The 112,335-nt window shown below is 66.6% G+C and carries 104 protein-coding genes and 1 tRNA gene (2 of these 105 only partly in view); 48 read left to right on the plus strand and 57 right to left on the minus strand.

Annotation, left to right across the window (positions count from 1 at the left end):
- Positions 1–298, plus strand: partial view of a type II toxin-antitoxin system VapC family toxin gene (locus tag NDI56_RS12425; protein WP_310919858.1) — the 3' portion only. 134 nt of this gene lie to the left of the window's left edge; the window shows 298 of its 432 coding nt (coding positions 135–432); its start codon lies beyond the left edge, outside the window; its stop codon occupies positions 296–298.
- A gap of 211 nt (positions 299–509) precedes the next feature.
- Here the strand turns inward: NDI56_RS12425 and argF are convergent, their stop codons facing one another.
- From argF to NDI56_RS12485, 12 genes are all read right to left on the minus strand, one after another.
- Positions 510–1,403: an ornithine carbamoyltransferase gene (gene argF, locus NDI56_RS12430; protein ID WP_310919859.1), complete on the minus strand. Its 894-nt coding sequence runs from the start codon at positions 1,401–1,403 to the stop codon at positions 510–512.
- 2 nt (positions 1,404–1,405) lie between these two features.
- Positions 1,406–2,461 (minus strand): [LysW]-lysine hydrolase, encoded by a 1,056-nt coding sequence (locus NDI56_RS12435; protein ID WP_310919860.1) that lies wholly within the window; start codon positions 2,459–2,461, stop codon positions 1,406–1,408.
- Positions 2,458–3,585, minus strand: coding sequence for an aspartate aminotransferase family protein (locus tag NDI56_RS12440; protein WP_310919861.1), 1,128 nt, complete (start codon positions 3,583–3,585; stop codon positions 2,458–2,460). The genes NDI56_RS12435 and NDI56_RS12440 overlap by 4 nt, the downstream gene beginning before the upstream one ends.
- 49 nt (positions 3,586–3,634) lie before the next feature.
- Positions 3,635–4,528, minus strand: a complete 894-nt coding sequence (locus NDI56_RS12445; RefSeq protein WP_310919862.1) for an acetylglutamate/acetylaminoadipate kinase — start codon at positions 4,526–4,528, stop codon at positions 3,635–3,637.
- A gap of 18 nt (positions 4,529–4,546) precedes the next feature.
- Positions 4,547–5,584 (minus strand): N-acetyl-gamma-glutamyl-phosphate reductase, encoded by a 1,038-nt coding sequence (gene argC, locus NDI56_RS12450; protein ID WP_310919863.1) that lies wholly within the window; start codon positions 5,582–5,584, stop codon positions 4,547–4,549.
- Positions 5,581–6,516, minus strand: a complete 936-nt coding sequence (lysX, locus tag NDI56_RS12455; RefSeq protein WP_310919864.1) for a lysine biosynthesis protein LysX — start codon at positions 6,514–6,516, stop codon at positions 5,581–5,583. Before lysX ends, argC begins: the two co-directional genes overlap by 4 nt.
- 72 nt (positions 6,517–6,588) lie before the next feature.
- Entirely contained in the window at positions 6,589–6,753 is a 165-nt protein-coding gene (gene lysW, locus NDI56_RS12460; RefSeq protein WP_262179133.1) for a lysine biosynthesis protein LysW, read from the minus strand.
- 163 nt (positions 6,754–6,916) lie between these two features.
- Positions 6,917–8,464, minus strand: coding sequence for an argininosuccinate lyase (gene argH, locus NDI56_RS12465; RefSeq protein ID WP_310919865.1), 1,548 nt, complete (start codon positions 8,462–8,464; stop codon positions 6,917–6,919).
- Positions 8,465–8,468: 4 nt separating this feature from the next.
- Positions 8,469–9,725 carry an argininosuccinate synthase gene (locus NDI56_RS12470; protein ID WP_310919866.1) on the minus strand — a complete coding sequence of 419 codons (1,257 nt, stop codon included), beginning with the start codon at positions 9,723–9,725 and terminating at the stop codon, positions 8,469–8,471.
- Between the two features lie 363 nt (positions 9,726–10,088).
- Entirely contained in the window at positions 10,089–10,820 is a 732-nt protein-coding gene (locus tag NDI56_RS12475) for a DUF7345 domain-containing protein (protein ID WP_310919867.1), read from the minus strand.
- Positions 10,820–11,566 (minus strand): hypothetical protein, encoded by a 747-nt coding sequence (locus NDI56_RS12480; protein ID WP_310919868.1) that lies wholly within the window; start codon positions 11,564–11,566, stop codon positions 10,820–10,822. The genes NDI56_RS12475 and NDI56_RS12480 overlap by 1 nt, the downstream gene beginning before the upstream one ends.
- 116 nt (positions 11,567–11,682) lie before the next feature.
- The gene (locus NDI56_RS12485; RefSeq protein ID WP_310919870.1) at positions 11,683–12,735 is read right to left on the minus strand and encodes a helix-turn-helix transcriptional regulator; all 1,053 of its coding nucleotides are present in this window, start codon (positions 12,733–12,735) and stop codon (positions 11,683–11,685) included.
- Between the two features lie 88 nt (positions 12,736–12,823).
- On the opposite strand from NDI56_RS12485, the gene NDI56_RS12490 reads away from it, so the two are divergent.
- From NDI56_RS12490 to NDI56_RS12510, 5 genes are all read left to right on the plus strand, one after another.
- Entirely contained in the window at positions 12,824–13,012 is a 189-nt protein-coding gene (locus NDI56_RS12490; protein ID WP_310919871.1) for a DUF7554 family protein, read from the plus strand.
- Positions 13,013–13,051: 39 nt separating this feature from the next.
- The gene (locus NDI56_RS12495; RefSeq protein WP_310919872.1) at positions 13,052–13,564 is read left to right on the plus strand and encodes a 2'-5' RNA ligase family protein; all 513 of its coding nucleotides are present in this window, start codon (positions 13,052–13,054) and stop codon (positions 13,562–13,564) included.
- Positions 13,565–13,726: 162 nt separating this feature from the next.
- Positions 13,727–14,149 (plus strand): PPC domain-containing DNA-binding protein, encoded by a 423-nt coding sequence (locus NDI56_RS12500; RefSeq protein WP_310919873.1) that lies wholly within the window; start codon positions 13,727–13,729, stop codon positions 14,147–14,149.
- Positions 14,150–17,818, plus strand: a complete 3,669-nt coding sequence (locus NDI56_RS12505; RefSeq protein WP_310919874.1) for a DNA polymerase II large subunit — start codon at positions 14,150–14,152, stop codon at positions 17,816–17,818. It abuts the gene before it with no gap.
- 97 nt (positions 17,819–17,915) lie between these two features.
- Positions 17,916–18,125: a hypothetical protein gene (locus NDI56_RS12510; RefSeq protein ID WP_310919875.1), complete on the plus strand. Its 210-nt coding sequence runs from the start codon at positions 17,916–17,918 to the stop codon at positions 18,123–18,125.
- Positions 18,126–18,152: 27 nt separating this feature from the next.
- On the opposite strand, the gene serA is transcribed toward NDI56_RS12510, so the two are convergent.
- Together serA and NDI56_RS12520 are read right to left on the minus strand one after the other, a co-directional pair.
- Positions 18,153–19,739 carry a phosphoglycerate dehydrogenase gene (gene serA / locus NDI56_RS12515; RefSeq protein WP_310919876.1) on the minus strand — a complete coding sequence of 529 codons (1,587 nt, stop codon included), beginning with the start codon at positions 19,737–19,739 and terminating at the stop codon, positions 18,153–18,155.
- A gap of 93 nt (positions 19,740–19,832) precedes the next feature.
- Positions 19,833–20,000, minus strand: coding sequence for a DUF7556 family protein (locus tag NDI56_RS12520; RefSeq protein WP_310919877.1), 168 nt, complete (start codon positions 19,998–20,000; stop codon positions 19,833–19,835).
- 301 nt (positions 20,001–20,301) lie between these two features.
- Here NDI56_RS12520 and NDI56_RS12525 point away from each other — a divergent pair, with 301 nt between their 5' ends.
- From NDI56_RS12525 to NDI56_RS12545, 5 genes are all read left to right on the plus strand, one after another.
- Positions 20,302–21,147, plus strand: a complete 846-nt coding sequence (locus NDI56_RS12525; RefSeq protein WP_310919878.1) for a CBS domain-containing protein — start codon at positions 20,302–20,304, stop codon at positions 21,145–21,147.
- A complete protein-coding gene (gene glyS, locus NDI56_RS12530) occupies positions 21,144–22,922 on the plus strand; it encodes a glycine--tRNA ligase (RefSeq protein WP_310919879.1) in 1,779 nt (592 codons plus the stop codon). Before NDI56_RS12525 ends, glyS begins: the two co-directional genes overlap by 4 nt.
- 1 nt (position 22,923) lies before the next feature.
- Positions 22,924–23,514, plus strand: a complete 591-nt coding sequence (locus NDI56_RS12535) for a dolichol kinase (RefSeq protein WP_310919880.1) — start codon at positions 22,924–22,926, stop codon at positions 23,512–23,514.
- A 76-nt stretch (positions 23,515–23,590) separates the two neighbouring features.
- On the plus strand, positions 23,591–26,026 hold the full coding sequence (locus NDI56_RS12540) for a DEAD/DEAH box helicase (RefSeq protein WP_310919881.1): 2,436 nt from the start codon (positions 23,591–23,593) through the stop codon (positions 26,024–26,026).
- Positions 26,027–26,114: 88 nt separating this feature from the next.
- A complete protein-coding gene (locus NDI56_RS12545) occupies positions 26,115–26,642 on the plus strand; it encodes a redoxin domain-containing protein (protein WP_310919882.1) in 528 nt (175 codons plus the stop codon).
- A gap of 1 nt (position 26,643) precedes the next feature.
- On the opposite strand, the gene NDI56_RS12550 is transcribed toward NDI56_RS12545, so the two are convergent.
- Positions 26,644–27,423, minus strand: a complete 780-nt coding sequence (locus NDI56_RS12550) for an Sjogren's syndrome/scleroderma autoantigen 1 family protein (RefSeq protein WP_310919883.1) — start codon at positions 27,421–27,423, stop codon at positions 26,644–26,646.
- A 171-nt stretch (positions 27,424–27,594) separates the two neighbouring features.
- Between NDI56_RS12550 and mdh the strand changes: the two genes are divergently transcribed.
- Positions 27,595–28,509: a malate dehydrogenase gene (gene mdh / locus NDI56_RS12555; protein WP_310919884.1), complete on the plus strand. Its 915-nt coding sequence runs from the start codon at positions 27,595–27,597 to the stop codon at positions 28,507–28,509.
- Between the two features lie 20 nt (positions 28,510–28,529).
- On the opposite strand, the gene NDI56_RS12560 is transcribed toward mdh, so the two are convergent.
- The 4 genes from NDI56_RS12560 to NDI56_RS12575 all read right to left on the minus strand — a co-directional run bounded on the left by NDI56_RS12560 (position 28,530) and on the right by NDI56_RS12575 (position 31,516).
- Positions 28,530–29,654: a COG1361 family protein gene (locus NDI56_RS12560; RefSeq protein WP_310919885.1), complete on the minus strand. Its 1,125-nt coding sequence runs from the start codon at positions 29,652–29,654 to the stop codon at positions 28,530–28,532.
- A 192-nt stretch (positions 29,655–29,846) separates the two neighbouring features.
- Positions 29,847–30,485 (minus strand): OapC/ArvC family zinc-ribbon domain-containing protein, encoded by a 639-nt coding sequence (locus NDI56_RS12565; protein ID WP_310919886.1) that lies wholly within the window; start codon positions 30,483–30,485, stop codon positions 29,847–29,849.
- Complete coding sequence (locus NDI56_RS12570) at positions 30,485–30,868, minus strand: DUF2073 domain-containing protein (RefSeq protein ID WP_220588297.1); 384 nt, start codon at positions 30,866–30,868, stop codon at positions 30,485–30,487. Before NDI56_RS12570 ends, NDI56_RS12565 begins: the two co-directional genes overlap by 1 nt.
- Before the next feature lie 6 nt (positions 30,869–30,874).
- Entirely contained in the window at positions 30,875–31,516 is a 642-nt protein-coding gene (locus tag NDI56_RS12575; RefSeq protein WP_310919887.1) for an Era-like GTP-binding protein, read from the minus strand.
- Positions 31,517–32,749: 1,233 nt separating this feature from the next.
- Between NDI56_RS12575 and NDI56_RS12580 the strand changes: the two genes are divergently transcribed.
- Positions 32,750–34,297 (plus strand): Cdc6/Cdc18 family protein, encoded by a 1,548-nt coding sequence (locus NDI56_RS12580; protein WP_310919888.1) that lies wholly within the window; start codon positions 32,750–32,752, stop codon positions 34,295–34,297.
- Positions 34,298–34,351: 54 nt separating this feature from the next.
- Here NDI56_RS12580 and NDI56_RS12585 read toward each other — a convergent pair whose 3' ends face one another.
- Together NDI56_RS12585 and NDI56_RS12590 are read right to left on the minus strand one after the other, a co-directional pair.
- The gene (locus NDI56_RS12585; RefSeq protein ID WP_417936016.1) at positions 34,352–34,981 is read right to left on the minus strand and encodes a S26 family signal peptidase; all 630 of its coding nucleotides are present in this window, start codon (positions 34,979–34,981) and stop codon (positions 34,352–34,354) included.
- Between the two features lie 46 nt (positions 34,982–35,027).
- On the minus strand, positions 35,028–35,672 hold the full coding sequence (locus NDI56_RS12590; protein ID WP_310919889.1) for a S26 family signal peptidase: 645 nt from the start codon (positions 35,670–35,672) through the stop codon (positions 35,028–35,030).
- 97 nt (positions 35,673–35,769) lie between these two features.
- Between NDI56_RS12590 and NDI56_RS12595 the strand changes: the two genes are divergently transcribed.
- The 5 genes from NDI56_RS12595 to NDI56_RS12615 all read left to right on the plus strand — a co-directional run bounded on the left by NDI56_RS12595 (position 35,770) and on the right by NDI56_RS12615 (position 40,568).
- A complete protein-coding gene (locus NDI56_RS12595; protein WP_310919890.1) occupies positions 35,770–37,338 on the plus strand; it encodes a DNA-directed DNA polymerase II small subunit in 1,569 nt (522 codons plus the stop codon).
- Positions 37,339–37,624: 286 nt separating this feature from the next.
- Positions 37,625–38,317 (plus strand): hypothetical protein, encoded by a 693-nt coding sequence (locus NDI56_RS12600; protein ID WP_310919891.1) that lies wholly within the window; start codon positions 37,625–37,627, stop codon positions 38,315–38,317.
- A 134-nt stretch (positions 38,318–38,451) separates the two neighbouring features.
- Positions 38,452–39,744, plus strand: a complete 1,293-nt coding sequence (locus NDI56_RS12605) for an O-acetylhomoserine aminocarboxypropyltransferase/cysteine synthase family protein (protein ID WP_310919892.1) — start codon at positions 38,452–38,454, stop codon at positions 39,742–39,744.
- A 110-nt stretch (positions 39,745–39,854) separates the two neighbouring features.
- A complete protein-coding gene (locus NDI56_RS12610; RefSeq protein ID WP_310919893.1) occupies positions 39,855–40,115 on the plus strand; it encodes an AbrB/MazE/SpoVT family DNA-binding domain-containing protein in 261 nt (86 codons plus the stop codon).
- Entirely contained in the window at positions 40,116–40,568 is a 453-nt protein-coding gene (locus NDI56_RS12615; protein ID WP_310919894.1) for a type II toxin-antitoxin system VapC family toxin, read from the plus strand.
- An 8-nt stretch (positions 40,569–40,576) separates the two neighbouring features.
- Here the strand turns inward: NDI56_RS12615 and serB are convergent, their stop codons facing one another.
- Positions 40,577–41,209, minus strand: a complete 633-nt coding sequence (gene serB / locus NDI56_RS12620) for a phosphoserine phosphatase SerB (RefSeq protein ID WP_310919895.1) — start codon at positions 41,207–41,209, stop codon at positions 40,577–40,579.
- A 124-nt stretch (positions 41,210–41,333) separates the two neighbouring features.
- On the opposite strand from serB, the gene NDI56_RS12625 reads away from it, so the two are divergent.
- Positions 41,334–41,813 (plus strand): cupin domain-containing protein, encoded by a 480-nt coding sequence (locus NDI56_RS12625; RefSeq protein WP_310919896.1) that lies wholly within the window; start codon positions 41,334–41,336, stop codon positions 41,811–41,813.
- 101 nt (positions 41,814–41,914) lie between these two features.
- Here NDI56_RS12625 and NDI56_RS12630 read toward each other — a convergent pair whose 3' ends face one another.
- A complete protein-coding gene (locus NDI56_RS12630) occupies positions 41,915–42,601 on the minus strand; it encodes a DUF8071 domain-containing protein (RefSeq protein WP_310919897.1) in 687 nt (228 codons plus the stop codon).
- Positions 42,602–42,711: 110 nt separating this feature from the next.
- Positions 42,712–44,910, minus strand: coding sequence for an ATP-dependent DNA helicase (locus NDI56_RS12635; RefSeq protein ID WP_310919898.1), 2,199 nt, complete (start codon positions 44,908–44,910; stop codon positions 42,712–42,714).
- Positions 44,911–45,068: 158 nt separating this feature from the next.
- Between NDI56_RS12635 and NDI56_RS12640 the strand changes: the two genes are divergently transcribed.
- Positions 45,069–45,797, plus strand: coding sequence for a hypothetical protein (locus tag NDI56_RS12640; protein ID WP_310919899.1), 729 nt, complete (start codon positions 45,069–45,071; stop codon positions 45,795–45,797).
- A 5-nt stretch (positions 45,798–45,802) separates the two neighbouring features.
- Here the strand turns inward: NDI56_RS12640 and NDI56_RS12645 are convergent, their stop codons facing one another.
- Positions 45,803–46,795 (minus strand): cation diffusion facilitator family transporter, encoded by a 993-nt coding sequence (locus tag NDI56_RS12645; RefSeq protein WP_310919900.1) that lies wholly within the window; start codon positions 46,793–46,795, stop codon positions 45,803–45,805.
- A 66-nt stretch (positions 46,796–46,861) separates the two neighbouring features.
- Between NDI56_RS12645 and NDI56_RS12650 the strand changes: the two genes are divergently transcribed.
- The 3 genes from NDI56_RS12650 to NDI56_RS12660 all read left to right on the plus strand — a co-directional run bounded on the left by NDI56_RS12650 (position 46,862) and on the right by NDI56_RS12660 (position 48,796).
- Entirely contained in the window at positions 46,862–47,371 is a 510-nt protein-coding gene (locus NDI56_RS12650) for a metallophosphoesterase (RefSeq protein ID WP_310919901.1), read from the plus strand.
- A gap of 81 nt (positions 47,372–47,452) precedes the next feature.
- Entirely contained in the window at positions 47,453–47,584 is a 132-nt protein-coding gene (locus tag NDI56_RS12655; RefSeq protein WP_310919902.1) for a DUF7859 family protein, read from the plus strand.
- A gap of 132 nt (positions 47,585–47,716) precedes the next feature.
- Positions 47,717–48,796: an aminopeptidase gene (locus NDI56_RS12660; protein ID WP_310919903.1), complete on the plus strand. Its 1,080-nt coding sequence runs from the start codon at positions 47,717–47,719 to the stop codon at positions 48,794–48,796.
- A 170-nt stretch (positions 48,797–48,966) separates the two neighbouring features.
- On the opposite strand, the gene NDI56_RS12665 is transcribed toward NDI56_RS12660, so the two are convergent.
- Both NDI56_RS12665 and NDI56_RS12670 read right to left on the minus strand, forming a co-directional pair.
- Positions 48,967–49,434 carry a hypothetical protein gene (locus NDI56_RS12665; RefSeq protein WP_310919904.1) on the minus strand — a complete coding sequence of 156 codons (468 nt, stop codon included), beginning with the start codon at positions 49,432–49,434 and terminating at the stop codon, positions 48,967–48,969.
- Positions 49,427–49,711: an AbrB/MazE/SpoVT family DNA-binding domain-containing protein gene (locus NDI56_RS12670; protein ID WP_310919905.1), complete on the minus strand. Its 285-nt coding sequence runs from the start codon at positions 49,709–49,711 to the stop codon at positions 49,427–49,429. Before NDI56_RS12670 ends, NDI56_RS12665 begins: the two co-directional genes overlap by 8 nt.
- 499 nt (positions 49,712–50,210) lie before the next feature.
- On the opposite strand from NDI56_RS12670, the gene NDI56_RS12675 reads away from it, so the two are divergent.
- Complete coding sequence (locus tag NDI56_RS12675; RefSeq protein WP_310919906.1) at positions 50,211–50,585, plus strand: YccF domain-containing protein; 375 nt, start codon at positions 50,211–50,213, stop codon at positions 50,583–50,585.
- Between the two features lie 39 nt (positions 50,586–50,624).
- Positions 50,625–50,906, plus strand: a complete 282-nt coding sequence (locus NDI56_RS12680) for a zinc ribbon domain-containing protein (protein WP_310919907.1) — start codon at positions 50,625–50,627, stop codon at positions 50,904–50,906.
- Here the strand turns inward: NDI56_RS12680 and NDI56_RS12685 are convergent.
- Together NDI56_RS12685 and NDI56_RS12690 are read right to left on the minus strand one after the other, a co-directional pair.
- Positions 50,903–51,745: a DUF1109 domain-containing protein gene (locus tag NDI56_RS12685; RefSeq protein ID WP_310919909.1), complete on the minus strand. Its 843-nt coding sequence runs from the start codon at positions 51,743–51,745 to the stop codon at positions 50,903–50,905. The two genes, NDI56_RS12680 and NDI56_RS12685, sit on opposite strands and share 4 nt — an antisense overlap.
- A gap of 164 nt (positions 51,746–51,909) precedes the next feature.
- Positions 51,910–52,938: a radical SAM protein gene (locus tag NDI56_RS12690; RefSeq protein ID WP_310919910.1), complete on the minus strand. Its 1,029-nt coding sequence runs from the start codon at positions 52,936–52,938 to the stop codon at positions 51,910–51,912.
- A gap of 153 nt (positions 52,939–53,091) precedes the next feature.
- On the opposite strand from NDI56_RS12690, the gene NDI56_RS12695 reads away from it, so the two are divergent.
- The 5 genes from NDI56_RS12695 (at position 53,092) to NDI56_RS12715 (ending at position 57,412) form a co-directional block, all read left to right on the plus strand.
- Complete coding sequence (locus NDI56_RS12695; protein ID WP_310919911.1) at positions 53,092–53,586, plus strand: phosphate-starvation-inducible PsiE family protein; 495 nt, start codon at positions 53,092–53,094, stop codon at positions 53,584–53,586.
- A gap of 43 nt (positions 53,587–53,629) precedes the next feature.
- Entirely contained in the window at positions 53,630–54,730 is a 1,101-nt protein-coding gene (locus tag NDI56_RS12700) for a DUF373 family protein (protein WP_310919912.1), read from the plus strand.
- Positions 54,730–55,026 carry a hypothetical protein gene (locus NDI56_RS12705; protein ID WP_310919913.1) on the plus strand — a complete coding sequence of 99 codons (297 nt, stop codon included), beginning with the start codon at positions 54,730–54,732 and terminating at the stop codon, positions 55,024–55,026. The genes NDI56_RS12700 and NDI56_RS12705 overlap by 1 nt, the downstream gene beginning before the upstream one ends.
- Positions 55,027–55,234: 208 nt before the next feature.
- Positions 55,235–56,998 (plus strand): sensor histidine kinase, encoded by a 1,764-nt coding sequence (locus tag NDI56_RS12710; RefSeq protein ID WP_310919914.1) that lies wholly within the window; start codon positions 55,235–55,237, stop codon positions 56,996–56,998.
- 339 nt (positions 56,999–57,337) lie between these two features.
- Positions 57,338–57,412: transfer RNA gene (locus tag NDI56_RS12715), tRNA-Arg, on the plus strand.
- Between the two features lie 417 nt (positions 57,413–57,829).
- On the opposite strand, the gene NDI56_RS12720 is transcribed toward NDI56_RS12715, so the two are convergent.
- Together NDI56_RS12720 and NDI56_RS12725 are read right to left on the minus strand one after the other, a co-directional pair.
- Positions 57,830–58,912 (minus strand): DUF8203 domain-containing protein, encoded by a 1,083-nt coding sequence (locus NDI56_RS12720; protein WP_310919915.1) that lies wholly within the window; start codon positions 58,910–58,912, stop codon positions 57,830–57,832.
- A gap of 392 nt (positions 58,913–59,304) precedes the next feature.
- Positions 59,305–60,852 (minus strand): globin-coupled sensor protein, encoded by a 1,548-nt coding sequence (locus tag NDI56_RS12725; RefSeq protein WP_310919916.1) that lies wholly within the window; start codon positions 60,850–60,852, stop codon positions 59,305–59,307.
- A gap of 201 nt (positions 60,853–61,053) precedes the next feature.
- Between NDI56_RS12725 and NDI56_RS12730 the strand changes: the two genes are divergently transcribed.
- A complete protein-coding gene (locus NDI56_RS12730) occupies positions 61,054–61,500 on the plus strand; it encodes a TRAM domain-containing protein (RefSeq protein WP_310919917.1) in 447 nt (148 codons plus the stop codon).
- A 40-nt stretch (positions 61,501–61,540) separates the two neighbouring features.
- The gene (locus NDI56_RS12735; protein WP_310919918.1) at positions 61,541–62,323 is read left to right on the plus strand and encodes an SDR family oxidoreductase; all 783 of its coding nucleotides are present in this window, start codon (positions 61,541–61,543) and stop codon (positions 62,321–62,323) included.
- A gap of 29 nt (positions 62,324–62,352) precedes the next feature.
- On the opposite strand, the gene NDI56_RS12740 is transcribed toward NDI56_RS12735, so the two are convergent.
- Complete coding sequence (locus tag NDI56_RS12740) at positions 62,353–62,583, minus strand: hypothetical protein (RefSeq protein WP_310919919.1); 231 nt, start codon at positions 62,581–62,583, stop codon at positions 62,353–62,355.
- A 49-nt stretch (positions 62,584–62,632) separates the two neighbouring features.
- Positions 62,633–62,920, minus strand: a complete 288-nt coding sequence (locus NDI56_RS12745) for a DUF7091 family protein (protein WP_310919920.1) — start codon at positions 62,918–62,920, stop codon at positions 62,633–62,635.
- Positions 62,921–63,096: 176 nt separating this feature from the next.
- On the opposite strand from NDI56_RS12745, the gene NDI56_RS12750 reads away from it, so the two are divergent.
- Both NDI56_RS12750 and NDI56_RS12755 read left to right on the plus strand, forming a co-directional pair.
- Positions 63,097–64,038: a replication factor A gene (locus tag NDI56_RS12750; protein WP_310919921.1), complete on the plus strand. Its 942-nt coding sequence runs from the start codon at positions 63,097–63,099 to the stop codon at positions 64,036–64,038.
- Positions 64,039–64,647 (plus strand): RPA family protein, encoded by a 609-nt coding sequence (locus NDI56_RS12755; protein WP_310919922.1) that lies wholly within the window; start codon positions 64,039–64,041, stop codon positions 64,645–64,647.
- An 88-nt stretch (positions 64,648–64,735) separates the two neighbouring features.
- Here NDI56_RS12755 and NDI56_RS12760 read toward each other — a convergent pair whose 3' ends face one another.
- Positions 64,736–65,152, minus strand: a complete 417-nt coding sequence (locus tag NDI56_RS12760; protein ID WP_310919923.1) for a VOC family protein — start codon at positions 65,150–65,152, stop codon at positions 64,736–64,738.
- A gap of 111 nt (positions 65,153–65,263) precedes the next feature.
- On the opposite strand from NDI56_RS12760, the gene NDI56_RS12765 reads away from it, so the two are divergent.
- Entirely contained in the window at positions 65,264–65,701 is a 438-nt protein-coding gene (locus NDI56_RS12765) for a DUF8146 domain-containing protein (protein WP_310919924.1), read from the plus strand.
- Positions 65,702–65,712: 11 nt separating this feature from the next.
- Here NDI56_RS12765 and NDI56_RS12770 read toward each other — a convergent pair whose 3' ends face one another.
- Positions 65,713–66,375: a helix-turn-helix domain-containing protein gene (locus tag NDI56_RS12770; RefSeq protein WP_310919925.1), complete on the minus strand. Its 663-nt coding sequence runs from the start codon at positions 66,373–66,375 to the stop codon at positions 65,713–65,715.
- A gap of 85 nt (positions 66,376–66,460) precedes the next feature.
- Between NDI56_RS12770 and NDI56_RS12775 the strand changes: the two genes are divergently transcribed.
- Positions 66,461–67,279, plus strand: a complete 819-nt coding sequence (locus NDI56_RS12775) for an SDR family oxidoreductase (RefSeq protein ID WP_310919926.1) — start codon at positions 66,461–66,463, stop codon at positions 67,277–67,279.
- Here NDI56_RS12775 and NDI56_RS12780 read toward each other — a convergent pair.
- The 3 genes from NDI56_RS12780 to NDI56_RS12790 all read right to left on the minus strand — a co-directional run bounded on the left by NDI56_RS12780 (position 67,272) and on the right by NDI56_RS12790 (position 76,583).
- Positions 67,272–67,727: a DUF5814 domain-containing protein gene (locus NDI56_RS12780; protein ID WP_310919927.1), complete on the minus strand. Its 456-nt coding sequence runs from the start codon at positions 67,725–67,727 to the stop codon at positions 67,272–67,274. The two genes, NDI56_RS12775 and NDI56_RS12780, sit on opposite strands and share 8 nt — an antisense overlap.
- Positions 67,728–67,773: 46 nt before the next feature.
- Positions 67,774–70,905 (minus strand): PKD domain-containing protein, encoded by a 3,132-nt coding sequence (locus tag NDI56_RS12785; protein WP_310919928.1) that lies wholly within the window; start codon positions 70,903–70,905, stop codon positions 67,774–67,776.
- A gap of 245 nt (positions 70,906–71,150) precedes the next feature.
- On the minus strand, positions 71,151–76,583 hold the full coding sequence (locus NDI56_RS12790; protein WP_310919929.1) for a PKD domain-containing protein: 5,433 nt from the start codon (positions 76,581–76,583) through the stop codon (positions 71,151–71,153).
- 249 nt (positions 76,584–76,832) lie between these two features.
- On the opposite strand from NDI56_RS12790, the gene NDI56_RS12795 reads away from it, so the two are divergent.
- Positions 76,833–77,600: a helix-turn-helix transcriptional regulator gene (locus tag NDI56_RS12795; RefSeq protein WP_310919930.1), complete on the plus strand. Its 768-nt coding sequence runs from the start codon at positions 76,833–76,835 to the stop codon at positions 77,598–77,600.
- 9 nt (positions 77,601–77,609) lie between these two features.
- On the opposite strand, the gene NDI56_RS12800 is transcribed toward NDI56_RS12795, so the two are convergent.
- The gene (locus tag NDI56_RS12800) at positions 77,610–83,729 is read right to left on the minus strand and encodes a tandem-95 repeat protein (protein WP_310919931.1); all 6,120 of its coding nucleotides are present in this window, start codon (positions 83,727–83,729) and stop codon (positions 77,610–77,612) included.
- Between the two features lie 317 nt (positions 83,730–84,046).
- Here NDI56_RS12800 and NDI56_RS12805 point away from each other — a divergent pair, with 317 nt between their 5' ends.
- Positions 84,047–84,337 (plus strand): alpha/beta fold hydrolase, encoded by a 291-nt coding sequence (locus NDI56_RS12805; protein ID WP_310919932.1) that lies wholly within the window; start codon positions 84,047–84,049, stop codon positions 84,335–84,337.
- Here NDI56_RS12805 and NDI56_RS12810 read toward each other — a convergent pair.
- Positions 84,263–84,925 carry a helix-turn-helix domain-containing protein gene (locus tag NDI56_RS12810; RefSeq protein WP_310919933.1) on the minus strand — a complete coding sequence of 221 codons (663 nt, stop codon included), beginning with the start codon at positions 84,923–84,925 and terminating at the stop codon, positions 84,263–84,265. The two genes, NDI56_RS12805 and NDI56_RS12810, sit on opposite strands and share 75 nt — an antisense overlap.
- A gap of 87 nt (positions 84,926–85,012) precedes the next feature.
- Here NDI56_RS12810 and NDI56_RS12815 point away from each other — a divergent pair, with 87 nt between their 5' ends.
- Both NDI56_RS12815 and NDI56_RS12820 read left to right on the plus strand, forming a co-directional pair.
- Positions 85,013–86,053 carry an ABC transporter ATP-binding protein gene (locus tag NDI56_RS12815; protein ID WP_310919934.1) on the plus strand — a complete coding sequence of 347 codons (1,041 nt, stop codon included), beginning with the start codon at positions 85,013–85,015 and terminating at the stop codon, positions 86,051–86,053.
- The gene (locus tag NDI56_RS12820) at positions 86,050–86,904 is read left to right on the plus strand and encodes an ABC transporter permease (RefSeq protein WP_310919935.1); all 855 of its coding nucleotides are present in this window, start codon (positions 86,050–86,052) and stop codon (positions 86,902–86,904) included. Before NDI56_RS12815 ends, NDI56_RS12820 begins: the two co-directional genes overlap by 4 nt.
- Positions 86,905–87,040: 136 nt before the next feature.
- Here the strand turns inward: NDI56_RS12820 and NDI56_RS12825 are convergent, their stop codons facing one another.
- Complete coding sequence (locus NDI56_RS12825) at positions 87,041–88,357, minus strand: cation:proton antiporter (protein ID WP_310919936.1); 1,317 nt, start codon at positions 88,355–88,357, stop codon at positions 87,041–87,043.
- 200 nt (positions 88,358–88,557) lie between these two features.
- Between NDI56_RS12825 and NDI56_RS12830 the strand changes: the two genes are divergently transcribed.
- Positions 88,558–89,184: a DedA family protein gene (locus NDI56_RS12830; RefSeq protein WP_310919937.1), complete on the plus strand. Its 627-nt coding sequence runs from the start codon at positions 88,558–88,560 to the stop codon at positions 89,182–89,184.
- A gap of 246 nt (positions 89,185–89,430) precedes the next feature.
- Here NDI56_RS12830 and NDI56_RS12835 read toward each other — a convergent pair whose 3' ends face one another.
- From NDI56_RS12835 to NDI56_RS12845, 3 genes are all read right to left on the minus strand, one after another.
- Positions 89,431–90,282, minus strand: a complete 852-nt coding sequence (locus NDI56_RS12835; protein WP_310919938.1) for a DUF6920 family protein — start codon at positions 90,280–90,282, stop codon at positions 89,431–89,433.
- 123 nt (positions 90,283–90,405) lie between these two features.
- The gene (locus NDI56_RS12840; protein ID WP_310919939.1) at positions 90,406–91,287 is read right to left on the minus strand and encodes a halocarboxylic acid dehydrogenase DehI family protein; all 882 of its coding nucleotides are present in this window, start codon (positions 91,285–91,287) and stop codon (positions 90,406–90,408) included.
- Between the two features lie 73 nt (positions 91,288–91,360).
- Positions 91,361–91,918 (minus strand): sugar O-acetyltransferase, encoded by a 558-nt coding sequence (locus tag NDI56_RS12845; RefSeq protein ID WP_310919940.1) that lies wholly within the window; start codon positions 91,916–91,918, stop codon positions 91,361–91,363.
- A gap of 121 nt (positions 91,919–92,039) precedes the next feature.
- Here NDI56_RS12845 and NDI56_RS12850 point away from each other — a divergent pair, with 121 nt between their 5' ends.
- From NDI56_RS12850 to NDI56_RS12860, 3 genes are all read left to right on the plus strand, one after another.
- Positions 92,040–93,140 (plus strand): hypothetical protein, encoded by a 1,101-nt coding sequence (locus NDI56_RS12850; protein WP_310919941.1) that lies wholly within the window; start codon positions 92,040–92,042, stop codon positions 93,138–93,140.
- Between the two features lie 67 nt (positions 93,141–93,207).
- Entirely contained in the window at positions 93,208–94,224 is a 1,017-nt protein-coding gene (locus tag NDI56_RS12855) for an amidohydrolase family protein (RefSeq protein WP_310919942.1), read from the plus strand.
- A 149-nt stretch (positions 94,225–94,373) separates the two neighbouring features.
- Complete coding sequence (locus NDI56_RS12860) at positions 94,374–95,681, plus strand: acetamidase/formamidase family protein (protein ID WP_310919943.1); 1,308 nt, start codon at positions 94,374–94,376, stop codon at positions 95,679–95,681.
- A 130-nt stretch (positions 95,682–95,811) separates the two neighbouring features.
- Here the strand turns inward: NDI56_RS12860 and NDI56_RS12865 are convergent, their stop codons facing one another.
- The 3 genes from NDI56_RS12865 to NDI56_RS12875 all read right to left on the minus strand — a co-directional run bounded on the left by NDI56_RS12865 (position 95,812) and on the right by NDI56_RS12875 (position 97,895).
- On the minus strand, positions 95,812–96,108 hold the full coding sequence (locus tag NDI56_RS12865; protein ID WP_310919944.1) for a hypothetical protein: 297 nt from the start codon (positions 96,106–96,108) through the stop codon (positions 95,812–95,814).
- Positions 96,109–96,340: 232 nt separating this feature from the next.
- Positions 96,341–97,147, minus strand: coding sequence for an aldo/keto reductase (locus tag NDI56_RS12870; RefSeq protein ID WP_310919945.1), 807 nt, complete (start codon positions 97,145–97,147; stop codon positions 96,341–96,343).
- A 49-nt stretch (positions 97,148–97,196) separates the two neighbouring features.
- A complete protein-coding gene (locus NDI56_RS12875) occupies positions 97,197–97,895 on the minus strand; it encodes a helix-turn-helix domain-containing protein (protein ID WP_310919946.1) in 699 nt (232 codons plus the stop codon).
- Between the two features lie 66 nt (positions 97,896–97,961).
- Here NDI56_RS12875 and NDI56_RS12880 point away from each other — a divergent pair, with 66 nt between their 5' ends.
- Together NDI56_RS12880 and NDI56_RS12885 are read left to right on the plus strand one after the other, a co-directional pair.
- Positions 97,962–98,714, plus strand: a complete 753-nt coding sequence (locus NDI56_RS12880) for a cupin domain-containing protein (RefSeq protein ID WP_310919947.1) — start codon at positions 97,962–97,964, stop codon at positions 98,712–98,714.
- 2 nt (positions 98,715–98,716) lie between these two features.
- On the plus strand, positions 98,717–99,556 hold the full coding sequence (locus tag NDI56_RS12885) for a CPBP family glutamic-type intramembrane protease (RefSeq protein WP_310919948.1): 840 nt from the start codon (positions 98,717–98,719) through the stop codon (positions 99,554–99,556).
- 86 nt (positions 99,557–99,642) lie between these two features.
- Here NDI56_RS12885 and NDI56_RS12890 read toward each other — a convergent pair whose 3' ends face one another.
- From NDI56_RS12890 to NDI56_RS12935, 10 genes are all read right to left on the minus strand, one after another.
- Complete coding sequence (locus NDI56_RS12890; protein ID WP_310919949.1) at positions 99,643–100,398, minus strand: DUF4397 domain-containing protein; 756 nt, start codon at positions 100,396–100,398, stop codon at positions 99,643–99,645.
- 210 nt (positions 100,399–100,608) lie between these two features.
- On the minus strand, positions 100,609–100,863 hold the full coding sequence (locus NDI56_RS12895) for a glutathione S-transferase N-terminal domain-containing protein (protein ID WP_310919950.1): 255 nt from the start codon (positions 100,861–100,863) through the stop codon (positions 100,609–100,611).
- Positions 100,864–100,939: 76 nt separating this feature from the next.
- A complete protein-coding gene (locus NDI56_RS12900; protein WP_310919951.1) occupies positions 100,940–101,968 on the minus strand; it encodes a family 43 glycosylhydrolase in 1,029 nt (342 codons plus the stop codon).
- A 357-nt stretch (positions 101,969–102,325) separates the two neighbouring features.
- Complete coding sequence (locus NDI56_RS12905) at positions 102,326–104,326, minus strand: beta-galactosidase (protein WP_310919952.1); 2,001 nt, start codon at positions 104,324–104,326, stop codon at positions 102,326–102,328.
- The gene (locus NDI56_RS12910) at positions 104,323–105,099 is read right to left on the minus strand and encodes an SDR family NAD(P)-dependent oxidoreductase (protein ID WP_310919953.1); all 777 of its coding nucleotides are present in this window, start codon (positions 105,097–105,099) and stop codon (positions 104,323–104,325) included. Before NDI56_RS12910 ends, NDI56_RS12905 begins: the two co-directional genes overlap by 4 nt.
- A gap of 1 nt (position 105,100) precedes the next feature.
- Positions 105,101–106,249, minus strand: coding sequence for a galactonate dehydratase (gene dgoD, locus NDI56_RS12915; RefSeq protein ID WP_310919954.1), 1,149 nt, complete (start codon positions 106,247–106,249; stop codon positions 105,101–105,103).
- A gap of 1 nt (position 106,250) precedes the next feature.
- Positions 106,251–107,375 carry an ABC transporter ATP-binding protein gene (locus NDI56_RS12920; protein WP_310919955.1) on the minus strand — a complete coding sequence of 375 codons (1,125 nt, stop codon included), beginning with the start codon at positions 107,373–107,375 and terminating at the stop codon, positions 106,251–106,253.
- Between the two features lie 3 nt (positions 107,376–107,378).
- Entirely contained in the window at positions 107,379–108,224 is an 846-nt protein-coding gene (locus NDI56_RS12925) for a carbohydrate ABC transporter permease (RefSeq protein ID WP_310919956.1), read from the minus strand.
- On the minus strand, positions 108,217–109,341 hold the full coding sequence (locus tag NDI56_RS12930; protein ID WP_310919957.1) for a carbohydrate ABC transporter permease: 1,125 nt from the start codon (positions 109,339–109,341) through the stop codon (positions 108,217–108,219). Before NDI56_RS12930 ends, NDI56_RS12925 begins: the two co-directional genes overlap by 8 nt.
- A gap of 18 nt (positions 109,342–109,359) precedes the next feature.
- Complete coding sequence (locus tag NDI56_RS12935; RefSeq protein WP_310919958.1) at positions 109,360–110,550, minus strand: extracellular solute-binding protein; 1,191 nt, start codon at positions 110,548–110,550, stop codon at positions 109,360–109,362.
- A 450-nt stretch (positions 110,551–111,000) separates the two neighbouring features.
- Here NDI56_RS12935 and NDI56_RS12940 point away from each other — a divergent pair, with 450 nt between their 5' ends.
- Positions 111,001–111,753 (plus strand): IclR family transcriptional regulator, encoded by a 753-nt coding sequence (locus NDI56_RS12940; protein ID WP_310919959.1) that lies wholly within the window; start codon positions 111,001–111,003, stop codon positions 111,751–111,753.
- A 277-nt stretch (positions 111,754–112,030) separates the two neighbouring features.
- On the plus strand, positions 112,031–112,335 hold the start of the coding sequence (locus NDI56_RS12945) for an alpha-galactosidase (protein ID WP_310919960.1). Its footprint extends 1,831 nt past the window's final position; only the first 305 of its 2,136 coding nucleotides appear in the window; its start codon is at positions 112,031–112,033; its stop codon lies off the right edge, out of view.

Below are 112,335 nucleotides of genomic sequence, written 5' to 3' on the forward strand. Positions count from 1 at the left end.
CGTGCTGGAAGAGGTGTGCAACTATCTTCAGGCACGAGCTGGGCACGACGTCGCGACCGAAACACTGGACGCGTTGCTCGAGAGCAGCGGGTTCGAACTCAGACAGACACCGAAAGCCGACTTCGGCGCCGGCCGCTCGGTGTTCCGACGGTACGACTCGCTCTCGTTGACCGACGCCGTCATCGTGGCCGCGATGCAGCGACAGGACGTCGAGTATCTCTACAGTTTCGACGACGGGTTCGACAGCGTCCCCGATATAACGCGTCTCACGACACCCGATAACCCGTTCGAGTCGTAGTCGCTCCGTCCGGGTGGGACAGACGGAGAAAGCCACTCCTCCGCTCGCGGCGCTAGTCCTGCTCCGACAGCCACGCCAGCAACCCCTTCTGCGCGTGTAGCCGATTCTCCGCCTGCACCGGCACCCACTTTTTCCGCGTCGGGTCGTTCGCTTCGCTCACGACCGCTCGCGCAAAAACCTGGGGAAAAAGCCGCTCGCTTCGCTCGCGGCGCTACCCCTGCTCCGACAGCCACGCCAGCAACCCCTTCTGCGCGTGTAGCCGATTCTCCGCCTGGTCCCACACCACCGAGTTCTCGGACTCGATGGCGTCGTCGGTAACTTCCTCGCCGCGGTGGGCGGGGAGACAGTGCATCAGGATGCGGTCGCCGAGCAGCTCCGGCGTGACCTGAAACCCCTCGAACTCCGCGAGCTTCTCCTCGCGCTCGTCCTCCTGACCCATGCTGACGAACACGTCGGTGTAGACCACGTCGGCGTCCGCGACAGCCGCCTCGGGGTCGTGCGTCGTCTCGGGAGCGCCGCCGAGGTCGGCGGCGCGGGCGAGCACGTCCTCGTCGACCTCGTACCCCGCGGGCGTGGCGACGGTCAGGTCGAGGCCGACCATCGCCGCGCCCAGCACGAACGACTGACAGACGTTGTTGCCGTCACCGACCCACGCCACTTCGGCGTCCTCGAAGCCGCCGAACTGTTCGCGGATAGTCAGCAGGTCCGCGAGCGTCTGGCAGGGGTGGGCGTCGTCGGTCAGCGCGTTGATGACCGGTACGTCGCTGTACTCGGCCAGTCCCTCGACGTCCTCGTGGTCGTAGACGCGGGCCATGACGAAGTCGACGTAGCGGGCCAGCGCGCGGGCGGTGTCCTTGACCGGCTCGCCGTGGCCCAGGTGGATGTCGTCCGGGCCGAGGAAGATGGCGTGGCCGCCCAGCTGTGTCATCCCGGTCTCGAAGGAGACCCGGGTCCGCGTCGAGGGTTTCTCGAATATCATCCCGAGCGTCTGCTGGTCGAGCAGGTCGCTGGCGTCCTCGCCGTCGGGACCCTTGATATCGGCTGCGCGGTCCAGCACGGCGGTCAGTTCGTCAGTCGTGAGGTCGTCGACGTCGAGTAGATGCATGGTCACAGCAGTCGTTCGGTCACGTCCGTGAGGACGCCGACCGCGCGGTCGTACTCCGCGAGGTCGATGTGTTCGTTCGGCGCGTGGTCCAGGTCGGAGTCGCCGGGCCCGTACGTTACCATCGGGCAGTCCCAGGCTCTGGCGTAGACGTTCATGTCGCTGGTGCCGGTCTTGCGAAGGAGCGTCGGGTCGCCGCCGTGGTCGCGGATGGCCGCCCGGAACGCCCGGGCGACGCTGGTCCGCGGGCTCTGCATGACCGGTTCGACCTTGTCGTCCCAGTTGACGGTCCCGTTGCCCAGGTGGCCGTCGGCCATCTCCCGTATCTCGTCGGTCGAGTACTCCGGGGGCACCCGCAACTGGACCTGCATGGTCGCCTCGACGGAGAGGCCGTCCTCGGAGATGCCGCCCTTGAAATCGACGGGCTTGCAGGTGACCCGCTCGAAGACGGGGTGCCACTCGTCCCGGGCGAACTCGTCCTCGACGGCGCTCCACCAGTCCATCGCGTCCTGAATCGCGTTGTTCTCCGGGCGCGAGGAGTGGCCGGACTCGCTCGTGGCGACGTAGGCGCCGCCGAGCAGCCCGCGGTAGCCGAGCGTGATACCCTCCCAGCCGGAGGGTTCGCCGTTGATGACGGCGTCGGGCTCGCTCTCGCGGTCTTCGACGAGGTAGCGCCCGCCCTTCGAGTCGACCTCCTCGCCGACGACGCCGACAAAGGAGGCCCCGGTGCGGACGGCGGCAACGGCCATCGAGCACAGCGGCCCCTTCGCGTCGACCGAACCGCGGCCCCACAGCACCTCGCCGTCGTCGGTCTCCTCGACCCGGACCGGGATGTCGCCCGGAACGGTATCGATGTGGGAAGTCAGCAAGACGCCGTCGTCGGCCGGCGCGCGGACGTTCCCCACGTCGTCTATCCACACCTCGCGGTCGCGGGCCTCGAAGAACTGCGCGAGACGCTGGGCGGCTTCGCGCTCGTCGCGTGACACCGAGGGGATGCGCACGACGGCTTCGAGCAGGTCGCGCGCTTCCGTGTCGGCCTCGCGAGTCTGTGCCTCGCTCATCCCACGACCTCCGTCATGGCCTCGACCACCTCGTCCGCGTGGCTCCGGTCGATGGTCAACGGCGGGAGCAGGCGGACGACAGTTCGACCCGCCGGCAGCGCCAGAATCCCGTGGTTCAGCGCCAGTTGCTTCAGCGCCTTGTTCGCGCCGCGGCCGACCTCGACGCCTATCATGAGTCCTTCGCCGCGGATGTCCCGCACCTCGTCGCCGACGGCGGCCTCCAGTTCGGTCCGGAGGTAGTCGCCCATCGCGGCGGCGTTGCCCGGCACCGACTCCTCGACGATGGTCGAGACCGTGGCCCCGGCGGCCGCGGAGATGACCGGGCCACCGGAGAACGTCGAGGCGTGGGAGCCGTAGTTCTCGGCGATCCAGTCCCGACAGAGCGTCGCGCCGATGGGCAGGCCGTTGCCCAGCCCCTTGGCCGACGTTATCATGTCGGGGGCGACGTTCGCCCGCTGGGAGTTCCACAGCGCGCCGGTGCGGCCCATCCCGGTCTGGACCTCGTCGAAGACGAGCGCCGTGCCGGCGTCCTCGGTTATCTCGCGGGCCGCTTCGAGATAGCCGTCGGAAGCGGGGTTGATACCGCCCTCGCCCTGAACGGGTTCGACGATGAACGCCGCGGTGTCCTCGTCGACGGCCTCGTCCAGCGCGTCGGCGTCGTCGTACGGGACGAACTCCACGTCGCCGATGAGCGGCTCGTAGGGCTTCTTGTACTTGTTCTTCCAGGTGGTCGCGAGCGAGCCCATCGTGCGACCGTGAAAGCCCTGCATCGTGGCGACGATTTTGGAGTTCCCCGTCGCCGAGCGGGCGAACTTCAGCGCGGCCTCGTTGGCCTCCGTTCCCGAGTTACAGAGCCACGTCTTCGCTATCGGGTCCGGGGCGGTGTCGGCGAGCAGGTCGTACAGCGCCGTCCGCTCGGCGTTGGGATAGGAGGCCTGCACGTAGGTTATCTTCTCCAGTTGCTGGGCGACGGCGGACTGGACGGCCTCGTGGCCGTGCCCCAGCGGCACGCAGGCGTAGGAGGCGCCCATGTCGAGATACTCCGTCCCGCTGGCGTCGTAGACGTAGGCCCCGTCGCCGCGCTCTATCCGAATCGGCTTCTCGTTGAAGACGAAGCCGCTCACAGCGACTCACCTCCGGTCGTCGCGCCGTCGACACGTGTCGTGTGTGCAGTCATTGTTCCTCTGTTACAGCCCCGGCCTTGATATGTGTCCCGTCACCGTCAAGCGCTGACAGAATCGGTGTGTCCGCGTTGGCGTCGGCGACGACGGCCTCGGGCGAGCCGCCCGAAAGGGCCTCCTCGGCGGCCATTATCTTCCGGCCCATGAACCCCTCGGCGGCGGCTTCGAGTGCCTGCCAGTCGTCGCTCGTCTCGACCGACTCGATGAGCGTCGACGGGTCGTCGGGGTCTTCGTAGACGCCGGCGACGTCGGTCAGCAGGACGAGCGTGGCGTCGAGTTCGCCGGCGATGGCCGCCGCCGAGCGGTCGGCGTCGGTGTTGACGGGAATAATCTCCCCGTCGTCGCTGTCTCGCGAGTCGCTCTGCTCCTCGCTCGACGTCTTCGAGGCGCTCCGCGCCTCGCTACCCGCCATGGGTGGAGCCGCCACCGGGGTGTAGCCGTCACCGAGCAGCGACCGGAGCAGGTCGCCGTTGACCCGCTTGATGGTGCCCGAGTGGTCGCCGCGGCGAATCTTCTTCTTGCCGTCTTCGACCACGCGGACCGCGGACTTTCGGGGGCCATAGAGCAGCTTCCCGTCGACACCGTTCAGTCCGACCGCGTCGACGCCCTCGCTCTGGAGGCCCGCGACGAGCTGGGTGTTCAGGTGACCGAAGGCCATCTCGAACACCTCCATCGTCGTCTCGTCGGTAAACCGGCCGACGACGCCGCTCGGCGTCTCGACGTACTCGGGCTCGATGCCCAGCCGTTCGAGCGTCTCGTCGACTTTGGTGGAGCCGCCGTGAACCACGACGACCTGTTCGCCCTGTTCGACGAGTGATGCGACATCCGCGAGGGCGCCGGCTGGGTCAACAGCACGGGCGCCGCCTACCTTGATTACTACAGTCATGAAAATTTGCCTCGGAAGTCAGGGTGCGCCGACGGGGTGGAGACCCTGGAACTCCAGTCCAGCGGTCTCCTCGATGCCGAGCGCGACGTTGGCCGCGTGGACGGCCTGTCCGGCCGACCCTTTCATCATGTTGTCGATGGCCGAGAACACGACCAATCGCTTGTTGCCGGGGTCGAGCTCGAAGCCGACCTCCGCGCGGTTCGTCCCCGCGACGGCTTTGGGCTCGGGGTAGCGGTAGACGCCGCCACCGCCGGAGACGAGCTCGACGAACGGTTCGTCCTCGTACTCGCCGCGATACGCGCCCCAGAGGTCGCCTTTCGACACCGGGCCGTCGGGGAAGACGTGACAGGTCGCACTCGCGCCGCGGACCATGTCCACCGCGTGGACGGTAAAGGAGACGTTCACGCCGAGGAACTGCTGAATCTCGGCCTCGTGGCGGTGGCCCGTCGGGGCGTAGGGGCGGACGACGCCCGAGCGCTCCGGGTGGCTCGACGCCTCGCCGCCGCCGGCCCCGCCCTCGCTGGAGCCGACCTTCACGTCGACGACGATCTGCTCGTCGCCCGAGAGGACGCCGTGCTCGAAGAGCGGGAGCAAGCCCAGAATCGTCGCCGTGGCGTTACAGCCGCCCGACGCGATGAGCTCCGCGCCCGCGAGGTTGTCGCGGTTGAGCTCCGGAAGCGCGTACTCCGAGTCGGCGAGCAGTTCGGGCCGGGTGTGGCCGTCGTACCACTCGTCGTACTGTGCCTCCGTGTCGAGGCGGAAGTCTGCCGAGAGGTCGACGACGGTGTCGGCGGCGTCCTGGAAGCGGTCTATCTGCTCCATCGAGACGCCGTGGGGCGTCGCGGCGAAGAGGACGTCGACGCTCTCCAGCTCCGCCGGGTCAGAGAAGCGCAGGTCCGAGTGGCGCAGGTTCGGATGCGTGTTGCCGATCGTCTTGTTCTCCTTCGACCGGCTGGTGGCCTGTTCGAGCTCGAACTCGGGGTGGCCGTCCAGCAGGCGGAGCAGCTCGCCGCCGGTGAAACCGCTCCCCCCGACGACGCTGGCACTGTAGGTCATACCGGTGTCTCCGGGCCGCTCCCGCTTTGTGCCTTCGATTCGAGCCAGTCGACGACCTTCGCGGGGACGTCCACGTCCGAGACCTCGTTGAGCGCCTTGAACTCGACGGTGTGGTTGACCTCGTGGACCGTGTAGTCCTCGAATTCGTAGTCGCGCGGGTCGCTCTGCTCCCCGCTCGACTCCCGGGTGTCGCTCCGCGACACCCCTACCTCCATCAGGTCGATACCGAGCAGGCCGCCACCGACGGCGTCCGAAGCCTTCTCCACCAGTTCGAGCGCGCGGTCGTCCAGCTCGAAGCTGTCCGTTTCGGCGCCCTTCGCGGCGTTGGTGAGCCAGTGGTCCGACGAGCGGACCATCGCCGCGACCGGCTCGCCGTCGACGGCGAGCACACGGATGTCACGGCCCGGTTTGTCGACGAACTCCTGGACGTAGAATATCTTGTGCTCGTAGTGGCCCAGCGTCTCCTTGTGTTCCAGAATCGCTTCGGCGGCATCACGGGAGTCGATTTTCGCCATGAGGCGACCCCACGAGCCGACGACGGGCTTCAGGACGCAGGGGTAGCCGAAGTCCTCGATGGACGCCAGTGCCGCATCCTTGGTGAAGGCCACGTCGGTGTCGGGCGTCGGGACGCCGGCCTCGACCAGCGCGAGGCTGTTCTTGACCTTGTCCGCACAGACCTCGGCCACGTCGGGACCGTTGACGACGGGCACGTCGTAGGCCTTCGCGAACTTGGTCGCGTAGACGCTCCGTGAGGTCGACAGACAGCGGTCGACGACGATGTCGAGGTCGTCGAAGGCCTCGGGGGCCTCGCTGATGTTGAACTGTTGCTTGCGGACGTCGATCTTCTCGACGTCGTGGTCGCGCTCGCGCAGTTCCGAGAGCAGGAGCTTCTCGTCCTTGCGGATGCGTGAGTAGAGGAGTCCGACGTTCATGCTATAGGCTCCGTGTCGTCGCGGGTCGCGGCGTCGTGACCGCCGAGGGGCCACGCACCCACCGCGGACACCTCACTCACCCCAGTCCTCTTCGAGCTCGGGGGCGCTGTCGAGCTCGACGGGGTCGGTGCCGATGACTTCGAGTTCGGCGCCACAGGTGGAACAGTCGACGATCTCTCCGACTTCGAGGCTGTCGTGCAGGGAGACCTCCGCCCCACACTCGATACAGTCTGCCATTGTACCTGTCTCTCCCGGAGCTATCTACTTAAAACCATCGAACTTATCAGATTAAATTACACATCCACACTCCACTCTAACGGCGTTAGAAGTCCAACATCCACCCGTGCCCGATTTCTATATCAGAGTTCTGGTATAATAGCCCCGCGAGGGGGTTCGTCGCTCACACATAGCTATCGACCTCCGTCTGCAGACGGTCCCGCGCGCGGGAGACGGCCGTCTCGGCCGCGTCGAGCTGCTCGCTGTGGCTCGCCAACACGTCGTCGGCAGCCGCGAGCTGGTCGGCCACGGCGTCGGGTGCGGGGCCGCCGCGGGAGTCACGCATCGCGACGCTCTCGGCGGGGTCGAGCGCGCGCTGGACGGCCGCCCGGTCGACGTACTCGGCGAGCGGAGCGCCCAGCGCGTCTTCGGCGACCGCCGAGAGCGCGTCGAAGTCGGGCGCGTCCTCGTCCGGGTCGAGTTCGGCGGCCGCCGCCGCGACGACCTCGTGGGCCGTCCGGAACGGGACGCCCGCCATCGCCAGCAGGTCGGCGACGCCGGTCGCGGTCGCAAAGCCCTCGGTGGCGGCCGATTCCAGCCGCTCGGCCGGCCACTCCGCCGTCGAGACGGCGCCGGCGGCCACGGCCACGCTGTCGGTGACGCTGTCGATAGCGTCCCAGGCGTGCCGGCCCGCGCGCTGCAGGTCGCGGTTGTACGCGCGGGGCTGGCCCTTGAGGTTCGTCAGCAGGCCGTTCAGCCCCGCGGTGGCGTCGCCCGTGCGCCCGCGGACCAGCTCCAGCGTGTCGGGGTTCTTCTTCTGTGGCATGATGGAACTGGTCGAAGCGTAGTCGTCGTCGAGTTCGACGTGGCCCTTGCTGGCCATCACCACCACGTCTTCGGCGAGTTGCGAGAGCGTCGTCGCCAGCGTCGCGACGGCGCTGGTCACCTCGACGAGGAAATCACGCGTCGCCGAGGCGTCCATCGAGTTCTCCGCCACACCGTCGGACCAGCGGTCCGACGAGGCCACGCTCGCGGCGCTCGCGTGACCGCCGTCGAAGCCGAGTAGCTCGGCCGTGCGCTCGCGGTCCACGTCGAAGGGGGTACCGGCGAACGCCGCCGCACCGAGCGGGTTCTGATTGATGCGCCCGTAGGCGTCGAGCAACCGCGCCGTGTCCCGCTGGAGCGCCTGCTCGTAGGACAGGAGCCAGTGAGCGACCGTCGTCGGCTGGGCGGGTTGGAGATGCGTGTAGCCCGGCATCACCGTCCCGGTCTGCTCGCGGGCCGCGTCGAGTAGCTGCTCGCGGGCCCCCACGAGTGTCCCGACGAGTTCGAGCACGTCCGAGCGCAGGCGGTAGCGGATGCAGGCGGCCACTTCGTCGTTTCGCGAGCGGGCGGTGTGCATCTTCCCACCCGACTGGCCGACGCGGTCGATGACCGCGCTCTCGATGGCCTCGTGGACGTCTTCACCGTCCGGAAGCGCTCCGTGGCCCGCCGTCTCGATGTCGTCGAGGGCCGCCAGAATCTCGCCGGCGGTGTCGGCCTCGATGATGCCCTGCTCGACCAGCATCACGACGTGGGCGCGGTCGACGGCGAGGTCCGCCGCGAAGATGCGCTCGTCGTCGGCGAGCGAGGAGAGAAACGAGCGGGCGGGCCCGCCGCTGAAGCGGTCGCGGCGGACGGCTGTCTGTTCGTCCGAGGCCTCCCGCTGGTCGGCGTCGTGCTCCTCGCTCATCGGTTTACTCCTCCGAGTCGTGGTCGGCCTCGCTACCGCCATCAGGCGTTGCAGTGCCCTTCTTGGCGTCTTCGAGGATATCGTTCGCCAGGCGGGACTGGAAGCCGTGGTACTTCGCGACGCCGGTGGCGTCTTGCTGGGTGATGCCGCCGGTGATGGTCTCCTCGTCGAAGGAGGCGGCCGACTCGCTGTAGACGGCGTAGTCGGACTCGCGCGAGACCGGGCGGCAGTGGCCGCCTTCCAGTTTCACCGTGACGGTACCGGTGACGCGCTCGTTGGTGTCGTCGATGAACGCCTCCAGCGCGCTCACGAACGGGGCGTCGATGAGCCCCTCGTAGGCCTTCTGGGACCACTGCTGGTCGATCTGGGCCTTGAACGAGCGCTCTTCCTTCGTGAGGACGAGCCCTTCGAGGGCCTCGTGGGCCGTCAGCAGCACGGTCGCCGCGGGGTGTTCGTAGTTCTCGCGGACCTTGAGCCCGAGCATGCGGTCTTCCATCATGTCCGTGCGGCCGATGCCGTGGGAGCCGGCCTGCTCGTTGAGCTGTTCGATGAGCGCGACCGATTCCAGGTCGTCGCCGTCCAGTTCGACCGGTTCGCCGTCCTCGAAGGTGACCTCGACGAGTTCGGCGGGCTTGTCCGAGGGGTTGTCGGTCCACTTGTAGATGTCGTCGGCCGGAATCGTGCTGGGGTCTTCGAGCTCGGAGCCCTCGATGGAGCGGCTCCAGAGGTTCGTGTCGATGGAGTAGCGACCGCCGTCGCCGCCCTCGACGGGGAGACCCTTCTCGCGGGCGTACTCGTTTTCCCACTCGCGGGTCAGGCCCAGTTCGCGCACCGGGGCGATGACCTCGAGGTCGGAGTCGCGCCAGATGGCCTCGAAGCGCAGCTGGTCGTTGCCCTTGCCGGTACAGCCGTGAGCGATACCGTCACAGCCCTCTTCCTCGGCCACCGAGAGGATGGCCTTCGCGATGACCGGGCGGGCCAGCGCGGTGCCGAGCGGGTAGCCCTGATAGTCGGCGTTCGCCTTGACGGCCGTGAGACAGAGGTCGGCGAACTCCTCGCGGGCGTCGACGACGTACTGCTCGACGCCGAGCGCTTCGGCCGTCTCTTCGGCCTCCTCGAACTCGTAGTCGGGCTGGCCGACGTCGACCGTGACGCCGATGACCTCGTCGTAGCCGTACTCCTCTTTCAGCAGCGATACACAGACCGTCGTGTCGAGCCCGCCCGAGAAGGCGAGCGCGACGGTGCCGTTTCCGTCTGTCATGGATGTGTAGTCGTTTGTTACCGTGGTGTGACTGTCGGTTTCGGATGCGAAGGGGCGTCGTACCGATTTCCCGGTGTCGGCCGAGTTGAAGTCGGCGGTATCAGGAAACGGCTACAACGGCCCCTTCGACGCGCCGGACAGCCGGCCGGCCGTTGTTTGAGACGAATCGAACCGTCGAGAGGAGAGGTAGTAGTGGGCCTAACGGGGGGCCCGTCGTCGGTTCCGTCGGTGCGTCGAGAAAGCGGCGGACCCGTCGCTGGCGGCCGTGAGCGAGCCAGTGCGACGAGTCCGCGTCATGTATCAGCGACTACTGAGGGTCGCGTACTAATAGCTTCCGAGTTTCCGGGGGTGTGCGTGGCGTTCTCACTCGCGCCGTCGAGCGAGCAGTGCGACCGCGAACACCGCCGCGAGTGCGCCGACAGCGCCGACACCGGGACCGCTCCCGCCGGTGGTCGCCACCGAGGTCGGCGTGGAACTCGGCGTCGCCGTGCCGTTCGCCGCCGTACTGGCGGTGGCGACGATACTGAGGCCGTCGAGGTTCGAGCCGGACTGATAGACGAGCTCACCGTCTGCCGTGTTCGTCGGCCCCGGCGACACGCTCTCCAGCGTGTACCCCTCCGGCAACACGACGACGAACTCCCGGTCGGTCGTGTAGTTGCTGGCGAAGGGCTCGTGTAGCGTCAGCATGCCGTCCCCGGCCGCCGCGAGCCCTTCCCAGGTGACGGAGTAGGTCGCGACGCCCGTCGACTCCGTCCGTGAGAGCGCGAGCGAACTGTTCGTCACGGCCATCTCGCGGCCGGTCCGGGCCTCCGTGTTGTTGGCGACGGTGCGCCAGTCGTCGGTGTACCGGTCCGAAAAGGCGTCGCGGGCCGTCTGGTTCGTCCGGAGGTCGTCGAAGGCGGCCGCCTCGCTCTCGTCGTCCAGGTCGAACGTCGAGACGAGCGTCACCTGCGCGTCACCGTTAGCGGCGAGGACGACGGTGAACGACGACCCGGGCGGGTCGGCCGTCTGGGCCGCCCCGGCGGGCGCGACGGCCACGCCGACCAGCAGGGCACCGAGCAACGCAGTCGTCGCGAGTGCGTGTCTCGCCTGCATCAGTTCGTCCCGCGGGCCGAGCCACCATCGGAACCACTGGTCGTGTCAGTTGCGGAGCCGTCCGCAGTCGGCGTCGCGGGACTGCTCGTCTCGTCTGCTGCGGTCGTGTTCCCGCCGGCCCGGGCGTTCCCGGCGCTCGAACGGTCGCCCGCCGCGGGCTGGACCGGCTGCCCGGCGTTCTCGCCGGCGATGCTCCGCGCGATTGCGGCCGTCCCCGGCCCGGTCAGGTTCGCGGCTCGCTCCGAGAGCGTCCGGACAGCGGTGACGTCGACGCCGTTGGCTTCGAGCGCCGCCGCGGGGAGCTGACTCGCCGTCTCGTTCGTCTGGGAGGCCAGCCGAGCCGTACTCCGGCTTTCGGCGTGGAGCGTCGCCACCCGGGCCCGGTACTGGCCCACGCTCAGCGAGCCGTTCTCGCGGGCGGTTTCGAGCGCCGCTCTCCGGCTTTCCAGCTCGGTCAGGCGCTCGTCGGTCTCGTTGAACTGCGCGGCGACGACGGCGGCCTTCGCGTCCGAACTGTTCGCCCGGGCGATTCGGATTCCGTAGGCCCGGGACTCGATCTCGCCGCTGAGTTCGGCCTCTCCCACGCCGACGACACCCGAGAGCTGTGCGCCGGGAGCGACGGTGCCGTTCCCGGTCGTCTGGTTCGACTGGTCCGTCTCGGTCTGCTGCGCCATGGCGATGGGCACGGCCACCAGCGCCCCGATGACGAGCAAGGCCGCAAGCGCCGCGGTAGTGGTTCGTTGCATCCTGCATCCACCTCGTGTCCAGATCCACATATAAGCAACAGGCGTTTACCCCCGATTAACTCGGATTAAATAGCGGTATAGCACGGGACTGGGAGCGTGACGACGGTCTCGCGACCTCATTCGTCGTCGGCATCGCTCAGGTCCGTCTCCGGGAGGGTGACCACGTTCTCGCGGCCGATACGGAACGTCTCCAGTTCCCCGTCGTCCCGGAGGCCGCCGATGACCTGACTGGTCTTCGCCGCGGTCCAGTCCAGTTCCGACGCGAGGGCCTGTTGCTTGACGCGACCGCCTTCCGCCCGCAGGAGTTTGAGCACCTGTTCCTCGTTACTGAGCAGGTCCGCCGGCGGTGTGTCGTCGCTGGCTCCGGCGCCGTCGGCCGGCGTGTCGTCGGGCGATGCAGCCGCCGAGTCACCGCCGCCGTCCCCCGCGTCGTCGTCGGCGAGGACGTACCGATAGGCCCCGTACCCGGCGGCGGTGACGGCGACCGACACCAGAATCAGGCCGAGGACGCCCGGAAGCGGTGAGCGTTCGACGACGTCGTCACCGAGGGGACGGCCCGCGCTGGCGACGACGCGGGGCTCGTCAGCGCCGAAGGACTGCCGACCGCGCCACGTGACCGAGCTGTCGGTCGCCTCGTCGGGCGATGGGGTGACGGTCTGGCTCCGGTAGCCGCCGGGCCACTGCAGCGTCAGCGACGTGTTGCGGTCGAGATACAGCCCCGAAAGAGCGTCTCCGGCTTCGATGTAGGTGTCGTTGCCCACCGCGAAGTTCGTCCACCGGAACCGGTAGGTGACGACACCGTACGACTGGCCGAAACTCTCCTGTGTGGTTGCGACGGTGACGTTCTGGATGGCCATCGGCCGGCCGGTGGCGTTCTCCCCGGCCCGGGCGGTCCGGTTCATCCGCTCGTGGAACGCGTCGGTGTATGTCGACTCGTTCCCCCTGATGTCGGTTCGGAGCCCCTCGAACGCTCGCGTCTCGTTCTCGTCGGTCAGGCGGACGCGGTAGTCGACCGTCCAGGCGGCGTCGCCGCTCTGAGCGATGTCGGCGGTCAGCACGACCACGTCGGCGTCGACGGACTGCTGGGCGAGGCCACCGGCCGTGGCCGCAGCCGGAGCCACCGTCGCCAGCAGTATGGCAACTGTCAGGACTGCGTTCGGGCGTCGCATTCGTGCGCGTCGTTTCCCGCCACCGGCAATAGGACTTGTTGCCGGGGACGGCCACAAGGTGCTTTGCCGTCGGTCGGGAACCGCCCGTATGGACCGCGGTGACATCGACGTCGACACGTTACTCAAGATACTGCTCGTCCTCCTCGTCGTCTGGATCGGTCTGGAGGTCCTCGAAGGCGTGCTGGGCATCTTCGCAGCGGTGCTCGGGCCGCTGCAGCCGCTGCTGGGACTCGCGCTCGTCGTCCTCATCGTGCTGTATCTGACCGGACGGCTCTGAGACCGGCCGCCTTTTGTCGGTAGCCGGGCTTACTCCGGTGTGTACAGTCTGAACGTCTCGCTCCCGTCGTCGGTCACGTCGCTGGCCGGACGACTGGGCCGAGAGCTTCCGCGAGCACGGGCCCGACCGCGCGGCGAGCACACGCTCGTCGTCAAGCGTCTCGGGAGCGGCGACCACACGGCCTACGCCCGCATCGAGGCGCGGGCCCGGGACGCCGTCCGTGGCACCGCTCCCTTCGAGGTCCGTCTCACGGGCGTCGAGCAGTTCGAGGTCGCCGCCACCGGCCCGTCACCGGTCGTCTATCTGGCCGTCGAGAGCCCCGAGCTGCGGGCGCTGCACGAACGGCTCTGTGAGGCGTTCGACGCCGTCGAGGGGATGGAGGGCCCCGACGAGTACGTCCCACACGTCACTGTCGCCCGCGGCGGCGACCCGGCGGCGGCAGAGCGGCTCGTCGAGCGGGATATCGACCCCGTCGAGTGGGCCGTCGAGGAACTGGTCTTTTTCGACGCCGAACGCGGCCAGTCCGTGAGTCGGGTGTCGCTACCGGCATAGAAGGCGAACAGGCGGCACTCGGAACCCCGAAGCGGCGTGCCACACACCCGCGTCACGCTCCGGGGCGCTGGTCAGCGCATGTCTGGGGGTGGTCCCGCTATCCGATATGAACCCTCGGCCATGGCGGTACGTTTTTGCCGCCGCCCACCCTCCCCATCGTGTATGGATTATCGGTCCGTCGAGACATCGGAGGAGTTCGTCTGCCGGCTGGACCACGGCGCGGACTGGCGCGCCGAAATCGAATCGCTGGCCGACGACGAGGGTATCGACGCGGCCTTCTTCTACGGGCTGGGCGCCGTCGAGGACGCGGAGGTGTGGTTCTACGACCAAGATAGACAGGAGTACGACTCGATGGTCTTTGCCGAGCCGCTGGAAGTCGCCGCCTGCGTGGGGAACGTCTCGTGGCTGGACGACGAGCGGTTCGCCCACACCCACGCGGTGCTCTCCCGGCCCGACGGGGAGGCTATCGCGGGTCACCTGAACAGCGCGACCGTCTGGGCCGGCGAGCTGTACGTCAGGGCGTTCGAGCAGCCGCTGGAGCGCGGGCACGACGAACCGACCGATCTGGACCTCTGGGAGCTATAGATGCGGGAGGCCGACGAGCGCTACTTCGAGACGCTCGAAACCGAACTCGACTCGGCGATGGCCGTCGCCGAGCGGGCCCGCGAACGGGGCGGGGACCCAAAGCCCGAGGTCGAGATTCCGACGGCGCGGGACATGGCCGACCGCGTCGAGAACATCCTCGGCATCGACGGCGTGGCCGAACGGGTCCGGGAACTAGAGGGCGAGATGTCCCGCGAAGAGGCCGCGCTGGAACTGGTCGACGACTTCGTCGAGGGCACCGTCGGCGACTACGACACCCGCGAGGGGAAAGTCGAGGGAGCGGTCCGGACTGCGGTCGCGCTGCTGACCGAAGGCGTGGTCGCGGCCCCTATCGAGGGTATCGACCGCGTCGAACTGCTGGAGAACGACGACGGGACGGAGTTCATCAACGTCTACTACGCCGGCCCCATCCGCTCGGCGGGCGGGACCGCACAGGCGCTCTCCGTCCTCGTCGCCGACTACGCCCGGGCGCTGCTGGGCATCGAGCAGTACGAGGCCCGCGACGAGGAGATCGGCCGCTACGCCGAGGAGGTCGACCTCTACGACAAGGACACCGGGCTCCAGTACTCGCCCAAGGAGAAGGAGACGAAGTTCATCGCCGAGAACATGCCCATCATGCTGGACGGCGAGGCCACGGGCGACGAGGAGGTGTCGGGCTACCGGGACCTCGAACGGGTGGACTCGAACTCCGCCCGCGGCGGGATGTGTCTCGTCCTCGCCGAGGGTATCGCCCTCAAAGCCCCGAAGATCCAGCGCTACACCCGCAATCTGGACGAGGTCGACTGGCCGTGGCTGCAGGACCTCATCGACGGGACGATAGGGGACAGCGACGGCGACGAGGGGGCGGCCTCGGACGACGGGGACGGCGACGAGGAGGGCGAGGACAGCGGAGCGGACGGCGGCGACGAGCGCTCGGGGCCGCCCCGCGTCGAGCCCGCGAAGAAGTACCTCCGCGACCTCATCGCCGGCCGGCCCGTCTTCTCGCACCCCTCGAAGTCCGGAGGCTTTCGGCTGCGCTACGGCCGCGCACGCAACCACGGCTTCGCGACCGCGGGCGTCCATCCGGCGACGATGCATCTGGTCGACGACTTCCTCGCGACCGGGACGCAGATAAAGACCGAACGGCCGGGGAAAGCCGCCGGCGTCGTCCCCGTCGACTCCATCGAGGGACCGACGGTGCTGCTCGCGAACGGCGACGTCCGGCGCATCGACGACATGGAGGAGGCCCTGGAAGTGCGCAACGGCGTCGAGAAGATACTGGACCTGGGCGAGTATCTCGTCAACTACGGCGAGTTCGTCGAGAACAACCACCCGCTCGCGCCCGCGTCCTACACCGTCGAGTGGTGGGAACAGGACTTCGACGCCGCCGGCGCGGACGTACAGGCGATGCGGGACGACCCCGGCATCGACCTCGCCGACCCGGACAGCGAGGAGGCCCTCGACTGGGCCACGGAGTACGACGCCCCGCTGCACCCGAAGTACACCTATCTCTGGCACGACGTGAGCATCGAGCAACTGGGGGCGCTGGCCGACGCTATCGACGACGGGGAGGTCGCGGCGACCGACGGGGCGCGCGAGACCCGGCCGTCGGCCGGGTCTCGGAACGGCGAGCGGGGAGATGCCGAGCGACCCGCGAGCGGGGACGGCAACGGCGACCTCGTCTTGCCGATGACCGACCCCGTCCAGCAGGCGCTCGAACGGCTGCTCGTCGAGCACACGCAGACCGAGGAGCGTATCGTCGTCTCCGACTGGCTCCCGCTGGTCCGCACGCTCGGGTTCAGTCGCTCGCTGGAACGGGACTGGACCGTCGAGGACCTCTCCGAGCACGCCCGGACCTACGGCGAGCAGGAGGAGAGCGACGCCATCGGCTACGTCGACGACGAGCTGGGCGACGAGGCGGGCCGGAACGCCATCGAAGCGGTCAACGAGATATCCCCCTTCGAGGTCCGCGAGCGGGCGCCGACCCGCATCGGCAACCGGATGGGGCGCCCCGAGAAGTCCGAGCGCCGGGACCTCTCGCCGGCAGTGCACACGCTCTTTCCCATCGGCGAGGCCGGCGGCTCACAGCGCAGCGTCGCCGACGCGACGAAACACGCCGACTCGATGAGCGACACCCCGGGCCGCGTCGAGGTGGAGGTGGCCCGTCGGCGCTGTCCCGACTGCGGCACCGAGGGCCACGAAGCCCGCTGTCCGTCGTGTGACGCGCTCGCCGAGACCATCTACGTCTGTCCGGACTGCGAGATGGAGGTCGAACCCGACGAGTCCGGCCGGGCCGAGTGCCAGCGCTGTGAGACGCTGGCGTCGCCGACCCAGTACAAGGAACTGGACCTGCAGGCCATCTACCGGGAGGCCCTGCGAAGCGCCGAGGAACGGGAGACGGCCTTCGAGACGCTGAAAGCGGTCAAGGGCCTCACGAGCGAGGCCAAGCTCCCCGAACCGATGGAGAAGGGCGTCCTCCGGGCGAAACACGACGTCTCGGCGTTCAAGGACGGCACCGTCCGCTACGACATGACCGACCTGCCGGTGACGGCGCTGCGCCCGGCCGAACTCGACGTCGAGCCAGAGCGCCTGCGCCATCTGGGCTACGAGACAGACATCCACGGCGACCCACTCACGCATCCGGACCAGCTGTTCGAGCTCAAGGTCCAGGACATCGTGCTCTCGAACGGCGCCGCCGAACACATGCTCCAGACCGCCGCCTTCGTCGACGACCTGCTAGAGCAGTACTACGGACTCGAACGGTACTACGAGTTCGACGACCGCGACGACCTCGTCGGCGAACTGGTCTTCGGGATGGCGCCACACACCAGTGCGGCCACAGTTGGCCGAGTTATCGGATTTACGACGGCTGCGGTCGGATACGCGCATCCGTACTTTCACGCCGCGAAGAGAAGGAACTGCGATGGTGACGAAGATTGCGTGATGCTCCTGATGGATGGTTTGTTGAATTTTAGTAAATCATATTTACCTGACAAACGCGGCGGTCGGATGGACGCTCCGCTCGTCATGTCCTCGCGCATCGACCCCTCCGAAATCGACGACGAGGCCCACAACATGGACATCATGGACCGGTACCCCCGCGAGTTCTACGAGGCGACGCGGGAACTCACCGACCCCGCGGAGGTCGAGGACATCATGACGATAGCGGAGGAGACGCTGGGCACGGACCGCGAGTACACCGATTTCCGCCACACCCACGACACCACGAACATCGCCGCGGGGCCGGACCTCTCGGCGTACAAGACGCTGGGGTCGATGGAGGAGAAGATGGACGCCCAGCTGCATCTCTCCCGCAAGCTGCGGGCCGTCGTCGAGTCCGACGTGGCCGAACGCATCATCGAGTACCACTTCCTGCCCGACCTCATCGGGAACCTGCGGGCCTTTTCGCGGCAGGAAGTGCGCTGTCTGGACTGCGGCGAGAAGTACCGGCGGATGCCCCTGACCGGCGACTGCCGGGAGTGTGGCGGCCGCGTCAATCTGACCGTCCACCAGGGGTCGGTCAACAAGTACATCGACACTGCGATTCGCGTCGCCGACGAGTTCGGCGCCCGAGACTACACCAAACAGCGGTTGCAGATTCTGGAGCGGAAAATCGAGTCGGTGTTCCAGAACGACCACAACAAGCAGTCCGGCATCGCTGATTTCATGTAAATGAACCCTGCGCTACCAAGGCGCTGACGACCGCAAGACGCGCGTCTGCCGGTCGTCCGATGGGTGCTTTTGTGACTCCACGCCAATCAGCAATGGTATGACTACGCATCCCAAGCGAGTGGCGACACCCCAGTCACCGAGCCTCCCCGACCGGTCGGACACCAAACCCGTCTCGGCCACGGTGATGAAGCTACAGCTCACTGTGATGCAACACCGAATCGAGACACTGCAACAGCAACTCGTCGCCGAGCGCGAGCGCCGCCAGGCCGTCATCGACCGGTACGAACGGCTGCTGGCCGAGCGGTGAGCGGGCGGAAACGGGTTTGTGCGGTCGTTACTCGTCGCCCAGCGCGACGTAGGTGGTCTCGATGATGCGGCTGTCGTCGTTCAGTCGGTCGATGAGCGAGTGGTCGGGCTTCTCGTCGAGGTTGTAGATAGAGAGCGCCTCCCCGCCGATGGTCTCGCGGCCGTTGAACATCCCGGCGATGTTGATATTCGCCTCGCCCAGCGCGGTGCCGATGAAGCCGATGGTGCCCGGCTCGTCCTTGTTGCGGACGACGAGCATGTGGCCGTGGGGGACCGCCTCGATGCGGTGGCCGTCGATGCGGACGATGCGGGACTCCTCGCCGCCGAACTGGGTCCCACAGACGGAGACCTCTTCGGCCCCGTCGGAGACGGTGACGGTGATGAGGCTCTGGTAGTCCTCGGCGGAGGAGGTCTTGGACTCGGTCACGTCGATGCCCCGCTCCTCGGCGATCTGGGGGGCGTTGACGGCGTTGACCTGGATGTCCGAGGGCGCGAAGACGCCTTCCAGCGCGCTCGCGGTGACGTACTCCACGTCCTCGTCGGCGATGTCGCCGGCGTAGGTGACCTCGACGGAGCTCATGTGGCCGTCGAACAGCTGGACCGCGATGCGGCCCGCCGTGCTGGCGAGTTCGAGGTACGGCTCGACCTGCTCGAAGGTGGCGCGGTCCAGCGACGGGGCGTTGAGCGCGTTGGCGACGGGCTGGCCGTTCGCCGCGGCGATGACTTGGTCGGCCGTGGAGGTGGCGACGTTCTCCTGTGCGGCCTCGGTCGACGCCCCGAGGTGGGGCGTGACGATGATGTCGTCGACGTCCAGCAGCGGGCTGTCGTCGGGGAGCGGTTCCTCGCCGAACACGTCCAGGGCAGCGCCGTTGAGGACGCCGTCCTCGACGGCCTCGGCCAGGGCGGGCTCGTCGATGATGCCGCCGCGGGCGCAGTTGATGACGTAGCCGCCCTCGAGCTGGGCGAGCTCCTCTTCGCCGATCATGTTCTCGGTCTCCGGGGTGAGCGGCGTGTGGATGGTGACGAAGTCCGCGGCCTCGAGACAGTCGTCGAGGTCGTCGACGAGGGTCGCGCCGAACTGCTTTGCGCGCTCCTCGCTGATGTACGGGTCGAAAGTGACGATGTCCATCCCCAGATTCCCGAGCCGTTTGGCGACCTGCTGGCCGACGCGGCCGAAGCCGACGACGCCCAGCGTCTTCTTGTTGACCTCGGTGCCGAGGAAAGCGCCCTTGGCCCACTCGCCGTCCTTGAGTCGGTCGTGGGCCTGCGGGATGGAGCGGGCGGTGGCGAACGCCATCGCGACGCTGTGTTCCGCGGCGGCGCGGACGTTGCCGTCCGGCGCGTTGGCGACGATGACGCCGTGTTCGGTCGCGGCGTCGATGTCGATGTTGTCGACGCCGATGCCGGCACGGCCGACGATGATGAGGTCGGTGGCCGCCGAGAACACCTCGTCGGTGACCTCGGTGCCCGACCGGACGATGAGCGCGTTCGCGTCAGAGACGGCGTCGAGCAGCGCGTCGCCCTCGACGTCGTAGGCTGTGACAACTTCGTGGCCCGCCTCTCGCAACCGGTCGAGGCCGGCGTCGGCGATAGGGTCCGTGACGAGTACCTTCATACCGAACCGAACTTACCGGGACGGCATAACGCTTGTTTTCTGAAAGCGACGTCGCCACTGGTGGCGAAGTGGACGGCTGGAAAACGGGCCGGGCTATCGCCACTCGGGCAGCGAAGCGGCGTCTACGAGCGGAAGTGTCATATACGCGCCGTCTTGGGAAACGTCCGCGATGACGAACGTGTCAGTCGGGCCTTCCTCGACGGAAGCCATAACTTCCGAGTCGGCAGCAACCTTCGCTGGGGCAACCGTATCCGGCTCCATGCATGACAATATGTAACACCCGTATATAAAAATAGCGAAATCCGTGAACGAGTGGCACGTTACTCTCACCCGTCTGGCGTATCCGGTGGCGGAATCACCGGACGAAACAGGGAACCCGATGCTGTCTGAATCGGTCCGAGTGTCCGTTCTCCGCTCGATTACCGATTCTTATCGGCGGTAACTCGGGCGTTCGAGGACCTAATCTGCGCCCGCCTCGACAGGTCACTCCGGTGTTCCGACACCCGCGCCCGCGGGGGCGATGTTAACTACTTAGTAGGTGCGGGGCGGACCTTTTGGCAGTATGAACGTTGCAGACGCTATGACGCCTCGCTCGGACGTCGTTACGGTCGAGATTCCGGGCACCCGTGACGACGTGCTGGAGTATCTCCAGGAGCGGGCGTTCTCGTCCGTCCCCGTCATCAAAGAGACCGACGACGGCGAACAGTTCCGCGGCCTCATCTCCCGGGACGCCCTCATCGACCAGCCCGACGAGGACCAGCTCGCACTGCTGGTCGAGGAGGTGCCGACCATCACCGCCGACGCGACCATCGAGGAAGCGGCCGAGCTGATGCTGGCCGAAGGGGAACGTCGTGTCCCGGTCGTCGACGGGACGCTCGAGGGAATCATCACCGTCACCGACATCGTCCACGCCATCGCCAACGGCGACACCGACGGCGACACCGAGGTCGGTGGCCTCGCCCGGAGCGACATCAACTGCCTCTACGTCGACACGCCCCTGACCGTCGCCGAGCGGGAGCTGTCCCACGCCGAAGTGCCCTACGGCGTCGTGCTCGACGACGACGGCGAGATGACCGGGATGCTCACCGAGGTCGACATCATCGAGGTCGCCCGCGTCGTCGAGGGCGAGGATGACACCGGCGAGTCCATCGCCAACGAGGACGACGACTGGGCGTGGGAGGGTATCAAGGCCGTCGGCGGACGCTACATGCCCACACGAAACGTCGAGATTCCGGTCGAGCCGGTCCGGGAGTTCATGACCGATGACGTCATCACCGTCAGCAAGCGCCGCACCGCGAAGGAGGCCGCACAGCTGATGATAGAGAGCGATATCGAGCAGATTCCGCTCGTCTCCGGCGACGAACTCGTCGGTATCGTGCGGGACGTGGACCTGCTGGAGGGGCTATGAACGAGGGCGAGCGGCTGACGGAACTGGCCAAGCGACGCGGCTTTTATTTCCCCGCCGCGGGCGCGTACGGCGGAGCCGCCGGCTTCTGGACGTACGGCCCACAGGGAGCGGCCCTGAAGGACAACATCGAGGACGCCTGGCGCGACCGCTTCGTCGTCCAGGCCGGCCATCAGGAAATATCCGCACCGGACGTCATGCCCGAGCCCGTCTTCGAGGCGTCGGGCCATCTCGACGGCTTCGACGACATGATCATCGAGTGCGGCGAGTGCGGGGCGACCCATCGGGCCGACCACATCGTCGAGGACAACACGGACATCGAGGAGGCCGAATCGCTCCCGAACGAGGAGGTCATGGACATCATCGCCGAACACGACATCCCCTGTCCGTCCTGTCAGGCGTCGCTGGCCGACGAGCCCGTCGACAACTTCAATCTGATGTTCGAGACGAACATCGGCCCCGGCACCTCCTCGCCGGGCTATCTGCGCCCCGAGACTGCCCAGGGTATCTTCGTCGAGTTCCCGCAGCTCTCGGAGTACGCACGCAACCAGCTCCCCTTCGGCGTCGCCCAGATCGGCAAGGCCTACCGCAACGAAATCTCCCCGCGGAAATCCCTCGTCCGCGTGCGTGAGTTCACGCAGGCCGAACTGGAGCACTTCGTCGACCCCGAGGAAGACGAGCCCCCTCTCGAATCGGTGGCGGACGTGACCCTGCCCCTCTACTCGGGCGAGTCACAGCAGGCCGACGACGGCGGCGTCGAACACCTGACTGTCCGCGACGCCGTCGACGGAGGCGTCATCACCAGCGACTGGGTCGCCTACTATCTGGGCGTCGCCCGCGACTGGTACGAGCGCATCGGTATCGACATGGAGCGGTTTCGATTCCGACAGCACCTGCCCGGCGAACTCGCTCACTACGCCTCGGACTGCTGGGACGCCGAAGCCGAAATCGACGGCGACTGGATAGAGATAACCGGCTTCGCCTACCGGGGCGACTACGACCTGCAGAAACACGCCGAGTACTCCGGGGACGACTACACCGTGTTCAAGCAGTACGACGAGCCGGTCACCGTCGAGCGGCCGACGGTCGACCCCGACATGAGCTATCTCGGGCCGGAGTTCGGCGGCGACGCCGGCGCCGTGGCTGACGCGCTGGAAGCCCTCGCCGAGCGGGAACCTGATGCCTTCGAGGGCGACGACGTGACCGTCGAGGTCGACGGCGAGGCCTACACCGTCCCGGTCGAAGCGACGAACTTCAGCGTCGAGGAGATGACCGAAAACGGCGAGCACATCACGCCCCACGTCGTCGAACCGTCCTTCGGCGTCGGGCGACTCATCTACACGGTGCTCGCTCACGCCTACCGTGCGGACGAGGTCGACGGCGAGGAGCGGACCTATCTCGAACTCCCGGCCGAACAGGCCCCGACGACGGTCGGCGTCTTCCCGCTGATGGACCGCGACGGACTGGGCGAGTACGCGGGCGAGCTCGCCGAAGGCCTCCGGCGGGCCGGCCACTCGGTCACCTACGACGACTCGGGCGCCATCGGTCGGCGCTACCGTCGGCAGGACGAGATCGGGACGCCGTACTGTGTCACCGTCGACTACGAATCCATCGGCGAACCGGCGGACGGAGACGGCGAGTCGGCCACCGACCCGCGGACTGACACGGTGACGCTTCGCGAACGCGACACCACCGCCCAGAAACGGGTGCCCATCGACGGCCTGGCCGAGACGCTGGACGGGCTCATCGACGGCGATATTGCGTTCGACGACCTGTAAGATGACCGACGAGGTCGCGAGACGGCTCGTTCACGTGACGGGCGCAGCGGTGCCACTCGCCTACCTGCTGGGTGGCGACCTCGTGAGCTGGCGGGTCGTCCAGCTGTTTCTCGCGGTCGCGCTGGTCGCCGTCGTCGTTCTGGAGTTTCTGCGCCTGTCGGTCGGACTCGACTGGGCCATCTACGAGCGGCTCACCCGCGAGTACGAACAGGAGAACCCGGCGGGCTACGCCCTGTACATCGTCGGTATGGCGGCGGTGGCCGGCGCGGTCAGCGTCGGGCTGTCGACCGACATCGCCGTCCCGGCGATGCTGATGCTCGCCATCGGGGACCCCATAAGCGGCCTGCTGGGGTCCAGCGAGGCCAGCAACGTCAAACAGCTGTGGGTGTTGCTCGTGATGTTCGGCGTCTGTACGCTGCTTGCCGCCCCGTTCGTCCCGACGCGAGCGGCGGTGCTTGGCGGTGTCGCGGCCACCTTCGCCGACGGCGTCAAACCGACCATCGCCGGCTACGTCATCGACGACAACCTCTCGATTCCGGTGCTTGGCGCCGTCGCGATGTGGGTCGGCGTCGTCGTAATAGCCGCCGTGTAGCCGAACAGGCCGACGGGTTCTACTTCCGCCACGCTACCTGAACCCTTAACCCCCGGCAGGGACAACCGATACGCCAATGGCGACCACCGCTGACGGCGAGCATCTCGAGCATCCGCTGGTCACCGACGGGTTCCTCCAGAACCGTCGGTACCAGGTCGAACTCGCCGACACCGCGGGCCGGGACCACGCGCTCGTCTGTCTCCCGACCGGGCTGGGCAAGACGACCGTCTCGCTGCTGGTGACTGCGCGGCGGCTCCACGAGGTGGGCGGGAAATCGCTGCTGCTCGCGCCGACGAAGCCGCTGGTCCAGCAACACGCCGAGTTCTACCGCGAGGCGCTCACGATTCCGGACGACGAGGTCGTCGTCTTCACCGGCGAGGTCCGACCCGACGACCGGGCCGCCCTCTTCGAGGACGCGACGATAGTCATAGCGACCCCACAGGTCGTCGAGAACGACCTCGTGGGCAACCGCATCGACCTCGCCGACGTGACACACTGCACATTCGACGAGTGTCACCGCGCGACCGGTGACTACGCGTACAACTACATCGCGGACCGCTACCACGCCGACGCCACGGACCCGCTCGTGACCGCGATGAGCGCCTCCCCCGGCGACGACGAGGAGGCCATCCTGGGGGTGTGCGAGAACCTCGGGCTCTCGGAGGTGGCGGTGATGACCGAGGACGACGCCGACGTGGCCGAGTACACCCACGACACCGACGTGGACTGGAAGCGCATCGAGCTCCCCGAGGTGGTCGTCGAGATACGCGACGCCATCAACGAGGTCGTCGCCGACCGCCTCGAACAGCTCAAGGAGCTGGGCGTGACGAACAAGTCCTCGCCGGACCTCTCCGAGCGGGAGATTCAGGGGATGCAGGCGGAGCTCCGGAAGCTGATGAACAACGACCAGAGCGAGGGGTATCAGGGGATGAGCCTGCTCGCCGAGATCCGCAAGCTCCGGACCGCCGTGACCTACGTCGAGACCCAGAGCGTCGAGTCCCTGCGGCGGTACTTCGAGCGGCTGAAGGAAGCGGCCCGCTCCTCCGGCGCCTCGAAGGCGGACCAGCGCCTCGTCAGCGAGCCCAAAATCCGCGAAGCGATGCGGAAGGCGGACGCGTACGACGACCTCCACCCGAAGTTCCGCCAGACCCGGATGTTGCTCGCCGAGACGCTCGGCATCGAGAACGGCGAGCGCGTCATCGTCTTCACCGAATCGCGCGACACCGCCGAGACGCTCGTCGATTTCCTCTCGAACCACTTCACGACCCAGAAGTTCGTCGGGCAGAGCGACACCGACGGCAGCGAGGGGATGACCCAGACCGAACAGCAGGAGACACTCGAACGGTTCCGCAGCGGGGAGTTCGAGGTGCTGGTCTCGACCTCCGTCGCCGAGGAGGGTCTCGACGTGCCGGAGGTCGACCTCGTGCTGTTCTACGAGCCCGTCCCGACTGCGATTCGGGCCATCCAGCGCAAGGGCCGGACTGGCCGCCAGGCAGAGGGCCGCGTCGTCGTCCTGCTGGCCGAAGACACCCGCGACGAGGCGTACTTCTGGAAGGCCCGCAACGACCAGAAGCGGATGCAAAACGAACTGGACGAGCTCAAGAGCGTCGCCGGCGAGATCTCCGCGGAGTTGGACCAGACCGGGCTGGACGACTACGAGGGGAGTGGGTCGACGCCCGGTGAGTCGGGAGCGACAGCCGCCAACGGCGGTGGGAGTGCCGAGGACGGACAGGCCGGTCTGGACGCTTTCGCCGGGGAGGACATGGCCGCCGGGGACGGCGAACCCGGCGACGGGGCTGACGAGGAAGGGAGAGACAGCGACGGGGACGACGTCGTCGCCAAACCCGAAAGCGACGGGGACGGCGTCGAAATCGTCGCCGACCAGCGCGAACTCGACTCGACCATCGCGCGGGACCTCTCGACCCGTGACGGCGTCGAGACGCGCCTGGAGACGCTCGCGGTCGGCGACTACGTCCTCTCGGACCGCGTCGTCGTCGAACGCAAGACCGTCTCTGACTTCCTGGATACGCTCACCGGCGGTGACCGCTCGATGTTCGAGCAGGTGGGCGACGCCACTCGCAACTACGCCCGGCCGGTCGTCGTCATCGAGGGCGGCGACCTCTACGGGGAGCGCAACGTCCACGCGAAAGCCATCAACGGCGCGCTGGCCTCGCTCGCGGTCGACTTCGGCGCGAGCGTGTTACGGACCGACGGGGAGGACGAGACCGCCGACCTGCTCGAAACTATCGCGACTCGCGAACAGGACGACGGCGACCGGGAGGTGAGCGTCCACGGCGAGAAACAGTCCAAGACCGTCGCCGAGCAACAGGAGTACGTGGTCGCCTCGGTCGCCGAGGTCGGCCCCGTGACGGCCCGCAGCCTGCTCGCCCACTTTGGTAGCGTCGAGGCGGTGATGACCGCGCCCCACGAGGAGTTACTCGAGGTCGAGGGCATCGGCGACGTGACCGCCGAACGGATTCGGTCCGTCGTCGGCAGCGAGTACGAGCCCTGAATTGTCAATACTGCGGTCGGAAACGGCAATGAACCGAAGGGAAGTTTCATTTGCGAGTGGGGTACAGTCCCATGCAGGGGGTCAGCCTGTGAACGAACACGAGAGTCGCCGACTCGATTTCGAGCTCCCGAACGTGGGTCAGGGGAGCGACACGGTACAGTCCGCGAGCCTCGCTGCCGGCGGGGAGTGTCTGCTCGTGGTGCTGCTGGGCAGTCACTACTGCTCGCGGTCGCGGGAACTCGTCCGGACGCTGGCCGAGAACTGCGAGGAGTTCCGGGCGCGGTCGACGACCGTCGTCCCCGTCCTGCCCGACATCCGGGAGCGGGCCCGGGTGTGGGACCGGCAGTACGACCTGCCGTTCCCGCTGCTCGCCGACCCGGCGGCGGACGCCGACGGACCGGACGAGTTCGGGGCCTTCGGACCGCTCCAGCGAGCGGTCGACGGGCTACCGGCGTTCGTGCTCTGTACCGCTGCCGACGGAACGCTACGGGTCGATTCGACCGAGACCGAGGCGACGCTCGACGTGCCACTTGTCGATTCGGTGCTGGAGTTCGTGGACCGCAACCGAGCGGTAGGGAGCGAGGTGCCGTCCACGAACGCGCCGGCGGACAGCTAGGTCAGAACCGCACCGCGTCGAGCGCCTCGGCGGCCTCGCGGGCCGCCGAGAGGTGTTCGCGAGCCGTTCTCGGGTCGTCGGTGTCGGCAGCGCGCTGTGCGAACCGATGGACCGTCTCCGCGAGCAGTGACTCCGCCGCCGACAGCTCCGCGGTCACCGACTCCCCGGCGTGCCCGCCCCGTGGCGACTCGGGAGCGGGTCGCCGGTCGGTCGTCGGTTCCGACGGCGTCTCGGCCCGGTCGCGAGCGCCGTCGCCCGACGGTTGCGTTCGACCGGGGTCCCCGGAGGGAATCGTCCGGGTGGGGTCGGTCGCCGGTGTCGGTTCGGTTTCGGCTGGCTCAGTCTGCTTGTCAGCCGCCGGTTTCGGTTCGGTTTCGGCGGGGTCGGTCTGCGCGTCGGCCGCCGGTGTCGGCTCGGATTCGGTGGAGTCGGCCTGTGCATCGGCCGCGTCCTCGGTAGCCGCGTCAGCAGCCGCTCCGTCACCGAACTGGACCGTGGCGTCGTCGCTCGGGTCGGCCACCTCGATGTGGTCGCCCCGGTCGTCCGCGTCCCCGTCGCCAGCGCTCTGGTCGCGGGCGACCGGTTTCTGACAGGTCGGGCAGAACTCCTGACCGTCGTACCGGAAGATGGGGTCGCCACAGTCCGTGCAGTGGGCGTTGGTCATCGTCGCGCCCTTCAACAGCAACTCGCTCATCTGCTCGGTCGCTTTGCGCTTTTCCTCCTCTTGCCCGTACTTCTCGCGCAATTTCTCGCGCTCGGCTTCCTTGTCGAAGTCGCTCATGTACGGGTGGAGACGTGCGAGCGGATTATGCGTTGCGGGCGCAGTCCGCACGCCGCTGTCCGCGAGCGGAGTGGGGCGGGTACCGAACCCGACTGGTACGTTTCGGGTGAGGGACTCGCCACGGCCGAAAAAGAAGCGTTTACCTCCTCTCGGTCACGACTCCTACCCGGTATGACAAAGGTAAGCATTGTCGGTGCGGCCGGAACCGTCGGTGCCGCTGCGGGGTACAACATCGCCCTCCGCGATATCGCCGACGAAGTCGTCTTCGTCGACATCCCCGATAAGGAGGCAGACACCATCGGGCAAGCCGCGGACACGAACCACGGCATCGCCTACGACTCGAACACGACGGTTCGACAGGGCGACTACGCGGCGACGGCCGGCTCCGACGTCGTCGTCATCACGGCGGGCATCCCGCGCCAGCCGGGCCAGACCCGCATCGACCTGGCGGGCGACAACGCCCCCATCATGGAGGACATCCAGTCCTCGCTGGACGAGCACAACGACGACTACGTCTCGCTGACCACCTCGAACCCCGTAGACCTGCTCAACCGCCACCTCTACGAGGCGGGCGACCGGCCCCGCGAGCAGGTCATCGGCTTTGGCGGTCGGCTGGACTCGGCGCGCTTTCGCTACGTCCTCGCGGAGCGGTTCGACGCCCCGACGACGAACGTCGAGGCGACCATTCTGGGCGAACACGGGGACGCACAGGTGCCCGTGTTCTCGAAGGTCCGCGTCGACGGCCGCGACCCCGACTTCTCGGCCGACGAGCGCGAGGAGATCCTCGGCGACCTCCAGGCGTCCGCGATGGACGTCATCGAGCGCAAGGGCGCGACCGAGTGGGGGCCGGCCCGCGGTGTCGCCCACATGGTCGAAGCCGTCCTCCGCGACACCGGCGCGGTGCTGCCGGCGTCGGTCAAGCTCGACGGCGAGTTCGGCCACGAGGACACCGCCTTCGGCGTCCCGGTCCGGCTGGGAAGCGACGGCGTCGAAGAGATCGTCGAGTGGGACCTCGACGACTACGAACGGGAGCTGATGGCCGAGGCCGCCGAGAAGCTCGAAGAGCAGTACGGGAAAATCGCCTGAGAGGGGTCACCGGCCGCCGCTCACTCTTCCTCGGTCTCGGTGCGTCGGCGATAGCGGGCTGTCCCGATGAGACTCGCGACGAGGGCGACGAGCGTGCCGTCGGGGCTGGCCCAGTCGACGCCGACGTCCGACTGGCGCAGCGGCGCTCGCGTGACAAACGAGAGCGTGGTGTCCGGTGTCAACGTGATGTCGTAGACGAGGGCGTTCTCTGTCGTCCGGACTCGGGTGGCCTCGACGGGCGCCCCGCTGGTAGTCGTTATCTCGAACACCGGGCCGAGCGACTTCCGGCGGACGGCCGACCGGGCCACAGCCACCTGCATCGAGACGGACTGGCTCACCGAGGCGTTAGCCGAATCGGTCACTGCGAGCCCGCCGATAGCTGTCCGACCCCTGCTGTCGACGCCCGCGGTGTGGTTCAGGCGGAGCGCGTAGTCGCCGTCTGTGGGCACGCTCGCCGAGACGTTCCGTATCTCGTAACCGTCGGCGCCGATACCGACCGGCCCGGTCGAGAGCCGCTGGCCGGCCGTTGCGTTTTCGACCGTCAGGACGGCCGTCTGCCCGCTCGTGGTGACCGACGTTTCGACCGTCCCGGTCGCCGACGCTGACTCGTTCCCGCCGGCGTCGGAGTCGTCGGTCGTCCCGGCGGCCCCATCGTCGGGCGTTCCGGTGGTGTCGTCCGAGCCGTCGCCGGTCGTCCCATCGTCCGAGCCGTCGCCGGTGTCGTCACCGCCACTGATGGTCACCTGTTCGGTCGTGGTCGCCTGCACGCCGTCGGCATCGGAGACCGAAGCGGTGATCTCCTCACTGTCGGCGCTCGCGTCGCTCGGCACGGAGACGGTGAGCGAGGGGTCTTTGCTCTCCGCCGGCTGGACGGAGAGCCAGACCCACTGGGTACCGTCTTCCCGCCAGTTGTCGCCGTCGTCGTCCCGGTCGGTCACCGTCCAGCTGTCGGGCAGGGTGACGTCCAGCACGTAGCCGCTCATCTCGTCGCCGGTGTTCGTTACGGTGAACGTGTACGTGACCGTGTCGCCGGCACGGACCTCCTGCGGTCCGGATATCGACGTGTCCGCCGGGGCCGCCATCACGGGCACCGCAAGCACCGTGGCGACGACGAACGACACCAGCGCAGTTCGGACTCGGGCCATCAGCTCCCCTCTCGCTCGGCGAAGCTACGCATAGGCGAATCAGACAGTCTGTCGGGTATTAATATTCAGGGTAGGCTTAATTTTATCCCGAACCAACCGATAATACGTCGGAAACCGGGTACACGTGACCGCCTACGCTGGTCGCTGTGGCGTCGCCGGGCGAGCAGTGAGAAACGGAGGCCGGCGCGTCGGCTACTCCCGAATCGTCTCGGGGACCTGGATGGAGTACCGGCCGTCCTCCTGCAGGGCGACGATGTACTCCTCGCGGTCGTACAGCTCCATCAGGTTCAGTTCGTACTGACCGGGTTCGAGCACTTTGATGGACTCGAACTGGTTGTTGAGTTCCTCGCGGAGCTCCTGGAGGTCCGGCCGGTCGCCGGAGTCGTCCGCTGTCGTCGCTTCCGCCTCGGTCCCGACCGGCTGGAACTGGTGGTCGCCCTCGCCCGTGTGGTCGGGCAGTTCGTCCGGCGAGACGACCTCCCCGCGGGCGCTCGCCTGCGCGGCGTCCTCGGTATCGGTCGGGCCGGCACTGACCGTGTCGGTCGGCCCGGCGCCCACCGCGTCGTCGGGCTCGGCGCCCACGCTGGGCTTGTCGCTCCCGCCGACGATATCCCGAACTGTCGCCGCCGTCTTGCCGACCGTCTTCGCGACGGTGCTGTTGGCGCCCGGGGGTTCGGGCGGCTCGGGGGGCTCGGCCTCGGGGTCCGGCGGGCTCGAGGTGTCCGCGGGCTGGAACTGGAATTTGTTGCCGCCACAGTTCGGACAGCCCGAGAGCATCTCCTTGGAGCCGTCGTCGAACCCGCGGCCGCAGTTCGTGCACTGATGTGGCATTATTTCCGGGAGACCAGCGCGCTGATGAGGTTCTTGTCCTTGTGGAGTGTCTCTATCTGGTTGGCCGGCCCGATGACGGTGAGCTTCTTCGTCGACTCCTTGCCCATGATGCGGTCGAGGAGACTCGCGTCGGCGGCCTCCGATTTCGGGTAGGTCTCTATCTCGATGCCGTTGAACTCGTCGGGGCTGATCTCGGTCATCGTGACCTCGATGAGCCGGGACTCCTCGTCGGGGGAGAGCCCCTCTTCCAGGATGACGATGTTGCCGTCCCGGACACCGTCGAGTATCAGCCGGATCTTCTCCATGGAGGTCAGCCCGTCCATGCGCTCCCCGCTGATGAGGTCGATCTGCACACCGTCGCTTGGGTCTTTCACTTCTGCCATGCTAGTTCACCCGAAGTACTCCGCGATTTTGTCGTAGACCTCGTCCATGTTGTCGCCCTCCAGTGCGGAGAGCGGGATGGTCTCGTGCTGTGGGTAGGCGTTTCGGATTCGCTGGACCGACGAGTCCTCCAGGTCGATCTTGTTCGCGAGAATCAGGACCGGGAGGTCCTGGCTCTCGATGATGCCGATGAGCATCGTGTTCACCTGGGTAAAGGGGTCGGTCGAGGAGTCCAGCACGTAGATGACGCCGTCGACGTCCTCGCGGAGCCAGTGCATCGCCTCCGCGACGCCTTCGGTGGCTTCGCGGGAGCGACGAACGGCGTCGTCTTTCTCCATGTCGTGTTCGAGGAACTCGGTGTAGTCGACCTTCGTCGTCACGCCGGGCGTGTCGACGATATCGATAGTCACCTTCTTGCCGTCTCGCTCGATTTCGACGTTCTCTTTCCTGCGGGCGCGCCGCGTCTCGTGGGGCACGTGACTCTCCGGGCCGACGGCGTCGCCGGTCCAGTCGCGTGCGATACGGTTCGCGAGCGTCGTCTTGCCCGCGTTGGGCGGTCCGTAGATGCCGATACGCTTCGGGTCTTCTTCCGAGAACAGCGACGCCGCCGCCCTCGAAATGCTATCTTTGAGGTTTGTAAGCAGTCCCATCCTATCCTCCCGCCGCCCGGACGTGCCGGTATGGCGGCTTCTACCTCCAACAGATGCGGGAATTCACTTAAGGCTACGTCAGACAAATAGCATAATTTTTACATAATTGTTCCGGACAGGGAGGTCGTCGGCCGGGCCGTCAGGGTCGCTACGCGCGCCAGTTCCAAGCGAAAGTGAGGGCGAGATGGCACGTGGAATCATATAACTGGTACGTAACTGCCGACGAGCTCGTGTGCTCGAAGGCGCGTCGCCGAGCAAGAAGCCGGCACGTCAGATTCGAGTCGGGATAGATATCGTGTCCAGTCCGTCGACCCGAATCCAAGGGGGGAGGGGACTAGTGACCGACCACTCCGAGTCCCCAGACTCCGTCGGACGGGAAACAGGGGGCCGCGAGCGCGCTTGCAACAGCACCGTCCGGTCGAGACGAGAGTCCAGAGCAGTGGTGAACCCGGACGAACGGCACTGAACGTGACCGGACGATACTGGGATGCCCCCCACCCCTTCGTTTCAGGTGGAACGGGGAAGGGGCCCGGGAGGGTGCCCCGGGAAACGGCTGTCGAAGGGGATGTGTGAGGTATGGCGTCGCGAGCTAGACTAGGGAATCAGCGGTCGAAACTGACGCTACCTCTAGTCTAGCACTGCAGAACCTGTCTCGTTTTTCTTTTCTCTCTGGTACGGGTTTGGTTGTATGGTATCATATTTAAATCTTCGCTAGACTAGCGCAACCTTTCCGTCTCGTCTGACCCCCCACCCACCCTTCTTCTCCGTTCCACCCGAAACGAAGGGGTGGGGGGGTCTAGTGGATATCGTGGGTCACGCTCTCACGATAGCCGCTGGACCGGGGTATCCACTCCCTACTGCACCGCTCGGAACCGGTCGAACTCGAACCCCGACTGTGCCGACCCTCCTCCAGTTCGCCTGCAGTGGCACGCTTCCGCCGACTCGAACCGAAACACAGCAGTAGCGTCCGCGTACCGTCTCGGGAGCTCTACCGTGCCGTTGTCCTCCTTACAGTGGGGTCTCCCGGGACTCTCACCCCCTCTTCACGTCGAGCGAAACCCCCACTTCGACCGAAATATTTAATATCTATTCAGCCACGGGTTCATGTGGTTCAACTGGACGCACCTGTGCGTGTGGCGACCCGCCAACGGTGGTCGAAACACGCTCCTCACGTCCGATCTAGCGGTACGCACGCTCCACTCCACTCGAAATGGGGGGGTTAGGTTTCCGAGAATGACTGATTCAAACGACGACCCGGAGACGGCTATCGATTCGGTGGACGACGACGCCGGTCGCTCGACAGCTATCGGCTCGACCGACGACAAATCGACGCCGGATCTGGACGACGTCGTTCTCGACAATCTCGACACCGGCACGGGCGACTCCTCCGACGAGGCCTCTCGGGGCCTCTTCGACGATCTGCTGGAAGGGGAACCCATCTTCGAGAACAAGGAGGTGTTGCGTCCGTCCTACACGCCACACAAGCTTCCCCACCGCGAGGAGCAGATAAACAACATGGCGACCATCCTCGTCACCGCGCTACGCGGGGATACGCCCTCGAACATCCTCATCTACGGGAAGACGGGGACGGGCAAGACGGCGAGCGCGAAGTTCGTCAGCGAGGAACTGGAGACGACCTCCCAGAAGTACGAGGTCCCCTGCGAGGTCGAGTACATCAACTGCGAGGTGACCGACACCCAGTACCGCGTGCTGGCCCAGCTCGCGAACAAGTTCATCAACAAGAACCTCGACGTCATCGACGAGCAGATCGCGGCGCTCGAGGACCTGCAGTCTCGCGCACGCGAGGACGCGACCGTCCTCGGAGAGAGCGACTACGATACCCTCGACGCCCTCGAAGACGCCATCGACGAACTCGCCGAGGACAAAGACGAGTTCGAGGAAGTCCCGATGACCGGCTGGCCGACCGACCGGGTCTACAGCTCCTTTTTCGACGCCGTCGACTACCACGAGCGGGTCGTCGTCATCATGCTCGACGAAATCGACAAGCTGGTCGAGAAATCGGGCGACGACACCCTCTACAACCTCTCCCGGATGAACTCCGAACTGGAGAACTCGCGGGTCTCTATCATGGGCATCTCGAACGACCTGAAGTTCACCGACTTCCTGGACCCGCGCGTCAAGTCCAGTCTCGGCGAGGAGGAGATCGTCTTCCCGCCCTACGACGCCAATCAGCTCAGGGACATCCTCCAAGCCCGCGCCGACGTGGCGTTCAAGGGTAGCGCTCTCACGGAGGACGTTATCCCGCTGTGTGCGGCCTTCGCCGCACAGGAACACGGGGACGCCCGCCGGGCGCTGGACCTCCTGCGAACGGCCGGTGAACTCGCCGAGCGCGACCAGATCGACCAGGTCGAGGAGGACCACGTCCGTCAGGCCCAGGAGAAAATCGAACTGGACCGCGTGGTCGAGGTAGTCCGCACCCTGCCCACGCAGTCGAAAATCGTCCTCTTTGCCATCATCCTGCTGGAGAAAAACGGCGTCCACAACATCAACACCGGCGAGGTGTTCAACATCTACAAGAACCTCTGTGCGGAGATAGACGCCGACGTGTTGACCCAGCGCCGCGTCACCGACCTCATCTCGGAACTGGACATGCTGGGCATCGTCAACGCCGTCGTCGTCTCGAAGGGTCGGTACGGCCGGACGAAGGAGATCTCCCTGTCGGTCCCGACCGAGGAGACCGAGGCGGTGCTTCTCTCCGATTCCCGACTCGGCGACATCGACGACGTCCAGCCGTTCGTGCAGGCCCGCTTCGACAACTGAGGGAGCCCGCGACCGCCATCGTCACGTTCTACGGGCGGAGCGGGCCGAGGCGGGTCACGCGGCCCGATTCCAGCTCAGTCGTATCTCGCCCAGCAGCGGGACGCGGTACTCGGCGGTGCCGATGACCCAGCGCGGTTTGACCGGCTCGCTGATCGGGCTGTCGCCGACCTGGTCGTACTGGTTGTTGTTGTCGCCCTTGGTGATGAACCCGCCACCGTTCTCGACCGGACAGTTGGCCAGTTCGCCGCAGTTGTCGGCCCCACCGATGTGGTCGGGGTCGGCCCGATTGTACCAGTTCGTGCCGTTCTCGACGTAGAACATCGCCCGGTGGATGATAGGCGTCCGCCGGGTGTCGCCGTCCGGTTCGTAGACGATGACGTCCCCGGGCTGCTCGAAGCGGACGTACCCGGACTCCTCTGCGGCCGCCGCGGTCACGACGCCCCGTCTGGCGTTTTCGCCCGCGAACCGCTCTTCTTCCATCACGAACACGAGGTCGCCTTTCTCGATGTGGGGGTCCATACTCGGGCTCTCGATGGCTACCAGCGGCGGCCAGACGCCGCTTACGGTAAACAGCAAGAGGCCGACGAGGATGACGGCGCCGGCGCTGCCGACGATGTCCATGCCGTACTGCACGATCTGTGGTGGCTCCCCGTCGCTCGAAGGCGGCCCGTCGTCACCGGACATTCCTATCGTGGATACCGGGAGGCGAGCAATCAACGTTCCGTTGTGATTACAACCGGAGCCACCCGAGTTCCGGCACCCGAGCTTCGGCGGTGCCGATGACCCAGCGGGGCCGGACGACCGTGCTCTCCGTCGGTCGCACCTGGTCGTACTTCCCGTTCGCATCGCCTCTGGTGACGAACCCGTCGTGCGGTGCCGGGCAGTGTGTCAGCTCGACGCAGCTCTCAGCGCCGCCGACCGCGTCGGGGTCCGTCCGGTCGTACCAGTTCTCCCCGCTTTCGACGTAGAACATCGCCCGGTGGATGATAGGTGTCCGGTCGTCGTTCCCGTTGGGTTCGTACAGGATGACGTCTCCGGGCTGTCCGAACCGGTCGTAGCCGGACTCCTCTGCGGCCGCCGCGGTCACGACGCCGTGTCGGGCCCCGGGGCCCGGGAACCGGTCTTCCGCCACGACGTACACCATATCGCCGGTGTCGATGTGTGGCTCCATGCTCCCGCTCTCGATGGCCATCAGGGGGGGCCAGACGCCGCTGATAGCGACGACCGACACGCCGAGGACGAGGACGCTCGCGACGATGGTGACGACCTCCCTGATGGCGCGATTCCGGGCCTGCGTTTCGCCTGCCCCGTCGTTCGCCCCAGTCTCGTCGTCCTCCGGACCGGATGACCCGACAACCGCTCGGTCGGTTCCCATACTACGATGGCCTGGGCGTGCCCGGCTTTTCAAACTTATGTCATGTCGATGCGTCGGCTCCGCTATGCTTTTGCGGGCCGACGCGCAGAGAGATAGTGTGCCACTCTCGACGCCGGCCCGCATCGTTAGCGAACTGGCCAGCCGAGGGTACAACGCCGAACCGGAGGCAGTGACGCGACTGGCCGGTGCGCCGTCCTCGGCCGCGGCGCTCGACCGCGCACTGGAAACGATGCCCGACGACGCGCTGAAACTCACCGCCGACCACGTCGATTCGGTCCTCGACCGGTCGGAATCGCGGGCCGCCGCGACGGCGACGCCCGGGACCGACAGCGAGACAGCGGCCGACACACCCGACACGCAAGACCCCTCTGTTTCGACTGGAACGCCGGAACCGGAGTCGACAGACAGGGGAACCCTCGCTCCAGTTGAAACGAAGGGGTCTAGAGACGTTGATATTTCCGAGCGGGCCATCGAGGTCGCCAACGACATGACCGGCGACTCGACCGGCACCGGGGAGTACACCGATTTCGTCCAGGTGTTCCGGGACCGGTACGAGAAGCTCGCAAGCAAGCTCCGGGGCCGGGTCAACCACCGCCCGACGGACGCCATCCAGAACATGGCCGGGGGGAGCGAGGCCGCGCTCATCGGCATGGTCTCGGACATCCGCTCTACGGCCAGTGGCCACTGGCTGGTCGAACTCGAAGACACCAACGGGACCTTCCCGTGTCTCGTCATGAAGGACCGCCCGATCGCCGACCTCGTGCAACAGCTGCTGCTCGACGAGGTCATCGCCGTCGACGGGACGCTCGCCGACGACGCCGGCATCCTCTTCGTGGACTCGCTGCACTTCCCCGACGTGCCACGGACCCACAAGCCCTCGACGGCCGACCGCCACGTGCAGGCGGCGCTCATCTCGGACGTCCACGTCGGCAGCCAGGAGTTCATGGCCGACGCCTGGCACCGCTTTACCGACTGGCTCCACACCCCCGAGGCCGAACACGTCGAGTACCTCCTCATCGCCGGCGACATGGTCGAGGGCGTCGGCATCTACCCCGAGCAGGACAAGGAGCTGGACATTATCGATATCTACGACCAGTACGAGCGGTTCTCGGAGTATCTGAAGGAGGTCCCCGGCGACATGGAGATTCGGATGATTCCGGGGAACCACGACGCCGTCCGACTGGCCGAGCCCCAGCCCGGCTTCGACGAGGAACTCCGCGATATCATGTCGGCCCACGACGCCCAGGTCCACTCGAACCCCGCTCTCGTGACGGTGGAGGGTGTCACCGTCCTCATGTACCACGGCGTCTCGCTGGACGAGGTCATCGCAGAGCTCCCCGACGAGGAGGCGAGCTACGAGGAGCCCCACAAGGCGATGTACCAGCTCCTCAAGAAGCGCCACGTCGCGCCCCAGTACGGCGGCCACACCCGGCTCGCACCCGAAGACCGCGACTACCTGGTGATGGAGGAGGTCCCCGACGTGTTCCACACCGGCCACGTCCACAAGCTGGGCTGGGGGAAGTACCACAACGTGCTGGCGCTGAACTCGGGCTGCTGGCAGGCCCAGACGGAGTTCCAGAAGTCCGTCAACATCGACCCCGATTCCGGATACGCGCCGATTCTCGACCTCGACACGCTCGATATGACGGTCCGGAAGTTCGCCTGATATCGGCTCTATCGTCCGCTGACCTGAACGTGTCCGTGACCGTCTGGCGACCGCACCGAATCTGCCCGCGAAGAACATAGACTCACTGGTATATATTTTCACAATCGATTATCCGATTCAAACTAGATAACTGCCGGCAAATTATATACTTCTAGCAAATAGCTCTGTAAGTTCCATACCTTGCTAACAATGGCGGCAAAAATACTATATACCTGTAAATACATTAATGGCCTATCGAATAATGTCAACTCAGTTTAGTACATCGGGGGGCCGGGTATAGGCCTGTATGCTGCAGACAGTGCCTTCGACTATCACCGGTGGTGGTTCGAGTCTGACGACGATGCTACCGTTTATCGTCGCGTTGATTGGCGCCATCGGGACCATCTTCGTCAGGTTGCTGACCCACCCGCGTGAGCGATACTACGACGCCGCACGCCGGCTCCAGCGACACCGCTGGGAGGTAATCGAGGCCCACAGTCCGCTGACGTCGTTCGTTCAGGCCGACGGTGGCGTCCAGACTGAGGCCACGACACAGCGGACCGGCGAGATGCCGATTCGGCGCGACACCAAGCGAGACGAGGGGTTCGCACTCTGGAATCCGCCGTCTGACGCGACGGCGCGGTGGGTAATCGGCGGGCTGCTTGACGACGGGACGAGCTCCCTTCCGGAGTGGATAGACCTGAACGACGGTGACACACTGGCGGACGGTCTCGATTTGCTGAAAGAACCCAGACGGCTCTATCGGCGCTGTCGCTGTAGCTTTCGGGAGTCGTTCTGGCTGTTTGTCGGCTCGTGGTTACCGGCAGTGCTCGCGACCGTCTGTGTCTTCGTTCCTCAGTCGCTCCCGCTCAAGCTTCTCGAGACCGCTCTGTTCCTGATTACCGTCGCCGCGTTCTTCGCCGCAGTGTACCGGGCCTACCAGTACTGGTGGCTCCGCAGACGGCTGGACCAGGAGATAGAGCGCGCCGAAATGTTCTGAGGCGGTCCCGCTGCGAGACCTGCGTCGGCTGCCGGTACCGCAGCGCTTCCGTTCGTGTGTCACGACTCGTCGACAAATCCGCCGTCGGCCACTCGGTGGGGAATTAAGTCGGCTCACGTCCAGTATTCCACTGTATGAGCGACGACGACCGCGGATTCGAGACAGACGCCTTGCACGTCGGCCAGGAAGAACCGGACAGCGAAGCCCGAGCGCGAGCCCCGCCCATCTATCAGACCACCTCCTACGTCTTCGAGGACGCCGAGGACGCCGCCGCCCAGTTCGCCCTGGAGAAGCCGGGCCACATCTACTCCCGGCTGATGAACCCCACCGTCGGCCAACTACAGGAACGGCTCGCCGCACTCGAAGGCGGGGTGGGTGCCGTCGCCACCGCGTCGGGGATGGCCTCCCTGAATCTGGCGACGTTCCTGCTCGCGGACGTGGGCGACAACGTCGTCACCGCCTCCTCGCTGTACGGGGGCACCTACACCTACTACACCCACACCGCACCGCGAAACGGCGTCGAGACGCGCTTCGTCGACACGCTGGACTACGACGCCTACGCCGACGCTATCGACGAGGACACGGCCTACGTCCACTGTGAGACGATCGGCAACCCCGCGCTGGTGACGCCGGACCTCCAGCGACTGGCCGACATCGCCCACGACCACGGTGCCCCCTTCTTCGTAGACAACACCTTCGCGACGCCGTATCTCTGCAACCCCATCGAACACGGCGCGGACCTCGTCTGGAACTCCACGACGAAGTGGATTCACGGCCACGGCACCACCGTCGGCGGCGTCCTCGTCGACGGCGGCTCGTTCCCGTGGGACGAGTACAGCGAGAAATACCCCGAAATCGCCGGCGACAACCCCGCCTACCACGGCGTGAACTTCCAGGAGCGCTTCGGCGACGCCGCGTTCACCTACGCCGCCATCGCCCGCGGCCTGCGTGACCTCGGTTGCCAGCAGTCCCCCTTCGACGCCTGGCAGACGATGCAGGGGCTCGAAAGCCTGCCGGCGCGGATGGACCGCCACTGCGACAACGCGATGGCCGTCGCGGAGTTCCTCTCCGACCACAGCGACGTCTCTTGGGTCACCTACCCCGGCCTCTCGGACCACGAGACCCACGAGGCCGCGAGCGAGTATCTCGACGGCGGCTACGGCGGCATGATAACGTTCGGGCTGGAAGCGGGCTACGACGCCGCCCGCAGCACCGTCGAGTCGACCGAAATCGCCTCACTGCTCGCGAACGTCGGCGACGCGAAGACGCTCATCATCCACCCCGCCTCGACTACTCACCAGCAGCTCACCGACGAGGAGCAGGCCGCCGCCGGCGTCACCGACGACATGGTGCGTCTCTCCGTCGGTACAGAGGCCGTCGACGACATCATCGCCGATCTCGACCAGGCTATCGGGCAGTCGACGTAATCGCTGTCTGCTGGCTGTTCAGCGACATCGATTAGCTGTGCAGATATCGAAGTCAACAATCACCAAGATTTATACTGATAGGAACAATCAGAACAAATAATGGTGATTCAATGAGTTCGACTGAAGACTCCGGTGAGGAGTACGGTAATGCAGAAATCAACGACCGAGGGAGGCTGACTATCCCCAAGAAACTCCGCGACGAGATGCACCTTGACGCCGGGACTACGTTCACAGTCGTCCGAGATGGGACCGATATTAGACTCGTGCGTGAGCTCCCTGAACTCCGGACGCTGTCATCCGGCAAATCGGATGAGGACTGGGGGCCGGAGACGTTCCGTGACGCAGGCGAAGGGACGTTCGGTGGGCGATAGATGCGCGTACTCCCGGATCTCAACGCTCTGTCGATACAACTGGTCGATGACCATCCTGGCCATCACTACATCGCTGAGGAACTCGTGCCGACACTTCAGGGCGACCGGACGCTCCTTATGTTCGGATACTTACCGCTACGCGTACAGTGGGTGTTGGAGGACATGGGGTTCGACACCGTCGACGCCAGAAATGCCGTCAGTTCACTACTCCAGTATCCCATGGAAACAGTCGATGTCGGTCCTGAAGTCGTCCTCGACGCCTACGAAATCAGCTCCCAGAAGGACCACGATGTCTACGACTGTTTTTACGTTTCGCTCGCCCGTCATGCCGAAGCCGACGTGTTGCTAACGACTGACACGGATTTCGAGCGGCTGTGTGCGGACGAACCCTTCGAGTACACTAATCCGGTTCCCGACGAGGTACTCTCGCGGTTCCACTCCGTGTCGACCTAAGTATACAGCTATAGCACGCCGCGGTCTTCCAGCAGCTCGTGTAGCTCGGCCATCGTCGAGACGGTCACGTCACACGCGGGCTCGACGGCCGGTTTCGGCTCGAACCCGATGGCCAGCCCGGCGACCTCCAGCATGGGGAGGTCGTTGGCGCCGTCACCGACGGCGATAGTGTCGTCGCGGTCCTCGCCGACGATAGCCGTCGCCACCTCCAGCGCGTCGTCTTTGGTCCCCTCGATGAGCGGGCCGCGGACGTTCCCCGTCAGTTTCCCGTCGACGACGGGCAGGCGGTTGGCGACGATGGCGTCGACCTCGACCCCCTCCTTTTCGAGTGCAGCTTCGACCCCGCGGTCGAACCCGCCGGTCAGGATGGCGACGTAGACGCCGGCATCGCGCAGCGCCGCGATGACCTCGGCCGCGCCGGGGCGCAGTTCGACCTCGTCGAAGGCCGCCTGAGCCTGCTCGTCGGGCAGCTCGGCCAGGAGCTCACAGCGCTGGCGGAGGCTCTCGGCGTACTCGATTTCGTTGTTCATCGCCCGCTCGGTGATGTCGGCCATGTCCTGCGCGGTGCCGTTCTGGTTGCCCAGCAGCACGGTCATCTCCGAGTCGGAGAGGGTGCCGTCGAAGTCGAACGCGACTAGCATTGCCCGGTGATAACGCGGCGGGGGTTTCAAACTATCCGGTTTCGGGCCGTCTCGGCGTCGGGCTCCGTCGACCGACCACCCCGGCTCCCACCCTTATATGCCAGCGAGCCGAACTCGGCCCCGTATGGAGCTAGTCTCCGCCGAAGACGTCGAACCGCACGCGATGGGCAGTGACGTCGACCGACGCGGACTCGCCGACCCGCTCGGGGCGACCGACGTGGCGATAAACCGGTACGTTCTGGAACCCGGTGAGGCGTTCTCCCCGGGACTCCACGCCCATCTCGACCAGGAAGAGCTGTTCTACGTCGTCGACGGCACGGCGACGTTCGAGTTCCGTTCGGAGCCGGCCGGAGAGAGCGAGACGGTCCAGGTCGGGCCACACGAGGCGATTCGGTTCGCGCCCGGCGACTACCAGCAGGGGCGCAACGAGAGCGACGAACAGGTCGTCGCGCTGGCGCTCGGCGCGCCGAGAGAGACGACCGAGGGACGGCTCGCACAGCCCTGTCCGGAGTGCGACAGCGACGTGCTGGCGCTGGCCGCCGGGGCGGACGGGCCGGTCCTCCGGTGTCCGGACTGTGGCGCGGAGATGGACCCGGGTTTCTGAGCCGCGGTTCACGTGGCTGTCGGCGGCGTCGGCAGCCACTCCAGGAGCGCTGTACACCACCCGGAGCAGGGCGTCGAGGTGACCGCTGCCGGGCGGTCGACTCAGGCTTGCTCGGCTGGCCGGGACGGCCCGCCGATGTCGGTGACGACGACGCCGATTCGACGGAGCGCGGTCCCGAGCAGGAAGCCACCGACGGCTATCGGGACGCCCAAGACGAGGCCGACGTACGCGGCCGACGCCACGGCCTCGGGCAGCGAGACGACGGCGGTCCCGCCGCCGTACGCCGGGGCAGTGGTGCCGTAGCGCGTGAGCGCCGCGCCGAAGATGGGCGCGACGACCAGCGCGCTCGTCGGGACGAGACCGGAGTTCAGGCCCGCACTCACGGCACCGAGGCCGACGAGAACAGCGGCGGCGAGGAAGACACCGAGCTCGGGGTTCGTCCCGTACCACGTCCCGGCCACGAGTTCCGTGAGGGTGTCGTAGCCGACGTTGGTGTCGACCCACCACGCCGACCCGAGTGCCAGCGGCGCTGCGAGCAGTCCCGCCAGCACGGAGACGACCGCACGGCGGCCGAGGAGAAGGGTCCGGACCGGCCCGTCGAGCAGGCGACGGCTCTCGCGGAGTCCGGTTTCTGCGTTCGACGCTAACCGGGCCGTGACATCGCGGGCTGCCTTCAACGCCCACACGGACGCGTCGCGGGCCGCCGCGGCGGTCCACGAGACGACCGCGAGACCGAGGGCGATGGCGGTTGTGAGCCTATCACGGAGGGAGGACCATTGAGGGCGCATCTCGTCCGAAACATGCAGGTATCGACGCATTAACTTTTGTCGCTGTTTCGGCGAGACGCGTGGCCACCGCGGCGCGAACACGCTCACGGCTTCGGCGCAGTCTGCACCGCTCACGGCTTCGGCGGCGGTCCGTCGTAGGCGTCCATATCCTGATAGAAGTTCAGCAGGGCGAACTTCAGCTTCTCGGGGCCGATGTCGACCATCTCCCTGCGTTCCTCGGGCGGGAATCGACCCCGAACGGCGTAGTCGTGCATCTCCATCTCGGCGGCCTGGGTGTAACGCTTATCGAGGAGGATGCGAGCGCCGAAGTCCTCCGGCGAGCGGACCACGCGACCCAGTGCCTGTCGCGTCTTCCGGACGGTGGGAATCTCGACGGCGTAGCGCCAGCCGGCCTCGCCGTCCGAGGACGCCCGCTGGTCGTCCTCGCTCTCCCCGAAGGCGGTCTCGTAGGCGTCCTGCACCGCCTCCATCCGGTCGTCGAGATGGGGGTACGGGACGCCGAGTACCACCACCGTCCGGGCGTCGTCGCCGTCGTAGCTCACGCCCTCGCCGAGCGTCCCCCACAGCGAGGTAAAGAGGACCGACCCGTCGTCGTCGGTGAAGGCCGCCCGCAAGTCACGGGCCTGTTTGCCCGGCTCGTCCAGATACCGGGTGCCGCTGACGGCGACCATCTCGTGGTAGCGCTGGGCCTCGCTGTAGGAGGGACAGAACACGAGCGTGTTGCCCGGGGTAAAGCGGATGATATCTTCGAGCGTCCTCGCTATCGTTCGCTGGGTCTCGGGGTCGTCCCGCTCGCTGGAGAACAGCGCCGGCCCGGAGACGGCGTAGGTCCGCCGGCGCTCCTCGGGGAACTGGTCGCCGTAGGCCATCGTCACGGGGTCGTCCAGCCCGACGACGTCCTCGGTCACCTCGAACGGCCTGACGGTGGCGCTCATCAACACCGCGGCGTGGAGGTCGTCGAACAGCTCGCGGGTCACCTGCTCGGGGATGCAGGTGTACAGCTCCGCGCGGCCGTAGACCTCGTTCGTGGACTCGTCGCGGCGGACGCTCACGACCGGGTACTGGCCGGCGGCGTCGGACTCGGAGAGCCACTCCGAGAGAAAGCCCGCGGCCTGCAGCGTCTGGCACTCCTTGCGGGTGTCAAGCTCGCCGTCCTTGAACTGTTCCTCGTAGCGCTCGTCGAGTTCCCGGCCCAGGTCCAGCGCGTGGTCGACCTCTTCGTGAAAGCCCGGCCCGCTGTAGGCCCGGAAGAAGGCGAGCGTCAGATCGTCCTTCCGGTCGTCGTTGGCGATGGTGATGTCGTCCCAGTGGTCGTCGACCGCCTCTCTGTCACCGAAGCCGAAGCTGTCCTCGTAGGTCTCGACCAGCGCGTCCCGGAACGTTCCCAGCACGTTCGCGGCGTTCTCCGCGCGGGCGTCCTCGACGCCGGAGAGCTCCTCTATCGCCTGGTCGAGCGTGTTCTCGGTCAGGGTCCGGCGGGCGTGGTCGCGCGCGGCGGACTCGACGTTGTGGGCCTCGTCGAAGACGGCGATGATGTCCTCTGGGTCCCGACCCAGCCAGCGGAAGAACTGCTCGCGGATGGTCGAATCGAGCAGGTGGTGGTAGTTACAGACGACGAGGTCGACGCCCTCCATCCCCTCCTTGAGTAACTCGTAGCCACACATCCCCCGCTCGCCGGCGTACTCGTAGACCTCGTCGGGGGTGCGCACGTCATCGTACAGCCACGCGTAGAAGTCGGTGGTGTCGACGGTGAGGTTCCGGTAGTAGTGGTCACACGTCGAGCGCTCGCTTTCGAGTTCGGCCTGTTGCTCCTGCAGGTCCCGGAGCTCCTCGACGACGGCGTTTCTGGCCTCCATCGCCTCGCTGTCGCCGTCCTGGCCCGCCGCCAGCAGCTCGCCTTCCCGGCCCTCCAGCTGGGCGATGTCGGTCTCCACGTCGACCAGTTCGCGCGTGGTGTCGCGCAGCGCCTGACACTCCTCGTAATCCACGTCGATGTGACACATCGACCCCTTCCCGCGGAAGACGACCGCGCGCAGGCGCTCCTGCTCGGTGATGGCGCGGGCGTCTTCGACGAACTGACGCATCTGCTGGTGGACGTTGGTCGTGATGACGACGGTCTTGCCCGTCTCGCGGGCGTGTTCCAGCGCCGGCACGAGCGAGGCCAGCGTCTTCCCCGTCCCACAGGCCCCCTCGAAGAGGACGTCGTCGCCCTCACCGAGCGCCTCGTAGATGGTGGCCATCGCCTCCCGCTGGTGGTCGTAGGGCTCCTCGAAGGGGAAAAAGCGTAGATAGCCGTCGTCTGTCGTCACTGGGGGGTAGTTGGCCGCTATCGGGCAAAAGGGTTCGGCCCTCGCGACGATATCATACGTGCCTGATATTGCTGCCGACAGTACGAACCGCCAAAGCCCCGAACCGGTCGCACTCGAACTGCCGGCAGGCACTTGCCGCCCCAGTCCCTCGTTAGGCCATGCGTCACACGCTAGCGGTCGTCACGCTCGTCGCTCTGGCGGGCTGTAGCGGCCTCGGGCTCGGGCCGAGCGCCGACGAGCAGTCGGTGACGCCCGTCCCCATCTCGACCCCGGACTCGTCGGCTGTCGACCTCCCCGGACAGAACGGGAGCGTCGACATCGACCGGGTCGTCGCTCGCCACGACGCGGCGCTTGCCGACCGGAGTTTCCACCGCACGGTCGTGCGGGCGGGGCCACAGAACACGCGTGACGTGTGGGTGGACCGGGAGCGCGGCGTCGTCCGCGTCCGTCGGACTTTCGGCCCGGTCGTCGACGACGCTATCCTGACCGACGGCACGGTGTACCGGGCGGCCAGCGACGACCCCGAGCGGGCGTATGTCACCGAAGACAGCGACGCGGCGGTCCCGTACGTCCCCTCGCAGTCCGGTGGGGCCCGTCTCCGACAGGTACTGCTCGACGGCGGCTACCAGCGGGTCGATACGATCCGGCGGAACGACCGCGTCCTCGCCGTCGTCGCGGTCGACGCCACGGGCCGGGGGGCGGGCTCGGACCCCTCCATCGCGGTGCAGTCACGGCTCGCCGTCGACGCTGACGGAATCATCCGAGAGGTCGACCACTGGGAGCGCCGGCCCGACGGTACGGTCGTCGCCTTCGAGATGACGGTCGACACCGACACGGAGCGTGTCCCCGTTCCCTGGTGGGCCGAGGACATCGGGCTGTACGGGTAGCGTCGCTACGCCGACTCGTCGGTCGACTCCACTATCGCTTCGGGCTCGATGTACACCTTGCGGATGTCGCCGTTGGCGGCCTTCAGCTCCTCCTCGATGCCGGTGATGATATCGTCCATCGCCTCGGTCTCGATACCGTCGATAAAGGCGATGTCGGCGGAGACGATGACCTCGTTGGGGCCGAAATACACCGTCCGGAAGTCGACGATGGAGTCGACGTGGTCGCTCGCCGCGATGATGTCACGGAGCCGCTTGCCCTCGTCTTTCGGCAGGCTCTCGCCCAGCAGGAGCCGCTTGTTCTCCCAGGCCAGCGCGAGGGCAAAGCCCATCAACATGATACCGATGAGGACCGCCGACAGCTGGTCGTAGACCGGGTTGTCGGTCATCTGTGCGAGGACGAGACCCACGAGTGCGATGACGATACCCGCCAGCGCGATGGTGTCCTCGGTCAGCGCCGTCAGCGTGGTCACGTCGCTGGTCTTGCGGAACGCCTCTCTGTAACTGCCCCAGTCGTTGCGCTCCATCTGGCGCTGCATCTCCGCACGGGCCTTGTAGAGCGCCCACGTCTCGAAGGCGAAGGCGCCGAGCAAGACGGTGTAGTTGACCCACAGCGGGTCCAGCCACGCCGGGGGCGTGTACTGGATGAAGAGGAAGTCGATTCCGCCGCTTCCCCCGCCGTGGCCGCCGTGGCTCGTCAGCTCGCTGTAGCCGTGTTTCAGGCTCTCCCAGCCGGCGATGCCGAACAGGAACACCGAGACAAGAAAGCTGTAGAAGAACTGTGATTTCCCGTACCCGAAGGGGTGCTGTCGGTCGGCGTTGCGACCGGAGTAGCGGATGCCGATGAGGAGGAACACCTGGTTCCCGGTATCGGAGACGGAGTGATACGTCTCGGATAGCATCGCTGCGCTCCCGGTCAGGAGAAAGCCGAAGAACTTCAGGATAGCAATGGCTCCGTTGGCGACGAGCGCGGCCATAACGACTGATTTGCTGCCTGCCATTACTCTCCACTCACGAGGGGGGATGAAAGCGGTTCTGGATTTATAGCTGGAACGAGCAGTGGGAGTATGCTCACCGTCATCTCCGATACGCACGGCACCGACGACCACCGACTGACCGGTCGCACACTGGCGGCCGTTCGGGACGCCGACCACGTCGTCCACGCCGGGGATTTCACGACCGAAGCGGTCTACGACGCCGTCGACGCGGAGGCCAGCGCGCTCACCGCCGTCACCGGCAACAACGAGACGCCCGGGCTCCGGGCGCGCCTGCCCGCCGTCGCGACCGTCGAGTGGGCGGGACACCGCCTCCTCGTCGCTCACGGCCACGAACACAGCGAGACCGCGCTGGGGCTGCTGGCCCGTCAGGAGGACGCGGACATCGTCGTCGTCGGCCACTCCCACCGCCCCGAAATCGCCGAGCTGGACGGCCGCCTGCTCGTCAACCCCGGGAGCTACGCCGACCCGCGACGCTACCGGCCGGCCCACGCCGAACTCGACACCGACGACGGTGCCTTGCGGGTTCGCCTGCGCTCGCCCGAGGGCGAGACCTTCGAGACGGTCACGCGACCGCAGTGACGCTGCCCGGTCGCTCCCGCCACAGTCGCACCAGGGGGCCACCCCGAAACCTCTATGTTCGATGCCCGTCAAGCGCCGGCTATGTTAGATGTCGGTCCGCTCACGCTCGCCCTCCTCGCGGTCGTGCTCGGCTTCTTTTTCTTCCTGTATCTCATGGTCCGGCGGACCATCCTCGGGTTCAAAGAGGGCATGCAGGGCGGTCGCGAGAAGTAGCGGCCCAGGTCGCGCCACAGCACGACTGTCCACAGCCAGTCAGTGCTCCTTGGCGCTGTGCAGTCGTGTCCACCGCCGGGTTCCGACTACCGGCGGCGAAAAGGGTTTGACCGCCACGCCGGACGCATAGGTATGGACCCGCGAATCCGCGAACACGCGTCCGTCATCGTCGACCACTCCATCGACCTGGAGGCCGGCGACGACCTCGTCATCGACGCTCATCCCGTCGCCGAGGACCTCGTCGTCGCGCTCCACGAACTCGCCGCCGACCGGGGCGCGAACCCGCTGGTCGTTCAGGACCGGCTGGGCGAGCGCTACCGGCGCGCGTTCCTGCGAAACCGCGAGGAGTTCGAGACGCCCGGCCACACGGAAGCGCTGTACGAGGCCATGGACAAGTACATCGCCATCCGGGGGTCGGCCAACGTCACCGAGACCAGCGACGTCGACCCCGAGACCAACGCCGCCTACCAGCAGGCGATGCAACCGCTGCTCTCGGAGCGGCTCTCGAAGCCCTGGTGTCTCACGCAGTACCCCGCCTCGGCCAACGCCCAGCTGGCGGGGATGTCCACCGAAGGGTACGAGGACTTCGTCTGGGACGCCGTCAACAAGGACTGGGACGCCGTTCGGGAACACCAGTCCCAGATGGTCGACATCTTAGACCCGGCCGACGAGGTGCGCATCGTCTCCGGCGACACCACCGACGTTCGGCTGTCTATCGCCGGCAACCCGACGCTCAACGACTACGGCGAGAAGAACCTCCCGGGCGGCGAGGTCTTTACCGCCCCAGTGGCCGACAGCGTCGAGGGCGACGTGCTGTTCGACAAGCCCCTCTACCACCAGGGCCGGGAGATTACCGACGTGTCCCTCCGCTTCGAGGGCGGTGAAGTCACCGAACACAGTGCCGGCAAGAACGAGGACCTGCTCTCGGAGGTGCTCTCGACCGACGAGGGCGCCAGTCGACTCGGCGAACTGGGCATCGGCATGAACCGCGACATCGACCGGTTCACCTACAACATGCTGTTCGACGAGAAGATGGGCGACACCGTCCACATGGCCGTCGGCCGCGCCTACGAGGACACCGTCGGCGAGGAGAACGAGCAGAACGACTCCGCGGTCCACGTGGACATGATTGTCGACATGAGCGAGGACTCGTATATCGAGGTCGACGGGGAGCGGGTGCAGGAAGACGGGACGTTCGTCTTCGAGGAGTAGCGTGGTTCCGACCGGAGGGACCACGTACCGTAACGGGACGCTCCGCGCCCGTGGAGGAGTAGCGTGGTTCCGACCGGAGGAAGGAACCGCGAACCGGAGCGGAGACGGAACTACGGCCTCCTTAACAGTAGCCGATAATCCGTTTTCTTTATCCAGTCTGAGGGCTGGAATCAGTTTCCAAGAAATCTGTTCAGCTCGCTAAATTCGTCGGATGAGAGAATGACCTCGGTATCGAACGCTTCAAACCGGTCAAAGTCATCGTCAATCGTCAACACCGTATTCACCCCTTCATCTATCGCTACCTGCGCATAGTACCCGTCCCACCCACCAACGTTTGCGTCACTCGCCTGAGAAAGCCCATCCTGAACTACGTCCTCGGACATCCCGTCGTACCAATGGATTCGCTTCGCGTCCATGAAATTCTGGAGCAGACGGGAGGCGTTTGCGTTTGAATGGCCGTAGTACGTCGTCAGGACGGTGTGTGCTCCGAATAGCGCGGGATACGGAACAACGGCATCTATGTCACCAGCGATGGCATCTCGGACGTACGAGAGGGCAGAATCACGAACGGGAGCAGCTGTGTGTGCCAGGGCGATCACACCGACATCGAAAAGATACGGCCCATCAGCGTCACTCATCGCTGTTTTCCTCTGCTCCCCTTCGAATCGCATCTCTGTGCTTCTTGGCAATGGGGTCAGTCCCTTCGTCAAGCGGTTTCACCTCCTCTCGCTCGGATGACGCTTCCGCGATGAGTTGATCCATGCGGCCAATGATCTGTTCGGGATCGTCTTCAGGTTCAACGACTGCTTTTCCGTCTTTTTCGTGGATGTCCACTTCTGTACCGGGAGTGATATTGAGGCGCTCTCGCACTTCTTTCGGGAGTACGATTCGTCCTTTCGAATCCACCTTGACCATATTCCCACTTAAAGTGGGAGAAAGTATAACGGTATTGCTCGGCGGCATTGATTTCGAGTCCCATCCTAGATAATGAAACCATGTTACGAAGTACTGTTAAGCAGCCGGGCGGCATGGCCGCCCGACGACGGTTACCGCAGGGAACCGCGGAGGGGTAGCCTGTGCTGACCGGGGCTCCGTTCGGAGTTCCGCCGGCTGTGGCATCGACCGAACGTCCCCGCTCCGCGATTCGGTGTACTGGACGCTGACCCGCGCGTCGAGTCCCGTCCGTCGCTCGATTTGCCGTCGTCTCGAATCGTGAGGTAGTCTAGCTCGCGGGCCTCCAGGACCGATTCGACGTCGTCTTCGCTCTCGGCTGTCACGCGGAGAGTGACCTGCCGCATCGAGTTGTCCTACCACCGTCCGTAGCGCTCCTGCTTGCAGTTGCACTACACCGTCGCCAGTTCGGGCGGGCAATCCCACTAGCATCGCTTATTCGCTCACGGCCCCTACCGCTCGTATGACCGACCAACCCTCGCTTCTCGTCCGTGCCGTCTGGTTCGTCTTCGTCGGCTGGTGGCTGACCGGCCTCTGGCTCTCGGTCGCGTGGCTGCTAAACGTCACTATCATCGGTATCCCGCTGGGTATCAAGCTGATAAACAAAGTCCCCTACGTGCTCTCGCTGAAGAAGCGGGAGACGTACGTCGACGAGACCCACGGCCGCTCGCAGTACTCGATTCCCGTGCGGGCGCTGTGGTTCGTCTTCGTCGGCTGGTGGGCCAGCGGCGTCTGGACCGGCGTCGCCTACGCGCTGACGCTGACTATCGTCGGCATCCCGCTGGCGGTGTGGATGTACAACAAGCTCCCGTTCGTGGTCTCGCTGTACAACTACTAGCGGCGAAGGGTTCTCGTAACTCCGGTCCCTTGCCACGCTATGGCACTCGGTCAAGTCGAACTCGCCGCCCGGGTGGCCGCCGGGCTGTTCGTCGTCGTCGCGCCGACGCTGCTCTTTCTCGCGCTCTGGCGGGGGCTGCAGTCGATGCAGGACGACGCACTCGTCGAGCGGGTCCGCCAGCGCGCCGAACGGTCGGACGAGTCGGGTCTGGCGCTCGTCCCGACACCGAGTGCGGAGTCGCCGACGGTCAGCTGTCCGAACTGCGGCGCGGGGAATCGCGACGGCGTCGCCTACTGCCGGCAGTGTCTCGCGCCGCTTTAGTCCAGCCGCCTGTTCTCGCTCGCCAGCGAGACCAGCAGCGTCGGCTCGGACCGCTCGACGCTGCAGTCGCTGCCGCGCTCGACGGTGTAGGTCACCGGCTCGGTCCGGTTACGGTCTATCGGGAGGTCGGCGATGACGGGGACGGTCCGGGTCGCCCCGCCGGCGATGGTGTCTGGCTGGGCGTAGCCGGGATACTCGTAGGACAGGTACACGTCGTTCTGTGGGCCCGCCCCGACTCCGGCGAGACAGCCCTCGACCCGTGGCAGGGAGAGCGCCCGGGTGAAGACGAACTCGTTGCTCGCGGTCAGCGTCCCGACCCGGTGTTCCCGCTGGCTGTACGGCGTCGGCCCGTCGCCGACCGGGCCGACGGTGACCGGCGACGTCGTCGAGAGCTCGTAGCGCACGTCCCCGCCGACGGCGTCGAGCCCGACCAGCGCGACGCTCACGAGCAGGAGCCCCGCCGCGACGGTGGCGGCCTGTCGCCGCGGGACGGTGAGCGTCCCCTCGCGCAGCAGGTAGCCGAGCGCGACGAACAGCGCCGCCGAGAACGCGAGCAGGAGGAAGGTGCCCGTTTCGCCGGGGTCGTACCGGAAGACGACGTAGCCCACGAAGACGATGTAGGTGACCCCGGCCAGCGCGAAGGCCACCACGTCCAGCACGTCCCGCTGGACGGTGAGTCCGGCGAGGAAGAGCGCCACGAACGCGAGACAGAGCAGCGCCGCCTTGACCGTAATCGAGAGATCGAAGACCACGTCGCGGGAGAAATACAGCAGCGACGCCGCCGCGAACAGCACGCCGAGCGCGTACAGGAGTTTACCGCTGTCGATGGCGAATCGCATGGAGGCCTCACGTCGAGAGCACGCGATATGGCTATATCAAGGCCGGGGCCGCGAAAAAGGCCCGACTCTCGCTTCGCTCGATTCCGGCGCAACGGCTCGCTGGCTCACAGCTCCCCCGTTCGCCATCCGCGGTCGCAAGCGACTGCGTTTCGCTCGCCGTACGTTCAGTCGTCGGCTGTGGCTCGGTTGCCACCGCTGCCACCCGACAGCGGCGTCCGCTCTACCACGGTCCCGTCGTAGGTCGGGTACTGCTCGACGATTTCCCCTTTGGGCACGTCGCCCTCCTCGACCATCTCTTCGAGGAGCCACCAGGCGAGCTCGACGTGGTCGGACTTGACGGCGTAGAACTCCTCGGGAACGCCCAGCTCCTGAAGCCGGGCTTCGCTGACCCACGCCTTCCCGTAGACGAGCGTGCCGTCCTCGGTGGTGTCGTCGAACTCCCGACGGATGTTGCGGGCCATCCGCTTGAGCCGGGAGCGGTGCTGGGCGGCGTCCTTGAACACGCTCGTACAGAAGTACACCTTCTCGTGGTCGCCCATCTGTTCGAGGATGTCGTGGCTCCCCTCGACGGCGCTCATGTGGTCCTCCTTGAGCTCGAAGCCTTCCTCCTGCATCCGGCGGTAGTTCCCGTCGGACATCTCGAACTCGTTGATGTTACAGAAGTCGGCGGCGCCCTCGTCGAGGAACTCGAGGAATTCCTCCTCGGCACGGATGCCGGGAATCTCGAAGGCGGGAGTGAGCCCCTCCTCGCGGGCGATGTAGAGAATCTCCTCCCACTCGGTGCCGTGCATTTCGCCCCACAGTTCCAGTGGCGGGTGGAAGCGAATCTCGTCCAGGCCCGCTTCCGAGAGCCGTCGCATGTTCTCGCGGCCGCCGGTGATACCGGTGTAGAGGTGGGTGTGGTGGTCCTCGCCGAACTCGTCTTTGAGAAGCTCCAGATAGTGGCAGGTCCGGTCGAGCACTTCCTGGGGCTCGCCGCCCGTGATAGAGGTCCCCAGCGCGCTCATGCGCTTTGCCTCCTCGATGACGTCCTGGTCGTCCTCGATGGGGCGCTCGTTGGCGTACATCTGGGTGACGTTCTTCCGGTTCTCCCCGAGGGGACAGTAGAAGCAGTCTCGCTGGTCGCAGTAGCCGTAGACGAACATGACCATCTTGCCGCCTTTGGCACATTGCTCGCAGCCCTCGGAAATCATCGTATACGGCTAGGACCGCGTCCAGCGGGAAAAAGCGTGCGCATCCGGGTCGGTATGGTGTGCGTCTACATGCCGACCGGGCTATTCTATCGCCCGCCGCCCCACTCCAGCGGTAGTGACCGGATTAATGAAAGCAGAGATACAACTTGGCGCATGGACGACGAGGAGTCCGAGCCCGTCGGCGGGTCGCTCCAGCGGGACGGTACCCTCGACGAGCGACTTCTGGCGCTTAGCGAGGAACTCATCCGCTACGTCGAGGTGGTCGCCGCGCTGGTCATCGTGTTGCTGTTCGCTATCGGCGTCTTCGACCTCGGGCTCCAGATATTCATGAGCGCCCTCTCCGGCCGCATCACCGACCCGCTGGTCGTCGTCGGCTTCATCGACACCGCCCTGCTCCTCTTTATCATCGTCGAGGTGTACCAGACCGTCGTCGCCTACACCCAGGAGAGCGAGACGCGCCGAATCGTCCGGCTGGTCATCTACACCGGCGTCATCGCCATGGTCCGGAAGGCCATCATCTTCCGGACCGGGGAGTACGCCGACGAACAGGCCGCGCTGATGGCCGCCGGCTCCTACACCCTCATCATCGTCGGGCTCGCGGTGTTGCTGGTCGTCGAGCGACGGGCCACCGACAGTGGGACGGTCTGACACGCCCGAAGACAGTTAAACCACGCTGGCATACGACCGACCAATGCTGCTGGTGCTGTGCGTGGACCTGGACGACGACCTCGGGCGCAAGACCGACGTCGAGACGCCCGTCGTCGGCCGCGACAACGTCGTCGACGCAGCGGTCGCGCTGGCCAGTGCCGACCCCGAGGACTCGGACGTGAACGTCCTCTTCGAGGGGGTCCACATCGCCGACGAAATCGACGACGAACCCGTCGAAGTGGCGGCGGTGACCGGCGTCGACGCCGGCGACGTGGCCGCCAACCGCGCCGTCGGCGAGGAGGTCGACACGGTGCTCGCCTCGCTGGCCGCGAGCGAGGACGTGCGCGCGCTGGTCGTCACCGACGGCGCACAGGACGAGTCGGTGGTGCCGGTCATCCGCTCGCGCATCCGCATCGACGGCGTCCGACGGGTCGTCGTCCGGCAGGCACAGGACCTCGAATCGATGTACTACACCATCAAGCAGGTGCTCGACGACCCCGAGACCAGAGGGACGATACTCGTCCCGCTCGGCATCCTCCTGCTCATCTATCCGATGACCATCGCCGTCGAGTCGCTCGGCTACCCCGGCTCGGCGCTGGGTATCATCTCCGGTCTGCTGGGGCTCTACGTCCTCGCGCGCGGGCTGGGCGCCGAGCGGCTGCTCGACCGGGCCGTCTCGCGTGCGACCTCCGGCTTCTACGGCGGGCGTATCACCATCATCACCTACGTCGTCGCCGCCGCCCTGCTGGCCATCGGCGGCGTCAGCGGCGTCACGGCTTACGAGGCCCAGCCGAAGCCGCTCTCGGTCGTCGAGGTGTTGGCGGCGCTGGTCAACGGCGCCGTCCAGTGGTTCGCCGCGGCGGGCATCACCTCCAGTCTGGGCCGGGTCACGGACGAGTACCTCAACGGCGCCTTCGAGTGGCGCTACCTCAACGCCCCTTTCTACGTGCTGGCCATCGGCGGCGTGCTTCACGGGCTCTCGGCGTTCTTCCTCGGGAGCCGGACGCTCGAGTATCTCGCCATCGTTCTCACCGCCGGCACGCTGCTCGGGCTGGCGAGCACGCTCGCCTTCGCCATCGCCGAATCCCGGCTGGCGGGCGCCGAGCGCCACAACCAAGGCCCCGGCGGTCCCTCCTCGGAGTGATGTACGTCTCGCGTGCCGTTCGGTCGATTCGCGACGACCCCATCGAGGGGGAGTCGGTCGCGCTCGCACTGACGACGGCCGACGACGCCGACACCGAGGCCGTCGCAAGCGCCGCGGCGACCGCCGGCGCCACGGTCGAGCGACGCCTCCAGTTCGACGACCTCGCCGTCTCGGTGCCACAGGACCGGGTCGCGGACCTCTGTGCTATCGAGGGGCTAGACGCCGTCGAGACGACCGACGCCATCGCTATCACGACCGCCGACGCCACCGACGAGGATGTCGAGTTCGACGGATAGCTCCGCGTCAGATTCGTCGTCCCCGCCGACTCGTCCGTTCCGCCCCCACCGGCGTCCGTCCCGCCCTCGTCGACACCCCTGCCGGCGTACCCGGGACAGTTTCATCCGGACGCTCGGCCGCTACACTAAACTTACGTACCGTAGACAGTGTAGACACCACTCGGTGGCCAGTCGTAACTGACAGGTCTGGCCCGAGGTGTACAGGACTATGCCCGAACTCATCCACCCCGTCGTCGCCCTCGGGATAATCTCTACTGCGCTCGCGCTACTCATCGCCGGGGTGACGTGGCAACAGCGGGAGACGCGGGGCGCGCGAACCTACACGGTGTTGATGCTCACACTCGCCGTGTGGTCGACGCTGTACGTCGCCCAGCTGCTGGCGCCGACAGTGGCGACCAAGCGCCCGTGGTTCGTCGCCCGCCACGCGATGAGCCCGCTGTTCGCGATGGCGTTCTGGGTGTTCGCCGGCCGCTACACCGACCGGCAGGACCTGCTCGTCCGGCGGTATCTGGTCCCCATCGCCGCGGTCGGGCTCGGCCTCGTCGGCTGCGTCCTGTCGAACCCCGGCGACCTGTACTGGTCGGCGCTCGCGCTCGACCCGATGGGGTCGCTGTTCCTGCTCGAACTGACCCTCGGGCCGCTGTTCTGGCTCAACTGCGTCTACATCTTCGGTGTCGTCGCCGCCGCCCACGTCGTCATCGTCTCGACGTGGAAACGCACGTTCGCCAGCTACCGCCCCCAGCTCGCCGTGATGACCGCCGTCGGCGTCATCGAGTTCGCCCTCTCGGTGCTCTTTCTCTCGGAACACACTACACTGATTCCGGCCCTGAACCCGTGGCCCAACGTCCAGCTCATCACCTACGGGGCGACTGTCGCCGCCCTGCCCATCGGCTGGTCGTACGTCAACGACTTCCTCTTCGACATCCAGCCCCTGGCCCGACAGGCCGTCGTCGAGAGCATGGACGACGCCGTCTACATCGTCGACCGCGAGGGGACCATCCGCTACACGAACCCGCCGGGGAACCGCCTGCTCGGCCGGCCACCCGAGGCCGACGCCCCGACCGAACCCGTCGAGGAAGCGTTCGCGACGCGGCCGACGCTGCTCGCCTGCTACACCGCCGTCGCCGGCGACGACCCGCCCGCCGACGACACCATCCTCGACTGCAGTATCGACGGCGAGCAGCGCTTCTACGACGTCCGCGTCTCGACGATTACGAACTCGTCCCGGGAGTGCTCCGGCGCCGTCGTCGTCGCCCGCGACATCACCGAGGAACGCCGCCAGCGCGGTCGGCTCCAGGTCCGAACCGCCCAGCTCGAACGGCAGAACGAACGCCTGGACCAGTTCGGCCAGTACGTCTCCCACGACCTGCGAAACCCCATTCAGGTCGCTTCGGGCTACGTCGAACTCGCCCGCGAGACCGAGGACCTCTCCCGACTCGACGACATCGACCGCGCCATCCGCCGGATGAGCGAGATGGTCGAGGACCTCCGGGAACTGACCGCCGTCGACCGCGACAGCCTCGACGTCGCTCCCGTGAACCTCGCCACCGCCGCCCACACCGCCTGGGCCCACGTCGACACCGCCGGCGCGACGCTTTCGGTCCCCGAAAACGCGACGCTCCTCGCCGACGAGGACTACCTCCTGCACGTCTTCGAGAACCTCTTCCGCAACTCGATGGAACACGGCTTGCCGGACGAGGCCGAGGCGACGCTGGGTGACGGCGGTGGTCTCACGGTCACTGTCGGCCCGCTCGACGGCGGCTTCTTCGTCGCCGACGACGGCGTCGGCATCCCGGAAGCCGACCGCGACGCCGTGCTCGACCACGGCTACTCCACCGACGGCGGCACCGGGCTGGGCATGTCTATCGTCCGGACCATCGCCGACGTCCACGAGTGGTCGGTGACCGTCACCGAGAGTGCGACCGGTGGTGCTCGCTTCGAGTTCCGGAACGTCGAGCACCCCGAGGAATGAGGCGTGTGCGTAGCGGTGACGTACGAAGTCGCCGGTGCGAACGGCCGGCCCAGCTACGACCACTGCAAACGGCACCGCGAACGGCCGGAAAGCCCCCGACCGTTCGACTCCCGCGGCTCGTTGCGGTCCTCACTCCGTTGCGGTCCTTGCGTCGCCGGGGTTCGCCGAACGGTTGGCCCCTTTCAGTCCCGCCCATGCCGGCCGGACAAACAGCTACGGGCGGGACTGTCCGGCTTATCGTTCGCTGTCGAAGCGCAGGCTGTCCGCGCTGAGTATTACTGTCCTGTGCAGCCGTCCGATTCGCACGGTTTTTGATGCTCCCCGTTGTTGTCCCGCTGAGGGCACGTAGCTCAGCCCGGATAGAGCGTCGGACTTCTAATCCGACGGTCGTGGGTTCGAATCCCACCGTGCCCGTGAAGCCGCCGAGCGACAGCGAGGCGTGCTGAACCGCAGCACGCAGGGGAATTCGAACCACGCCAGACCGAACGAGCGGAGTGAGGTCTGGCCTCGGGTGAGAATCCCACCGTGCCCGCTTCTGCGACGAACACGAGGCGCGACCGATGGGAACGTCCCGGTCGTGAGGAGCGAAGCGATGAGCGATACGTGGAGATTGGCGTTGATCTAGAGGCCATCGTCGTCCACAGTGGCAAGATCGAATTGTTGAATATGATTAATCAACTTCGGTTTGTTCCATATTTTAATCAGCGCACACAGCTTGGAAGGATTTATATACATTCGGTGGTGATGAATAAACACAACGCGTCCTTTCCCAGGACGCGCCTTATTTCGGTTCCCTCCCAGGAACCGTTCTACAACGTACTAGATGCATCTTTAATCGGAGAAAGCCGATAGCTCATCCTGAAACAGGCGGATTGCTTCACTCCTATCAAGAACGCTTACCGATTTCCTATCATTCAACGAGGCATAATCTTCTAATTGATCCTTATTATCTCCAAGGCAAATAAGAAAGTCTGACGAATCCATGAAATCTCGGTCGTGGTTCTCATTAAAGAACTTCACACATCCATCTGACTTCTGTGCAAATTTACAAGCATGCTCAAATATATCTAGAGACTTGACCTTCTTTGTAGAGAGTTCATCTCCAGTCTCAATATAAACCGTTGGACTGGGATAATGGAGGATACTTCTGATACTATCAGTTGTGTGTGGCACCATATGCCTCAAATCAATGCCGTGGTCGATAGACTTAGAATCAACGTAAGCAGAGTCCTCTGGTGTTATGTCTTTTAGGAACTTGTATATCTCTTCTTCATCCCATTCCTCTACTTGCTGCTTTACCATATCCATGGTTAGATCTGCAAGTGAGAGAAGAGGATACGTTTTATCTCCTTGAGGAATGACTCTTATTTTATTAGACAATTCGCCCACATCTAGCCACGATTTGGATATTTGCCCGCCAAAGTCGTCTGTTAAGACATTTTTATGGATTGGCCAAGTATCATATGGTAGGTGCTCCGGTCGTGTCTTCTTTTTTCTAAGGTATTCCCAGATGGCAATGATATTATAATATTTTTCTAAAATATTATTCATGAACTCCTGTGATTCCATTCTCTTCCTATCGTCTTCGTTATCTCTAAATAAAGTGACCCACTGTGGTGGCAAAGACGTTTCTACAAACTGAACTTCACGAATTGTTTCGATTGTCAATAGTTCCTGTACGATCTCCTTTCGCGCATCCTCCCTTTCCCAATCTTTCACCCATCTAGTAATATCTGAATCTTTTATTATCGGGTGCTCTGTTTCAATTCCGTACTCGCCACACTTTTTTGTTATAATCTCAAAGTATCTGCTATCGAATTCTTCAATATCATCAACAGCTACTGCAACAGCGGCCAGGCTAACCCAGTTTGGCTGCTGTTCATGAAATCTATACTTTGTTGCATCTGAAGCCACCCATCCATCTCCGTCGATAACTTTGCAAAAGTTTGAACCAGTATAATATTTAGGCCAGTTAGAATTACCAAAACTGCACCGGAATCACAATCCTCAGTCAGAAAACCAACTAAATCTGGGTCGGCCAGTACCTTACACCGGTCTTGTACTTGTGACCCGGCAGTGTAAACGCCGTTGAGGATAGCGGTCTGCTTCGCTATCGTTAAGCGATTTCACGCAACTGTTCAAGAATCCGATTATCAAGCCGTCGTTGCCAGCGGGCCGTCTTTCGTATCGTCATAGTAGATGGCTACACGTCGTTCGCTTCAGCTCCGCTCGTCGCGGGGGCTGACAGCCCACTATGCAGAAGCCTTTCTTGAGCTTGATTCTGCATGCCGACAGGACCCGTGCCCTCACTCGGTCAGCCGGTCGACGGTCTGGGACACTTCCTCTACCGTGGCGGCCTGTTCCTCGTTGGCGGCGGCGATCTGCTCGGCTTCGGCGGCGACGGTGTCCGCCTGGGCGACGAGTTCGTCGAGCATACTGGCGACCTCTTCGGTGCTTGCGGCCTGTTCGTCGGTGGCGTCGGAGACCTCCCGGATGCCCTGTGCGGTCTCCTGGACGGCCTCGGTGATGTCGTCGAGCAGCTCCATCGCTTCGGAGACGCGCTCGATGCCGGACTCGATCCGTTCGGTCGTCTCGTCGAGGCTCTCGACGGTGTCCTCGGTGTCGGCCTCGATGGCGTGGACGAGCGTCTCGATCTCCTGAGCGCGCTCCTGTGAGTCGCCGGCCAGCGACTTCACCTCGTCGGCGACGACTGCGAATCCGGACCCGGCCTCGCCCGCGCGGGCGGCCTCGATGGAGGCGTTCAGCGCGAGGATGTTGGTCTGTTCGGCGATGTCGTTGATGACCTCGACGACGGCGTCGATCTCGCCGACGCGGTCCTGCAGTTCGTCCACGTCGGTCGAGACCTCGTCGACGGCCTCGCCCACGTCGTCCATGACGCCCATCGCGTCGTCGGCGGCCGACTGGCCGTCTTCGGCGAGCCGGCGGGCGCGCTGGCTGTTGCTTTCGACCTCGTTCGCGCTGGCGGCGACCTCCTCGACAGTGGCGCTCATGTTGGAGACCTCGCCGGCGATGGACTGTATCCGCTCGGACTGCTCGGTCGTCAGCTCGGAGATCTGCTGTGAGGACTGGGCCACGCCGTCAGCGGAGTCACGCAGCTCCGAAATCGGCGTTTCGAGGTCGTCTTCGACCTCGGCGGCGAGCCGTTCGCGGCGCTCGATTTCGGCCTGTAGCTTCTGGCTGTAGGAGTGGATGTACGTGTCCGCGACCACCTGCATGTCGAGGTTGATGATGCGCAGGACCGACGTGATGTCCTCGCGGAGGTCGGTGATCTCCTCGGTGACGATGTCGTCGACGGTCTCCTCGCTCGCCGCGGCGACACCGCCGTCGGTCGCCGTCCCGTCGAGCGCCGCTTCGAGGCGCTCCGTGATGCGCTCGCTCGCCCGCTCGGTCAGCAACGGGAGGATGAGGTCGTAGTAGACGCCGTACTGGCCGATGTACTGCTTCATCGGCATTTCGAGGATATCGTGGAGCTTGCCGATACGGGCGCGGTTCTGGAAGTACTCCTCGCCGTACTCGCCCTCGGCGAGCGTGACGAAGTACGCTCGCTGGGTGTCTTTCAGGGCGTCGACGGCTTTCGGCGACCGGCTGATGACCGCGACCGTCTCGTCGTACTGCGTGAGGTTCTCGTAGAACGCGTCGGCGACGGCGTCGGCGTTCTCCTCGAACAGCGGCTGGAGCGCTTCGAGCCGCTGTCTGTCGGCCGCGTCGAAGTCGAGGTAGTCTTTCCGCCACTCTATCTCGCTTCGGTCCAGCCCTATCTCCCGGACGAGCGCGTCGACGTCGACCTGGTCGTTCAACCCTCCTTGCCCGAATATCGCCGCGTAATCGCTCATACGCGGACAGAGCTTGCTCTATTATTTATATCTATATCGGCAATACTCACGATTGATAGCGGTCGGTGGCGCCCGACACTGGCGGCGGGTCGGCCGCCGTCCCGGCGCTGGCTCAGTCCAGCGCAGGGCAGTCTCGGCGTGGTATCCTGTGCCTTCTGGCAGGTCGCAAGCGTTTTGCCGGCGGCCACTCTACCCGGAGGCATGCCCGACTGTCCGCTCGCCGACGACTGCCCTAGTTTTACAGAACGCATCGAGGGGATGGGCTGTACGCACTACGGCGACCGCGGGGGTGCCGAGTGGTGTAACCACTACAACCAGCCGATTTCGGACCTGAAGAGCCAGCCCGTCAAGCCGGGTCAGGAGGTCGTCGTCGAGGTCGACGACATCCACGAGAGCGGCGCCGGCGTCGGCCGGACCGAGGACGGGTTCATCGTGATGGTCGACGGCGTCCTGCCGCCGGCCAGGTCGAAAGTCCAGATTACCAAGGTCCGGTCGAACCACGCGCGAGCGGACGAACTCGAACGACTGGAACGCGACGAGGAGGACGCCGAGGACGCTGACGACGACGAGAGCGGCTACCAGGGCGACGACGACGACGAGGAAGCGGACGAACGGCTCGGCAGCCGCGACAACTTCTGGGGCAGCTAGGGCACCGAGTTTTTTGTCCGACTCGGCCGTCGAGTCGGCTATGGATCTCGAACTTGCGGGCAACGCCGTTCTCTGTACCGCCGCGACCAGCGGACTGGGCCGAGCGAGCGCCGAGCGGTTCGCACGCGAAGGCGCCGACGTGGCCGTCTGCGGCACGACGCAGTCTCACGTCGACGAGACGCGCGAGACGCTCGAAGCCGCCGGTGACGGCGACGTGCTGGCCGTCGAGGCCGACATCACCGACCCTGACGAAGTCGAGGCGTTCGTCGAGGAGACCGTCGAACAGTTCGGTGGTCTCGACCACGTCGTCACCAGCTCCGGTGGGCCGGCGCCCGGCCCGTTCATGGAGACCACCGAGCGCGAGTGGTACACGGCCTACGACCTGCTCGTGATGAGCGTCGTCTGGACGACCCGCGCCGCGTACCCCTACCTCAAAGCCTCCGAGGCCGGCACCGTCGTCAACATCACCTCCCGGTCGGTCCGGGAGGTCATCGACGACCTCGTCCTCTCGAACGCGGTCCGGCGAGCGGTCATCGGTCTGATGAAGACGCAGGCACGCGAGTTCGCCCCGGAAGTGCGCGTCAACGCGGTGCTACCGGGCGCTCACGAGACGCCACGCATCGAGGAACTCGTCGAAGCCGCCGTCGAGCGCGGCGAGTACGACTCCTACGAGGCGGGGCTGGCGTCGTGGTCAGACGCGCCGCTGGGCCGCGTCGGCCAGCCCGAAGAGCTGGGTGACGTGGTGGCGTATCTCTCGTCGGCCCGGTCGTCGTACGTCAACGGTATCGCGATGCCGGTGGATGGTGGGTCGATGCGGAGCTAGCGAGGTTTCTCCCATCGGTCGAAACCTCGTTACTCTGGCGGCTGGAACCTGTTTCTCGGGGACCCGCCACCCGTGGCCAGTTGCCACACCAGGAGCCCGAGCGAGCCGAGCGCGACGGCGGCCGTGGCGATGTAGCCCACGCTGTCGACGGCGAACAGTTGCTCGGGAAAGAGCGCGGCCAGGACCAGCAGCCCGACCGCCGAGAAGCCGACCAGCAACGGCACGACCGTGAGCCAGAACTGCCGGAGAACACCGCTCATAGCCCGCACATCGGGGCCGGTACTAATGACCGTTTCCCCCGATTGGCTGTCACCACGTCTCGATACTGCCGGCGTCGATGTCCTCGATACAGCCCTGACAGTCGGGGTGGTCAGGGTCGAAACACTCCGGGCGGGCCCGCTCGTCCAGCGAGACGGCACGCCGTTCGGCGTGGCGGCGACAGACGATGCGCGCCCGGCCGTTCTCGTCGCGTGGCAGTCCGGCCATCGCGGCCCGCTTGCCGTCGCTGTAGGCGCGTTTGGCCTCGGAAAGCTGGCTCCCGACCGAGCGGATGGTCCCGCTGATAAAGCGCTCCAGTCGGTCGTCGTCGTCGCCCATACCCAAGCTATCGGCCGCCACCAAATCAATCTTCTCGACGCTGTCGGGGGCCGACGCGCCATCCAGTTATCCGTCTCTGGGTTCCACTTTCACCCTGCCGTCCGAGCGTTTATATCCGAAGGCGACCAACGCTCAGGTGTCTCCCATCGAAAAACAGGCGGAGACAGTGAAAGCACATGACAGAGTCAGATTTGCGTACCCACGCTGAAGAGATACACGAGCAGTTTTCCGACCAGCTCGACATCGACATCGACGACGTGTTCGAGCGTCTCGACACGCTGGTCAACGAGTACAAGGTGCCAGCGACCGAGGCCCGCCGGAGCGTCGTCAACACGTACCTGGACGAGGCCGGCATGGACCGCGACCAGCTCGGCGGCGGTGGCGGCGGCAACGAGCAGGTCGACGTCGCCGACGTCGACGCCCCCGAGGAGTGGGTCGACGTTCGAGTCACCGTGGTCGAACTGTGGGAGCCCCGCGCCGACGCGGTCGCACAGGTCGGCTTGCTCGGCGACGAGACGGGCACCATCAAGTTCACCAAGTGGTCGAAGTCCGACCTGCCGGAGCTCGAAGAGGGGAAATCCTACGCCCTGACCAACGTCGTCACCGACGAGTACCAGGGCCGGTTCTCCGTGAAGCTCAATCGGACGACGACCATCGAGGAGCTGGACGAGGAGATCGAGGTCGGCGACGACAACGTCGAGGTCGAGGGCGCGCTGGTCGACATCCAGTCGGGCTCGGGCCTCATCAAGCGCTGTCCGGAAGAGGACTGCACCCGCGTCCTCCAGAACGGCCGCTGTAGCGAACACGGCGAGGTCGAAGGGGAGTTCGACCTCCGCATCAAGGGCGTGCTGGACGACGGCGAGGAGGTCACCGAGGTCATCTTCGACGAGGAGGCCACCGAGCAGCTCACCGGCATCACCCTCGAGGAGGCAAAGGAGATGGCGATGGACGCGCTCGATACGACCGTCGTGGCCGACGAGATGCGCGCGGACATCCTCGGCCGGTACTACAGGGTCACCGGCCCGACGTTCGGCCGCTACGTGCTGGCCGACGAACAGGAGCGACTGACCGGGACCGTGGATGCGGACGAACTGCTGATCAAAGCGAGGTCGATCTAAATGGCGAGCACACCAACCCGCGAAGTCGCCCGACGCGTCTTCGCCCGCGAGTTCAACGACGCGAGCTACACGTTCAAGGAATCCGACGACGACCGAGCGCCGGTGTACGTCCTGTTGCCGACGGGTCAGCGCGCGAACCGTGTGTTCCTGGTCGGCACCCTCACGGAGACCGAGGACGTCGGCGAGGACAGTGAGTACTGGCAGGGACGGGTCGTCGACCCGAACGGCGACACGTTCTTCATGTACGCCGGGCAGTACCAGCCCGACGCGGCCTCGATGCTGCGCGAGCTGGAGCCGCCGGCCTACGTGGCGGTCGTGGGCAAACCCCGGACCTACGAGACCGACGAGGGCGACGTTAACGTCTCCGTCCGCCCCGAGTCCATCTCGCAGGTCGACGAAGCGACCCGCGACCGCTGGGTCGTCGAGGCGGCCGAGCGGACGCTCGACCGCATCCGCCGCTTTACCGACGCCGACACCGAGGACCCGGACATCGACGAGTACGTCGCGATGGCCCACGAGGAGTACGGCGACGACGTCGAGCCGTACCGGCAGTCCGTCGTCGGGGCCTTAGAGAGCATGGAAGAGCCGGCGGAAGCCAGCGCCGACTGAGAGGGGTTGTCGTAGCGGTTTACGGGTAGGCACCGACCCTGGGTCGGCGCCATCCGGACGACCTACGACGGCTCGCCGCCGTCGATTTTCACGTCTCAAGGAGTTCGACCAGCGTGCCGTCGGGGTCCCGGACGAACAGGATACGCGTTCCGCTCTCGGTCGTCTGTGGCTCGGCGACGGTCTCGACGCCGTTCGGGAGCGACTCGTACACCGAATCGAGGTCCGCGACTTCCAGCCCCAGATGCGTCGCTCCGGGCTGATTGAGTCGGCCCTCGGAGCGGCTGTCCCCCTCGGGCGTGTACTCGACGAGTTCGATCCGGGCGTCGCCGGCGTCCATGTGGACGAACTCGGCGCTGGCCCCGTCGATACCGACGCCGGTCTCGAAGCCGTCGCCGCCGACGGAGAACTCGCTCAGCACGTCGAGCCCGAGGGTGTCGCGGTAGAAGGCGACGGCGCGGTCGAGATTGCTGACGGTGACGGCGAAGTGATGTGCGGTGGGGTCCATACCCGTCGCGTCATGGCCCGGGGATAAACCGTTTCGTGTGTGCTCACTCGCCGTGGCATGCGAGCGTCTGACAAATGATTAAATATGAGGAGTAACGAGTAAGAACCAACCATGGGGAACAAAAACAAGACTATCTCCTTCCGGGTCAGCGAGGACAAGTTCGAGACGCTTCGCGAGATCGCGGAGGAGCGCGACATCTCCCTCTCTGCGGTCTTTCGCGACTACGTCGACACGCTCGTCGCCCACGACGGGCAGGTGACGGTCGCGCCGGACCACGAACTGGAGGCCGCGACGGCAGAGGAGAGCAGCGCCGAGAGCTTCCCGCCGAAAGTCGAGGTGCCAAAGAGCTTCGTCCGCGAGCACGAGCGGCTGGAACTGGAGGCAGAACACCTCCGCGAGCAGCTAGAGGAGCACAAACGCTACGTGACGAAGCTGCGAACCCAGCTGGACGAGATGGACCAGGACGAGGTCATCCACCTCGAAGATCTGGACGAAGGCGAGGACGAAGACGCGTCCTACCGCATCGGGAGCTTCGACGACGAGTTCTGACCCGGCGCTCGCTACCGTGACCCGACCGTGGCGCTGACGAGTTTCGCCTCCCCTTTTCTGAGGTGTTCGGCGGCCGTACTGGGCGCACAGTCCAGCGCCGCGGCCACGTCTTCCTGACTCGCCTCCCGCGGGACGTCGTAGTAGCCCAGTTCGAGGCCGGCGGTCAGGGCAGCCTGCTGGCGGTCGCTGAGATAGCTCTCGGTCACCTGCGGGAGCCCAGTCAGGCCGCTGACCGACCGGACGGTGATTTCGATGGGGTCCGGCATCTGCTCTATGGCCCGCTGTAACACCTCGGCCGGTCCGAACGCGGATATCGACACGTCGCCGTTCTCGTGGTACACCATCGGTGGGACGACGACGAGCCCGCTGTAGCTGGCGGGCTCGAACATGGCTCGCGAGGCCGGCGTCAGCTCGTCGAAGATGTACGCGTAGAACGCGTCGTCGCCGGCCGGCTCCAGTTCGCACTCGATGACCTCGTCGATGTCGGTCGCAGCCGCTTCGTAAGCCTCGATATCGCCGACGATGTAGTGGAGGATGCCGAGCGTGTCGCCCGCCCAGTTCCACTGCAGCGCCGTCGCCCGCTCGACGAACGGGGCGTTCGCGAGCACGTCGTACATCGGATGAATATCCGACTCGCGGCCGTTGGCGGTCAGCTCCAGCCGGACGTGTTTCATAGCTGGCCGTTTTTTCCAGAATAATTTAAATCACCCGTGTAGTTGCGGCAGGAACGACTCCTGATAGCCGGTCGTAGGTCGACGCATGCGAACACTGGTGACAGGCGCGACGGGGACGCTCGGCGAGGCACTGCTTTCGCGACTGCAGTCGGCCGGCCACGACGTTCGGGCGGCCAGTCGCTCGCCGCCGGCGGGTGACGGGGACTGCGAGTGGGTCGAACTGGACCTCACGAGCGGCGACGGGGTCGCCGCCGCTGTGGAGGATGTCGACACCGTCGTCCACGCCGCGACGGCGCCGACGGGCGACACCGAGGCGGTCGACGTCGCGGGAACCGAGCGGCTGCTCGACGCGGCGGCCGACGTCGGGGTCTCGAACTTCGTCTACCCCTCTATCGTCGGCGTCGACGATATCCCGTACTCGTACTACGACCACAAGCTGGCGGCCGAACGGGCTGTCGAGGCTAGCGACGTGCCCGGCACTATCCTCCGGGCGACGCAGTTCCACGAGTTCCTCGCCGACATCGCCGGGACGCTCTCGAAGCTCCCGGTGTGGCCGCTGCCGACGGCGATGCGGTTACAGCCGGTCGCGGCCGGCGAGGTGGCCGACGTGCTCGTCGACCACGCTGTCGCCGAGCCCCGCGGCCGGATGCCGCCGGTAACGGGACCCGAGATTCACACCGTCGGCGACCTCGCTCGCAGCTACCGGACGGCGAGGGGACTCCGACGCCCCGTCGTCCGGCTGCCGATACCCACCGCGACCGTCCGCGCGTTCCGGGACGGGCGAGCGACTCGGCCGGACCGGGCGGTCGGGACGGTGACGTGGACCGAGTGGCTCCGGAACGAAGTTGCCGACCAGTCCGACGTGTCGGACGCCGAGACGGGACCGCGAGCCGACACTATCTGACGAGGTGGTTCCGCCGCTCGCCGGCGAGCCGCTCTATCTCGCGCTCCCCGTCGACGCCGGCCAGCGTCTCGATGGCTTCGAGCGTCCGGACGCTGTTGTCGAGAAACGAGAGGACGTCGCCGGGATAGGCATACAGCATGTAGTCGTCGGTCATCACGTCGACGATGGCGTCGGGACCCAGCCCCTGTTCGCGAAGCTCCAGCAGGTAGCTGATGAACTTCCGCTCCGGGCAGCCACAGTGGGGGGCGGCCTGGCAGTCACAGTCCATGAAGTCCTCCGCGAAATCGAGCACCCGGTCGCGGGAGGCGTCGTCGAGTTTCGCCAGCCCCTCGCCCTGAAAGAGGATGTCGAGTGTCGCCCCTTTGAACGCCCCCTTCGGGAAGCTCGTCTCCAGCTGGGAGGCGAGTTGCCGATGGTTCTTGACGTATATCTTGTCGGTGATGGCCACGCGTACCCGAACGTACGCGACTGCCGAGTAAAAGTATCCCGGACTCTCAGGACTGTCGGTACCAGACGCCGACGGCAGCGATGAGCGCCAGCACGATGACCACGGCGGCGATGCTGGTGCGGCTCAACCCGGCCGCCTCCGCCTCGTCGGTCGGCGTTCCGGTTGCGGTGGCCGCGGGCCGGTCGGTCGTCGGCTGCTCCGCGGTGGTCGTCGCCGCTCGCACGGTTAGCTCGCCGGCCGACTCGCCGCCGACGGCGAGGGCGTACGTCCCGGCCGTTTCGAAGGCAGGGGTGACCGTCACCGTCCGTTCTTCGCCGGCGGGCACGTCGACGGACTGGCTCGCGACGACCGAGCCGTCCGCGGTGAGTTCGAGCGCGTACGTCCCGTTCGCGTCGCCGCGGTTGGCGACGGTGGCGGTCACGTCGGTCGACTGTCCGGGCTCGATAGCCGCGTCGCCGACGCTCGCTTCGGTCACCTCGAAGGCGGGCCCGGCCGTCCCGACGGCGAACACGGAGAGCCCCGGCGAGACGCTCCGGAAGTGGTAGTGCGTGTCGGTTTCGTCGACCAGCGTCGTCGGGAGAGCGGTCCAGCCGTCGCTCTCTTGCCGGTACAGCGTGACCGACTCGGTGTCGGTCGCGGTGTCCAGTGCGCGCTCGTGCACCCGGAAGCGGACCGTCGCGTCGTCGACCTTCTCGTCGGCGATGCTGTGCTCGACGGTGATAGTTCCGACCGACCGGGCGCCGGTGGTCGCCGCGAACGCCGGGGCGCGCTCGCTTCCGTCCTCAGTGACGAAATCGAGCCAGAAGTAGTCGACCTGGCTGTGGTTCAGCCGGATAGCCGCGACTGTGAGGTTCCGGCGGTCGGCCGCCGTCTCGGCGCCGAGCGTGGCGGCGACGGGCCTGGTCGGTCGCGCGCCCGTCACGGTGACACGCCACCCCTCGCCCGTCCGGCGGACGTCGACTTCGGTCTCGACGTTGGAGGACGACCCGTCGACGGAGCCCCCCGACGGCGGCGAGGCGACGCGCACGGTCCGCGTGTCGTTCGCCTCGTTGCCCGCGGGGTCGGTCACGGTCAGGGTGACGGTGTACGTTCCGGCCGAGTCGTAGCTGTGGTTGGCCTGTTCGCCCGACACGCGCGTTCCGTCGCCGAAGTCCCACTCGTAGGCCGTGATATCGTCGTTGTCCGTCGACGCGCTGGCGTCGAACGCCACCGACTCGCCCGGCTCGACAGTCAGCGTCTCGTTCCCGCCCGCGTCGGCGGTCGGCGCGGTGTCGTCGACGGGTTCGACCGGCACCGCCGCCGTCGCCGTCCGGTCCGGCGTCAGGACCGTCACGCGATCACCGGTGACGTCGCTCGCCACGGTCTGCCACGCCAAGGTGACTGTCACCGACTCGCCCGGTTCGAGCGTCACCGGGACGAACGTTCGCTCCCCGTCGACGACCCACACCGACTGGGTGTCCGCCGTCGCACCCGCGTTCGTGACGGTCGCCTCGACGCTGGCGGTCTCCCCGACCGTCACCGAGTTCGGCGTATCGGTGATGGCCACGTCGAACGTCGGCTGGTGTGACAGGTGGGGATAGCGATTCGTCGTGTCCCACGTCCCGGCGAAGTCGAGGGCGGTCATGTTCGGCTCGGCGGCCGCGCCCGTCATCTGTGCGGTAGTACGCGCCTGTGGTGTCAGCGCTGGCGGCACCTCGCCCCGGCCAACACCGACCGTCTGGTCGGTCGTCTCGTTGTTCCAGTAGACACCGTCCGTTCGGACCGCGAACCCGGTCACCTCCCCGATCGCGCCGCCGACGTCGTTCCCGTCGGCGGCCGAGCCGCCGTCGACGTGGCCGACAGAGAACGAGTCGGTGACGGCGCTGCTGGCGAGTCCGACCAGCCCGCCCACGTTGTCGGTGCCGGTGACGTTCCCGCGGGCCGAGGCGTTCGCGAGAGTCTGATTGTTCCAGCCGACCAGCCCGCCCGTGTTCTGCGCACCGACGACGGTCCCCGCCGCGGTCGAGCGCTCGATGCTCCCGGCGTAACGGACCGAAAACAGCGTCTGTTCGGTGTTGTTGCCCACGAGCCCGCCGGTGTTCGTGTCTCCGTCGACGTCGCCGGTGGCCGTCGCGTTCGCGATGGCTCCGATGCTCATCCCGGCCAGTCCCCCGGTGTCAGTCCCGCCGGAGACGTCGCCCGTCGCCCACGAATCGGCGACGACGCCGCCGTCTTCCGACCCGCCGAGCTTGCCGACGAGCCCACCGACGCGACTGGTCCCCGTCACGGCCCCGCTCGCGTTCGAGTCGACCAGGTCGCCGCTGTTGCGCCCGACCAGGCCACCGACGATGTCGGTGCCGTTGACCGCCCCGCTGGCCCACGAATCGGTCACGTCGGAGAACTCGTTGTAGTTGTTTCCGAGCAGGCCACCGACCTCCGACGAGCCGTCGACGGTCCCCGTCGCCCACGAGCGAGACACGTCCGCGTCGCTAAACCCGGCCAGCCCACCGACGTAGTCGGTGCCGGTGACGTCGCCGGTCGCCGCTGAGTCGTCGATATCGCCGTAGTTCAGGCCGACCAGCCCACCGACGTCGATGCCGCCGGTCACCGTGACGTCTACTGTGGCGTTCGAGACGCCGATGAACGAGTAGCCGACGAGACCGCCGACGTAGTCGGTGCCCTCGACCCGACCACTCACCGTCACGTCGTCTATCGTCCCGCTGCCGTCACCGACGAGGCCACCGACGTCGTCGGCTCCTTCGACCGAGACGGACGCCAGCGTGACGTTCCCGACCGTCGAACCGGTGGTCTCGCCGAACAGCCCGACGTTGGACTCCGTCGGTCGGTCGATGGTGAGGGCCGTAATCGCGTAGTTCCGCCCGTCGAAACTCCCCTCGAACTGGTCGGTACTGTTCCCGACCGGGTCGAAGCCCAGACCGCCGTTCCACGTCGCCGTCGCGCTGGCGTCGACGTCGTTGCCGAGCGCGTAGTGGGCCGTGAGGTTCTCGGCCATCGCCTGCAGCTGTGTCGCGTTCGTAATGACGAAGGGGTCTTCCGCGGTCCCGTCGCCGCTCATCCCGGCCGGCCCGTTGCCCGCCGCGGCGGCGGTGCCGACCAGCCCCGGCGCAACCGCGACCACCGACCCCAGCAGGATTACTGACAGCACGACTGCCCGAACCCGCTGGCGCGGGCCGGTCATCGAACCCCGCCGTTGCCGGCACTGGCGCCCCTCCGCTCGTCCCGACCCGCTGTCGGAACACTGTCACCGTCGTACAGCCGCGAATCGGCCGCTGCAACCACGCTATGCATACATCAACGTCATAAATTCCGAGTTTATAGCCACCGATTGGACAACAGTTCAGCGTCGAAACGATGGGTCACCAGCCGACAGTACGGTGGCAGTTCGCACTGGCAACGGCGGTGCGGTCGCCGGCTTCGAGGCCGTTACCGCTGGCCGCGGGCCCGGAGCGCGACGAGCGCGACCGCCAGCAGCGCCGCGAGGACGCCCATTCCGGGGCCGCTCCCGTCGGTCGTCGCGGTCGGGGTCCTCGGCGTCGGGCTGTCCGTCCCAACCCGTTCGGTCGGTGTCGAAGTTTCGACCGCTGTCTCGGGGTCCGTGGGTTGGACTATGTCTCCGCCGACAGTGAACACCGAGAGACCCGGCGAGATGGCCTCGAAGGCGTAGCTCTCGTTGCTCTCGGCGACGAGCGCGGTCGGCAGCCGCGTCCAGTTCGTCCCGGTCTGGCGGTACAGCGCAACCGTCGCCGGGTCGACGCCTGCCGCGTCCACTCGGAACGCGACCGTCACGTTCTCGACATCGCTGTCGGCGATAGCGTGGCCGAGAGTCAGCGTGCCGAGGGGCGCTGTGCCGGTCTGTGCGGTGAAGTTCTCGGCGCTCGCGTCGCTCGCGGTGACGTTGAGGCTGAAGTTCCCGTCGCGGCTGACGTTCAGCCGGAGGCCGGTGACGCTCGCGTCGCTCCGCTCGTCGAGCGCGACATCGATTGGCGTGTCCGCCCGCGCGTTTACCACGGCGACTGTCCAGCTCGCCTCGGTGCCGTTCACCGACTCGACGGTGACGGTCGTCACACCCTCGTCGGTCGCTGGACCGCCCGCGGTGTCGCCCGAGGAGCCGCCGGAACTACCGCCCGAGGAGCCGCCGGAGTCACCGGAGTCGTCCGAACTAGACGAGTCATCGCTGCCGGCGGAGTCGTCTGCGTCCTCGGAATCGTCGCTACCGGCGGAGTCGTCTGCGTCCTCGGAATCGTCGCTACCGGCGGAGTCGTCTGCGTCCTCGGAATCGTCGCTACCGGCGGAGTCGTCTGCGTCCTCGGAATCGTCGCTACCGGCGGAGTCGTCGCGAATCTCCACGCGCAAGGTGTCGGCCGCCGCGTTTCCGCTCGTGTCGGTGACGGTCAGCGTCGCGGTGTAGGTCCCGGACGTCCCGTAGGCGTAGGAGACGTTCTCACCGGTCGCGTTCGCCCCGTCGCCGAAGGTCCACTCGTAGGAACTGATCTCGACGCCGTCCGACGAGTCGCTCGCACTGAACGAGAGCGTGTCGCCTTCGTCCCCGTCGCTGGGGCCGCTCGCGACCGCGTTCGGGGCGGTCCCGTCGACAACCGAGACGGTTCGGCTCGTACTCGTGTTCTCGCTCGCGACGGTCACGAGGCCGCTGCCGACGTCTCCGTTCCCGGTCCGCCACGTGAGCGAGACACTGCTCGACGCGCCCGGCGCGAGTGTCACGTCGACCGAATCCCGCTCGATGGTGTCGGTGAGCGTCACCGCCTGCGTCGCCGCGATGCCACCGGTGTTGGTGACAGTCGCGGTGACGGTCAGGTTGTCGCCGGCGGTCACGGGCGTGTTCGTGGCCGCGCCGGTCACGTCGAAGAACGCCGGCGCGAGGAACTCGACGGTCGGCTCGTCGGCGAGCGTCACGCCGTCGGCGACGACAGAGACGGTGACCGTCTCGGCCACATCGTTCGTGACGGCAAACTCGTAGACACCGCCGCTGGTCTCGCTGACGCCGGTCGCCGCGGTGGCGTCCCCGCCGACCGAGAGCCCGAAGTCGTCCGCGACGAGACCGGTGACCGGACTGCCGGTGGTGTCGACGACGGTCGCCGTCACCTTTGCGGGGTCGCTACCGTCGGCGACGTGTGGCGAGGTCGCGCTGACGGTCGAGGCGTCCGCGTCGACCGACGGCTCCCGGACGGTCACCGACTCGGTGGTCGTCGTGTTCGCGCTCGCGACGGTCACGAGGCCGGTCCCGACATCGCCGGTGTCGGTCGCCCAGACGAGCGTGACCAGCCGTGACTCGTCGGGGGTGAGTGTCAGCGTGACGTTGTCCGCCTCGCCGCCGCTATCGGTCAGCGTCACCGTTTGCGTGCCCGCGGTGTCACCTGCGTTGTGCACGTTGGCGACGACGGTGAGCGCCTCGCCCGCGTCGACGGGTGTGTTCGTGTCCGCGATGGCCACCTCGAAGTACGGCCGCCCCGACTCGACGAACTCGATTTCGGGCTGGTCGGCGAGCGTCACGCCGTCGGCCGTGACGGTGACAGTCACCGACTCGGTGACGGCGTCCGTCACGGTGACTGTGTAGACACCCGTGTTGACCTCGCTGGTGACGCCGGCGACGGCGGACCCGCCGACAGCGACGGCGAACGCGTTCGCCGTGAGTCCCGTGACCGTGTCGCCGCCGGAGTCGACGAGGACGACGGCCACCGTCGAAGCGTCGCTGCCGTCGGCGACCCGTGGGGATTCGACCGCGACTGACGAGGCTGCGGCGTCGATAGTCGCCACGCCGCTGGTCGTCACCCGAGCCGACCTGAGTTCTGGCGGGCCGGACTCGATAGGCGCCCACGTCTGCTCGAAGTCGAGCGCCGCCATCGCGTAGCGGGTCGAGAGGCCGCGGAACTGCGCCGCTTCGAGCGCCGTGACGCCGCTTCCGGTGCTCGCGTCGCCACAGCGACCCGCGTAACAGTACGACGCCGTTATCGTCCCGTTGTTCAGGCCGGCGACCCCGCTGACGCTGGTCTCGCCGGTGGCGTTCCCGGTCGCCCACGCCGTCGTGACGTCGCCGGGGTTCAGCCCGACGAGACCGCCGACGTAGTCGGTGCCCGAGACCTCGCCGCCGGCCGAGGCGTTCGCGACGCTCTGCTCGTTCCAGCCGACGAGGCCGCCGACTGTTCGGGCCCCGTAGACGTCGCCCGTCGCGGTCGAGCGCGCAACGGTGAACTGTCTGTTGCTGGTCCCGACGACGGTGTTGCCGACGAGGCCGCCGACGTCGGTGTCGCCCCGAACCGTCCCGGTGGCCGTCGACTCCGTGACGTTCCCTCGGACCAGCACGCCGACGAGGCCGCCGACGCCGTCGGTCCCGTAGACGTCGCCGCTCGCGGACGCGTTCCGCACGTCGCCACCGAACCTGGACCCGGCAAGCCCGCCGACCGAGTCGGTTCCAGTGACGGTTCCACTGGCGGACGCGTCGGTTAGCTCGCCGCCACCGTCGCCGACCAGGCCGCCGACGTCTCTCCTCCCGTCGACATCACCGCTAGCCCACGAGTCGCGCACCGGGTCTCTGGCGTTGCCGGCCAGTCCGCCGACACCGTCGGTCCCGTTGACGTCGCCGGTCGCCCAGGATTCGGACACCGGGCCGATACTGACCCCGACGAGGCCGCCGACGTCGCTGGTGCCGTCGACGTCGCCACTCGCCCACGAGGTCGTTATCTCGCCGCCGGGATTGAACTGGCCGACCAAACCGCCGACGGTTCCGCCGCCCTCGACGACCGCACTCGACGACGAGTCGGTGAGTGTCGCACCGTTCAGCCTGCCGACGGCGCCACCGACGCTGGTGCCACCTGTCAGCCGCCCGCTGGCGGAGACGTTCGAGAGCCCGCCGTTGTCCGCCCGCCCGACCAGCGCACCGACGGTTCCGTCGCCAGCTATCGAGACGTTCGCCAGCGTGACGTTCCGGATATCACTCCCCAGGGCGAAGCCGAATAGCCCCACGTCGTCCTCGTCCGGCCGGTCGATGGTTAGGTTCGAGATACTGTGACCCTGGCCGTCGAAGCTTCCGGTGAACTTGGTCGAAAAGCTCCCGACCGGCTCGAAGCCCTTGTCACTGTTCCACTCAGACGTGTTCGTGGCGTCGATGTCGTTCCCGAGGAGGTAGTTCGCACCGAGACTCTCGTTTATCGCCTGCAACTGCGTCAGGTTCGTGACGACGTAGGGATAGGCGTCGCTCCCGGTGCCGACCATCCCGGCGGGACCGTTGGCTCCCAGGTCGACCTGGACTGTCGCCGTCGTCTCCCGGTCCAGCGTCCGCACCGTCACGGAATCGCCATCGACATCGCTCTCTCGGGTCTGCCAGTCGAGGGCGACAGTGGTCGACTCGCCGGCGTCGAGCACCAGCGGGACGAACGTTTGGTCGTCGTCAACGAGCCACACGGGCTGTGTGTCGGCTCTCGTCCCCGCGTTGGTGACGGTCGCGGTGACGGTCGCGGTGTCACCGACCGTCACCGAGTTCGGTGCGTCGGTGACGGCCACGTCGAAGGTCGGCTCCCACGCGAGCTTTGGGTAGCGGTTCGTCGAGACCCACTCGGCAGGGAAGACGAGCCCGCTCATGTTGCTCGTCGCGGCGTCACCCGTCATCTGTGCGGTCGTCAGTGCCACGGTGGTAACGCCCGCCACGTCGCTGGCGCCGACGCCGGCGGCCTGGTCGGTCGTGTCGCCGTTCCAGTAGACGTCGGCCGTGGCGTCCGCACCCGTGGTGACGTTCCCGATGGCGCCGCCGACGGCGGACTGCCCGTCGACGTGCCCGACCGAGTACACGTCGACGACTGTACTGCCGTGCATGCCGACGAGCCCACCGACGGCGTCCGTCCCGGTGACGTTCCCGCGGGCCGCGGAGCGAGTGATTTCGAGTGTCCCGAGGACCCTGCCGACGAGGCCGCCGACGGCGCTCGTCCCCGAGACGTGCCCCGTCGCGAACGAACCGGTTACGCTGCCTTGCCCGGCCAGGCCGCCGACGTAGGTATCGCCGGTGACTGCCCCAGTCGCAAACGAATCAGAGGCGGAGTCGACCCGGCCGGCCAACCCGCCGACGTAGTCCACGCCGGTGACCGCCCCAGTCGCCCACGAGTCGGAGACGGCGCCGCCTCGTCCGACGAGACCCCCGGTGAAGCTGGTGCCGGTAACGTCGCCGCGAGCCCACGAGTCCGAGACCGTCCCCGTGCTGTACCCGACTAGCCCACCCACTCGCTCCGACCCGTCCACCGTCGCCGTCGTCGTCGAGTTGGTCACTGCCCCGTCGAGTGAACCCGCTACCCCACCGACGTAACTAAACTCGGACGTACTGCTCACGGAGCCGCTCACCGAGACGTTCGACAGTCCTCCCGGCGCGGAGCTGGTCTCTATCTCGCCGACGACACCCCCGACGCGCTGTTGACCCGTTATCGAGACGTTCGAGAGTGTGACGTCCCGGATATCGGCACTCTCGGCGTAGCCGAACAGACCGATCCAGTTCCGCCCGGGTCGGTCGATGGTCAGGTTCGTGATGGTGTGGCCCCGCCCGTCGAAACTGCCGGTGAACCTGGTCGAAAAGCTCCCGACCGGCTCGAAGCCCGCCCCGCCGTTCCGGGTCGCGCTCGCGTCGATATCCGCGACGAGCGCGTAGTTCGCCCCGGGCTCCTGTTGCATCGCCTGCAACTGCGTGAGATTCGCGACCTGGTAGGGGTCCTCGGCGGTTCCGTCGCCGTACATTCCCGCCGGACCGTTGCCCGCCGCGGCGGCGGCCGTGCCGACCAGTCCGGGCGCGAGTGCGACCACCGACCCCAGAAGGAGCACTGACAGCACGACGGCCCGAAGGCGGTCTTCTGTCCCGGTCATCGCGACCCGCCGCCGCGGATACACCCCGCCCGTTCGCTTCCGGTGGACCGACCTATGGGTTCGACGCTCGCCTTCCCGACTCCCCTCGACCGACCACAACTACCTGGAGTGCTCATGCCCGAGGGTCGCTAATTTCGGCTAAATACCCACCGTATATACAGTGTTTCACCGCTGAAACATCGTTCAGCGGCGGATAGGCCGCCCCGGTCACGACTGAAGAATTATAGTCGTGACTCCCGATATCCTCGCATGGACACGTCCGGACTCGAACGGGATATCCGCCTGCTGCAACGGGCGCCGGTTCTGGCTGCCTGTCGCGACGGCCCCGTGGACCGCTCGACTATCGCCGAGCGGGCGGACTGTTCCCGGACGACCGTCTACCGGGCGACGACGGAACTCGAAGCCGACGGCCTGCTCGAACAGGGCTCCGGGGGGTACTCGCTGACGACCTTCGGGACGACGATACTGGACCGCATCACACAGTTCCGGGCCGAAATCGACGGTATCAGGCATCTCGTGCCGCTTTTGGGGCGAATCGACGCGTCCGAACTGCGCGAGAACGTCGACCTGTTTGCCGACGCGACCGTCGTCGAGGCCAGTCCGGACGCACCCTACGCCATCGACCAGCACTTCGCGTCCGTCATCGGCGCCAACACGGACGAGTGGTTCGGGTTCACGCAGGCGTACGGCTCTCCGATAGTCGTCGAGGCCGTCTCCGAGGCCATCGCCGCCGGCGCGAGTGCCGAGTGGGTGTTCACGAGGGAGACGGTCGAGCGCCTCTCCGAGCAGTACCCGGAGGCACAGACCGAACTTCGGGCGCTCGACCGAACTGCCTCCTACGTCGTCGATAGCCTCCCCTTCGATTTCGCCGTCCTCAACGACACGCTCGTTCTCATCGGCGCTGACACCGAGACCGGCGTCCACGCGGCCATCGCGACGACCGACGACCCCGACGCCGTCGCGTGGGCGCGTGACCTCTTCGAGACGTATCGGGACCGGGCCGAGCGGGTGGCCTGAGCGGCCGAGTCACCGCTCGCGGCGCCGTCGGAGACCGACGGCGAGACTGACCGCAAGCAGCGCCGCGACGACGCCCATACCCGGCCCGCTGGCGCCGGTCGCCGTTTCCGTGGGCGTGACGGTCGCCGGTTCGGGCGTCGGGCCGGTCGCCGACCGTGCCCTGACGCTCACGGTCCCGACTGACTGCCCGTCGACGGCCAGCGCGTAGGTGCCCGCCGTCTCGAACGTCGACGAGAGCGTCACGGTTCGGTTCGTCCCGGCGGCCACGTCGACGGAGTCGGTGGCGACGGCGCTGCCGTCGGCGGTGAGTTCCAGCGGATAGGTCCGCTCGACCGTGCCACGGTTGGTGAGCGTCACGTCGACAGCCGCCGGCTGGCCGGTGTCGACCGTCGCGGTCCGGCGGGTCGCCTCGGTCACCGTTACCATCGACGCGTTCGTCCCGACGGTAAAGACCGAGAGGCCGGGTGCGGTCGCCCGGAAGACGTAGTGCGTGTCGGTCTCGCCGACGACGGTCGTCGGCAGACGGTTCCAGCGCGTGGTCTCGTCGCGGTACAGCGACACTGACGACGGTCCGATGCGGTTCTCGCGGAGGTAGGACTTTCGCAGCCGGAAGGTGAAGGCCACCTCGCCGATGTCGGCGTCGTCGATGGAGTGTGTGACCGTCACCCGACCCATCGGTGTCGACCCGGTCGAGGCGGCGAACTCGCGGTCCCTGTCGGACGGCGCCGAGACGCCGCTTTCGGGCTCTTCCGCGGCCGGCCCACCGGCTCGAATCTCGCTCGTCGAGACGGACAACCCGAAGTCGCCGTCGCGCTCGACCGTCAGCTCGATACTCGGCACGTCGACGTTGCGCTGGTCACCGCCGGTATCGGAGTCGCCACCGGCCAGCGGAATCTGCACGGGTTCGCCCCGCTTCGCGTCCGAAACGGAGACCTCGGCGGTAGCGCTGTCGTCCGACTCGTCCACGGTGACCGACGTGCCGGAGCTACTGCCACCACCGCCGCCGCCGTCACGGACCGGGAGTACCGTGATATTGACGACGGCTCTGTCGGTGTTGCCGTCGGTATCCCGCAGCTCGTAGACGAAGGCGTCGTCGCCGTTGTAGTTCCGGTCGGGGCGGTACTCGAAGGAGCCGTTGGCAGCCAGCGTGAGCCGCCCGTCCGACGTGTTGGTCACGACCGAGACAGTGAGGTCGCCGTCGTCGGCGTCGGTGTCGTTCGCGACGACCCCGAGGTCGGCGTCGACGGCGAGCGTGTTGTCCTCCAGAACGGTGTACGCGTCGTCGACCGCGTCGGGGACCGTGTTGGTAACCGACAGGTCGGTCACCCCGGCGACGCGGTTCCCGCCGGCGTCCTCGGGGACCTTGCGTCCGGGTGCGTAGCGCAGAGTGACGTCGTCTTCGGCCGCGATACTGTCGGCGAGTGTCAGGCTGAGATTCCGCCCGTCGACCGCGACGTCGGTCACGGCGACGGCCCGGCCGCCCGCCGTGACGGCGAAGTCCCCGCCGTCCGGTACGTCCCCCGAGTCGGTCGAGAGCGTCTCGTCGGTGCGAAGCGTGAGTGTTCGCTGGCCGGTCCGTGCGCCCGTCACTGCCGGTGGGCGCGTGTCGACGGTGATGTTGAACCGTTCCACGCCGCTCGTGTCGGTCCCTTCGTTCGCGGTGCCGCCGTCGTCTCGCACCCGCACGGCGACGGTGGCGGTCCCCTCGACGCCGTCGTCGACGGCGTAGGTCAGCGTGCCGTTGTCGTCGCCGTCGGTGTCTGTAACGGCGACACTGTCGAGGATGCCCGCGGGGTCGCGCTCGACCGAGACGACGAACGCCCGGACGCCTTGGCCGGCCTCGTCGGACCCGCCGCCGGGCGAGAAGCCGGTGGCGAAGTCGGGGACCGTCCGCTCGCTCGTGTCGTTGGTCACGGTCCGGTTCGCACCGAGGTCGATGCTCGGTGCGTCGTTGACGGCCTCGACGGTGAGTGTGACCGTCGCCTGCGCCGTCGCCCCGTTGCCGTCGGCTATCTCGTAGGTGAACGTCTCCTCGCCGGTGCGGTTCGCTGCGGGGACGTACTCGACGGAGCCGTTCGCGGCGAGCGTCAGCGCGCCGTTCGCCGGGCTGGAGACCAGCGCCACCGTCAGCGCGTCGCCGTCGACGTCGCCGTCACCGTCGAGCACGCCGGGTGCGGCCACCGACAGCGCGGTGTCTTCGGCTGTCGTGTAGCTGTCCGCGTCCGCAGTCGGCGCGTCGTTGGTGTTGGTCACGTCGATGCCGAACGGGCCGACCGTGTCGGTCGCGCCGCCGCCGTCTTCGACGGTTATCTCGATGCCGTCGGCCGTGCCCACGTCATCGTTGGTCGGCGTCCCCGATAGCTCGCCGGTCGCGGTGTCGAAGGTTGCCCACGAGGGCTGGTTCACTATCGTGAACGTCGTCGTATCGCCCGCGTCCGCGTCACTGACAGCCGGTGTGTAGCTGTAGACCGAATCCTCCGCGACCGTCGCGCTGGGTGTGTTGTCGATGGACGGCGGGTCGTTGGTGTTGGTCACGTCGATGCCGAACGGCCCGAGCGTGGCCGTCTCGCCGGCGGTGTCCGTCGCGGTAATCTCGATACCGCCGTACGCACCCACGTCGTCGTTGGTCGGCGTCCCGGCTATCTCACCGGTGGCCGTGTCGAACGTGGCCCACGGGGGCCTGTTTGTAATGGTGAACGTCACCGCGTCGCCCGCGTCGACGTCGACTGCCGTCGGCGTGAACGAGTAGACGCTATCCTCGGGGGCGTCGGGTGCCGTCCCGCCTATCGTCGGTGGGTCGTTAGTGTTGGCCACGTCGATGCCGAACGGGCCGACCGTGTCGGTCGCGCCGTCGCCGTCCTCGACGGTTATCCCGATGCCGTCGTAGCTACCCACGTCGTCGTTGGTCGGCGTCCCCGACAGCTCGCCGGTCGCGGTGTCGAAAGTTGCCCACGAGGGCTGGTTCACTATCGAGAACGCCGTCGTGTCGCCTGCGTCCACGTCGGTGACGGCCGGTGTGTAGCTGTAGGGCGAATCTTCGGTGACCGTCGCGTCGGGCGCGTTGTCGATAGACGGCGGGTCGTTGACCGGCGCGACGGTCAGCGTGAACGATTCGGTCCCCGAGAGCCCGCCGTCGTCGGCTTCGAGGGTAATCGTGGCCGTCCCCGTGGCGTTCGGCGCGAGCGTGACGTCGAGCGTCCGGTCGGTGCCGGTGCCACTGACCGCCAGATTGGCGTCCGGCACCAGCGACTGGTCGCCCGAACTCGCGCCGACGGTCAGCGACCCCGGCGCCGTCTCGACGTCGTCGACTTGGAAACTGACGGGGGCGACGTCGCTGTCCTCGTCGACGGTCAGGTCGCTCACCGCGGTTATCGTCGGCCGGTCGTCGACCGGGTCCACCGTCAGGCGGAACTCTTCCCGGGCGGTCAGCGAGCCGTCGCTGACCTCGACGGTGACGAGGGTGCTCCCGGACTGGTCCGCCGCCGGGACGATATCGAGCGTGCGGTCGGTCCCGCTCCCGCCGAAGGCGTGTGACTCGACGAGCGACGGTGTGTCGGCGCTAAAGGAGAGCGTGAGGCTCCCCGCGGCCGTCTCGGCGTCACCGACGGTGAACGCGACGCCGCTCAACGGCTGGTCTTCGTCGGTCGCCTGGTCGGCGATGGCACCGATAGTCGGCGCGTCGGCCACGGGCTGGACGTCCAGCGAGACGGTCGCACTGTCGGTCTCGCTGTTTCCGTCGCCGGTCAGCCCGGGGTCCGTGCCGGTGTTGCCCTCGTCGGAGACAGTCGCGGTCACGGTGTCGGTCCCGAAGTAGTCGGTGTCGCTCCGGTAGGAGAGCGTCCCGAGCGCGGCGTTCACGTCCGACTTCGGCCCGCTGACGGTGAGCGAACTCGCGCCGTTGCTCCCGCTGACGACGGCGAGCCCCGTCGTCGAGCCGACGGTGAGCGTGCCGTGCTGGGCGGTGAGCGTCAGCCTCATGAGCCCGCCACCGTCGTCGGGATCTGCCACCTGTATCTCGTTCGCGCCGGTCAGGTCGAACGCGACGTCCTCGTCGGGCTGGAGCGTCCCGCCCGGGGCCGTTATCGAGGGGGCGTCGTTGCCGGGCTGGACGGTCACGGTCGCCGTCGCACTCGCAGTCGCCCCGGCGTCGTCGGTCGCCGTGACGGTCACCGCGCGGTCGGTGGCGTCGGGCGCGTCGTCGTCGTTCTGAAAGCGCACCGCCTCGACGGCGGCTTCGAGGTCAGCCGTGCTGGCCGTGTTGCGCGTGACGGTAATCTCGTTCGTGCTGGCCGAGAACCCGAGGTCGGCGGCGAGGCCGCTCGTGTCGACTGCCAGCCCTTCACCCGCGTCGCCCTGTGGGTTGTCGAGTGTCACCGTGACCGACTCGACGGTCCCGTCGCTGTCGGCCAGATCGACTGGCCCGGTGACGGCCACGCCGTCGCCGCTCGCGGTCCCCTGGTCGTCGTTCTCGCTGAACGTGACCGACGAAGCGGTACCGTCCGCGCCCGTATCGAGGTCGGCCGAGGGCGAGACGTTGCTCTGGTCGACCACGATGTTGTCGATAGCGACCTGGTCGCTCACGCCGGTGGTAAACCGAACCTCGTCGACACGCCGGAACTCGGAGTCGTCCCCGTCGGGGTCTCTGGTCTGATAGCCGCTGCTCGCGGCCATCGTGTAGGTCTGACTCGCCACCCGCGTCCCGTCACGGTAGCCGTAGACCGTCACGTCCTGTCCGGAATCACCGTAGTTGTCGATATCGAGGGAGTCCAGCGCGAACGGCTCGTCGCTCTCGAAGCGGGTGCCCGTCGTCGCCGGGTCCCGCGTGGCCTGTTCTAACTGGAGCTCGTTCGACGCCACCAGGCTATTCTCCGCGGCATCTCCGAACTGGTAGCCGTAGAACAGCAGTTCCCGCACGTTTCGCGCGTCGACCGAATCACCGTTTCCCAGTTCCGGGCCGAGGCTGGTGAAATCGAGCGTCGTACTCGTCGAAATCGGTTCGAGTGCCGGGTCGAAGATGACGGACTGGGACTCGCTGGTCTGGAGCGCGCCGTCCGGGTCGCCGTCGTCGAAGCTGAGCGTGAGGCCGTACTCGACGACAACCGGGTCGCCGATGTTCTCGTAGGTGATGGCCTGTAACACGTCGTCGACCAGTGCCGGCGTGGCCGCCGTCTCGGCGGCGGTGAAATCGATAGTCAGCGTGCCACCGCTCTGCGTGTAACTGGCGAAGGCGCTCCCGCCAGTTGTCAACTCCGACCCGGAGGTGGCGAAGGTTCCGGCGCTCGTATCGAACCCGTAGCTGTCGTCGGCGCTGGCACCGCCCTCACGGACGACGGTGAGCGTACTGCCCGCGTAATCGCCGGCCGCGTCGAGCTCTGTGTCGGCGACCGTCGCGTCGCTGTCGACGACCACCGGTGTCCCGCTCGCCTCGTCGTAAGTGACCGTCGCATCGAGGTTCGAGAACGACGGCTGGGTGTTCGAGGAGACCGCCTGGTCGACGACGAAGTCGTCGACGGTCACACAGCTATTGGCATCGAAGCTGGATGTGTCGCTGTACCCCTCGAACCGGACTTCGTCGACGGATGCGAAGCCGATGACTCGCGTAGTCACCGGCTCGGTCGAGCTTATGGTGTAGCTCTGTGAGTCGACCTGTGTCCCGTCCTCGTAGCCCGCAACAGTGAACGATATCGGCGTTCCGCAGAACACCTCGGTGGTGAACGAGGAGAACTGGAAACTGTCCCCGTTCGGGTCGCTAATCGTCCCATCCGGAAGGGTCTCCCGGAGATTCAGCCCGATATCCGGCTGTTCAAGCGTATCCCACTGCCAGTTCTCGAACTCCAGTGTCGTCGAACTCCCGTCGGCTTCGAGCGACCCGGTACAGGTCGTCCCGCCGCTGGACGTGCGGGTCAACAGTTCCTGCGAGACGACACAGGGGTCCGAGTTCGGATATTTACTGTCGAAGGAAAAAGTTTCCTGGGTGGTGACTTGCATCGTCCCGCCCGAGACGACGGACTCGCTCGTCCCGACGGTCGCCGACCCGCTCGCCGGCACGACTGTGACACCTGAGAGGGCCACACAGACGACGACACCGATAAGTAGCAGCATCCGCCGATTCGCCATCGCCCCGTTCATCGGCCACACGTGCCTGCCGGGCCCGTGGCAGACCGTCTGTCGGCCGCGGGCCGCACTCGTACACCGTCCTCCGGGGAGGGGTCTGCACCGCCAACGACTGTCACCGCACCGGGCCCCTTCGCGCGCGTGTCAGAGGCTCTAAGGCCAGATTGCATGGCATCTCCTTCGGACAAATCGGTATATAGCCACCGATGAAACACTGTTTCACGCGTGAAACACGGTTACGTCGCTCCCGGCCAATCGAGGTTATAAAACCCGGCGAACTGCGGCAGGCGGGCCAGGGGGACACGCAACCTTCAGCGATCATGCAGTCGAGCATGTCACCGACCGCCGACACCCAGTCGCTCGACCGCCCGGACGGCCGGACGCTCACCTACGCCGACCACGGCGACCCCGACGGGTCGCCGGTCCTGTTCTGCCACGGGACGCCCGGCTCCCGTCTGGGAGTGCCAGACTCCGGGGCCGTCGCGGCCACCGGCACCCGCTTGCTCACTGTCGACCGGCCGGGCTACGGCGGCCCACTGCCGGGACGGTCAGAACTCCGCGAGCACCGCCCGCATGACCTTCGACTCCGCTTTCCGGAGGTGCGTGCCCGCGGTCTGGGGTGAGCAGTCCAGCTCGGCCGCCACGTCGGCCTGTGTCGCCGCTCGGGGCTGTTCGTAGTAGCCAAGCGCCAGCGCGGCGTCGACGGCCTCCCGCTGGCGCTCCGAGAGCGTCGTTTCGACTCCGTCCAGCCGACCGCGGAACCGGCCGACCTCCTCGACGTCGATGTCCATGGCGTCGGGGCTGTCGTCGAAGGCCCGCTGCAGCCCCTCCGTGGCACCCACGATACGGCCGTGCATGGCTCCGTCGCGGTAGATGATCGGCGTTCGAACCACGAATCCCGACAACCGGTCCCCCTGGTGGATAGCGTCGAACAGCGAGGTTTCGAGCGGGCGCATCACGAGCAAGGCGTAACTCGGTCCCTCGTCGTAGTCGGCCACCTCGACGGACTCGACGCCGGGCGTCTCGGCAGCACCTGCGGCGAAGGCAGCGGTGTCACCGTCGATGGCAAAGAGGACCGTCTCGACGCCCCCGACGGTGGTGTTCACTTCGAGCACACGAGCCTCCTCGATCTCCGTGGAGTTCGCGAGCAGGTCGAAGAAGGCCGGCGACGCCTCGGGGTCGACGCGTGCCGTGGCCCGGATCTGTCTCATGGGACTCATTCCCGGGAGGCGGCGATATAAACCCCACTTCTATAGCTCACAGCAGCTACTCGGCCCTGTCCGCGCTCGTATACGGTGATGCCCTCGAACGCAGCACGACAGGACGCACCGACACACAGCGACGGACCGCCGGCGGTCGACGCCGAGGCGCTCTCGCTGACGTACGCCGACGGCACCGAGGCCGTCCGCGACGTATCGCTCACCATCCCTCGCGGGGAGTTCTTCGGCTTCCTCGGGCCGAACGGCGCGGGGAAGACCACGACCATCAAGATGCTCGCGACGCTGCTCGCCCCGACCGGCGGCCGTGTCAGCATCAACGGTTACGACGTCGTGGACGAGCGGACCGCCGTCCGTGGCACCGTCGGCTACATGGCACAGCACGTCAGTGTCGACAGGGAGCTGACGGCCCGCGAGAACCTCCAGTTCGCCTGTGAGGCCTACGGCGTGAGCGGGGCGGACCGCGACGCTCGCATCGAGGAACTGCTGGACCTCGTCGACCTCGCCGACGTGGCCGACACACCCGCCGGGAACTTCTCCGGCGGGATGCAAAAACGCCTCGACGCGGCGACGGCGCTCGTCCACGACCCGGCGCTCGTCTTCCTCGACGAACCGACCACCGGGCTGGACCCGAAGGCCCGAAACCGGCTGTGGGACTACTTCGAGCGCATCAACGACTCCGGGACGACGATCTTCCTCACGACGCAGTACCTCGAAGAGGCCGACGCCCTCTGTGACCGCCTGGCCGTCATCCGTGACGGCGAACTCGTCGCCGACGACTCGCCGGACGCGCTGAAACGGCGCGTCGGCGGGACCCGGCTCAGTATCGACGTCGAGGGCGGGCCGGAGGCGGCCGCTCGGGTCGCTCGCCAGAGCGGCGTGCTCTCCGACGACGCGACCCTCGACACCACCGCTGACGGACTCACCGTCGCAACGTCCGCTCCCACCGAGGACGGCCCAGACCTCCTCGTGGCGCTCCGGAACGCCGGCGTCGTGGTCACCGGCTTCGACATCGAGGAGGCGACCCTCGACGACGTCTTCCTCACTATTGCTGACGAAGGCAGTTCGGGACTCGATGTCGAGGACCCACAGCCGGTGGCCGCCGCGGGGGAGTCCGTATGAGCACCGCGACCGACCGTCCGACGCCGGCGCGCAACTCACTGCCCCGGGACGCGTGGGTGAACTTCAAGCGCTGGTCCCGGAAGGCGGTGCGCAACCCGACCGCGTTCTTCCTGGAAATCGTCGTCGGCGTGTTCTCCCTGTTGCTGTTCTCGGCGGTGTTCGGCGACGTGGGCGAGTTCGCGCTCGCGCAGGCCGGCTACGCCGACGTGGACTACCTCACCTATCTCGTGCCCGCGGTGTTCATGCAGGCGACGATGGGGTCGGCGTTCACCTCCGGCGTCGGGTTGGTCGGCGACCTGGAGAGCGGCATGTTCGAGAAAGTCACCGCCACGCCGATGGGCTGGACCGCCGTCCTGCTGGGCAAGGCGGCCGCCGACCTGCTTCGCATCCTCGTCCAGTTGCTCGTCGTCCTCGCGCTGGCCGTGGCACTGGGCGCGAGCGTCGAGACCGGTGTGGCGGGCGTAGTCGGCATCGCGGCCGTCTCCCTGCTCGTCGGCCTGCTGTTCATGTCCGTCGCCAACATCCTCGGCGTGCTCGTCCGTGACGAGGAAGCCATCAACGCCGCGTCGATGCTGTTCATGTTCCCCCTGCTCTTCCTCTCGCCGGCGTTCATCCCGGTCGCTTCGGACATCGAGTGGCTCGCCCGCCTCAACCCCGTTACCTACGGCGTCGACGCGATTCGCGCGCTCGTCCTCGGTGAGGACGTGTTGACAGTGCTGGAGGTGAGCCGCTTTGGCGGCATCTACGACACGCTCGTCCCCGCCGTGGCCGTCCTCGTCGGACTGAACGTCGTCTTCGGCGCCATCGCGGTCTGGGTCCTCGGACGCGCCAGCAGTGTCGACGCCGCCTGAGTGGCCGGCATCACGTGAACTCGATGCCGCCTGTGTTGCCGGCATCACGTGAACTCGATGCCGCCTGTGTTGCCGGCATCACGTGAACTCGATGCCGCCGTTGCTACCTACCCCCGCTGGCGATCCGTCCTCCGACTCACCCCGCCGTTCGCTCGCCGCGCTGGGTCTCCTTCCAGCGGTCGAACGCGTCCATCACCGGGCTCGAACTCACGCCGTGGAGAACGATAGAGAGAAGCACGACGAAACCCACGAACGCCCACAGCTCCGTGGCCGCGACGACGAACTCTATCTCCTGGAACGACGATTCCGCCAGCGCGTGCGAGAGGTAATAGAAAGAGCCGACGCCACGGATGCCGAAGAAGCTGACGACGAGCCGTTCCGGCCAGGGCGCGCCGCTGCCGACGAAGCTGAGGAGGCCGGCCACCGGCCGGATGCCCAGCACGAGGACGACGCCGACGAGCGCCGCTTGCAGCGTCAGCGGCGCCAGCAGGCCGCCCGCTATCGCGCCGCCGAACAGCACGAGCACTAGCGCCATCAGCAGCCGCTCGACGACGACGGCGAAGTCGTGGAGGTCGACGTAGTAGTCGTGTTCCCACTCGAAGTGACGCAGGGAGAGCGAGGCGACGAACACCGCGATGAAGCCGTAGCCGCCGAGCAGTTCGGTCACGCCGTACGCCAGCAGTGTCGTCGCCAGCGCCTCCGTCCCCGCCATCACGTCCTCCCGGCCCATGACGTCCGCGATGCTCTCGGGGACGGGCACGCGAAAGAGGAACCGCGCCACGAACTGGCCGACGGCGTAACCCAGCACGACGCCCGCGATAATCTTGTACCCCACGTCGACCAGCAGCCACTCGGCCAGCCACGGCTGGCCCGAGACGTTGGTCGCGCCCGCGACGGCGATGGCGAGGTTCGTCAGCGGGAAGGCCAGCCCGTCGTTGAACCCCGCCTCGGAGGTGAGCGCGAACCGGACCGTCCCCCACTCGTGGTACGGTTCCCCCTCGGCTTCCAGCTCGGAGAGCGGTGCGCCCGCCTCGACCCCCGCGGCGAGCACCGGGTCCGTCGGTGCGAGGACGGCCCCGAGGAGGATGGCCGTCGCCGGCAGTAGTCCGAGGACGCCCCACGCGAGCACGGCGAGCAGACCGGCCGAAAGCGGCAGGGCGATGGCGAGCAGCCGCCACGTCGCCGTCCATCGCCGGAGCGAGAACGGCCGGTCGAGTTTCAGCCCCGCGCCCATCAGAGAGATGATGACGACGAGTTCGGTGAGCCGCTCGGTCAGAGCGGGGTACTCGACGGGGTCGAGCATCGGCGCGGGGAAGACGGTAAAGAGTACCGCGCCCAGCGCGACGTAGACGATTGGAAAGGAGAGGGGCTGGTGTTCGAGGAGCCGCGGGAGGATCGCCGCCCCGAACAGCGCGACCGCGACGATGACCAGTCCGACCTCGTAGGCGCTCATCGGCCGACCGAAAGCGCTCCGGCGACGAGAGAAGCAGGTGCTTATCCTCGTGGCGAGACGCGGCGCCTCGTTTCGCCGACCTTACGTCGCCGTTGGCCCGGCTTACCGGCGCCGCCGTTGCGAGCGCTCCGGCTGCGGCCGCCGCGGTCGACCCGCGCCGCCGGCACAAGGTATCTGCCGCGGCGGCACCTACCCAACTCATGGTCGACCTCACCGCGGTCGTCCTCGACTACCTGCGGCTGTACGGGCCGCTCGTGCTCTGTCTGTTCACCTTCTTCGAGACCTCGATGCTGTTCCCGTTTCTGCCCAGCGAGGTGGTCGTCCCCGCGGCCGCGGCCATCCTCGTCACCGACCTCCCCTCGTTGCTGGTGTTCGTGACCGCCGCCGGCGTCGGCGGCACGGTCGGCGCGTTCGTCCCCTTCTACGTCTTCTACGACACCCGCGCGGGACGGGCGGACTGGCTCCGCCGGTACGTCGACGTCCCGGACGCGAAACTCCGGCACGGCCAGCGCTGGTTCCAGCGGTGGGGCCGGCCGTCGGTCCTGTGGGGTCGGTTTCTCCCGGTGGTCCGGTCGGTCGTCTCGATTCCGGCCGGGCTCGCACGGATGAACCCCTTCGAGTTCGGCCTCCTCACCGCCGTCGGCACCGTCGCGTTCTACGCGGTCGCCGGCGCGGTCGTCTACTACGGCCGAACGCGGGGCGTGTTCGAGACCGCAGTCGCCGTCGCGGCCGAGCGGCCAGTGCTGGCCGCGCTCGCGCTGCTGGCACTGCTGGCTCTCGGCGTCCTCGCCGACCGCGCCGTCGACCGATGGGTGACGCGGGACTGAACCCGGCTCGGCGTCACCCGACACCTGCTATCGGGACTCGCACCTTCGGACACGCCGCTCACGAGGGGGTGTCGTCCCGTGCGTCCGGAGTCCGAACCGCGCCCCGCCGGCGCCGCTGGCCGTAACCGGAATAAGGAGGTCGCTGCCGACGGTCGCGATCAGCCCACCACTCACTGCTCACTACCCGGCGGTTTCGCGGTAGTCGCTATGTAGGTTCGCCATCGACAGTCGCTGTCCCGGCACATCTCACACGCCGCCGTCGTATTCGATATCGGTGACGCGGCCCTGCCACGCCCGCAGCTCCCCCTCGGGACGGTGCCAGATGACCTCGCCCGACAGCGGGACACGCAGGCCGTTCCGGCGTTCGTAGTCGTCCCACCGACCCGTCCACGGCGTCAGTTCGAACCCGTCGTCGACGCGTCGGTAGCGCTCGGTGTGGACCGCCCTCACCTCGTCGTCGGTAAACGAGACCGTCAGCGACGCCGAGACGCCACGGTGCTCGACGGTCGCCTCGGCCGTTCGCTCGTCGATGGGGTCCCACTGGACCCCCTCGCGGGGTAACAGCGCCGTCGGATACCAGACCGCCTCGGCGAGATAGCGCTGGAGCTCCGCCTCGACCAGTTCCGGACTCGTCCCGACGCTGTCGAGCGGGACGACACCGAACAGCGAGACGGCCGCCGAGCCCTCGCCGTCACAGAACCGGTCGCGCACCGAGACGGAGACGGCCGGCGCAGCCCGAACGCTCGCGTCCCACAGGAAACCCGGCGGGTCGACCGTGACGTGATGGGTCGCCGAAAAGGGGAGCCACGACGACGCGGCGTCCCCGGTGCGTAGTTGTCCGGTCTGCTCGATTCGCGCCGTGTCGACGAGCGGGTGACCCTCTGGAATCGCACTCGTCAGATACCGTCGGACCGGCGCCGGCAGCCCGGCGGCGTCTGCCGGGTCGAACGTCGCGTCGCGTCCCGTGGTCGAGGGCCGGTAGAGCGCGGCGATTCGCTGTGCCGAGCGACGCGAGCGCAACCGTCTGGCGGCGAGTGCGGCTGCCAGCAGTGTCCCCGCTCCAACAGCCACGCGTCCCAGCGCCCGGGTGTACTGCATAGTGAGAGGTGGTCGGGCGAACGCAAGAAGCTATAGGCCACTACTCAGCCGAGGCGACCGGGGCAGTGCGCGCGCCGCTAGTTGCTGCCGTTGCGGAGCGTCTCGCCGCGCTCAGTCGCCCACCTACCAGTCGCGCTCGCCGACCGCGTCGACGGTCGCGGCCCAGAGATGCAGTCCGGGGATGACGTCGTCTAAGGCGCCCTCGTCGAACTCCCGAAACAGCTGCTGTACGTCCGCGACGAGGGCCTCGTCGAACCCCTGCGTGGCGAGGGCGTCGGGGGCGAGCCGCGGCGAGTACGGGACCGAGTCGACGAACGCGTCGGTGCACTCGTCGGCGCGGTCACACGCCGCTGTGAACGTCTCGCTTTCGAGCACTGGCCCGAGGTCCGCCCAGAGCGCGTCGAACAGCGTCGGCCACTGGGCGAGACAGCGGTAGATGCTCGGCAACCCGTCGTCGAAGCCGTGGAACCGCTGGAACTGGGCCGCGGTCTCGGTGATATCCTCGTCGAACTCGTCGACGGGTACCATCGACGGTTCCCGGCCGCGCCCCGCGTCGAGCCAGTCCGGGAACGGCGCCGTGGCCGCGCGGTCAGTTCCACGGGAAGCGCCGACGGACTCGCCGTGGAGCGCGCGGTTCGTCACTCGGAACAACACCGCGAGCCGCGGGGCGACGACGTCGAACGTGGCCAGTTGCCCCCGTAGCTCCGTGTATTCCGCGGGCCGCACACCGAGTTCGCTCCGCCGATACGTCGGTATCTCGACCTCGCTCTCGATGGCCGACAGCACCGTCTCGCGGTAGCGAACCGAGAAGCGCGCGAACGCTTTCGTCTCGAAGAGCGGCTTCACCTGCGACCACAGATACCGACAGAAATCCGGGTAGTTCGCCATCGTCGTCCGCCAGATCCAGTTGACGATAGGCGCCCGAAACGTCGCCCGAACGTCGTCGTAGACTCCTCGCTGCCACCCCGTCGCCTCCATCTCGTAGCGCTGCCGGCTCGTGTCCATGCCGAGATAACGGGCCGTGGATTGTTAACTGGGCGACCCGACCCGCGCGTGGCGACGGTGTCGCTACTGGCCGTCAGTCCAGTTCTTTCACGACTTCTGCGGGGTTCCCCTGTACGACGACGCCCTCCGGGACGTCCCGGGTGACGACGGCTCCCGAGGCCACCACCGACCGGTCACCGACGTCGACGCCCGGATTGAGGACCGCCTGACCGCCAATCCAGACGTCGTCACCGACGCTGACGGGCTTGCCGTACTCTCTTCCCTCGGCCCGACTCTCAGCATCGAGTGGATGCGTCGCCGTGTAGACGTGGACCGACGGTCCCAGCAGGCATCGGTCGCCGAACGTTATCGAGCAGACGTCGAGGAAGACACAGCCGAAGTTCGCGAAGAAGCGGTCGCCGACGGTAATCTGTTCGCCGTAGTCACACCGGAACGGCGGCTCGACGGTCGGGGTCTCGCCGACCGACCCGAACAGTTCGTCGAGGAGGAGCGCTCGGCTCTCCCTGTCGGTCGCGCCCGTCCGGTTGTACAACCGAACCAGTTCTCTGGCGCGAACGCGGTCGGCGACGAGTTCTGGGTCTGCCGGGTCGTACAGCTCGCCGGCGAGCATCTTTTCCTTCTCACTGGACATACGGACTCTTTCGTCGCCGGGCGGATAGCCATGGTGCTCACGCGTGTGCAGCTCGGTCACGCACAAAGAGCCGTTTGACCCTCCCAAACCGTTAATTTGCCCCCAGGTGACGGTCGACGTAATGGTACGAAGCGCACTCGTTCTCGTCGTCCTCGCCTCGGTGACGATAGCGGGGTATTCCGGCGTCCAGAGCCCGGGCACACCGACGGCGGAGCCGACCGACGAAACTGACGTCTCGCCCGAGGAGATTCCCGGCGTTTCGAACGGGACACTGACGGACGCCGCCGCTCTCGCGACGGCGAACGGGGCCGCCGTCGTCGGCGACGGCGCGACGATACGAATCACACAGACCGCCCCCGACAGAGAGACGCGGATGCTGCTGACGGTGGCTGACGACGGCGCCTTCGAGTTCTCGCGGACGGTCTCGGCCGACGGCAACGAGTCGACCGTCGACTACTACCGCAACGACACGGCTACCTACGTGCGGGCGGAAACCGGCGGCGAGACGACCTACCGCGTCGTGGAGCAGCCGTTCCGGCCGCTCGAAGGCGTCAACTCGTCGCTCGAAACCGTTCTGGCTGCCGGCGACTTCACCGTCGCTACCGAGCCGTCCGACTCGGCGACCGTCGTGTTGACCGCGGACGAGTTCACCACGTCGCCGAACAGCCCGGTTCTCGACGGCGCGACGCCGGAGCGCGCTCGGCTGGTGCTGACCCAAGAGGGCGGGATTCAGAACCTCACAGTCACCGGGCAGCGAGACGGTCAGACGGTGACCTACACGTACGAACGACGGCAGGCTCCCGTCGACCGTGTGCCCGCCCCCGGGTGGCTCGCCGACGTGCCGCCGACCGCCGACCTGCATCCCGACCTCTCCACGGACGTCGTGGACGACTCGTACCTCCGCATCGACCACGACGGCGGTGACACGGTCCCGCGAAACACCACGCTCGCCTTCTCCGCGAACGACACCGCCGGTACCGTCACCTTCGACTCCCCGCTCGAAGCCGGCGACACCCGGTACGCCTACTTCGCGCCGGCCGACGAGTCGCTCGTGGTGACGGAAGACCGACCGGCCGCCGACGCGACCGTCCCCATCGAGAGCCCCGCCTCGGTCACGATATCGACGGCCGACGGCGTGACGCTGCTCAGTGTCGGTATGAGCTGGGGGTCCGAATCAGTGAGCGAGGGGTCGACGGGCGACGCCGGCGGGAGCGACGCGTAGCTGGCACCTGACGCGGTCACGTCCCACACGTAGAAACCCATATCCGTCCCTGCTCCGGACCCTGCGTATGGAGGAACTAGCCGGGACCGTTCTCGTGGGGGAGTCGTTCGAGCCGATTCGTGGACGCGTCGTCGTCGAAGACGGCCGCATCGAGGCCGTCGAGGAAGCCGAGACCGACGCGACCGACATCATCGTCCCGGCGTTCGTCAACGCGCACACCCACCTCGGCGACAGCGTCGCCAAAGACGCGGCCGTCGGGCTGTCGCTCGAAGACGCGGTGGTGCCGCCGGAGAGCCTGAAACACCGCCGGCTGGCGGCCGCCGACCGAACCGAGCTCGTGACGGCCATGCGCCGGACGCTTCGACACGTGCACCGCACCGGGACGATAACCTGTCTCGACTTCCGGGAGTTCGGGGTCGAGGGGGCACAGGCGCTGCGCGAGGCGGCCGAGCCGCTCGCTATCGAGCCGTTCATCTTCGGGAGCGACGAGCTGTCCGTCCTCGACGTCGCCGACGGCTACGGGGCGTCCGGTGCGAACGACGCCGATTTCACCGACGAGCGCGCCGCGACGGCGGAGCGTGGAGTGCCCTTCGCCATCCACGCCGGCGAGCCCGACGCCTCCGATATCCACCCCGCGCTCGACCTGGAGCCGGACCTGCTGGTCCACATGGTCCACGCCCGGCAGGAGCACCTCGACCGGGTCGCGGCGCAGTCGGTCCCCATCGCGGCCTGCCCGCGGACGAACGCCGTCCTCGACGTCGGCCGGCCGCCGATTCGGGAGCTACTCGACCACACGACGGTCGCACTCGGGACGGACAACGTGATGTTGAACCCGCCGAACATGTTCCGCGAGATGGCCTACACGGCCACGCAGTTCGACGTGAGCGCACGGGAGGTCCTGGGGATGGCGACGACGGCCGGCGCCGACATCGCCGGTCTCGACTGCGGGCGAATCGCTCCCGGCCGACGCGCGGCGCTCACCGTCCTCGACGGCGACTCGGACAACCTGGCGGGGTCGGCCGACCCGGTCGAAGCGGTCGTCCGGCGCGCCACACCGCTCGACGTCGAGCGGGTGCTGGTCTGAGTTCTCTGTCTGTTCGTTCTGTGGCCAGTTTCGACTTCGACGGCGACGAGCGCTGTCCGAACGTGTCCAGCGGATTCGCAGTGCTCGACTCGGGTATGGGGTTCCCGGACGCTATCGTTATGTCGTGCTAGACCGTATCGTGAGATATTATGGCACAGCAAGGTGTACCAGAGGAGCTACACGTCGACCAGTACACGCTCGGACTGGTCGGTCCGGACCAGGAGTGGGCCGGTACGGTCGCCGACGGGGGCCGAGTCACGACGTACACGCCGCCGGGCTGTTGGGGGCCGATGGTCACGCCCTCCTTTCGCGGCGGCCACGAAGTGACACGCCCCATCCGCGTCGAGGGCGCGACCGTCGGCGACGCCGTAGCGATACACATCCGCGATATCGAGGTGACGAGCATGGCGACGAGTACGGGGTCTATGGCCGAGCGCGAAGACGCTTTCCGGGACGACCCGTTCGTCGACCACCGGTGTCCGGAGTGCGGAACGACGTGGCCCGACTCGGTCGTCGAGGGCACCGGTGAGGACGCCATCCGGTGTGCTGAGTGCGGTGCGAACGCCTCCTCCTTTGGCTTCGAGTACGGTTACACCGTGGCGTTCGACCACGAGAACGGCGTCGGCGTCACCCTCGATACAGACGGCGCCCACGAGCTGGCGACGGACGCCGAGGCAGTGATGGATATCCCCGAGAACGCCCGCCAGCACCCGATACTGCTGTACGAGCCTGACGGGATGCCAGGCACACTCGGCCGGCTGCGCCCGTTTATCGGGAACATCGGCACGACACCGCCGGTGACGATGCCGGACTCGCACAACGCGGGGGACTTCGGGCAGAGTCTCATCGGCGCGGACCACGACTACGGCGTCGAGACCGAGGCCGACCTCGAAGCGCGGACCGACGGCCACATGGACATCCCGGAAGTCCGCGAGGGCGCGACACTCATCTGTCCCGTCGCCATCGACGGCGGCGGCATCTACGTCGGCGACCTCCACGCGAACCAGGGCGACGGGGAGCTCTCCCTGCACACCACCGACGTCAGCGGGACCGTCACGATGGACGTCGAGGTCATCCAGGGGCTCGAACTCGACGGCCCCGTCTTGCTTCCCACCGAAGAGGACCTGCCGTTCATCAGCCGGCCCTACAGCGACGCGGAGCGCGAGGCCGGCCGCGAGCTCGGCACAGCCCACGGCGTCGACGTGGAGACGGAGATGGCGCCGATTCAGGTAGTGGGGTCGGGCGCGACGGTCAACGACGCCACACAGAACGCCTTCGACCGGGCGACGACGCTGCTCGATATGACCGAAGGCGAGGTCCGGGCGCGCTGTACCTTCACCGGGGGCGTCCAGATCGGCCGGCTCCCCGGCGTCGTCCAGCTCGATATGCTCGCGCCGCTAGACGTGTTAGCCGAGCGCGGTCTCGCCGACACCGTCCGCGCACAGTACGGGCTCTAATACCCCACCGCCAGCGCTGGTATAGCGAGCACACGTCCACAACCCTCTCCCAGTGCAACGACGTGGTCTGGACGGGAGTCGTCGCGGCCGGTCTCTACAGACTGTTCAGGACCTAGGGCTCGACAACTGACTACAGCTCTCCGCGCAGCCGACCGGCTCGCCACTCCCACACGAACTCCACTCCCAGCCAGGTCAGGAGCCAGAGTGTCGTGACGACGGCGACCACCGCAGTCGAAGAGAGCACGTACAGCGGCTGTGTGACGGCCACCAGCGCTGGATACCACAGCGCGAGTATCGCCCCAGTACAGAGCAGCCCGGCGACGCCACAGAGACAGTGCTCGACAGTCCCGACCGTCCCCGGGAGGCACTGTTCAGCCGGAGTGTGCGGTCCCTCGTCCGTCTGCTCGCGCTTGTATGGTGTGGGCATACATACCACGCACTGTGTGAAAGTTAGCTATTAACCATTATAAATATTCGCCCGAGCCTGCGGTGACAGCCGACGGCACCTCCGCGCGTTCGAGACGCGCAGTCGATGGCTCCCGTGCGTCGACGACGCTCTCTGCACAGCTCGGAGTCGTGCTGCCGGCTGTAACAGCACGGGAGAATTCGACATCCCGGGTACCGGACACCTCCGCGTGCTCACAGCCGACAGTATCACCTCACCACGCTGCGAAGCCGGGGTCGATGAGCCGCTCGTGGTAGTCGAGCTCGTCTATCTTCGCGAGGTCGGTATCGTCGAGCGTGAGCCGCTGGCTCTCCCAGTTCGCTCGGATGTGGGCTTCGCCGGTCGCCTTGGGAATCGCCGCGACGTCGTTCTGGCGAAGCCACGCCAGCGCGACCTGGACCTCGCTGGCGTCGTGTTTCCCGGCGATGTCGGTCAGTTCGGGCACGTCGGACACTTTCCCGCGGGCGATGGGCGCGTAAGCGACGACGGCGACGTCGTTTCGGTCGCAGTACGCCCGTAGCTCGTCCTGCTGGAGGAGCGGGTGGAGCTCGACCTGATTCGCGGCGATGGGCGCCTCGGAGTGTTTCTGTGCGGTCGCTATCTGCTCGGGCGTGAAGTTGCTCACCGCGATACTGTCGACGACCCCCTCGTCGTAGAGGTCGTTGAACGCCGCCATCGTCTCCGCGGCGTCGTAGCTACCCGCCGGCCAGTGGACGTAGAGGAGGTCTACGTAGTCCAGACCGAGCCGGTCGAGGCTCGCCGTCGCGCTCGGGACGACGTCGTCGCCGGCGAGGTCGTCGTACCAGAGTTTCGTCGCGACGACGACTTCCTCTCGGGGCACCGACGACGCCTCGATACCGGCGCCGACCGCCGCCTCGTTCTCGTAGTAGGCCGCGGTGTCGATGTGGCGATAGCCCATCTCCAGCGCCGTGGTGACGCTTTCGGTGGCCTGCTCGCCCGTGTTCTTGTACGTGCCGAGTCCGAGTGCCGGAAGCCCGTTCGAGATGGTCGGTACGGTCATAGCAGATGGTGGACGGGGACGTCATTAGGCCCTCGGATACGGGAGCGAGTCACGCGCCACCCCCGAACTGGTCCATCACCGCGCGGACGATGTTCGCTTCCGCCTTCTGGAGGTGGTCGCTGGCCGTCGGCGGCGCACAGTCGAGTTCGGCGGCGACGTCTTCGTGCGTTGCTCCGCGGGGCTGGTTGTAGTAGCCCAGTTCGACCGCGGCGGCGACTGCCTCGCGCTGTCTGTCGCTGAGACTCGCTACCGGACCGTCGGCCCCCGCCCGGAGCCGGCCGATTTCGTCTATCCGGACGTCGACGCCATCGGGTGCGGCGTCGAGGGCGCGCTGGAGGGCGGCAGCGTCGCCGACGACCCGAGCCGCCATGGTCCCGTCGCGGTAGACGATCGGTTTGCGGACGACGAGGCCAGCCTGTGTGGACGCCCGGTGGATGGCGGCAAACAGCGGCGTTTCCAGCGGTCGCATGACGACCAGCACGTACGTCCGGCCCCGCGTCGTCTCCGACAGTTCCACGGACTCGATACCGTCGGTATCGGTCGCCCGTTCGGCGACGGTCGTCGGATCGCCGTCGACAGTGTACAGGAGCGTCGACTGGTCGTCCGCCGTCATGCTCCAGTCGACCAACCGGGCCTCCGCGATGGTCGGCGAATCGGCCAGCAACTCGAAAAATTCCGGTGCGTGGTCGTCGTCGACGTGGACGGTGACCTGGAGGTGTTTCACGCCCTCACGTATCGAGCGAGGCATGGATAAATCCCACATGCATACCTCACAGAAGCTCCATTCGACGATGGACCGTAGCTCGGGACCGAGATGGACTCCGAGAGGCGACCCTCTGACAGGGGAGAGCGTATCGACGACGGCGGGGGACAGACGCTGCGGACCGGTCGCCCGCTCGCGGACGGAACCCCCACTGACGGACCGGCCCTCGACTTGCATCCCGAGAGCGCTGCGAGTGTCCTCCTGCGGCAGTCGCCTCGCCCGCTCGTTTCCGACCCGGTGAGCGAGACGTGGGCGACGCTGCTAGAGCGGCCGGACCAGGGCGAGAGCGACCGTCCCGTGCTGGTCCAGTGGGTGTCGCCGGCGTCACCCGCGCCACCTCCCCACCGCCATCCGACGACAGAGACGTTCAGGTCGCTCGAAGGGACCCTCACTGTCCTCCGCGAGGGCGACCCCGTTCGACTCGGTCCCGGCGACTCGCTGACTGTCCGACCGGGGCAAGCCCACACTTTCCGAAACGACACCGACGAGACCGTCGCGTTCCGCGCGGAACTCCCGTCGATGCGGACAGTGAGCGCGCTCTATACGGTCTGGGGGCTGGCACACGAGCGCGGCAGCGACGACGACGGCACCTACCCCGGCCCGGGACCGGTGCGCTCGCTCGCCATCGCGGCGGACCTGTTCGACGAGACGGCGATGTCGATGGCTCCGCTCCCGGTTCAGCGACTCCTCTGGGCAGTCGTCGGACGGGCCGCCCGCCTGTCCGGAGTGCCCGGCATCGACGACGCGTATCTCGACTCGCCGTTCTGGGACCGACACGTCGAGCAACCGGCGTGGGACACGTGACGATGGGGCTGACTGACCGGACCCCGCTGACGTTCGAGCGGGGGCCGCTGGTCCCCGCCGCCGCGTACCTCGTCGTCATCGGTGTCCTGTCCGCGCTGGTGTTCGTGTCCCCGGCAGCGTCACCGCCGCCCGTTCTGGGGATGGCCTGGGGCGTGTTCCTCGTCGGACTCGCTATCGGTGCGTTCACAGTCGAGGGCGTCTCGCAACGCAGGGTCCTCCCGTCCGCTCGCGCCCTCGTCTCCGTGAGCGGGGTCCTCGCCGCGTTCTGGGCGCTGTACAATCTCGTCGCGGTCGCCCTCGCGCTGGGCGGCGTCGTCGGGTTCGAGGCCGCGTGGTCGCGCGCCGCCGCCCGCCCGCTCCCCTATCTCGCGGCGCTGTCCAGCTCGCTCCTGTTCACCGCGATTCCGGAAGAACTGTTCTTCCGTGCGTATCTCCAGCAGCGACTCGTCGCGATGGCCGGCGGCGACACCCGCCGCACGGTCGTCGCCGGCGTCGCGGCCGCGGCGCTCCTGTTCGCCGTCTTCCACCTCCCGCGGTGGGTTCTCGCGTCGGGGCACGGAGTCGGTACCGCGCTGGTCGTCCGATTCGCCGGGCTGACGCTCGCGGGTCTCGCCTACGGGCTCGTGTACGCAGTCACGGGGAACCTCTGGCTGGTCGCGCTCTGTCACGCGACGATGAACTATCCGCCTCTCCTGGTTTCAGTGCACGTTCCGGCCGAACTCCACCTCGTCGCCGGTGCCGTCGAATACGCCGCTCTCGTCTCGGTCGTCTACCTGGCCGTACGCGTGCTCGACCCGGACCGGCCAGCGCCGGTCTGGTCTCGCAAGGGGTTCGCGTCCTGAACGCCGCTCTGTCCCGACCGACACCGCTGCAGGTCAGAGACGGGGCGGTTCACACCGCTCGACGGTCCGTGAGCAGTGACCGCCCACTATTCGTCGCTGGCGTTCGTCCTGTCCTGGTACACCTCGACGGTGAAGGGTTCGTCAACGGGTGCCTCTTCGGTGTCGAGGTAGCCCGTGGCGACCGCGGTGTAGGCCTCACCGTCCTCGACAGTCACGTTGACTGTCTGAACGACTTCGCCGTCGTCGTCGTCCGTCGCGTTCCGGACCTCCAGCTCGTACTCGCCCGGCGGAACCGTCGCGTACTCGGTCGCGTTGCCGAACTCGACGTCGTCGAAGAGCACGTCGCCGGTCTCCGCGACGGTCACGTCGACCGCTGGCGCGTCAGGTGCGAGGTGGGCGAGTCGGACCGCCGATTCGTTCTCTCCCGGCTCTGCGTCGTCGGGGAGCGCGACAGCGACGAGGTCCTCGCCGTCGGCGGCGAGCTCACCGCCGACAGCGACGGTGGCCTGGCCGGACTCGACATCTAGCTCCTCTTCGTACACGACCGTTTCAGAATCGTTCGCCGGAGTCACCGTGACCGTCTGTGTTCCCGCTGGGACCGATTGGTACTCGCTTTCCTCCCCGAACTCGACGTCCTCGAAGACCAGTTCGCCGTCGACGTAGACGTCGACTGCCGGCGCGTCAGGGACCGCGTGGATGACCCGGACTTCCGCGTCCGACTGGTCCTCCTGTGCCGCCGCGACGCCGACGCTGGCGACAACTAGACTCCCGAATACGGCCGCTGCAAGTACGAGCGCGAGTAATCGCGCTACTGCCGGTCTGCTTGTTGAGCTGCTGGACATTGCGACAGGTGGAGAAGGACAGTTCCAATATTGTTATTAATGTGATACGATACTCCGTTCAGAGATAGCTGGACGGGAGGAGAGCCGAAAGACTGACTTATCAAACGGCTGCCGTGACTTACTGCACGCTCCCGGCTGGCAGCTGCGACGTATCCGTGAGCGAAACGCGACCACCGCGACGCCGGACCCGGCTCGCCTGTCTCGGCCCACTCAGCTGTAGTGTTCGTCGAGGTACTCGACGATGTCGTCGCTCTCGTACGTCGTCTCCTCGCGCCGGTGGTCGACGAGGAACGGAATCTGGTCCTCGCCGCCGAGGGCGAGCAGTTCGTCGTGGGTCTGCTCGTTCAGCGTCTCCCCCTCGTGCGTGCGGGGATTGTGGATCGTGTACGAGACGCCCAGGTCGGACAGCTTCTGGCGGGCCTTCTCCGAGTAGGGGCAGCCCTCGGCCTGGTAGAGTTCGAGCATCGTTCGCACGGAGGGACGCCAGACCGATAACGGCTCGGCTGGCGCTGGATGTGAGGTGGGTGACTCCGTTAGAACACTACGCCGAGTAGCTGTGCGAGGCCGGCGGCACCTTCCCCACGCGGCTCGGCGTGCCGTCCTCGCCCACCACCGGCCAGCCGTCCCGCCATCGAAGGCGGTCGAGCATGAGGACCCGGCGCGGCGTGTCCCCGACCCACGCCTTGCCCGCGACGTAGGCGTGATACAGCAGCCACCAGCCGCCCTGTGCGTCACAGACCACCGCGCAGTGGCCCGGTGCGCGGAACGTCTCGCTACTCTGCAGGATAGTCGTCCCGGTCGCGCCGTCGGCCGTGAGGCGCTCCCCGTCGCGGTTGCGATAGGGGCCGCGTAGCTGCTCGGCCCGACCCGTGACGACGTGATAGGTGCTCTCGGCGCCCGCACAGCAGGTCCCCCGCGAGCCGAAGAAGTAGAAACAGCCGTCGCGCTCGACGACGTAGGGCGCCTCGACGCCCTCGCCCGCTATCTGGAACTTCTCCCCCGCGGTCGAGAGGCCGTCGTCGGCCAGCCGGACGCCGTAGCTGCCCCGATGGCTTCCCCAGAACAGATACGGATGCCCGCCCTCGAACAGCATCGGGTCGATGGAGTTCGGGACACCGACGGGCTCACTCCTGAAGAGCCCACCGCGGGGCTCGAAGGGACCGGTCGGGTCCGGAGCGGTAGCGACGCCGACGCCCGGATTCTCGGCACCGAACTCCGCGTCGGAGTAGTATAGCAGCGTCCGGCCCCCGCGTCGGCCGACCCCCGGCGCCCAGAGCCCCCGGTAGCGCGACCACGGCGGCGCCGCCTCGAAGGCCGGCCCGACGGGCTCCCAGTCGACGAGGTTCGACGACCGCAGCACGGGTACCAACTGGCGCTCCACGGGGCCCGAGGCCCACTGGTGGTAGGTGCCGTAAGCGTAGTAGGTGCTCTCGACCCGGAGCACGTCTGGGTCCGGGAAGACGTGGTCGTAGACCGGGTTGCGGTAGGTGTCTGCCGACTGGTACGCTCGCGTGGCGGTCCCGACCAGCGCCCCCGCTCCGACGCCCGCGAGCAGTTCGCGCCGGTTCACACCGGGGCTTGGCCGAAGGGTCACAAAAGGGCGCTGCACGCTGTCGCAAGCTTTTCTCCGGTCGCCAGCCGTTAGCGAGGCGTGCTCGTGCGATGGCGGCTCACACCACAGGGGGTCCGTTTCGTAACGTATTTCTGTGCCACCGAAGTACCTCAGAATGCTTCAGTCAGCGTGTCCGGGCTGGGGTAGTGGCATCCTTTAGCCTTGTGGTGGCTAAGAGGCGGGTTCAATTCCCGCGCCCGGACCTGAAACCGACATCGCCGAGTCGCGGGACTACTCGTTTTCGTCTCGCACCTGCGGCCGTCTTCTGGAACGGGTCAAGCAGTGGAGAAAGACGGTGTCGAGAGGGATTGGTGCTTACCTTTGATCGAGCGAGAGGTCCGCAGCAGCGCCCTCGTAGACGGCCGCGTCGAAGGCGCCGACGGTTTCTCCGCCGACGAGCCACCGGGCGTCGTCGGGGACAGTGACGGCGACCGGGTCGCTCGTGAAGTTCGTCACCCAGGTGTAGCCGTCGCGCTGCGTGGCCCGGACGCCGGTAGGCAGTCGCTCGGAGTGGGGCACGTCCGCCCGCTCGAGCATATCGGCGACCACCGCGTCAGCGAGACCGCTTTCGGGCCAGACGCCGCAGTAGGTGACGTGGCCCGCACCGAACTCGTGTTCCGTGACCGCCGCGCGGCCGTCGCCGACGCCGCCGACGTGTGAGCCGACAGCGGTTGCGCCGTCGGGGGCGAGCCACTCGGCGAAGGTGCGGTAGCCGTACGTCTCTCCGTCGTAGGAGACGCGCCGGTCCAACTGCTCCGGGACGGACTCGTGCTGGTCGACAGTCGCGCCGACGAGGTCCGCCAACGGCCCGGGAGCGGGCACGTCGGGGAGCTTGTTGGACGTGTCTTTGGCGCCCGAGCGGACCGTAAGCAGGAGTTCGGCCCCGTCTTCGACCCGGGATTCGAGGGCTCCGGCGAGCTCCTCGTCGACGAGGTGCAGCGCGGGTGCGACGATGGCGTCGTACCCCGAGAGGTCCCAGTCCGGGTGGACAACGTCGGCCTGGACCGAACGGGCCCGGAGCGCGGCGTAGTACTGGCGCATGTGCGTCCAGTACTCCCAGTCGGGGGCGTGGGGCTGGATGCTCGTCGCCCAGAGGTTGTCGTAGTCGTGCAGGACGGCGACGTCGGCGTCGACCGGGTCGAGGTCCAGCTCGGCCAGTTCCGTGGCCGTCCGGTCGGCGTCACGGTAGCCCCGGTCGGGCGAGCCGTCCTGCTTGCGGAGACCCGCGTGGTACTGCTCTTGTCCCTCCCGGCAGCGGCGCCACCGGAAGTACAGCACCTCGTCCGCGCCGTGGGCCACGGCGTGGTGCGCCCACAGCCGCATGGCGCCCTCGCCGGGCTGGGGAGCGTAGGGCGGCCAGTTGACGTCACCGGGCTGTTGTTCCATCACCCAGAACGGCTGCTGTTTGGCCCCGCGGTAGAGGTCGTGGTTCATCCCGACCTGATCCGGGTCGCCGGCCCGCAGTTCGTCGGCGCTGGCGGCCCCGGGCCGTCGGTCCTGCGCGAACCCGGTGGGGTAGGAGTCCCACGTTATCAGGTCCAGGTCGTCGGCGAAGCGGTAGACGTCACAGGAGTCGAAATCGCCCATGAAGTTGTGCGCGACGAACCAGTCGTCGTTGGCCTCCCGTAGCAGTTCCGTGTGGATGGCGTTGTAGTCGACGGCGCTCTCCGCGCTGAACCGGTAGTAGTCGAGCAGCCGTGACGGGTGGTGTTCGGCGGCGGTGTGACGCGGCGGGTCGACCTCGTCGAACGACCGGAGGTGCTGGCTCCAGAAGGTCGTCCCCCAGGCCTCGTTGAGCGACTCGACGTCGCCGTACGCGTCGCTGAGCCACTCGCGGAACGCCGCCGCGCAGTCGTCACACCAACAGCGAATCGTCTCGTGACAGCCGTACTCGTTGTCGGTCTGCCAGCCGGCGACGTGTGGGTTGTCCGCGAACCGCTCGGCCATCACCGAGACGATGCGCCGGGTCTGTTCGCGGTACTCCGGGGAGTTGAAACAGTAGTGCCGGCGGCTCCCGTACTGTCGGGTGGTCCCGTCGGGTTCTTCCTGGAGGATGCCGGGTTCCTTGTCGACGAGCCACTTCGGGGGCGTCGCCGTCGGCGTACACAGCACCGCTTCCATCCCGTGGTCGCCGATGAGAGAGACCGCCTCTTCGAGCCACGAGAGCTCTATCTCGCCGGGTTCGGGCTCGATGCGGGACCACGAGAACTCGGCCATGCGGACGTAGCTGAAGCCGGCTTCGGCCATCTGCTCGACGTCCCGTTCCCAGCGCTCCCGGGGCCAGTGCTCGGGGAAGTAACAGACGCCGACGGTCATCGTTCCTCCCGGTAGTCCGGCAAGAAGTCGTCCTGGAGGACGGCCGTACGTCCGCCGTCGACAGTAATCGTACTCCCGGTGACGAACGCGGCGTCGTCGCTCGCGACGAACGCGACGGCGCCGGCGACGTCCTCGGGAGTCCCCAGTCGGCCCGTCGGGTGGATGCTCTCCAGCTCTCGGCGGCGCTCGGCGTCCATATCGCCGGTGGTCCGGTCGACCGCGACCCAGCCGGGTGCGACAGTGTTGACCCGAATCCGTGGGCCGAAGTCGACGGCCATCGCCCGGGTCATCCCGTTGATACCGGCCTTGACGGCGTTGTACGGGAATATCCCGGGCGTGGTCGCTATCGAGTGGTTCGACGACATGTTGACTATCGCGCCCGTCTCGATGTGTTCGTGGGCGTGTTTCGCGGCCAGCCAGAACGCTCGGAAGTCCGTCTCGACGACGAACGACCAGTCGTCGACGGTCGCTTCGTCGGCGCCGGTGTAGGTCTCGACACCGGCGTTGTTGACCAGCACGTCCAGGCCGCCGAACTCGGCGACAGTCGCCTCGACGAGCGTCTCGATGTCGTCGGGGTCGCGCATGTCGGCCCGGACGAAGTGGGCGGTGCCGCCGGCCTCTCGAATGGCCTCGACGGTCTCCCGTCCGTCGTCTTCGGAGCGGCCCGAGACGATGACGCTCGCGCCCTCGGCCGCGAGGCGTTCGCTGACGCCCGCGCCGATGCCTCTGGTCGAGCCGGTGACGATAGCGACGTCGTCCTCGAAGCGGTTCATCTCACCACTCCGCGACACTCCCGTCGTCGTGGCGCCAGACCGGGTTGTGCCAGTTGACCTCGCCGGCCTGCATTCGGACGTAGCTGTGGTCGATGTCGATACCCAGTCCCGGTCCCTCGGGCAGGTCGACGTAGCCGTCGTGGTACTGGAACACAGTCGGGTCTTTGAGGTAGTCCAGGACGTCGCTGGTCTCGTTGTAGTGTATGTCGAGGCTCTGTTCCTGGATGAGCGCGTTCGGTGCGCAGGCATCGACCTGGAGACACGCAGCCAGTGCGATCGGCCCCAGCGGGCAGTGCGGGGCCATCGCCACGTCGTAGGCTTCGGCCATCGAGGCGATCTTCTTGACCTCGGTAATGCCGCCGGCGTGCGAGAGGTCGGGCTGGATGATGTCGACGCAGCCGTCCTCGAAGACCTCCTTGAAGTCCCACCGGGAGAACATCCGCTCGCCGGTCGCGATGGGGGTGGTCGTGTGGCTCGCCAGCTCCGGGAGGGCGTCGTTGTGCTCGGGGAGCACCGGCTCCTCGATGAACATCGGGTCGTACGGCTCCAGGGCCGCGGCGAGTTTCTTCGCCATCGACTTCGAGACGCGGCCGTGGAAGTCGACACCGATGTCTATCTTCTCGCCGACGGCGTCACGGACCGCCGCGAGGCGGTCCTCGGCGGCCTGGACAGCCGACGGTGAGTCCACTCGGCGGAGCTCGGCCGTCGCGTTCATCTTCAGCGCGGTAAAGCCCTCCTCGACCTTCTCGCGAGCGGCGTCGGCGACGCCCTCGGGGCGGTCGCCGCCGACCCACTGGTAGACCCGCATCCGGTCGCGGGCCTTTCCGCCGAGCAGCTCGTAGACGGGCATGTCGTGGTGTTTCCCCTTGATGTCCCACAGCGCCTGGTCGATACCGGCGATCGCGGACATCAGGATCGGACCGCCGCGGTAGAACCCGCCGCGGTACATCGTCTGCCAGTGGTCCTCGATGCGCATCGGGTCCTTCCCCAGCAGGTAGGTGTCGAGCAGTTCTTCGACGGCCGTTCTGACGGTGCGAGCCCGGCCCTCGACGACTGGTTCACCCCAGCCGACGATTCCGTCGCTCGTTTCGAGACGCAGGAACAGCCATCGCGGCGGTACTTCGTAGAGGTCGTAGTCAGTGATAATCATGTTATTCTGTCTGTGTGACGTAGTCCTCGATAGAGACGTCAGTCTCGTCGGTCATCGTCTTGAGTGACTCGCCGGTCTCGGGGTCGAAGAGGTACAGCGCCGTCTCCTCGAAGCCGAACTCGACGGTCTCCCCGGGGCTCGGTCGCAGACTGGCGTCGATTCGGGCGGTCAGATCGACCTCGCCCATCTCCATGTAACAGAAGTTCTCGTTGCCCATCTGTTCGACGACAGTCACCGACGCGTCGATACCGTCCTCGACGAGGGTCATGTCCTCGGGCCGGATGCCCACGCGGACGCGGTCGTACCCTTCGACCGGCGCCGGGTCGGAGAGCTCGTAACTGAATCCGCCCGGCCCCGTCAGGCGGTCGTTCTCGACGGTCGCAGTCAGCAGGTTGATCGACGGCGAGCCGATGAAGTTCGCCACGAACTCGTTGTTCGGAGTGCGGTAGACCTCTTCGGCGGTGCCGACCTGCTGGAGTTCACCGTCGTTCATAATCGCGATGCGGTCGCCCATCGCCATCGCCTCCGTCTGGTCGTGGGTGACGTAGACGGTGGTGACGTCGAGTTCGTGTTGCAGTTCCTGGAGCTCGGTGCGCATCTGGGCGCGGAGCTTCGCGTCTAAGTTACTCAGCGGCTCGTCCATCAGGAACACCTCGGGGTCCCGGACGATTGCCCGCCCCAGCGCGACACGCTGTTGCTGGCCGCCCGAGAGGGCCTTCGGTTTCTTTCCGAGGAGGTCTTCGATACCGAGCATCTCCGCGGTGTCCTCGACTCGCCGCGTAATCTCTTGGGAGTCGAAGTCCGTCGAGAGCCGCAGGCCGAAGCCGATGTTTCGCTCCACGTTCATGTGGGGGTACAGCGCGTAGTTCTGGAACACCATCGCCACGTCGCGGTCGCGTGCGCGGAGGTCGGTGACGTCCTCGTCGCCGAAGGTGATGGTGCCCGACGTTACTTCTTCGAGTCCGGCGACGCTGCGCAGCGTCGTCGTCTTGCCACACCCCGAGGGACCGACCAGGACGAGGAACTCCCCGTCGCGGATAGTCAGGTCGAGGTCGTTAACGGCGACGATAGTGCGGCTGTTGTCGCGGAACTCCTTTCGTACCGTGTCGAGAGTGATTTCTGCCATTGGTTATTCCTTGACCGAGCCTGCGAGGATTCCGCTGACGAAGTGTCGCTGTAAGAACAGGAACACCAGGAACAGCGGGATGATGCTGAGCGCTGCCGCGACCATGATCTGATCGTAGTAGACGCGCTGGGCGCCGATCAGTTCGTTGATAGCCACTGGGATGGTGTACTTGCCCTGTTCGAGGACGACCAGCGGGAACAGGAAGAGGTTCCACTGGAAGAGGAACAGGACGATGGCGAGCGCCGCCAGCGACGATTTCATGGTCGGGAGTGCGATGCGGTAGTAGAGCTGGAACTCGGTCGCGCCGTCGATGCGCGCCGACTCCAGCAGGGCGTCGGGTATCTGCTTCATGTTCTGGCGCATCAGGAAGATACCCAGCGGGTTGGCCGCCCACGGCAGGATAATGGCCCAGTAGGAGTTCGACAGTCCCATCTGGGAGACCAACAGGAACAGCGGGATGACGAGCAGCTGGATGGGCAGGGTCAGCGTCGCCAGGATGCTGTAGAAGATCGGCTCCTTGAATTTGAATTCGTACTTCGCGAAGGCGAACCCGCCCATCGAACACAGCACGAGCGACAGGAGGGTGTAGACGACCGCGATGAACACCGAGTTCCAGATGCTCTGGACGAAGTCGACGCTCTCGCGGGCCTGTAACGCGTCGAGATTTGCCAGGAAGTTCGAGCCGGGCAACAGCCGGACGTCGGTCCCCGCCGAGAGGAACGCCTGCTCGGGTAGCGTCGAGGCGACGACGATCCAGTAGATGGGGACGATCATCAACAGCGTGACCAGCAAGACGAAACTGTAGCCGAGGAACCGCCAGCCCGCCTCGTCGCGGGTGACACTACCCATCGGATTCACCTCCGACGCGCAGCTGGACGATAGACAGCACGGCGACGATGCCGACCAGCACGACGGTCATCGCGCTGGCGTAGCCGAGCTGGAACTGCTGGAACGCCATGTTGTAGATGTACATTACGAGGGTCCGTGTGGCCGACAGCGGCGCGCCGCCTTCCGAGATTATCAGCGGTTCGGAGAACAGCCGGAAGGTCCCGATGGTCGAGGTGACGACCACGAACAGCAACACGGGGCGCAGCTGCGGGAGCGTGACGTACCGGAACTTCTCCCAGCGGTTCGCACCGTCGATCTCGGCGGCCTCGTAGAGCTGCTTTGGCACGCTCTGGAGCCCCGCCAGGAGGATGATCATGTTGTAGCCCGTCCAGCGCCAGGTGACCGCGCCGACGAGTGATATCCGCGGCCAGAAGCCGGTACCCAGGACCGACTTGAGCGGCCCGGGCAAGAGCCCCGTCCCGCCGGTGAGCCACGGGACCGCCGGGAGACCGACCATCTGGAAGACGGTGTTGACGAGGCCGTTGTCTTGCAACAACAGCAGGAAGACCGTCGCGTACGCGACCAGATTGGCGGCGACCGGCAACGCGATGGTCGTCCGGAACAGCCCTTTGAACCGCAGCCACGAGGCGTTCAGCGCCAGCGCCAGCGCCAGGCCGAGGACGATCATCAGTGGCACCTGCACCAGGAGAATGAACGTCGTGTTCGCCAGCGCGTTCTGGAACAGCGCGTCGCCCAGCAGCCGCTGGTAGTTCTGGAGCCCGACGAACTCCAGTTGAGCAATCCGTGTCAGTCGGTACTGTATCGGCCCGATATCGATCCAGAACAGTGTCGCGGTCCCGATACCTTCGTAGGTATGAAACGATAGGTACACCGTGTAGAGGATCGGGAACAGCAAGAAGACACTGAACAGCACGAAAAACGGTGTCAGGAAGAGGTACGGGACGGCGACCGTGAACGGCAGCCTATCGGCCATCGCGCGAGTCCGGCGAATCTGTCGCTGTCGTAGCGGACGGACCGTGTCCATGGCCGATTGCCACGCCGGCTCGACGGCCCGGCCGGCCCGCTCGCGGACCGCGTTGAACTTGTCCCTAACCGGATTCGAGGACTTGGTTGACATGAAAGGAAGGTACCGGTGTTACGCGAGGTCCCGATTCGTTCGGTTGGCAACCTGCTGTGCGGCCCTGTCAACAGCTTCCTGAGGTGAGAGTTCGCCGCTGATCATACGGCCGAGTTCGCTGTTGATGGCCTTGGTGATCTCGGGGGTGTCGGTGGTGTAGTTGTAGGTGGGGATGTTCGGCGCGATTTCGGCGAACATCCGACCGGCGGCCTGTCCGCCGAGGAACTCCGACCCTTGGTCGAACGCGTCCGACTCGTACGCGGGCTTGTACGCCGGGAAGAGACCGTATTCCTCGTACATCGTGACCTGCTGTTCCTTGGTCCCGAGCGCGAACTGCATGTAGTCCCACGCCCGCCGGGCCTTGGCATCGCTGACCTGGTCGGCGATGACGAGATTCGAGCCGCCCCAGTTGGTGGCGCGGTTGCCGCCGGATTCGTAGGCCGGCGGGCGCATCACACGCCACATCCCGGAGGTGTCTCCGACCTCGGCTTTCAGCGTGCCTTCCAGCCACGCACCGCTTAATATCGAGACGATAGAGCCCTCTCCGGCACGGCTGAACCACTCGCTGGACCAGGAGGCGACGCTGGACGTGATTCCAGCGTCGTGGGCCGCCTTCATCTGGCGGGCGACACGGAGAGACGTCTCGGAGTTGATGTTGACCGCGCCGCTGTCGGTGAACGGGAGCCCGCCCAGCTGACGGAACATCATCCGCCAGACGCCGTCGTAGTCGTTGGGCGGGAGATTCAGCATCGCGACGTCGTCCGGCAGCTTCTCGCCCTCGGCGATGAACTGGTCCCACGTCTCGATACCGTCCATGTCCAGTCCGTGCTCCTCTGCCACGTCGTTGCGGTAGAACGCGGCGACCGGGCCGACGTCCCACGGGAGCGCGTACGTGCTGCCGTCCTTCGTGAGCGGGCCCCACTTCCCGGAGACGAAATCGCTCCTGATACCGGCGTCCTCGATCCAGCCGCTGACGTCGCGCAGGCCACCGGTGTCGACCCAGGCGGCCGCGTCGACGCTCTCCATCATGGCGGCCGCCGGCGCGCCCGAGCCGGAGAGGACGCGCGACTTGAACTTGTCTTTCATGTTCGAGCGACCGAACTGCTCGACGGTGATGTCGCCGCCGTGTTCCTCCTCGTAGGGGTCGTCGACGACGTCCAGGGCCTTCGCCGCTACGTCCCAACCCCAGACCGTGGCGTCCGAGGCCATCTCCCCGCTGGACCCGTCGTCTCCGGGACCCGACTGGCTGCCCGTACCACAACCGGCTAAGCCCGCGAGCCCGGCTGCACTCAGTTGCAAAACGCGTCGTCGGTCGATTCGTCGATTTGAGTTAGTCATCGGCGCTAGCTATACCCATGATAGTCCATTATTTAATAGTTTTGCTAATTATTAGATGGAACAGTAACACCCGTCACGTATGGCAGTTTTAGCTAATTTTGGCTCGGCTATTAGCGATATAGATACGACTTCTTACATATACTACCGTTCACTATTAGTGAACAGACACGGGTCTACTCGGTCCCGGTAGAGGTAGAACCAACCCTCAGAACCCTTCACACGTCCTTTTTCGGGATATCGCTGGTTCAATCGCCGTGAGTGCTGTGCGGCGTCTGTTCACTCTTGATGAACAGTTATGGGTCACGCTGCCCATAGCCGACTATGGACGAGCCGTATCCAGTACAGGCGACTGCGACGACGATGCGGGTCATCGAGGCGTTACTTGACCACGGCCAGGCGGGGGTTACCGAACTCGCGACGGCGCTCGACCTCTCGAAGGGAACGGTACACAACCACCTCCAGACCCTCCACCGCATGGAGTTCGTCGTACGCGAAGGGCGTCAGTACCGCATCGGGTCCCGGTTCCTCGACGTCGCCTCGCGTGCGCGGGAGGGGCTACCCGCATACCGCGCTGCCCGGAGCGAAGTCGCCCGTCTCGCGCGGGCCAGCGGAGAGGTCGCCGCGCTGGTCGTAGAGGAACACGGGATGGCGGTGTACATCTTCGTACTGGGCGGAGAGGACGGAGAGACCGCGGTACGGGAAGGCCGTCGGCGTCCGCTCCACACCGACGCCGCGGGGAAGGCGATTCTGGCACACCTACCGAAAGACGAGGTCCGGGAACTGCTCACTGCCAGCGCCCCCGGAGACGAGACGGACCAGCTGCTGAGCGACGAAACAGCTCTGTTCGAGGAGCTACGGACGGTTCGCGAGCAGAGCGTCGCCTTCGACCGCGAAGAGCGAGCGGACGGGACGCGGAGCGTGGCCGCCTCACTGACGACCGACAACGGGCGGTCGGTCGGTGCGGTGTGTGTTACCGGACCCGCCGAACGTATGAGCGGGAAACGACTCGAAGAAGATATCACCGGCCTTGTTGTCAGCAGCGCAAACAGTATCTCTATCGACCTATCTAATTAGTTAGTAGTGTAGATATTTGCCGCAAATCTCCGTCCGGCAGCTGATCTGTTTAGAGATACTGAACGGCACCGGTACCCCTTCCGTGAGCTTCTCTGCAGCATATTACGTTTGAACAACAAAAATAGACGATATATGCTCGAACAGCCGCGTTTAGTATGACTGAACGAACCCGATTCTCTCGCCGGCTAAACCTGATATCAGTTTAGATATGAAAGTGCGAAAATCGGGAGGGAGAGCCCCTCCAAACAGCTATTACGGTTCGACCACGGGATGACGTATGGTTCAGGTCGACGGCGGCGGGACGGTTGTCCGGTTCGTCCCAGAGACGGCTCGCGTAACGGTACGAACCGATGGAACGACACTGGCGACCGGCCGGGTCGTCATCGAACTCGGTGCCGAGCGCTTCCCCGACACCGATGCCTACCACGTAGAGACCGACGCGGACGGCACGCGGGTGCGCTACGACGACGCTGCCGGGACGACGGTACGTCTGGGCGAGGCGGCAAACGGCGTCACCCTGACCGTGAGCGTCGCTAACGAAACCGAGACGCCGCGGCCGGTCGGCCGGCTGTGTCCCTTGGC

The sequence above is a fragment of the Halomicroarcula saliterrae genome (assembly GCF_031624395.1).
GTDB lineage: Archaea > Halobacteriota > Halobacteria > Halobacteriales > Haloarculaceae > Haloarcula > Haloarcula saliterrae.

Bases quoted from the DNA above. Each gene is read 5' to 3' on its own strand.
- NDI56_RS12590 (WP_310919889.1), bottom strand. From the start codon at position 35,672: ATGGGAACCGACCGAGCGGTTGTCGGGTCATCCGGTCCGGAGGACGAC.
- NDI56_RS12890 (WP_310919949.1), bottom strand. From the start codon at position 100,398: ATGTCCAGCAGCTCAACAAGCAGACCGGCAGTAGCGCGATTACTCGCG.
- NDI56_RS12880 (WP_310919947.1), top strand. From the start codon at position 97,962: ATGGACTCCGAGAGGCGACCCTCTGACAGGGGAGAGCGTATCGACGAC.
- NDI56_RS12805 (WP_310919932.1), top strand. From the start codon at position 84,047: ATGTCACCGACCGCCGACACCCAGTCGCTCGACCGCCCGGACGGCCGG.
- NDI56_RS12690 (WP_310919910.1), bottom strand. From the start codon at position 52,938: ATGATTTCCGAGGGCTGCGAGCAATGTGCCAAAGGCGGCAAGATGGTC.
- mdh (WP_310919884.1), top strand. From the start codon at position 27,595: ATGACAAAGGTAAGCATTGTCGGTGCGGCCGGAACCGTCGGTGCCGCT.
- NDI56_RS12675 (WP_310919906.1), top strand. From the start codon at position 50,211: ATGACCGACCAACCCTCGCTTCTCGTCCGTGCCGTCTGGTTCGTCTTC.
- NDI56_RS12710 (WP_310919914.1), top strand. From the start codon at position 55,235: ATGCCCGAACTCATCCACCCCGTCGTCGCCCTCGGGATAATCTCTACT.
- NDI56_RS12500 (WP_310919873.1), top strand. From the start codon at position 13,727: ATGGATTATCGGTCCGTCGAGACATCGGAGGAGTTCGTCTGCCGGCTG.
- NDI56_RS12845 (WP_310919940.1), bottom strand. From the start codon at position 91,918: ATGTCCAGTGAGAAGGAAAAGATGCTCGCCGGCGAGCTGTACGACCCG.
- NDI56_RS12650 (WP_310919901.1), top strand. From the start codon at position 46,862: ATGCTCACCGTCATCTCCGATACGCACGGCACCGACGACCACCGACTG.
- NDI56_RS12605 (WP_310919892.1), top strand. From the start codon at position 38,452: ATGAGCGACGACGACCGCGGATTCGAGACAGACGCCTTGCACGTCGGC.
- NDI56_RS12660 (WP_310919903.1), top strand. From the start codon at position 47,717: ATGGACCCGCGAATCCGCGAACACGCGTCCGTCATCGTCGACCACTCC.
- NDI56_RS12435 (WP_310919860.1), bottom strand. From the start codon at position 2,461: ATGAGCGAGGCACAGACTCGCGAGGCCGACACGGAAGCGCGCGACCTG.
- NDI56_RS12535 (WP_310919880.1), top strand. From the start codon at position 22,924: ATGACCGACGAGGTCGCGAGACGGCTCGTTCACGTGACGGGCGCAGCG.
- NDI56_RS12645 (WP_310919900.1), bottom strand. From the start codon at position 46,795: ATGGCAGGCAGCAAATCAGTCGTTATGGCCGCGCTCGTCGCCAACGGA.
- NDI56_RS12510 (WP_310919875.1), top strand. From the start codon at position 17,916: ATGACTACGCATCCCAAGCGAGTGGCGACACCCCAGTCACCGAGCCTC.
- NDI56_RS12520 (WP_310919877.1), bottom strand. From the start codon at position 20,000: ATGGAGCCGGATACGGTTGCCCCAGCGAAGGTTGCTGCCGACTCGGAA.
- NDI56_RS12840 (WP_310919939.1), bottom strand. From the start codon at position 91,287: ATGGACACGAGCCGGCAGCGCTACGAGATGGAGGCGACGGGGTGGCAG.
- NDI56_RS12490 (WP_310919871.1), top strand. From the start codon at position 12,824: ATGGACCGCGGTGACATCGACGTCGACACGTTACTCAAGATACTGCTC.
- NDI56_RS12855 (WP_310919942.1), top strand. From the start codon at position 93,208: ATGGAGGAACTAGCCGGGACCGTTCTCGTGGGGGAGTCGTTCGAGCCG.
- argH (WP_310919865.1), bottom strand. From the start codon at position 8,464: ATGAGCGAGGAGCACGACGCCGACCAGCGGGAGGCCTCGGACGAACAG.
- lysW (WP_262179133.1), bottom strand. From the start codon at position 6,753: ATGGCAGACTGTATCGAGTGTGGGGCGGAGGTCTCCCTGCACGACAGC.
- NDI56_RS12810 (WP_310919933.1), bottom strand. From the start codon at position 84,925: ATGAGACAGATCCGGGCCACGGCACGCGTCGACCCCGAGGCGTCGCCG.
- NDI56_RS12885 (WP_310919948.1), top strand. From the start codon at position 98,717: ATGGGGCTGACTGACCGGACCCCGCTGACGTTCGAGCGGGGGCCGCTG.
- NDI56_RS12935 (WP_310919958.1), bottom strand. From the start codon at position 110,550: ATGGCCTCGGACGCCACGGTCTGGGGTTGGGACGTAGCGGCGAAGGCC.
- NDI56_RS12760 (WP_310919923.1), bottom strand. From the start codon at position 65,152: ATGGACCCCACCGCACATCACTTCGCCGTCACCGTCAGCAATCTCGAC.
- NDI56_RS12745 (WP_310919920.1), bottom strand. From the start codon at position 62,920: ATGGGCGACGACGACGACCGACTGGAGCGCTTTATCAGCGGGACCATC.
- NDI56_RS12670 (WP_310919905.1), bottom strand. From the start codon at position 49,711: ATGGTCAAGGTGGATTCGAAAGGACGAATCGTACTCCCGAAAGAAGTG.
- NDI56_RS12770 (WP_310919925.1), bottom strand. From the start codon at position 66,375: ATGAAACACGTCCGGCTGGAGCTGACCGCCAACGGCCGCGAGTCGGAT.
- NDI56_RS12480 (WP_310919868.1), bottom strand. From the start codon at position 11,566: ATGCAACGAACCACTACCGCGGCGCTTGCGGCCTTGCTCGTCATCGGG.
- serB (WP_310919895.1), bottom strand. From the start codon at position 41,209: ATGCTAGTCGCGTTCGACTTCGACGGCACCCTCTCCGACTCGGAGATG.
- NDI56_RS12725 (WP_310919916.1), bottom strand. From the start codon at position 60,852: ATGAGCGATTACGCGGCGATATTCGGGCAAGGAGGGTTGAACGACCAG.
- NDI56_RS12610 (WP_310919893.1), top strand. From the start codon at position 39,855: ATGAGTTCGACTGAAGACTCCGGTGAGGAGTACGGTAATGCAGAAATC.
- NDI56_RS12785 (WP_310919928.1), bottom strand. From the start codon at position 70,905: ATGACCGGCCCGCGCCAGCGGGTTCGGGCAGTCGTGCTGTCAGTAATC.
- NDI56_RS12850 (WP_310919941.1), top strand. From the start codon at position 92,040: ATGGTACGAAGCGCACTCGTTCTCGTCGTCCTCGCCTCGGTGACGATA.
- glyS (WP_310919879.1), top strand. From the start codon at position 21,144: ATGAACGAGGGCGAGCGGCTGACGGAACTGGCCAAGCGACGCGGCTTT.
- NDI56_RS12625 (WP_310919896.1), top strand. From the start codon at position 41,334: ATGGAGCTAGTCTCCGCCGAAGACGTCGAACCGCACGCGATGGGCAGT.
- NDI56_RS12445 (WP_310919862.1), bottom strand. From the start codon at position 4,528: ATGACTGTAGTAATCAAGGTAGGCGGCGCCCGTGCTGTTGACCCAGCC.
- NDI56_RS12575 (WP_310919887.1), bottom strand. From the start codon at position 31,516: ATGGGACTGCTTACAAACCTCAAAGATAGCATTTCGAGGGCGGCGGCG.
- NDI56_RS12565 (WP_310919886.1), bottom strand. From the start codon at position 30,485: ATGCCACATCAGTGCACGAACTGCGGCCGCGGGTTCGACGACGGCTCC.
- NDI56_RS12560 (WP_310919885.1), bottom strand. From the start codon at position 29,654: ATGGCCCGAGTCCGAACTGCGCTGGTGTCGTTCGTCGTCGCCACGGTG.
- NDI56_RS12655 (WP_310919902.1), top strand. From the start codon at position 47,453: ATGTTAGATGTCGGTCCGCTCACGCTCGCCCTCCTCGCGGTCGTGCTC.
- NDI56_RS12525 (WP_310919878.1), top strand. From the start codon at position 20,302: ATGAACGTTGCAGACGCTATGACGCCTCGCTCGGACGTCGTTACGGTC.
- NDI56_RS12735 (WP_310919918.1), top strand. From the start codon at position 61,541: ATGGATCTCGAACTTGCGGGCAACGCCGTTCTCTGTACCGCCGCGACC.
- NDI56_RS12470 (WP_310919866.1), bottom strand. From the start codon at position 9,725: ATGACAGACGGAAACGGCACCGTCGCGCTCGCCTTCTCGGGCGGGCTC.
- NDI56_RS12540 (WP_310919881.1), top strand. From the start codon at position 23,591: ATGGCGACCACCGCTGACGGCGAGCATCTCGAGCATCCGCTGGTCACC.
- NDI56_RS12795 (WP_310919930.1), top strand. From the start codon at position 76,833: ATGGACACGTCCGGACTCGAACGGGATATCCGCCTGCTGCAACGGGCG.
- NDI56_RS12830 (WP_310919937.1), top strand. From the start codon at position 88,558: ATGGTCGACCTCACCGCGGTCGTCCTCGACTACCTGCGGCTGTACGGG.
- NDI56_RS12895 (WP_310919950.1), bottom strand. From the start codon at position 100,863: ATGCTCGAACTCTACCAGGCCGAGGGCTGCCCCTACTCGGAGAAGGCC.
- NDI56_RS12740 (WP_310919919.1), bottom strand. From the start codon at position 62,583: ATGAGCGGTGTTCTCCGGCAGTTCTGGCTCACGGTCGTGCCGTTGCTG.
- serA (WP_310919876.1), bottom strand. From the start codon at position 19,739: ATGAAGGTACTCGTCACGGACCCTATCGCCGACGCCGGCCTCGACCGG.
- NDI56_RS12640 (WP_310919899.1), top strand. From the start codon at position 45,069: ATGCGTCACACGCTAGCGGTCGTCACGCTCGTCGCTCTGGCGGGCTGT.
- NDI56_RS12920 (WP_310919955.1), bottom strand. From the start codon at position 107,375: ATGGCAGAAATCACTCTCGACACGGTACGAAAGGAGTTCCGCGACAAC.
- NDI56_RS12585 (WP_417936016.1), bottom strand. From the start codon at position 34,981: ATGTCCGGTGACGACGGGCCGCCTTCGAGCGACGGGGAGCCACCACAG.
- argF (WP_310919859.1), bottom strand. From the start codon at position 1,403: ATGCATCTACTCGACGTCGACGACCTCACGACTGACGAACTGACCGCC.
- NDI56_RS12730 (WP_310919917.1), top strand. From the start codon at position 61,054: ATGCCCGACTGTCCGCTCGCCGACGACTGCCCTAGTTTTACAGAACGC.
- NDI56_RS12865 (WP_310919944.1), bottom strand. From the start codon at position 96,108: ATGCCCACACCATACAAGCGCGAGCAGACGGACGAGGGACCGCACACT.
- NDI56_RS12615 (WP_310919894.1), top strand. From the start codon at position 40,116: ATGCGCGTACTCCCGGATCTCAACGCTCTGTCGATACAACTGGTCGAT.
- dgoD (WP_310919954.1), bottom strand. From the start codon at position 106,249: ATGATTATCACTGACTACGACCTCTACGAAGTACCGCCGCGATGGCTG.
- NDI56_RS12925 (WP_310919956.1), bottom strand. From the start codon at position 108,224: ATGGGTAGTGTCACCCGCGACGAGGCGGGCTGGCGGTTCCTCGGCTAC.
- NDI56_RS12750 (WP_310919921.1), top strand. From the start codon at position 63,097: ATGACAGAGTCAGATTTGCGTACCCACGCTGAAGAGATACACGAGCAG.
- NDI56_RS12910 (WP_310919953.1), bottom strand. From the start codon at position 105,099: ATGAACCGCTTCGAGGACGACGTCGCTATCGTCACCGGCTCGACCAGA.
- NDI56_RS12570 (WP_220588297.1), bottom strand. From the start codon at position 30,868: ATGGCAGAAGTGAAAGACCCAAGCGACGGTGTGCAGATCGACCTCATC.
- NDI56_RS12875 (WP_310919946.1), bottom strand. From the start codon at position 97,895: ATGCCTCGCTCGATACGTGAGGGCGTGAAACACCTCCAGGTCACCGTC.
- NDI56_RS12775 (WP_310919926.1), top strand. From the start codon at position 66,461: ATGCGAACACTGGTGACAGGCGCGACGGGGACGCTCGGCGAGGCACTG.
- NDI56_RS12580 (WP_310919888.1), top strand. From the start codon at position 32,750: ATGACTGATTCAAACGACGACCCGGAGACGGCTATCGATTCGGTGGAC.
- NDI56_RS12765 (WP_310919924.1), top strand. From the start codon at position 65,264: ATGGGGAACAAAAACAAGACTATCTCCTTCCGGGTCAGCGAGGACAAG.
- NDI56_RS12940 (WP_310919959.1), top strand. From the start codon at position 111,001: ATGGACGAGCCGTATCCAGTACAGGCGACTGCGACGACGATGCGGGTC.
- NDI56_RS12815 (WP_310919934.1), top strand. From the start codon at position 85,013: ATGCCCTCGAACGCAGCACGACAGGACGCACCGACACACAGCGACGGA.
- NDI56_RS12680 (WP_310919907.1), top strand. From the start codon at position 50,625: ATGGCACTCGGTCAAGTCGAACTCGCCGCCCGGGTGGCCGCCGGGCTG.
- NDI56_RS12550 (WP_310919883.1), bottom strand. From the start codon at position 27,423: ATGAGCGACTTCGACAAGGAAGCCGAGCGCGAGAAATTGCGCGAGAAG.
- NDI56_RS12860 (WP_310919943.1), top strand. From the start codon at position 94,374: ATGGCACAGCAAGGTGTACCAGAGGAGCTACACGTCGACCAGTACACG.
- NDI56_RS12820 (WP_310919935.1), top strand. From the start codon at position 86,050: ATGAGCACCGCGACCGACCGTCCGACGCCGGCGCGCAACTCACTGCCC.
- NDI56_RS12930 (WP_310919957.1), bottom strand. From the start codon at position 109,341: ATGTCAACCAAGTCCTCGAATCCGGTTAGGGACAAGTTCAACGCGGTC.
- NDI56_RS12475 (WP_310919867.1), bottom strand. From the start codon at position 10,820: ATGCAGGCGAGACACGCACTCGCGACGACTGCGTTGCTCGGTGCCCTG.
- NDI56_RS12800 (WP_310919931.1), bottom strand. From the start codon at position 83,729: ATGAACGGGGCGATGGCGAATCGGCGGATGCTGCTACTTATCGGTGTC.
- lysX (WP_310919864.1), bottom strand. From the start codon at position 6,516: ATGAACGTCGGACTCCTCTACTCACGCATCCGCAAGGACGAGAAGCTC.
- NDI56_RS12835 (WP_310919938.1), bottom strand. From the start codon at position 90,282: ATGCAGTACACCCGGGCGCTGGGACGCGTGGCTGTTGGAGCGGGGACA.
- NDI56_RS12665 (WP_310919904.1), bottom strand. From the start codon at position 49,434: ATGAGTGACGCTGATGGGCCGTATCTTTTCGATGTCGGTGTGATCGCC.
- NDI56_RS12825 (WP_310919936.1), bottom strand. From the start codon at position 88,357: ATGAGCGCCTACGAGGTCGGACTGGTCATCGTCGCGGTCGCGCTGTTC.
- NDI56_RS12695 (WP_310919911.1), top strand. From the start codon at position 53,092: ATGGACGACGAGGAGTCCGAGCCCGTCGGCGGGTCGCTCCAGCGGGAC.
- NDI56_RS12790 (WP_310919929.1), bottom strand. From the start codon at position 76,583: ATGACCGGGACAGAAGACCGCCTTCGGGCCGTCGTGCTGTCAGTGCTC.
- NDI56_RS12700 (WP_310919912.1), top strand. From the start codon at position 53,630: ATGCTGCTGGTGCTGTGCGTGGACCTGGACGACGACCTCGGGCGCAAG.
- NDI56_RS12600 (WP_310919891.1), top strand. From the start codon at position 37,625: ATGCTGCAGACAGTGCCTTCGACTATCACCGGTGGTGGTTCGAGTCTG.
- NDI56_RS12685 (WP_310919909.1), bottom strand. From the start codon at position 51,745: ATGCGATTCGCCATCGACAGCGGTAAACTCCTGTACGCGCTCGGCGTG.
- NDI56_RS12485 (WP_310919870.1), bottom strand. From the start codon at position 12,735: ATGCGACGCCCGAACGCAGTCCTGACAGTTGCCATACTGCTGGCGACG.
- NDI56_RS12755 (WP_310919922.1), top strand. From the start codon at position 64,039: ATGGCGAGCACACCAACCCGCGAAGTCGCCCGACGCGTCTTCGCCCGC.
- NDI56_RS12870 (WP_310919945.1), bottom strand. From the start codon at position 97,147: ATGACCGTACCGACCATCTCGAACGGGCTTCCGGCACTCGGACTCGGC.
- NDI56_RS12905 (WP_310919952.1), bottom strand. From the start codon at position 104,326: ATGACCGTCGGCGTCTGTTACTTCCCCGAGCACTGGCCCCGGGAGCGC.
- argC (WP_310919863.1), bottom strand. From the start codon at position 5,584: ATGACCTACAGTGCCAGCGTCGTCGGGGGGAGCGGTTTCACCGGCGGC.
- NDI56_RS12505 (WP_310919874.1), top strand. From the start codon at position 14,150: ATGCGGGAGGCCGACGAGCGCTACTTCGAGACGCTCGAAACCGAACTC.
- NDI56_RS12705 (WP_310919913.1), top strand. From the start codon at position 54,730: ATGTACGTCTCGCGTGCCGTTCGGTCGATTCGCGACGACCCCATCGAG.
- NDI56_RS12630 (WP_310919897.1), bottom strand. From the start codon at position 42,601: ATGCGCCCTCAATGGTCCTCCCTCCGTGATAGGCTCACAACCGCCATC.